Below are 115,343 nucleotides of genomic sequence, written 5' to 3'. Positions count from 1 at the left end.
ACGCTCGCTGTCAGACGCCAATGCGATGAAGGCGGCGCTTTCTTTTTGCGCCTATCTGCTCGCCCGGCGCGAGGCTGTGGCGTGGGGCTGCGAGTGTCTGCGCCAAAGCGAAGCTTCGCGGCCGGCCGATGAGATCCGCATCGCCGCTGCCGAGGCCTGGGTCAATGAACCGGAGGAGCGCAACCGTCTGCGCGCGCTCGATCTTGCAACCCGCTCGGACCCAAGAGAGGCGGCGACCTGGACGGCGTTCGCGGCGGGATGGGCCGGCGGGATGGCGCCGATCGACGGCAAGCATTCCGCGCCGTCGCCGCAGCATGCGACGGCTCAGGCGATCCGCGTCGCGCTGATTCTCGGGGGGAACGCGCTGCCCGCCGCAAGCCGCGCCGAAGTTCAGCGCAGCTGGCTCGAAGGGGGCATGCGATTCGCTCTCGCGTAGCCTCCCTCCAGAGATGACGCGATGTGGGAAAACAAACACAAGGATGGGCGGGATCGATGTAACTGGAAGCGATCATGCTCAAGTCCGCTGAGTAGGACCGCGGTGACGAAGGCGAACGCATATGGCGCTGAAGCTCGCAATCGAGAATGTCACAAACCTGCCTGACGGCGGTCCGGTCAGCATTGTCGTGTCGGGCCGGCGCGGCATCGACATCGGCCGAGACTCGCATCTCGACTGGACGCTGCCGGATCCGAACCGCTTCATTTCGGGCAAGCATTGCGAAATCCGCTATACGGACGGCGCCTATGTTCTCACGGACGTCTCGTCGAACGGCACGTTCCTGAACGACGCGCCGGCGCGCATGCGCGAGCCGCACCGGCTGCGCAATGGCGACCGCATTCTGATTGGCCAATATATCATCTCTGTCTCTCTCGATGGCGATGAAGAGGCGGCGAGCGAGGCCGCAAGGGCGCCGGCGCGGCCCGTCGCCGCCGATTTGTGGGAGAGCGAGGGGCCGTCGCCGGCGCCGATTGATCCGCGCTCCCTCAAACCTGTCCCGGATCGCCCCAACGCCCCTGATTTTCTCGACTGGGCGATGGATGTCTTTGATCCGTTGCGCGATGCGCCGCAAGCGACGGCCGCGTCCGCCGGCGCAAAAGAAGACGCGAGCTGGCTGCCGCCGCCCCCTGCGCCGGCCAAGCCCGAAGCGCCGCCGCCCGTTCCCAGTCCGCGCCGTCCGATCTGGACGAGCGAGGAAGAGAACCTAGCAGCGCCAGAGCCTGCCGCTGCTCCGCCCTCCGCGCCCTCCGTGTCCCCCGCGCACGCTCGAACAGAGCCGGGCGACGCAGCCGGAGCGCGATTCCTGCGCCGCTTCGCCGAGGCCGCCGACCTGCCGGTCGAGGCGATCGCGCAACAGGACCCCGAGGAGCTCGCAGCTCTGCTTGGCGGCCTGATGAAGATCGTCGCCGGGGACGTCAAACAGCTGCTGCAAGCGAGGCTCGAAGCCAAACGCCTGGCGCGCAGCGCCAACCAGACGACGATCCAGGCCGCGGACAATAATCCATTGAAATTTTCGCCGACCGCGCGCGATGCGCTGCGCCTGATGTTCGGGCCGCCGACACGCAGCTATCTCGCCGCCGCCCCGGCGCTGCGGCAAAGTTTCGACGATCTCAAGCGCCATCAGCTCGACACGCTGGCCGGAATGCAGGGCGCCGTCAAAATGCTGATCGAGGATCTAGATCCCGAGGATATCGAAAAGACCCTCGAACCTGATCGCGGCCTCTCGGCGCTCATCGCTTCACGGAAGGCGAAGCTCTGGGACGCCTATGTCGGACGCTGGCGCGCCAAGGCGCATCGGCACGACGATGGCCTCATTGGCGCGTTCATGTTCTACTTTCCACAATGTTATGATCGAAACGGAAAATCTTAAAAGTTGTTGACGAAAACGTCTCAACTGGCGCGCGGCTCTGCCGAAGGAAACGGGGTTATGGATGTCCTGGTACAGTAAAGTCCTTTGGTCGGAAGGACTTTTCCTTCGCCCGCATCATCTGCAACAGGCCGATCGCTACCTCGAACATCTGGTGGAGGGCAGGACGCGCCATGCCTCACCGTATCCGTGGGGCTTTTCACATATAGAAATCGACCGCGATCTCGCGCAGCAGAGCAAATTCGCGGTGCGCCGCGCCGCCGGGATCATGCCCGACGGCACTCCCTTCGACATTCCAAACGACAGCCCGGCGCCGGCCCCGATCGACGTGCCGGATGGCGCGGCGCAACAGCTGCTCTGGCTTACCATGCCGTCGGCGGCGGCGAACAGCCGCGAGGTCGACGCTTTGGACGCAAATAGCGCCAGCCGCTTCGTCATCGGCGCCGAAACCTTCATCGATTCGACGTCCTCGCTGCGCATCGAGGAGGAGATCGACGTCGCCTATCCAAGGCTGACTTTCGACCTGCGCAAGACCGCCAAGCCTGGGTTTCAGGGGCTCGCCATCGCGCGCGTCGTCGAGGTGCGCGACAAATCGATCGTCTTCGACGAGAAATTCGCGCCGACCGTTCTCGTCTGTCACGCCTATCCGACGATCGAAGGGTGGATCGACCGCGTCATTGGCTGGATCGACGCCAAGCTCGGCGAACTCGCCCGCTACGCCGCCGACCCAACAGCCGGCGGCGGCTTGCAGAGCGTCGATTATCTCGTGCTGCAGGTGCTGAATCGGCACATTACCGTACTGCAGCATTTGCGCGGATCGCGCTACGTGCATCCCGAAAGGCTCTATGTCGAGCTGATCCGTCTTGTTGGCGAACTCGCGACTTTTGCAACGCCGGAGCGGCGCGCGCGGACCTATCCGCTCTACGACCACGACAATCTTGAAGGCTCATTCGCGCCGGTTCTGCGCGATCTCCAGGATTTTCTCAGCGCCCGGCTTGGACGGCGCGCCATCCGCCTCGACATCATCGCGCGGGCGGAAAACGCCTTCATCTCGCCGATCAGGGATCGCAGCCTGTTCCGCGTCGCGAGCCTCGTGCTGGAAGTGTCCGCGCGCCGCTCTTTGACGGAAATCCAGACCAGCTTTCCCCATCTCTTCAAGGTCGGCCCCGGCTCGAAGATGAATGAGATCGTTCACGCCCATCTGCCGGGCGTGCCGCTCGTCCATCTGCCGACGCCGCCGCCGCAGATCCGCGCGATCACCGACCACGTCTATTTTTTGCTCGACCGTAACTCGCCGCTCTGGCCGGAATTTTCGACGGCGAGTTCGATCGGCATGCATTTTTCAGGCGATTGGCCAGAGCTCAACCTTGAGCTCTGGGCTGTTCTGGAAGATCGGCAATGAGCGAAAAGGACCCGCCGGACAGCCTCGGGCGCCGCGACAACAGGACGATCATCGTCCCCAATCCGGGCGGGCGCCGGCCCGAGGCGCCCGCGCCTGTCGCGCCGGCGGCGCCGACGCCAGCGTGGCGCGCCAGTCCGGCCGGCGCGCCCGAGGCCTCGCCGGGCGAAGAGTGGATCAAGGGCGCCGCCGCCGCGCCGCCCGCGCCGAGCATGCAACGCCGGGAAATTCCCATCGAGGATCTTCTCGTTCCCAACGAGAATCCGCTTCTGCAAGCCGCCGGTCCACTGCTGTTGCTGTTAGGGCGCCTGCGCGTCGCTCAACTACAGGCGTCTCCCGCCAGTCTGATGGGGCAGGTCGCCGAAGCTGTGGCGTTTTTTGACAAACAGGTCCGCGCGGCGGGCGTCGCGCCGGAGCAGGCCAGCGCCGCCAAATACATCCTTTGCGCGACGGCGGACGACATCGTTCAAAATATTCCGACGGAAGACCGGCATGTGTGGACGCAATACAGCATGCTGAGCCGTTTCTTTGGCGAGCGTATCGGGGGCGTCAGATTCTTCGCCGAGCTCGATCAGGCGAAGATGGACCCGCTCAACAATTATTCGCTTCTGGAGCTGATCTACACCTGCCTCGCGCTCGGCTTTCAGGGCGTCCACCGCAGTTCGCCGTCCGGCGCCGCAACGCTCCAGCATATTCAGCGCAATCTTTACGAGCTGTTGCGAAAAGTCCGTCCGCGCGTTGACCGCGAGCTGTCGCCGCATTGGCGCGGCCAGGATCTTCCGCGCCAGGTTCTTCGCACGCGCGTGCCGTTCTGGACCGTCGGGGTCGTGGCGGCCTTGGCCCTGTTCGCACTGTTCATCACGCTGCGCGCGCTTCTAACCGGCGGCGCGGAGCTCGCCGCGGCGGACCTCAACGCGCTGAACGGACGCGGCGAGTTGAAACTGGTGCGGCACATGTTTGCGCCGCCGCCAAAGCCGCCCGCGCCGCCGCCGGGGCGCCTCACCCAATTGCAGCGCATCCGGCTTGCGCTCGCGCCCGAAATCGCCGCCAAAAAGGTCGACGCCACGCAGACCGACACCAAGATCAGGATCATCGTCGGCGATCTCGTGCTGTTCGCCTCGGGTCAGGCGAGCGTCAAGCCGCAATTTCAGCCGATCGCCAAACGTATCGCAGAAACGCTGGAGAAGGAGCCGGGCGCGATCACCATTGTCGGGCACACCGACAACGTCAAATTGCAGCCGACATCGCCCTTCGCGTCCAATTGGGCCTTGTCGATGGCGCGCGCCAAGGCGGTCGCGGCCGTTTTGAAGCCGGGCCTTAGCGACGTCAGCCGAATCGAGGTCGACGGCAAGGCGGACGAGCAGCCGATCGCGTCGAACGCGACGCCGCAGGGCCGCGCACAGAACCGCCGCGTCGAAATCATGCTCGCCCGTTCGGATTGAGGATCACGACCGACATGCTGAGCAAAGACATCATTCGCATCATCGCCTACGGGGTTGGTCTCTCGTCGCTGGCGGCCCTCGTCTATATGGCGGGGCCCTTCGTCGCCTTCGGAGATTGGCGCCCGCTCGAAAATCCGATCGTCCGCGAGATCGTCATCGTGTTGCTCGTCGCGGCGGCGGCGGCCGTCGCGGGCTTCGCCTTCTGGCGCCGCAAGTCAAAGAGCGCGGCGATCGAGAAAGGCATCGAGGAGACAGGCCCCGATTCCGACGCCGAGGTTCTGGGCGAGCGGATGAAGGACGCGCTCGCGACATTGAAGAGCGCCGGCAAAGGCAAGCGCGGTTATCTCTATGATCTGCCCTGGTACATTCTGATTGGTCCGCCCGGCGCAGGCAAAACGACGGCGCTCGCCAATTCGGGGCTCAAATTTCCGCTGAGCCGGGGCGGCAGCCCGTCGTCGATCGCAGGCGTCGGCGGCACGCGCTATTGCGACTGGTGGTTTACCGACGACGCCGTGCTGATCGATACGGCGGGGCGCTATACGACGCAGGATTCCGACGCCAAAGCGGACCAGAAGAGCTGGCTCTCTTTCCTCGATCTTTTGAAGAAGAACCGGCCGCGCCAGCCGATCAATGGCGTCATCGTCGCCATCGCGCTCGACGACATCATGACCGAGCCGGCGGCGACGATCGCGGCTCACGCGGCGGCGATCCGCGCGCGGCTGCTCGAGCTTCACAGACAGCTGAAGATTGATTTTCCCGTCTATGTCCTCTTCACCAAGGCCGATCTGATCGCCGGCTTTCGCGAATTTTTCGGCAATCTCAACGAGAATGCGAGGGCTCAGGTCTGGGGCGCGACCTTCCAGACGGGCGATAAGAAACGCAATATGGTGGGCGAGATTCCGGCCGAATTCGACGCGCTGATCGCCCGGCTCAATGATCTCACCACGGATCGGCTGCAGGACGAGCCCGTGCCCTCGACGCGGGCGTCGCTGTTCGGCTTTCCCGCGCAGGTCGCGACGCTGAAAAAGCCGATCCATGATTTCCTCAATCAGATTTTCGAGCCGACGCGCTATCAGGCCAATGCGACGCTGCGCGGTTTTTATTTCACCTCCGGCACGCAGGAAGGCACGCCGGTCGATCAGTTGATCGGCGCGCTGTCCAGAAGTTTTGGCGCACGCGAAGTCGCGGCCAACGCTTATTCGGGTCGCGGCCAGAGCTATTTCCTCAAAAATCTCATCGGTAAGCTCATCATCGGCGAAGCCGCCTGGGTCTCGACCGATCGTGGCGCTGTTTTACGCGCCAGACTCATCAAGACAGTGGCGTTGCTCGCCCTCGCCATTGTCTGCGCGGGCGCTTCCCTCGCATGGTGGGGCAGCTATTTGCGCAACAAGGATCTCATTGCGCGCACGCAGGCCGCGGCGGCTGATTACCGCGCGGCCGCCGGAGGGCTTGCGACGGAGACCGAAATCTCAGATCGCGATCTCGCCAAAATCTTGCCGCTCCTCAACAAGCTGCGCTATCTGCCCGCCGGATATGAGACGAAGGGAGCGCAGCCGCCGCTTGCGGCGACCTTCGGCCTCAGCCAGCTCGATCGTCTGCGCTCGGCCTCAGACAGCGCCTATGGCGTCGCGCTGGAGCGTCTCTTGCGGCCCCGGCTCATCTACCGCCTGGAAGAGCAGATGGAAGCCAACCGCACGGATCCTACTTTTCTCTATGAGGCGCTGAAAGTCTATCTGATGCTGGGCGGGCTGCACCCGGCCGATAAGGATCTCGTCCTTAATTATCTGCGCCGCGACTGGGCCGACAATCTTTATCCCGGCGCCGCCAACGCGGACGGCCGCAGACTGCTCGAGGCGCATGTCAAAGCCATGCTCGATATGCCGGGCGGCGACATTCTCATCAGCCTCAATGGGTCGCTCGTGAGCGAGGCGCAAGGCTTGCTCGCCCGCCTCAGCGTTTCGCAGCAGGCCTATGAGCTGTTGCGCTCGCAGGCGGCGGCGTCCGAGATCGCCGACTGGAACGCCGCGCGCGCGGGCGGCCCCGATTCCGGCCTCGTGTTCGAGGCGACGCAGGGCGCGTCGCTCGATTCTGTCAAAGTGCCGGCCTTCTACACCTATGCGGGTTTCCGCCGTCTCTTCATCGATCGTCTGCCAGGAATCGCCGACCGGCTGAAAGGCGACCGCTGGGCGCTTGGCGCGGCGGGCGAGCAGAGCGCCGTCGAGGACCAGTATAAATCGCTGAGCGATGATCTCCTTGCGCTCTACAGCAAGGATTTCATCGCCGCCTGGCAGGACGCCTTGCGCCGGCTGAAGCTCCGGCGCCTCCTTGCCGACAAGCCGAAATATGTGACGCTCGCCGCCGCCTCCGCCCCAACATCGCCGATCAAGCAGCTGATCGTCTCCGTGCGCGACGAGACCGCGCTGACGCGGGAACGGCCGGGCTTTGGCAAAAAGGACGACAAGGACGCCAATGCGACGCTGTTCCAGAATCGCGCCGCCCCTGGCGCCGACATCGAGCAGGCGTTCAAGGCTTACGCCGTCCTCGTCGAGGGCGAGCCGACGCGCCAGCCGATCGACCTCATCATCAGCAATCTCGCCGACATTTATCAGAGCCTTCTCCTGATGGGCAATCCGGCGCAGGCCGCGCTCGCGACCTCGCAGCTGCAGACACAGGTGGCGGCGCTCCGCGCTAACGCCAACCGGCTGCCGCCGCCCTTCGCCGGCATGTTGCAGACCGCCGCGACCGACGTCGACGGCGATCTCACCAACAGCTTCCGCTCGCAGCTCAACCGGTCCTTGCGGGATTCCGTGACGGGCGTCTGCCAGCAGATCGTTGCGAACCGCTATCCCTTCGCCCGCACGGATCGCGAGGTTTCGCTCGTCGATTTCGGGCGCCTGTTCGGACCGCAAGGCATTATCGACAAATTCTTCACGGGCCAGCTCGCGCAATATGTCGACACGTCGAAGCAGAACTGGAGCTGGCGCCAGGATAATGGCGTCGCGCGCGCTTTGAGTTCGGCTGGCGCCGCGCTGAAGGATTTTCAGCGCGCGGCGCAAATCCGCGACACGTTTTTCGCCAGCGGCGGGCTCGTCCCCTCGATGACCCTGACGGTGACGCCCCCGCCGGTTCCCGTCGTTTCGCCCCCCGCGCCGGCGATCCCTGGCGTGGCGCAAGCGGCGACTCCAGCCCCAGCGCCAACGTCTCCCTCAATCGGCATCAAGATGGACCTCAACGGAACCCCGATCATCAGCCCTGTCGGCGCCAGCGCCCCCGTCGTCGCGCAATGGCCGGGCGCGAACGCCAATCGCAGCGCAATCACCGTGACTTCGGACGCGCCGGGCGCGCAGCCTTCCACGATCGAGCGGACCGGGCCGTGGTCGCTGTTCCGGCTCATCGAGGCCGGCGCGCCCGTCGTTCGCGGCGATAAGGTCATCGTCAGCTACATCGTTGGCGGGCGCGAAATCCAATATCAGATCAGCGCCGGCTCGACGCAAAATCCGTTCACGCTTCCGGCCTTGCGTGAGTTCCGCTGCCCGAGCGATCTCTGATCCGATGCGGAGGGGCCTTATCGGAAAGATCGCCTCGAAGCCCGATTATGTCGCGATCGAAGCGCGGGGCGGTCTATTGCCGGTCCTTGAGCCGTGGCTGCACGCCGCCGTCTCATCCAGCCGCCAGCGGCTTGGGGACGCGTGGCGCGGCGCCTTTCTTGCCGCGCCGATCTGGCGCTTCTGGCTCGGCTCCGAGATTTGCGGCGAGACGATTCTTGGCGCGCTGACGCCCTCGATCGATTCCGCAGGGCGATATTTCCCGCTCGTTGTGTTCGCGGGGCCGCCCCCTGGCGTCGCTATCCCGCCGCCGGAATTTGCGGACAATGAAGTTTGGTTCAGGGCGGCCGAGGCGCTGCTGCTGTCCACACTTGCGCCCGGCGCTTTGTTTGATGAGGCTCTCACCGCGCTGGAGGGGCTGCCAGAGCCCGCCGTCGCGCCGCCGGTGGCGGCGCGCGCGCCGATGCTCGCCCTGAAGGGCGGCGTGCTGGCGCCTCTCGATGACAAGCCGCCCGGCCAGGTCTTCGCATGGCTGCGCCGCGCCGATTGGGCGAGAGCCTATGGCGCGCGCAGCTTCTGGCAGACCGCGGGCGGCGCCGATTTCCGGCCGCTGGCCCTGAGTTTTCGGCTGATGCCCGACCCCGCGCTATTCGCCGCCATGCTGACCGGGCATTTTTCCGGCGACGCGGCGGGCGAGGTGAGCTAAGCCGCTTCCTGCCGGCGCCAGCGCCGGTTTCCAGAGAGCAAGAGGTCCCATGTCCCCGAAACACTCTTTCGTCGCCGCGCTTCTTGTCGCCCTGACCGCGGCGCCGCTGATGAGCAGCATCGCCAACGCCGCGAGCGAGGTTACGAGCCCGACCGGTCTGCGCACCATTGATACCGAGCCCGGCAATGGGGCGCCGCCGAAGCCCGGGCAGACCGTCACCGTCCACTACACCGGCTGGCTTTTCGTCGACGGCAAGAAGGGCGCAAAATTCGATAGTTCTGTCGACCGCGGCCAACCCTTCTCCTTCACGCTCGGCCAGGGCCAGGTCATCAAAGGCTGGGATGAAGGCGTCGCCGGCATGCGGATCGGCGGCAAGCGCACGCTGATCATCCCGCCGGAACTCGGCTATGGCGCGCGCGGCGCCGGCGGCGTCATTCCGCCGAATGCGACCCTGATCTTCGACGTCGAGCTTTTGGGCGCGAAGTAGCAGCTTGCGTCCGGTCGGCGCCGCGGCCCACAATAAAAAGTTGCAGTGAATTGCTGGACCATGGGAGTTCTATCGGCCAGCCCTCATCGCGGATCGACCGACGTGACCTCGAAAGACGACATCGGCCAGACCAAATCCTTCGGCGGAACTCCGCCGGCGGGGTCGGCCGGCGTCAATCCGCCCCTCGGCGCCGAGTTTCTCGGCGTCGAATCGCTGCGGGCGGGCATGCAGCTGAACGGGGTCTATGAAATCGACGCCCTGCTCGCCCGGGGCGGCATGGGCGAGGTCTATAAGGGCCACTCCATCCAGACCGGCGATGACGTCGCGATCAAGGTGATCCGCGCCGATCTTGCCGAAAACGAAGTCGCCATCGCGCTGTTTCGCAACGAGGCCTCAAAACTTCATCGCCTGCATCACGAGGCGATCATCCGTTATTTCGTGTTCTCGGTCGATCCGCTGCTGCAGCGGACCTATCTCGCGATGGAATTCGTCGAGGGCGAGCCATTGTCGCAAATGTTGCGGCGCGGACCATTGCCGGCCGGGGCGGCGCAGCGTCTCGCCCAGCGCGTCGCGCTCGGCCTCAACGCCGCGCATAAGCGCGACATCATTCATCGCGACGTGTCGTCCGACAATATCATTATTCAGAACGGCGATGTGGATGAGGCGAAGATCATCGACTTCGGCATCGCGCGCTCGACGGCGGTGGGCACAACTTTCATCGACGTCGGCTTCGCCGGCAAACTGAATTACGTGTCGCCGGAGCAGCTCGGCCTCTATGGCGGCGAGGTTGGCGCGCGATCAGACATCTACAGCCTCGGTCTCGTACTGGCCGAAGCCCTGCGCGGCGCTCCGCTCGACATGGGCGGCACGCAGGTCGAGGTGATCGAAAAACGCAAGAGCGTTCCGGATCTCGCCGGCGTCGATCCGCGCATCGCGCCGATCCTCGCAAAAATGCTGCAGCCGAACCCCGATGACAGACCGCAATCCATGCAGGCGGTCGCCGATGATTTCGCGCGATTGACAATCGAGCCGCCGGAGAGGGCCCGTCCTTCCCCCGCGCGCAGAGCTGAGCGCCGCTCCGATGAGGCGGGCCGCTTGCTCAAGATCGGAGCGGCGGCGGGCGGCGCGCTGGCCCTCGTTACGCTCGCCGCCGGCGCTTATCTGTGGCTGGGGGCGCCGGTGAAGAGACCCGGGCCGCCGCCCGAGGTCACGCTGCAGCCAGCGCCCGAACGTCCGGCGGTGACGCCGCCCCCCGCCGCGATCCCGCCCGCCGCTGCACCGCCCGCCGTGGCGCCCGAGTCGGCGCCGGTTCAAGCTCCCGCGCAAAACAGCACGCTCGTCACGCGGGACAGCATCCTTGATTTCGTCGAGCGGAGCGCCGCCGCGCCCTGTTTCTCGGTCGTTTCCGTCGCGGCGACAGATTCATCGGCGAAGATCGAAGCCATCGGCGCCTCGCGAGAAGCATTTGACGAACTTAACGCCGCCTTCAACAAGGCGATCGGCTTTGAGGCCGACATCCGGGCGATCATTATTCCGGCCACGGAATGCGCGGCGCTCGATTTTTACAATTCGGCCCGGAAAAACGCGAAACTGGCGCCTGTCGTGCAGCTCGATGCTCCCTTCCTGCGTGGCGGGCAGGCTCTTGCGGGATCGATTTCCGCGCCGAAGGATCGCAGGATCGAGGCTTTGCTCATCGGCGATGACGGGCTTGCGCAGAATGTGACGAGCGCCCTTTCGACCGGACATCCACGCACTTTCAGCATCAACGTCGCGCGGCCGAAGGTCGCCGCTGCGCCGCAGCTCTTGATGATGATCTCCAGCACGCAGCCTCTGCCGTCGCTGAAGCTCGCAAAGCCCGTTAAAACGGCGCAGGCGTTGTCGGCCACGGAGGCGGAGGCGGGCGAAAAGCAGGAAGATCTCGGCGTCTCACTGAACTATTTTTACGTGACCGAGTGATCGCGTTCGGCCGTGGCGGGAAGCCGCCGCCCTGCGCCTCAATGTCCCTTGTTCTCGACGCCAGCGCTGACGCGGTCGGCAATCGCCAGAATGAGCATTGTCACGGCGAAAGCGAGCAATATGCCGACGACCCAGGCGAGCTTTTGGGTCTCGGCGTGGCTTTCAATGTCCATGAACCATTCCAGCACATGGACCGCGGTGATCGCCACGATCGAGCCGAGCAGTTTCTGCTTGAGGCCGGAAAAACCGATCCTGATCAGGCCGTCAGGCCACTCCGGGTGGTCTGCTATGTTGATCGGCCGCACAAAGTTTTCATAGCTGGAGCAGATCACGATGAGGATGAGATTGGCGGTCAGCGAAAGATCGATCAGGCTGAGGATGCCGACGATCACCTCGGATTCGGGAGCTGTCTTCAACAACAGTATGAAATCGAAAAGTTTCGCGCCGAATTTGTAGAGAAGCCCGACAAGGCCGACGACGAGGCCGAGGAGAAACGGCGCCATCAGCCAACGGCTGCTGAAGAATAATCCCTCGATGCCCCGCTCGAACCGATTCATGGCGCCCTCCGATGTCTCGTGATGCCACGGATCAAGCGTGCGGCGCAACAAGGCCGCGCGTCGGGGGCTCCATCGGCAAGTTACAACATGATCTCGCCGCCGGCATGAGAAAGCGCTGCGCCGCCGCTGGCGCGCCAGCATGGTTCGCTGTCGTAAGCGGGCGCGTCGGAAAACAGCGTATAGCGAATGCCGACCATGCCGAGCAGCGCCGTGCGTCTGTGCCTGCTCGGCGGCGCTGACGCGATGGCGCGCAGGGCCTCGTCGATTTGCCGAAGCAGGGCGGGCGTCGAGGCCTCGTGTCCGGCGCGGAAATGTTGCGCCAAAGCGCCCAGTGTGGCGTCGACGAGGGTCGCGGCCTGCGCAGGCAGGTCATGCCGGGCAGCGCGCAGTTCGATGATGTTCAGGCCGACCCGCAGTTCGGCAAGCACGTCGACGGCTGGAAGTCTTGTGCTCGGCGACGCCAGAAAGGGTGCGAGAAGCCCGAGCCGGTCGAGCATGAGCGCTGCGAATTGCGCGCGATCGCGCCTGCCGTGATGCGTCGCCGCCGCGGCCAGCGCCGCTCTGCTTGCGTTGAGCAAACGGCTGAGGCTCCATTCAGCTCCGGTCGCGCGGGCGAGCTGGAAGACAAGGGTCGGGAACCAGACGCCAATAAGGAGAGCGATCCCGGAATTGGCGACGGCGGCGAAATCGGCGCTATAATTATCCTGCAGCGCCAGCAGCGTCGCGGTCCAGAGCGATAAAGCAAGGCTCGGGAAGGCGGTTTGCTGCCTCGTCGCGAGCAGGCCAAACAAGATGAAAGCCGGGCTTAGCGCAAGAACGAGAAGTTCGAAGTTCTGGATGCGCGGCAGGATGCCGAATAGATAGACGATGGTCACGATCACAGAGACCGCCGACCAGCGCGTGAAGGAGCGCATCAGCGGAACCGGATCGTCCTGCGCCGCAAAGAGACAGCAGATGACCGCGGCGATCATGGCCGCCGTGCCGCCGTCCGGCCAGCTTGTCGCGATCCAGAACAGGCAGAGGCCGCCGATGCAGACGATGGCCGTTAAGGCCGCGAGGGCGGCGCCGGCGTTGTCACGATGGCGCGCCTCGACGACCCCGGCCGGCGTCTGGAACGAAAGCGGCTCCCTGAGCTTCGCGGCGCCCGTTTCGATCTGCCCCTGCAAAAGCCGGCAATCGCCGCGGATGTCCACGAGGTCTTTCAGCCGCAGCAGCAGGCTGCTCGTGATGATGTCGCGCGCGCTGGAGCGCGCATCGAGATGCCGATCATGCGCGGCGATGAAAGCGTCCAAACGATCGGCGATCTCCGGTCCGATATCGGCCCCCTCGCGCAGCGCGCCGCGAATCTCGTCGATCAAGGGCTGCAGCCCGGGGGGCAGGGGCTGGCCGCTTAAGGCGCTCATCCTTTCGCCGAGAGAAGAAAGAATCGGCAGAAGCATCAACAGTCGCAGCCGCAGCATGCGCATGGCGCGCGCGGCGTAACGCTGGACCGAGGTGTCGAAGGCGAGGTGAATGGATAGCGCGTCGAGCTGCGCCGCGTCGGCGGCGAGCCGCAGGCGGCGTCTGCGCAGAAGCTCGTCCTCCTTGCGCCCTTTGAGGGCGTCGCACCCCCAAAGATCGGCGTCCCGCAGCCAGGCCTGGAGACGTTCGGCGACGAGTGGGCCGACCGGACGGGGAAACAGCACGCCCGAAAAGATGCTGGCGCAGACGATCCCCAAGGTGATCTCCTCGACGCGCGCTATGGCGGTGTCGAAGATTCCCTCTGGCGCGTCGACGCTCGGAAAGCCGATCAGCGCCGCCGTGTAGCCCGCGAGCATGAAGACGTAGCCGCGCGGGGTCCGATCGAGGAGGGAGAAATAGAGACAGCAGGCAATCCAAAGCGAGATGGCAAGGCTCAATATCTCCGGTGAATTGGCGAGATTGGGCACGAGGGCTATGCTCATGCTGGCGCCGAGAATCGTGCCGCAAACCCGATAGAACGCCTTGGATCGCGTCGCCCCCGCCAGCGGCTGGGAGCATATATAGACGGTCGCGACCGCCCAATAGGGGCGCGGCAGCTGCAGCCAGAAGCACACATAAAGCGCGAGGGCGGCGGCCCCGAAGGTCTTGAGGGAAAACAACCAGTCGCGAAGGGAATAAACGCTCATCGCTTCGCTCGACGATTCCTGCAAGTTGGCGTCCGAAGATCGGATGCATGGCGCGCCACAGCTTTGGACACGCTCTTTTCAGGGCCGCGCGGCGCAGGGCGTCCTCTGTTACGATGCCGCTACGATGCGCCTTCGGCCGGTGTTGAAGTTGAATAAGGCCCGCCGCCCCTGCGCCCTCTGACAAGGGCGCGCAGGCGAAACTCCTCGCCTCAGCGAAGCTGCGGTCCGCCGTGGCAACGCGGGTCGTCCTGCGATCCGTTCCGATCGCCCGTTTGCCGCCAGTTCTGCGCTTCGCGAACCTGCTCCTGAAACGTCGGGAGGGCGCAAACATGGACCGGGGCGGCTTGCTTTGCGGTGGCGACGTTAGCCGCAGCGGCGGCGAGCGCAAACACAGCTATGGAAAGTTTCCTAGCGTTCATTTTCGTTGTCCATATGGAGAAGGCGCCAAATACGCCAGCGACCTATCAGTGTATATGCGTCATATTTCCGGATATACCATACTGAAAATAGCAATTCATAGTTTAACTGCGGCGATCGAGCTGACAAAATTATTCGAAAGCTTGGCATAAATTCTTAATCTAGCAAAAAAATCAAAACGTCATCTCATGCAGGAACGATTTTGATTCCAACATCTAATAATGACGATTATTTTCCTTCACTGCCGGGTGTTTTTATTTCGTGACCCTGGCGGGGCCTGATTTCCATCCAATCCGGACTATGCAGAATTGATGGCCGCAAGGCTTAGTCTTTGAGGTTGGCCAATGGTTCGGGCGCGCGCGGAAAGCGCGATCGCCGCGGATTTTTTCCCGGGATCTTCCAATATCGCGAGAGGTTTTCGTCCGGAGATCAGAGCTGACAGATAGCACCGAATGGGCACTGCGATAATGAGCCGCCGTTGCATTTCATAATGCAGCGGCCGGCAATAATTCACCTTGCGTGAGTGGCGCTGGCGCGCGAATGCCGCGCATCAGCGCAGGATCAAAGCAGCTGTCGCGACGTTCCGCTGAGAAAATCAACAAACATCCGTATCTTTGGATCATTCGTCGCGCGGCGCGAGAAGATCAGCGAGGCTTGCAGATCGTCGGAGCTATGCCATTCGGGCAGGACGACTTTCAGCGTCCCATCATTGAGATGCGGCCTCACATAGAGTTCGGCCAGGATGGCGAAGCCTTCGCCGCGTAAAGCATGATTGAGCGCGACCGACGGTTCGTTGGAGGCTATGCGCGGAACGAGCGTGACCTGCTTGTCCTCGCGCCCATTGTTGAACGTATAGGAGCTTCCCGATCCGTTCGGGTCGATATTGGCGGCGAGAAACACATGCTTCTCGAGGTCCTCGACCTTTTTGATGGGTTCGCTCGCCTTGAGATAGTCCGGCGAGGCGACGATCCGCCGTTCCCCATTCAGGAGATGGCGCACAACATAAGCCGAGTTCTTCAGCGCGCCGATGCGAAGCGCGACGTCAAACCCATGTTCAATCAAATCCAGATGTTCGTTGTTCAGGGTTAACTGGATCTGAACGTCGGGACAGAGCTTTTGAAAGTCGGACAGCATCCGGTCGATGATGAGGCCGCCGAGCGCGTAAGGCGCGAGAACGCGCAAAACGCCGGACGGTTTGTTGGTGAGATTTTTCGCCGCGAGTTCGGCCTCGTCGATCAGCGTCAGGCCTTGCGAGGCGCGATCATACACCTCGCGCCCGGCGTCGGTGACGACAAGCCGGCGCGTCGTGCGGCGAAGAAGCGTCGCGCCGAGGCGATGTTCGAGGTCCTGCACCTTCCGGCTTGCCGTGGCCGGAGGGATGCCGAGCTGCCGGGCGGCGGCGATGAAACTGCCGCGTTCGACGACGCGGACAAATGTAATAAGGTCATCAAGCTTTTGCATTTTTATTGTAGCGTCTTTCAGTTTCCGCCTTCGGTTCGCTTTGCGATCGAGGGGCGGCTCGCGATCAGCCTATCTTACTTCGTCGTAAAAACACTCGGTGGGGCGAGAGCTTGGAGGCTAGGGTTTGCGGAGCCTTCAGGCGGCATCCGATCTTGCGCTCCAGCCTCTATGGCGCGCCCTCATCATCAAACGTTATTCTTGTTCCAAAAATGGCGCGGATTCAATCGACTGAGTAATTGCAGCGCGCTCGCCCATCGCGATGGCGGGGCGGCCGACTGAACGGCGACCGTCGCGGTGCGGCCGGGGAGCAGCCGGACGCTGTCCGGGACGGCGTTGAGCGTGATGCGCACAGGAACGCGCTGGGCAAGCCTGACCCAGCTGAATGTCGGATTGACGTTGGCGACAAGGGTCGCCCCCGCGCTGCGCTCACGGTCCTCGATGGCGCCGGCGATGCTTTCGACATGCCCGGTCAAGGTCGTCCGCTCGCCCATGAGCTGGACGACGACCTCATCGCCGACGTGGATGCGCGGCAGCTTGGTCTCTTCGAAATAACCTTCAACATGCAGGCTGTCGCTATCGACCAGAGCGAAAACGCCCTTTCCCGCAGTGACGTAGACGCCAGGCCTCAGGTCGAAATTGGTGATCGAGCCGTTCACCGAGGCGCGGACCTCGCTGCGTTCGAGATTGAGTTTGGCGACGTCGCGCTCTGCCCGCGCCTGCTTATAGGAAGCGTCGGCCAGCTGCTGCGTCGCCAGCACCTGTTCGTATTTCTGCTTCGACACGACATTGTCGCTCAGCTGGCTATAGCGCGCGAGATCGCTGTTCGCCTGGTCAAGCGTCGCGCGGCGGCCCTCGACCGCCGCCTCCGCCTGCTGCAAAGCCAAAACAAATCGATCCCGGTCAATCTTGAACAGGACATCGCCTTTCTTGACGCTCTGATTGTCGCGCACGAGGACGTCGGTGACGAGGCCCGAGACGTCGGGAGCGACGGCGACGACGTCGGCGCGCACGCGTCCGTCACGCGTCCAGGGGTCGTCGACATAATATCCCCAGAGCTCCCAGCCTGCGAGGCCGGCGACAATGAGCATGATGGCGGTGACAGCGAAGCGGAGGAACAGGGAAAAAACACTCGTCATGGCGCTATGCCGGGTAAAATAAATACGACGCAGCCGAGGCTCGCGACAAAAAGGCTGAGGTCGAACAGTGGGGGGTGCCAGATCAGTTTGTAAAAGCCGAGGGCCGCGAAAAGGCGGCGCAAAGAGGCGCTGAGCGCAAAGGCGCAGGCCATCCAAACGAGCAGGGCCGGGATGAAGACCCCGTAAACATCGATTTCCTGTGTCATGGAAAGATCGCCTTCAAAGCTCCAGCCGCCGCCGCGCCTTCGGGAAGATCACCTTTGCGGGCACAAAAGCCGGGCCGTGGCTCTTCGCAAATGCATTCGCGGGGATATGTCACGTCCCCGCCTTGAACGGTAGATGGACCGCCCTCGCCGCGCTGACTAGCAGCTTAAAAGCAAACTCATTATTGCGTTTGTGACAATAATATAAAACGCCCCCCTGGCGCTGCGGCAATAGCGAGCGGAGGGAAGATGCGCCCGAGGGATGCGCTCAGGCGGCTCTCAGCTGGGCCACGCGGAGCGGCGCCGGCGGATGCGAATAATAGAAAAGAGCGTAAAGCCGATCCGGCGTCAGCGTCGCCAGATTATCGCGCGAGAGCCGGGTCAGCGCGCTGATCATGGCGTCTTTGCCGACCATCGTCCGCGCGAAATCATCGGCCTGAAATTCCGCGCGTCGCGACAACCAGTTGGTCAGCGGGGCTGCGAGGTGCAGAATCGGTCCCATCGCCGTCAGCACAATAATGAGGACGACGCCCGGATCATTCGGCAGGCCAAACTGGCTTGCAAGGCCCCCGGCGGAGAACGCCCAGTGCAGCACGAGGAAGATCACAAAAGTGACGGCCGCGGATTGCGCCAGACGCTGACCGATATGCCCCAGCTTGAAGTGGCCGAGCTCATGCGCGAGAATTGAAAGGATCTCATCGTCGGTGTGCTTTTCGAGAAGCGTGTCGAAGAAGACGATGCGCTTGGCTTTGCCAAAGCCGGAAAAATAGGCGTTGCCGTGACTGGAGCGCCTGGAAGCGTCCATCACGAAGAGCCCTTTTGATTCGAAGCCGCATCTGGCGAGCAGGGCCTCGATCCGGGTCTTTATCGGTCCGTCCGGCAATGGCTTGAATTGATTGAAGAGCGGCGCGATCCAGGTGGGATAGGCGACGCTCAGGCCGATGGTGATCAGCACCGAAGCGGCCCAGCCGGCAAGCCACCAGAAACGCGGCATCGCGGCCAGCAGCCAGAAAAGACCGTAGAGAAGCGGAACGGCGAACACCAATTGCAGCGCGAGGCCCTTGATCCGGTCGAGCGCGAAGACGCCTGGCGTCACACGGTTGAAGCCGAATTTCGCCTCGAGCCAAAAAGTCCTGGCGATCGAGAAAGGAAGGCCGAGAACAGCGCCGACCGCGCCGATCGCGACAAGCAGGGCGACGCTGCGCGAAAGGCCGGGCGGCAAAATTCCGGCGATCAGCGCGGCCAGGGGCGCGAGCAGCGCCGTCAGCCAGAGCACGGCCATAATGGCGTCGAAGGCCGTCTGTATGGCTCCGAGGCGGATGTTGGCCAGTGTATAGTCGGCAGCCTGCTGATGCTCCTCAATCGTGACGACCGCCTTGAAGTCGCTGGGGACGGCCGCGCGGTTTGCGGCGACGCAGGCCGCCTGCCGCCATTTCAGATAGAGGTCGAGCGCGCCTGAAAGGACGATGGCGGCGATGATGGCGCAGGCGAGGAGGCTCAACGAGACGGCTCCGAAAAGGCGCGGATGGCGGGCGGCCAACGCGCGTTCGGCATAGGTGGGACATCTGGCGTTGTGCCGCAAGCCCCGCCTGGCGGCGTCTTCCGCCGGCTCCGCCGCGCCCGGCTTTAATCTGCGTCGAGGGGATCGATCTTGCGGCGCGCCGGCTGGTTCAAGCCCTTTGGCCGCAGTCTGACGACGATGTCGATCTTGGCAATCTCATACCCTTCGGGCGCCTCGACGCCGTCCGCAAGCTTCACGCAATCCGGCCCGATATCGCAAACCGCGCCGGTATCCTCGAAATAGAAATGGGAATGGTCGCTCGTATTCGTATCAAAAACGGTCTTGCCGCCCTCGATCGCGAGGCTGCGGACGAGGCCGACCTGCGCGAAAAGATTGAGCACATTGTAGACCGTCGCGAGAGAGGCGGGCATACGCGCGGCCTGCGCCTCGGAGGCGAGCGCGTCGGCCGTCAAATGCCGGTCGCCCTTGCCGAACAGAAGTCTGGCCAGTCCGAGCCGTTGCCGGGTCGCGCGTAGCCCATACCGTTCCAAGAGGGTGCGCCCCTGAAAGCCCGATGGGCCTCGAGTCCGGGAATAATCGCTTCCCTGCGAACCAAACATGACGCGCCACACTTTCCACAATCCTTCTGTAGGGTCAGTTAAATGAATTTTTGCGTGATAGACAATCAAAAAGCTCAACCTTAGAGCATTTCTAATTGAGTAATTCTAATTTTGATGTCTTGGAGCCGGCGCCGGCACGCGCGCAGTCCGCCCCGGCGTCGAATGGCGGCGGCGTTGGATCGGCTAATTCAGCTTTACGCCAAGCTCGTCTTGCCAGGCCGCCGCGATCGCTCAGTTCATGACCGAACCGGGGCCGCTGATCTTCAGCGAGTCGCCGCGCTTACGCTCTTTCGATCCGCTTTTGCTTGCGGATGTGTCCATCGAGTTCAATGTGAAGCTCAAACTCCTCACCCTTGGCGTCGCGGGCGCGCAGCTCGAAATGCTTCGGCTTGCGATGCGGTTCGCCGACGGCCGTAAAACCCGCGTCATCCGCGGCGCGCAGCGCGATATGCGGATCGGCGTGCTCATGCTGGGGAGGATGTGCATCGGGATGATGGAGGACGATCGCCGCCTCGCCTTCGCGGGCGATCGAAAATACCTTGACTTCGGACGGCTTTTGCTCCCCGGCGATCTGCACTTTTTCGCCTTTTTGCAGTCGAAACTGCTCTGCGCCCCTGGGGCCGAGGTCGGCGAGAATATGTCCCTCCGGCGTCGCCAGCACGAACCGGTGCGCGAAGACGTCTGTGACGGAGCCGGAATAATTGACGGTGTGGCGAGGCGGCATTTTGGAGTCCTTGCGGCTGGTCCCCTTGCGGGACACGGAGGGTCCGGCAACGGTTCAGAACGGCGATTGTTCCAGGAGGCTTTCAGGAGTGGTTCGGCGTGTCCCCGACGAGCTTTGGCTTGGCGCGGTAGAAATTCGGAAAAAGCAGCTTCAGATTTTCGACCTTCGGCCTGTCGTTGATCATGATGTAGAGGCTGCCCGGATGCATCACGAAATAATCCTGGTGATAGGATTCAGCGGGATAGAAGCCGTTCAACGGCTCGACACGCGTCGTTATCGGCTGATTGAACGTTCCGGCGCGCTCGAGCTGTTCGATGTAGTTTTTCGCCAGCGCCATCTGCTTGTCGCCGGTGGTAAAAATTGCAGAACGATATTGCGTGCCCGAGTCCGGCCCCTGGCGGTCGCGTTGCGTCGGATCATGAACGACCGAGAAGAAAATGCGCAGCAAATCGCCCGCCCTCACCACATGCGGGTCAAAAGTGATCTTCACCGATTCCGCGTGGCCGGTGCGCCCGGAGCTGACGGCTTCATAATGAGCCGTGTCCGGCGCGCCGCCGGCATATCCCGAAACGGCTGATTCAACCCCCTTCACATGCTGGTAGACCGCCTGCACGCCCCAGAAACAGCCGCCTGAGACGACGATCGTCTGAGGCCCCGACACGTCGGCGCCGGACGTCGGATCCCCGGCGGGCGGCGGAACGAGCCTGGCCGCCCCGGCGGCGGCCGAGCCGAGCGGAAGCATTGCGGCGCACAAGACCAGAATGGCGCCCCCCGCGATCTGACGACGGTTGCAATGCGCGCCGCCGGCAGGCGCCGTGGGAGGGCCACGAAAAGGAAGATCGGACGCAGCCATTTCAGAACTCCTTTCGGCGGTTGGATTATGCTCCAGCGCTCGCGACAAAGCGCAACGCGGCGGAGTTCATGCAGTATCGCAAACCCGTCGGCTTTGGGCCGTCGTCGAACACATGGCCAAGATGTGCGTCGCAGCGGCGGCAGGAAACGGCGGTGCGGGTAAAGCCGAAGCTATGGTCGGCGCTTTCAACGACATTGGTCTTGGCGATCGGTTGCCAAAAGCTCGGCCAACCCGTTCCGGACTCGAATTTCGTTGCTGAATCAAAAAGCGCCGCATCGCAACAAATGCAGCGGTAAAGGCCGCGGCCATGCTGGTTCCAATAGGCGCCTGTAAAGGCCCGTTCGGTCCCCGCCCGCCGTGTGACTTCATAGGATTCCGGCGCCAATTGCATTCGCCACTCGGCTGCGCTCTTGACGATTTTCGGCACGAGCTTCGTCCCAACACTTTCCCCGGCGGGATTGAATTCTTCGATCAGCACTTTGTCTTCAGACGCCGTGGCGGTCCTTGTCGCAGCGAAGAGAAACAACGCCGGCGCGCTCCCCAGGATGAAAAGACGCCGCAGAGCGTCGACACGGGTCTCAGTTGCTCCTTTAAGCGGATCGAGATTCCTCATCAGCGCCTCCTTTCGCACGTTTGGGCGGCGCAAAGCCGCCGCTGCTCCAGCTTGTTGTGCTATGTTGGTTGGCTGGCGCTAACCGACGCCCGCCGCGCCCCGGCGTCCGCCTCAAAGATAGCGCAAGACATTGTTCACGAGTCTGCACGTTTTCGGGATTGGCGCTCGATCTGAGCCCGCGCCTCATCGACGCCGCGGGGAGCATCCACCGAGCTCTCTGCTCAACAGTGTTACGTCGTAGAGCCGGCCGGCGTTACATGGTCACGGATTGTTGAAGCTCCGCCGGGACGCGCGGGCCGCGCGGGCAGGCAATAAAGGCGCCGCCATGCCTCGCTGGACAGCCGGCCGCGCGCTCAACCTTTCAAGCCAGTCACGAACGCGCGGCGCGGCGTTCAAATGCTCGCGCACGAGCACGCTCGCGCCCGCTGCCCAGGGATAGGCGGCGATATCGGCGATCGAATAATGCTCGCCGGCGAGGTAAGGCGTCTCCGCGAGGCGGCGATCCAAAACGCGAAGAAGACGGTCCGCCTCCGCGCTCAAGCGGTCGATCGCGACTGGAGTTTTCCGTTTTGCAAAGATTGCGAAATGGCCGAATTCCGCGAGCGTCGGAGCCAGTCCGGCAGTCGCCCAAAATAGCCATTCGAAGGTTTTGGCCCGGTCGGCGCCCGAGGGCGGCAGCAGGCGGCCGCTCTTTTCCGCGAGATAGAGCAGTATCGCGCCGCTCTCGAAGATCGCGAGCGGGCCGTCCGCCGCGCCGTCATCGACGATGGCGGGAATTTTGGCGTTTGGCGATACGGCGAGAAATGTGGGGTGGAATTGCTCGCGTTTGCTGATGTTCACGGTTCGCACGTCATAGGGCGTCCCGATTTCTTCGAGCATGATCGAGACGATATGGCCGCTCGGCGTCGCCCAGCTGTAAAGCGTGATCAAGGAACTGCTGTTGCCTGGGCGCGCAAAGGCGCCGGTTCCGGCCCGACTCAAAGGCGTCGCCGCGGTTTGAGCGACGGCTAATCGGCTCCCACACGATCGGCGCGGGCGACGCCAGGTAAAAATGAAGCGCGGCAAAACCGCGCCCCAAAAGCTTTATGGGTCCCAATCGGCTGTTTCGTCCGAATGCGCATCGCCCGTTGTTTCAGTCGGGGCGCGCATTTGCATTTCTTTCACCCCATCCGCCGGATGGTAGAGAATGCCAGAATCCGCAAGGTTTCCGCGAACCGTCGATCGCTCATGCGGATTACTTTTTGGCGACCGCGTTAAACGCGGTCTGAGCCGATTCGCTCAGCTCTTTCGCTTGCGTCTGGATCGCCTGAAGCTGGTTCTTCGCATATTCGGTCTGAAGGGCGAAAACCTCTTGAACGTCCTTGGCGTGGAGCAGCTTCTGCGCCAGATCGAAGGCGGCGTTAACGTTTGTCTCCGCGAAGGACATGGCCTTGGTCACCGCTTCCTTGGCGCTGGACGGAAGCGCTTCGGCCGAGCCGGTGGCTTTCTGGGCCGCGCCAATGAAACCCAAGAAAGCCTCGCGCGCCTGCTCGAAATTCTTCTCGGCAAGCTCGCGGATTTGCGCGGGGATCTGTTGCGGAATTTCGATCATCGGTGTTCTCCTGCAGTTGAGCGTTTCGTTGAGCCCGTTCAAGGCCGACGAAAGGCCTTTGGGATGTAAAGCGTAAGGGATATTGTCGCTCTTTTCAGGCCAAGCGGGTCGGTTGACGTTGCGATGCGCATACAGGCCTTATCTCAACCGGCTTAGATCAGAGCTCCGAGGCGGAGCGCATGCATATTCACAGAATTCGGCGATCGGCGCCACCGTTTTTCATCACTTTACTGATCTGTTACAATAATTTGCTGTTTTAGCCGCTATCACCCGTCGAGAGCTAAAGACGGCCGGCGCCCATCACGCTTCGCGCCCATCGCATCGAACGGGCGGCCGACGATGGGCCGGCCGGCTTTATGGGGCCGCTCATGGCGCCTCGCTTTCAGGCGCTTGGCGCGCTATGCCATCAACCCATCCGCTGATTCGGGAGGAAACCCGCCATGTTGTTTGTCGTATCGGTGCTGAAGGGATTTGCCGTCGCGGCCAGCGACGGCAAGATCGGAACAGTCAATGACTTCCTCTTCGACGATCAAAGCTGGAAGATCAGGTGGCTGGTCGTGGATACGGGCGCCTGGCTTCCAGGCCGCAAAGTCCTGGTCCACGCATCCGCTCTCGGCGAGCCAGACCCGGCGCGCCGGGAACTGCCGGTGAAGCTGACCAAAGCGCAAGTCGGGGGCGGCCCTGACCTTGGCGAACATGAGCCTCTTTCGCGTCAATTGGAATCTCACCTCTATGATTACTATGGATGGGATCCGACCTGGGGCGTCAGCTATTTCGGAGTCGGGGCGATGGCGCAGCCGCTGTCGCTGCCGCCATTGGCGGGGGAGCCCGACGCGGAGGAAGCCGCCGAAGCCGAGGCGCTTGCGAACCAGCAAGATCCACATCTTCGCAGCGTGGAAGAGGTGACCGGCTATCATATACAGGCGAGCGATGGCGAAATCGGCCATCTTGAGAGTTTTGTCGTTGATCACGCCAATTGGGATATCCGCTACCTTGGCGTCGACACGAGCAATTGGTGGCGCGGCCAGCATGTCCTCATCGCGCCATTCGCCGTGCGGGAGATCGATTGGGCAGACCGGCACATTCTGATCAACATCACGCGCGATCAGGTCAAGACCAGCCCCCCGTGCGATTCGATCGAAATGGTCGATGAAGCCTATGAACGGATGCTGCACGGCCATTACGGCTGGCCGGGCTATTGGTACTATCCAAAATAGGCTGCCGAGCCTGCGCGGCGGCCGCGAATATGAAAAGGAGCGCCCCGACGGGGCGCTCCTTTTTTGTATGGCCGCCCGGGCGCTCTGAGCTCGCCGCGGATCGCCGTCATGCGTCGTCCTGGGTCTGCCCAGCCTCTGTAGCAGAGGGATAGAATAGCCTGTCCTGACTGCGCTGCGGCCGCGACGGTTTCCCGCCCTCAATCTGTAAATACTCATTTCTTTTGTGCACCGCCGAAGGAATAGTTGCGCAAATGTCGCACCTCTGAATGCTTTGACTTGAAAGGGCCGGAGCGCGTTGACAGCTCAAGGTTCCAAATGTACCCATGATCATGCACTTATACGTATAGAGCCAATTGTTATACGCATATCAAATTGGTTCGTGCGCAACTAAGAGTTGCCTGCCTGTAAACAGTAAGTAGAGCGCGTCTTTGAGCCCGCTTCTGTTGCTTGCGAATCGGTGAATAAGAAGAAGAGGCGATTCTTCAGAGTGACTAATAACCAACGGATGGGGAGAGTAATGGCTAACCGCATTGGAAGATCCAGGAGTCGCCGACGCGGCGCCTATATGGCTATGGCAGGAGTCATGGCTACGGTTCTCATGGGCGTCAGCGCAGCGCGCGCCGATGTGACGGACGAGCTGCTCGATCAGCTCAAGTCCAAGGGCGTCCTGACGAAAGCCGAATACGCCAAGCTGAAACAGCGCCACGCGGCCGAAGTCGCGGCGAAACACGCGCCTGGCCCGACCGGTCCCACCGGCGGCAACGGCCGTTACGTGACCAGCCTTGACAAGGGCATCGGCTTCCATATTCCCGGCACGTCGGTTGTCACGAAGGATAATGGCGTCGTCACTGTCGGCGATGTTGACGTCAAGCTGACCGGCGCTCTCGTCTTCTTCGGCGCGGAGAGCTTCAAGACCTCCTATACGGGCACTGCGGGGCTCGCGACCGGGCCGTTCGTTCCAGGCGCCTTCCCCCCTGCGCCGATCGGCGTCGGCGGCGGTGTGGTCGGCGGCAGCCCATACAACAATTCCAACGCGATTCGCGCCGGTCTGCTGCCGAGCAATGTTGTCTTGAGCCTCGCCACCAATCAGATGGGCTGGGATCTTGGCTTCACCGCTGGCGCCTACTTCGGCGGCAACAACGTGTTCCCCGGAGCGGCCAACGCCAACGGCGCCGGTTCGCCGATTGGTCTCGGCACGCCCGGCATCGACCTTCGTCAGGTTTTCGGCACGATCGGCACGCCTGAGTATGGCACGCTCAAAATCGGCCGCGATCTTGGCCTCTTCGGCGGCGACGCGATCCTGAACGACTTCACCCTGTTCGGCGTCGGCACGCCGGCTGGAAACGCCGCCCCCGGCAACACCAGCCTTGGCCGCATCGGCCTTGGCTACGTCTATGCCGACTGGATCCCGCAGATCACTTATACGACGCCGGTCTGGAATGGCTTTACCGCGTCGGTTGGTATGTTCACGCCGCTGGATGCGATCAACACGACCGATACGGCCGCTGTTGGGTTTGCGCTCCCTGGGTATGGCCCGTCTGTCGGGTTCAGCTCCGGGACAATGACGGCGCATGACCAGCCGCAATTCCAGGGCAAGATCAAATATGTCGGCCAGTTCACGCCTGACGTGAAACTGACCGCCTGGGCGGACGGCATCACCCAGCTCCAGCGTGTCGAATCTGGCGATGCTGTGGTTGGCGGCTTCGTTCCCGGATTTGGCTACACCTCGGCGAGCCCGGGGCAGAGCGTCAGATCGGTCGGCGTCGACGGTGGCGTGCGAGTCGATTGGGGCGGGTTCAGCGCGGTCGGCTACGGCTACTGGGGCTCAGCGCTCGGCACGACCGGGTTGTTCTACGCCGCTGTCAGCCCCAACGGGCAGGCGCGCAAGTCCTCGGGCTTCTATGGCGAAGCCGAATATACCTTCTGGGATCGGTGGACCCTCGGCGGCAGCTTTGGCGCCAGCTATCTGGAAGCCAACAGCTTCGATTACACGCAGTCCTATGTTCCCTGGATGGTGCGTTCGAACCAGTCGTGGATCGGATTTACCCGCTACAAGCTGACGGACTGGGTGGCTTTCCAGGCCGAGTTCATACAGTCGCGTTCGATCAGCCAGTCGGCCGGATCTGCAAAGTCCAACGCGATCGTCGGCGGAACAACCTTCTTCTTCTGAGCGTCTCGCCCAGAACAACTCTTGATCTTATGATCGATGACGCCGCCCCGTCTTTGACGCAGGCGGCGTTTTCGTTTGCGGCGCGATGAGGGCAATCTATGTCGCCGCGGCGCGCGGCCGCCGTTGCGCCTCGTTCCATGCGCCTGATCCGAGAACGCTCGATCCGCCTTTGAGGCTCGCGCAACCGTCTATCGAGGCCTTCCGGCGCGTGCTAATCAATCTATCGGGGCACAAAAACAGCAACCCGGAGGAAACATGGCGTCTCTCTACTCAGCGGAGCACCGCGCGCTTCAGGAGGAGTTCGGCACAACCAAAATGGCCGAGCTTCTGGATACGAAATGGGTGCAAGACGGGATCGGCGAAAATGAAAAGGCCTTCATTCAATCGCGCGACATGTTTTTTCTATCAACGGTCGATCCAGACGGAAATCCGACAGTCTCGTACAAGGGCGGCCCGACCGGCTTCGTCAAGGTTATCGACGGCAATACGCTGGTTTTTCCCGGCTTCGATGGCAACGGCATGTTCTATTCGATGGGAAATGTCGTTGGCCAGGGCCGGGTCGGATTGCTGTTCATCGACTTCGAGACGCCCCACCGCGTCCGTGTGCAGGGGACGGCCAGGCTCGATCGGGACAGTCCGCTGATGGCGGACTATGCGGAGGCGCAATATCTTGTGCGGGTCGAGGTCGCCAAGGCGTGGGTGAATTGCCCGCGCTATATCCACAAATACAAAAAGCTGGATCAGTCGAAATACGTTCCCGTGGCCGCGAAGCCGACGCCGCTTGCGGCCTGGAAACGAACCGCTTTGGTGCAGGATGCGCTGTCCGCCGGTGACAGCCAAAGGGCGCGCGAGGAAGGGCTGCTCGAGATCTCGGATTATGAGGCCATGGTCGCGCGGGGCGAGGGCTAGAAACCAGCAAGACAAAAAAAGAGCATTTTCGATTCCAGAAAGGTCGAAAATGCTCTGAATATTCGGGCGCCGTTCAGGAAGCTGCGCCGAGAGCTTCTTCTCGACGCAGCTTTCCTAAGCGATATGCCCGTCTCAACTCTTCTCGATCAGAAGAAACCGAGCGGCTTGTTGCTGTAGCTGACCAGCATATTCTTGGTCTGCTGGTAGTGATCAAGCATCATCTTGTGGTTTTCGCGGCCGATGCCGGATTTCTTGTAGCCGCCAAACGCCGCGTGCGCCGGGTAGAGGTGGTAGCAGTTGGTCCAGACGCGTCCGGCTTTGATGGCGCGGCCGAAGCGATAGGCGCGCGTGCCGTTGCGGGTCCAGACGCCGGAGCCGAGCCCGTAAAGCGTGTCGTTGGCGATCTCCAGCGCCTCGGCGTCGGTCTTGAAGGTGGTCACCGACAGCACCGGGCCGAAGATTTCCTCCTGGAACACGCGCATCTTATTGTGGCCTTCGAGGACCGTCGGCTGCACATAGAAACCGTTGGCGAGCTCCGGCCCGACGTCGGCTCGACCGCCGCCGGTCAGCACCTTGGCGCCTTCCTGACGGCCGATGTCGAGATAGGATAGGATCTTCTCGAGCTGGTCGTTCGAGGCCTGCGCGCCGATCATGGTCGAGGGATCCAGCGGATTGCCCTGCTTGATCGCCTTCACCCGCTTGATGGCGCGCTCCATGAAGCGCTCATAGATGCTCTCCTGCACCAGCGCGCGGGACGGACAGGTGCAGACCTCGCCCTGGTTCAGCGCGAACATGGCGAAGCCTTCGAGCGCCTTGTCGAAGAAATCATCGTCCTCGTCGGCGACGTCGGCGAAGAAGATGTTCGGCGATTTGCCGCCGAGCTCCAGCGTCACCGGAATGATGTTCTCGGAGGCGTATTGCATGATGAGGCGGCCCGTCGTCGTCTCGCCGGTGAAGGCGACCTTGGCGATGCGCGGGCTCTGCGCCAGCGGCTTGCCGCATTCGACGCCGAAGCCGTTGACGACGTTGAGAACGCCGGGCGGCAGCAGGTCGCCGATGATGTCCATCATGACCATGATGCTCATCGGGGTCTGCTCGGCGGGCTTCAGCACGATGCAATTGCCCGCGGCCAGTGCCGGAGCGATCTTCCACACCGCCATCAGCAGCGGGAAATTCCACGGGATGATCTGCGCGACAACGCCGAGCGGCTCATGGAAATGATAGGCGATGGTGTCGTGGTCGATTTCGCTGATGCCGCCCTCCTGGGCGCGCAGGACGCCGGCGAAATAGCGGAAATGATCGACGGCGAGCGGTAGGTCGGCGGCCTTGGTCTCGCGGATCGGCTTGCCATTGTCGATCGTCTCGACCATCGCCAGCACGTCAAGCTTTTGCTCGATCCGGTCCGCGATGCGCAAAAGGACCAGCGAGCGCTCGGCCGGCGAGGCGGCGCCCCAGGCGTCTTTAGCAGCATGGGCGGCGTCGAGCGCCAGTTCGACGTCCTCTGCCGTCGAGCGCGCGATGGTGCAGACCACATTGCCGTCGATCGGCGAGACGTTCTGGAACGTCTGCCCTTTAACCGGGGGCACCCATTTGCCGCCGATGTAATTATCGTAGTGCGGACGAATGGCGATCTCGTCCTTAAGATCCGCCAAAAGCTTCTCAACCATAGCATTCCTCCACTTCTCAGTGACTCTTCTCTACGCTCAGTTTTGCTGCACGCTGTGCAGATAGGCGAGAATCTTGCTGAAGTCGTCTTCACTAAAAACGCCGGTCCAGTTTGGCATTCCCTTGTCGGGACGTCCATGGGTAACCGTGTAATGAAAGACTTCATCCATTTTGTCGCTGTAACGCTGGCTGAGCAGACGCAGATTGATGCGGCGCTGGCCTACGATGGCGTCCGGCCCGTGACAATGCGAGCAGGTGCCGTTGAAGATTTCACGGCCCGCGGCAATGGCCGCCGGATCGGCCGCGCTCGCGGGTGTCGCCGCGGCCGCCGGCGTTTCGGTCAAGGCGGTTGAACCTGGCGCAGGCGCCGCCGCCTCGTGAGCCGTGGCCGGCGCGGTTTCGCTCGCCGGCTTTTCCTGTGAAGCGAGCATGATGCTTGGCTTCGATCCACCGGCGCTGGCGGCGGCGGTCAAGGAGATCGGCTCGGCCTGCGGGAAGCCATATTTCGCGGCGAGCGCGGCGATCGCTTCGGCCTTCTCGTCGATAACCCGGTCGATTTTGTCTCTGAGATCGCCGCTCGCCCGCGCGAAGCCGACCGAAACCGGCCATTGCATCCCCTCGCCGCTTGCCGGGCGAACGCTATAGGCGTCCTGGTAAAGCGTCTTATTGAGATAGCCGGCGCTCGGACCCCAGATGATCGCAGCGTCCGCCCTGCCGGCCGCCAGCGCTTTCATCGCCGCCTCCGGATCGAGCACGGTCACCGGCTGGATGTCGCCGTGATCGGCGAGCAAAAGCTCCGGCGAGGTGCCAAATTGCACCGCGACGCGCTTGCCCGCGAGGTCGGTGAGAGACGAGGCCCCCTGCGCCTTGGGCGAAACGAGAGCATAGCCAATGCGCAGGAACGGTTTGGAAAAGATGAGCTTTGGCCCCATGAAATTTTTGGAGTCCGGCAAACCGATATAGGCGTCGCATTTTCCCGACAGCAAGGTTTCGCGAATGGCGCGCTTGCCGAAATAGGTCTGCGACCAGACCGTTTTGAGCGGGCGGCCGAGAGCGTTTGCGATCTCGCCTCCGAGCTCGATATAGATGCCCTTCGCATCGCCGGCTTGAGCGCTGAACGGCAGATCGTCGGGGTCCGCGCAGATGGTTAGCGCGTCCCCTCCGGCGGCGCCGTCGGAGGGAAGCGCGGAGGCGGCGGGGCCTGCCGCGATGAACAGCGCCGCCGCCAGAGCCGGGAGGACGCCGGCCTTGCGCGGTTCGATGGCGAGCGGGGCCTGCCGCCGCTTCTTCGATGTCACTTCCTCTTACTCCGAGAACACAAAAAGAGTGCCGCCTTCCGGCGTCGCATTGGTGATTTTTGTGCCGATGTCGCCGAAGAAGGCGGCGGTCGAAACGGTGCGGCCCGCGACGACGGCAATGTACTGCTTGCCGTCAATCGAAAAGCTGATCGGCCCGGCGCCGACGCCGGACCCGACGCCGATCTTCCACAGCTCCGCTCCCGTTTTCGCATCAACCGCTTTGAAGTCTCCGGTGATCGTTCCGTAGAAGACGAGGCCGCCGCCGGTCGCGAGCGTGCCGCCGTTGAAGGGAAGCTCTTCCTTGATTTCCCAAGCCGCCTTCTGTTTCACGGGATCCCAGGCGAGGATCTTGCCAAGAAAGCCGCCAGGACCGGGAACAGCGGAAAATTCCTTGCCGAGGTAGAACACGCCCTTGCGGTAATTGACTTCGCCTTCGCTCATATCCTGGCAGACGTTGTTCGACGGAATATAGACGAGGCCCGTGTCGGGGCTATAGGACATTGGCTGCCAGTTCTTCGCGCCGATGAGATGCGGGCAGATGTCCTTGGCGGGATGACCCGGCCCCGGACGCTTGTCGGGATCTTCGACGGGGCGCGCCGTGGCGAGATCGATCTTGCTCGCCCAGTTCACAGGGACGAATTTTTCGGCCGACACAAGCTTGCCCGTCTCGCGGTTGACGACATAGAAGAAGCCGTTGCGGTCGGCCTTCATATAGGCCGGCAGGGCGCCGCTTGCGGTCTTCAGATCGGCGAGCACCAATTCGTTGACGCCGTCATAATCCCAGGCGTCGGCCGGCGTGCCCTGCACATGCCATTTGATCTTGCCGGTCGCCGGGTCGATCGCCAGCGTGCTGGCGGTGTAGAGATTGGTCAGCGGGCCGTAGTCGCCATTGCCTGTCGAGCGGACCTTTGTCGCCCATGGGCTCGGATTGCTGGTGCCCCAAAACACCGTATCGGTCTTCGGGTCATAGGAGCCGACGAGCCAGCCGACGCCGCCGCCGTGCTGCCAGCTGTCGCCCTTCCAGCTTGTGGTTCCATCGGCGTCGGTCGCGGACACCGTGTAGGTTTTCCACACTTCCTTGCCGGTGTTGACGTCATAGGCCTGCAAGCTGCCCCGCGCGCCATATTCGCCGCCGCCGAAGCCGGTGATGACAAGATTGCGCACGACGAGCGGCGGCGAGGTAATGACCGAACCCTGCTTGTAATCGACGACGTCGGCGATCCAGTCTTCGGCGCCCGTGCTGGCGTCGAGCGCGATCAGCTTGCCATTGAGCGTGCCGACGAAGATCTTGCCGTCGGCATAGGTGACGCCGCGGCTGTTCACATCGCAACATGCGTATTGCAGCACGTCGTCCGGGATGTCCGGTTCATACTTCCATTTGATCTTGCCGCTTTTCGCGTCGAGGGCGTAAACATATTTCGGGCCCCAGGAGCTCGACACGTAGAGGGTGTCGCCGACGACGATCGGGGTCGCCTCGTTGGAGCGCAGCGAGCCGAGCGAAAATGCGTAGGCGAGCTTCAGCTTCCCAACATTTTGCGTGTTGATTTCTTTGAGGGGGCTGAATCTGGTGTTCTGCTGATCGTGACCGTATTGCGTCCAGCTGTTCGCATCTGCTAGGGATGCCGCTTTGGCGTCTTTGGGCGTCGCGTTCTCCGCCTGCGCTTCGCTGATCCCGACGGCGCCCGTCAAGCTCGCCGCCAACGCGACGCCGACCCATATGTTTCCGAGCAGCCCATCGCGCAAATTCTTCAAAGTCGCCTCCCCGTTATACAGTTTTGTAGAGTTGCCTGGGCAGAATTGGTTATCAAACCCGTCTTCGCGGGCATTAATGTCCTCGTTAAAGGATCATCGGACGGCACCTTAATGAAGCGCGGCCCGGCAATGCTATACTCAATAGGTCGCAAACCCCGGCGCGGCGCGGCCGGGGCAAGAAGCGAAGATCAGGAGAGGGCGCGAAATCCGATGTCGAAGATATTGATTGCTGACGATCATCCGGTTTTGCGCCGCGCCCTTTGCGAGGTGATGAGTTCCCTGCTGCCGCCGGACGACCTCATCTGCCTTGAGGCGGCCGACCGGGCGCAATTATTCGGCGTGCTGGAAAATGAAGAGGTCGATTTGATCCTGCTCGATCTCTGCATGCCCGGCATGACCGGCTTGCCGGAGCTTGTCGGGATTCGAAATCTTGCGCCCGCAACCCCTGTCGTCGTCATCTCCGCGCTTTTCGATGACGGCATCGTGGCGCAGGCCCTGAACTGCGGCGCCGCCGGCTTTATTCCGAAATCCTCATCCCTCGAGGCCCTTGCCGCGGCGCTGAAGACGGTTCTTGATGGCGGCGTTTATGTGCCGGGGGGAAGCCTCAGTGATGAAAAATGCGCGCAAAAGCGCGGCGCATCGGCTGATATCGATCCGTTGACGCCGCGCCAGCTCGCCGTGCTGGGCCTGCTCGCGGAGGGTAAATCGAACAAGGAGATCGCGCGGGAGCTATCGATCAGCGATCTCACCGTGAAGGTTCACATCACGACGATTTTCCGCAAGCTTGGCGTTGCGACGCGCACTCAGGCGATCGTCGCATTCCAGCGCGAGCGCTCCCTGCTTCCGCATCACCTCAGCTGATCCCGCCGCGCCGCCAGAGCGGAGAGCATGGCGCGAAGCTTCATCGGAGCCGTCGGCTTGGCGAGAAAGCTGAGCCCTTTTTCTTTCAGACTGCGCTTCAGCTCCTCGCGCACATCGCTCGAAATGATGAGCGCCCCGGCGTCCTCGCCAAATTCGGCGCGAAGGGCCGCGACCGCGTCGGTTCCGAGAGCGTCGCCGTCGAGATGATAGTCGGCGATAATGATGTGCGGGATTTTTCGCGCCGCGCGCAGAGCTTCGCTCGCGTCGGCGGCCGAGCGGGCCGTGATCGTCACGCATTGCCATGACCGCAGCAGCGATCCCAGCGCGTTACGCACTTGCATGTCATTGTCGATCAGGACGACGCAGCGGCCGGCCAGCGCCGCCGGATCGATCTGGCGCTTTTCATCCTCCGCGGCCGTAGGGCCGGCCCCGGCCTTGGCGGAAATCGTGAAAGCCGAGCCGCGTCCGGGCGTAGACGCAACCGCTATCTTCGCGTCGATCAGGCGCGCGATGCGCTGACTGATGGCAAGACCGAGGCCAAGGCCGCGCTCATTCTCGCGCGCGGAAGCGCCGAGTTGCTTGAACTCCTCGAAAATCAGTTCGAGGTGGGTGCTCGCTATGCCGATTCCGGTATCAAGCACTTCGATCGCGACATCTTCGCCGCGCCGCCGGCAACCAATCAGGATCGAACCTTGCGCCGTATAGCGGAGCGCGTTGCTGACGAAGTTACGCAGCACGCGCTCCAACAGCAGGCGGTCGCTGCGAATGACGGCGCTGCTCGGCGCGACCCGCAGGCAGAGGCCGACAGCTTCGGCCTGGGGCTGATAGTCCTGCCGCAGCCGGTCGAGCAATGGCTGGATCCGGAAAGTCGTGATCTCGACGGGCCAGACGCCGGCGTCAAGGCGCGAGATATCAAGCAGTGCGCGCAACAATTCATCGACGGTGTCGAGCGCCGCCTCAACGCCGCCGACGAGTTCGCGCCCATGCGGCGTCTCGATATGCTCCGCCAGCATGCCGAGAAACAGGCGGGCGACGTTCAGGGGCTGGTGGAGATCGTGACTCGCCGCGGCGAGAAAACGCGTCTTGCTCAAATTGGCTTTTTCGGCTTCGCCCTTGGCGAGCAGCAGCGCTTTCTCCGCGGCGCAGCGCTCGGAAATCTGCTGAAACAGCTGATGCGTCAGATGCGTCAGCTCGGCGGTCCGCTCGACGACCCTGTTTTCGAGCGTAATCGCCGCCTGGAACAGAGTGAAAGCATTGGCGCCCTTCGCGCTCATGTCGTTTTCGACGCGGTCCATCAGCACATTGTTGATCTTGCGCAGCTTGGCGATCTCGGCGCGAAGCCGGTCGGCTTCGCTCTCCGGCGAAAGGCGCGCGTCCCGGTTATCGCGGCCAATGTCAATCTGCGTCATAGGGCGTCCCGATTGCGATGGCGGTGAAAGTCTGGTTGAGGTGCATGCCTGAAAATTGTTCGCCGTAAGTGCTAAACCCGATCACATTGTTGGCGGCGAGAAGCTCGCTGGCGAGATGCTTCGTTTGCGTCTTTTCGAGCGCCAGGCTTCGGTGGATGCAATCGAAGCCGATGATGAGCTCCGGCGGCCCGAGCGTCTCCTTCACGGACTGAAAGAAGGCCTCGAGGTTTTGTAGGACGGCCTCGCTTTGCGCCAGACGCAGGACGACGCCTTCATCGATCGCGCAGAAGAATGTCAGGCTTTCGTCGAAATGCGCCGCCTGGATGGAGCGCACGTGGAAATCCCCGCCAACCTTTACCATCAGAGGAAATTCGGAAAAGATCGCCGGCGTCAGCGTGAGTTCGGGAAGGCCGAGAATCCGCGCATATTCGCGCGCGGCCGGCTCGCCGTTCAGCTCAAAGACCTTGCGCTTCAGCGGATCGGCGCTGGTCACCACCATGCGCATGTTGGAACCGATGAAATGCTGGCATTTGACGATGCGAAAGGGCGCGTTGATCTTGATCGCTGTCAGAAGCGCGGCGTCGCGGTGGAAGGCCCCGTCGAAATAGATGAAAGCTCCGGTGAGGCGCAAATTGTCTCCCGCCGAGCCGCCGAGCAGCGGCGCCATTTCCATCAGAAGATGAATCGAGGCGAGGACGACTTCTTCATTGCCGGACATGCCGTCGATCAGCAGCATCGCGAAGGTGTCTTTGGGATCGAGGGTCAAACCTTTTTCGTTCATCGCCGCGACAAGCTGTTGCGTCGCCGCGTGGCCGTCCGACATCTGGAATTGTGAGAGGTTTTCGATTCCGACGCTGGCGGCGCGGCAGTGCGAGGCGGCGATGCTGAAGCCGGTGATCGACCCGTCGACATAGCCGATGGGCGCGATTTCCCCCGACGTCGTACAGCCAATGACGTGAATCCCCTCGAACGCCCGCCGCAGCTCCGGCTCCAGTATAGCGAGGTCAAAGCTGATGGAGCAGAAGAAAACGATAAGGCCGATATCGGGCTGGGCGATCGTCTCGCTGAATTCGCGCACCGCCGTCAGCGGATCGGGCGCGGTCGAAAACCCGCGCTTTATGACGCAGCGCGCAGCCACTGGTCGTCCCCTTCCGTTCGGCGGTTTCGTAGAAGGCCGGGGGCCGCAGCCTCAATCGGCGGCCCGTCGTTGCTTTTACCGCATGAAGGCTTTGGGCGAAATTGATCTTTTCCGGCGCGGTCGAGACCGAGCGCCAGTGCGCTCGATCGGCGCCGGCTATGGCTTCACATCAACGGTGATCGTGGAGCTGAGAGCCGGCCCGTAGGACAAATGGGCGCCATTGCCGAACTGCAGAGTGAGCGTGTGCTTGCCAGGCGGCAGCGTCAGTTGCGTTTCGGTCTGGGCCTTGCCGAAATGGATCGATTTTTCGTTCGCCGGGATGATCTCGTCTTTGGGCACGGGGCCGCCGTCGATGATCAGATGGTGGTGTCCGCTATCAGGGGTCGCATCGCCCGCAGGCTTCAGGGCGAACCCTTCTAGGCCGAATTTCACCTTGAAGGGGCTGATGACGACGGCGCCATCCTGCGGCTCGATGAAAAAAACGCGCGGAGTTGCGGCGTGCAAAAACGAGGCGCCGACGCCAAGGCTCAGACAGGCGGCGAGCCCGATCGATGCGATATGTTTCATTGACGCTCTCTGGACGGTGAGTTGCAGTACGCAAGCTTGGCGCAATATCTGGCCTCCAGCAAATGAAACTGGCGCGATCAAACCGCCTCGCATGGAGAAAATCAATTCATTCGATGCAAGCTGACGATGGCCGAGACGCCGGAAACGCACTAGAAACGGCGCAGAACCAAAGTAGCAAGCGGATCCTTGACGGGGAACTGGACATGAAAACGCTCAGCGTAATGCTTCTGGCGATCGCGGCCCTTGCCGCGCCTTTCCCGTCTCTCGCGCAGACCAATGCTCCGCCGCCGCCCCAGCCAAATGATGCGCCGCGCGATGATTGCCAGCCGGGTTATTCCGCGCAGTCCCAGGATCGGGCGGCCTATGATTGCTCGGGAACGCGCGGACGCATGGGCCTTGGCGCCGATCCCGCCCATCCTGAGGGGCCGGGCAATTTCTCAAAATAACAGCCGCGCTTAGAATGAGGGCCGGCCCCTGCGGGCCGGCCCTTCGCATGAAACGATAGGCGCGATCAGAGCTTTTTATTGACCGCGTCGGCGACTTTATTGGCGCCTGCCTTGACCGCGTCCTTGGCGTCGCCCACCGCCTGCTGAATGTGACCTTTGGTCTCCTGCACGATGCCTTCAGCCTGCAGCTTTTCGGAGCCGATGGCCTTGCCGACGCCCTGCTTGACATGTCCAGCAGCCTCGTTGGCGAGGCCGGCGATCTTGTCTTTGGTGCCGCTCATTGCTGATCTCCTTGAAGAAAAACGGCCATCAGATCGGCCGTGCGAGAAACGCGCTTTGCTATCGAGAGTTCCACTTTACTGCTGGTAAGAAATTCACAAAATGACCCTGATCAATACGTTTTGAAACTAGCGGCAGGAAGAGCGTTTCACATCCAACGATGCGGACGAATGCTTGGAAGTGCTATGAAGATGGGCGGCTATTTCTCGCCACAGATGGGCAATGCCGCGCCATTTATATGGAGAGCTTCCGCTTGCGCGGCTTCCGTGCGCCGCGGCAGGCGCCAGACCGTCGCGGGGTGAAATTGCGAGCCGGACCATTCCATCGCCGTGACCTTGATCGTCTCGGCGTCGGCCTCAATCACAGAAAATCCGGCGGCCCGCCCCCTCGTTCGGCGCGACAAAGTGCCGGCCCCGATCGCATAGCTGCGCCCTTGCGCGAAAGGCAGCGCAAAGACAAAGGGATTATGCACGTGGCCGCTGAGAATGAGGTCGACGCCAGCTTCCGCGAGCACGCGCGCGGCCGCGCCGCCGCGATGAACCGCGCCGGTTACAGCGGCGGTGTTCGTCCCGGCAAAAGGATCGAGAAGAGGATGATGACAAACAAGAACCTTCAGCGTCGTCGTCGAGGTTTGCATTTGCGCCGCGGCCTCGACCGCGGCGAGATTGATCGCGCCCTTGGACCAGTCGAGCCTTGGCTGCGCGCCGCGCGCGGTGTTGAGGCTTCTGACAGTGAGGCCCGGCAGATCGGCCGTCGTCTTCAGCGGCTCGCCGATGAAGCGCCGGTAGCGTGAGAAGGGGGCGAAAAAGCGCAGCGCGAGGTTCCAATAAGGCACGTCATGATTGCCCGGCGTCACGATCTGCGGCTGCGGCAGGCGTTTCAGCCAGAGGCTCGCGGCCTTGAACTGAAGGGATCGGCCATTCGATGTAAGGTCGCCGGATATAATCGTCAGATCCGGCGCATAGGCGTTCGCGCTCGCGATGGCGGCCTCTACCGCGGCCGCGTTCTCACAGCCAAAATGCGGATCGCTGAGGTGAATGATGCGCAGGGTCACGGACGCATCCCGCCGTTGCAAGTTCGGGCGCGCCTCAATGAGGGCGCGCGTCCGGCGCCGGAACGAGCGCGCGAAAAGCGCGGGGCAAGAATTTGAATTCGACCTCGCGATCCAGTCGATGCAATTCTCCGTCGAGCAGACAGGGGATCGCACGTCGCGACAAGGCGCGGCCGCTCTGGCAAAACTGCGCGCTCACCGCGGGATCGCTTCGAAAATCGCCAAGCAGCGCATTGACGCCGATGCGGCAGGCCTCGAGCGCATGATGTGGATCGAGCGCGATGGCCTCGAGCGCGGAATGATCGGGGCAAAGCTCTGAAATGAGCGGCGAAATAAGCATGAGCGCTTCGGCTTTGACGCGCGGTCCTTGATCCAGTTCAAAGCTCAGCCTGCCGGTAAAGGCGCGCGCGAGCGCCCGCTGGGCATAGAGAAAAGCGCGCTTCAGATTTCCATATCGCACAGCCTCGCGCGCCGGCGCCCAGAGCGCGGGAGCGCCGAGGATGGCGGCTACGTAAAAAGGGCGGCCGCCGACGGTTCCGCCCGGATACGGCCGTGCGAGTCCCGTGCTCAAGGCGCTGGCCAGCGCCTCACGCCAGTCCCGTTCGCCGTAAAGCGCATGGGGCAGCATGTTCATTGTGCCGCCGGGAAGGGGGGCGAGCAGCGGGCCGTCCGGACCGCAAAGCTCGGCCGCGAGGCGCGCGGTGCCGTCTCCCGCCAGCGTGACGAGGAGATCCGGCAGAGTCTCGACGGCGGCGCGAACGGCGGCGTCTATGTCTTTTGGCTCGACGCTCGCGAGATGAATCTCCGCCCCCGAGTGCGCGAGGATCGCTTCCATCTCAGCAGCGGCGTCTGGTCCGACGCCGCCCCCGGCGGTGTTCACGACTACGGCGATGCGCCTGAAGCGTGGCGAGGCGAACGGCCCGGCGTCGAGGTTTGGCAGCGTCTCAGCGTTCATGGCGTCAGAATGCATTGTCGCAGCTTGCGTTCCCTATCGCGCGGCGGAGGTCAGCCGCCAGCGTCCTTCTGAAGCGCCGCCTCGGCGTCCTTCGTTTCCGGCGCCGCCTTTCGCGTGATGATCCAGAAGCAGAGCGCCCAGGCGGCCCCGGCGCTCCACCCGGCGGCGACGTCGGAAGGCCAATGGACGCCGAGATAGATCCGGCTGAGGCCGATCAGCATCGTCACGAGCACGGCAAGGGAGACAAGATAGATGCGCACCGCCTTCGAGGTCTGCGTCTGCGCCAGAATCGCGGCGATGGTCATATAGGCCGCCGCCGATATCATCGCATGTCCGCTCGGAAAGCTGGCGCTCCAGCTCTGCGCCAGATGCGCGGTGATTTCGGGCCTTTCGCGATGAAAGCTGAGTTTCAGCGCGGTATTGAGCAAGGAGGCGCCGCCGATCGCGGCGAGCAGGATGAAAAGCGCGCGCCAGCGCCTGGCAAGGATCAAAAAGCCGCTGGCGGCGATGGTCAGAAACCAGATAACGGTGAAGCCGCCGAGAGCGGAAATGTCGATCGCCGACTGCAGCAGCCACGGCGGGCCAATCGGGATCGAAGGGTCTTTCGCCGTCCGGAAGGCGAGCAGAATCGCGCGGTCCGAGGCCGCCGTTCCGCCCTCCGCGACCTCCTCGACGAGATGGGCGAAGACGAGCGCGCTCGAGAGGCAGAAGAGGGCGATGAGCGGCTGAAAGCCGGTCCGTTCGATCGCCGTCCCGATTCTTTTCAATGCCGGCATGAGTTTTTTCGTGAGCCGTGGCGGTTAAATCCGCTGTCCACGCTACTCCGCCGCCTCGGCGGTGGCGAGCGCGTCCGCCGTGCGCGATTGCTGCGACTCGCGCCAATTTTCAATCGCCGCGTCGTCGATGCCGAGTTCGCGCAGCACCGCCGCGCCGACGTCGAGACCGGGGGGAACGCTATCGTCGACGACGGGAATGACGCCGGCCATCTCGTAAGCCTCGCGCTCGGCCGGCTTGGCGATGGCGGCGAAGCGCCTGATATGGGGAAAGGCTCGCGCCGCAAGGGGCGTCAGTTCGCGCGACACCTCGATCGCGGGCGCCGTGATGACGACGATCTTGCGATCGTGCATGCCGAGAGGCTCCCAGATGCGTGGATCGGCGGCGTCGCCGAACACGACCGCATAACCGTCGGCGTTGGCGTCGGCGAAGGTCTTTTGATCCTTTTCTATGGAAGCGTAATTGATTTCGAATTCGGACAGGGCGTCGGCGACTGTGCGCCCGACCGGACCCATGCCGACGATCAGCACGGGAGCTGCGAGTTCGCGCTCCAGCGTCTCGCGCTCGTCCTTGGTCTTGCGGCGGGCCCGCATTTTACCGGCGATCTTGCGTCCGGATTTTGCGAGCGCGGGCGTCAGCGCGAGGCTGACGGCGACGGCGGCGATGACGATCGAGGCGACCTGATCGCCGACGAGCAGGCGCATCGCCGGAAGGCTGAGGATCACGAAAGCAAATTCAGACCCTTGAGCAAGAAGAAAGCCGAGTTGCATGGATCCTGGAGCCGACCAGCGAAAAATCAGGCTCGAGGCGGCGTTGGTCGCGATCTTGACCGCGATGAAAAGGATGGTGACGGCGATGACGGCGCCCCAATGCTGGCCTAGCGAGGCAAGATCCAGCGAAAGACCGACCGAAATAAAGAAAAAGCTCAGCAGCAGATTGCGGAAGGGCTTGGTCTCGGACTGGATGATCGGCCGATAGGGCGTCTCGGCGATGATCATGCCGCCAAGAAAGCCGCCAAGCGTCAGGGAGAGCCCGATCGAACCCGTCGCCCAGCTTGCGGCGAGCACGACGAGCAGCGCGCTCGCGGTGAACACTTCTTCATTCTCGGTGCGGGCGATGAGGTCGAACAGGGGCCGCACCACAAGCCGCGCCAGCACATAGGCGACGCCGAAGGCGATCGATGCTTTAACGACCGCCATGGCGAGCTGAGGCCCCAATGGACCGCCGTCGCCGTTCAAGGCGTTGACAATGATCAACAGAAAGATCGCGGCGACGTCCTGAAAGATCAGAATGGCGGTGGCGGTCATGCCGACCGGGCAATTCTGCTGGCGCCGCTCGGCGATCATGGCGGCGACGACGGCGGTCGAGGACAGCGCCAGCGTCGCGCCGAGCAGAAACGCCGGCAGCGGCGCGACGCCGATCAGCATGGCGAGAAGGCCAAGGCCGAAAGCGCCGAGAAGCACCTGCACCGGCCCAAAGCCGAAAATGTCGCGCGCCTGCTCGCGGATATGCTTCAGAGAAAAATGCAGGCCGATGTCGAACAGAAGAAAGACGACGCCGAGCTCCGCCAAAAGCGCCACGGTCGAGCTTGTGTGCAAGGGCTCGACCCCGCTCGCCCTCAGCGCCACCCCGAGCGCGAGATAGCCGACGATCGGGCTGAGCTTCGCCGCACGGCACGCGATGGCTGCGACGACGCCGAACAATAGCAGCAGGACCACCGGGGCCAGGGACTGAAGAATGGTGTGCATATGATCCATGGTCGATCAGCCCCGCTTGGCTTCGAGGTAGCGATGAACATCGGAGACGACGACCGATCCTTCGCCGACGGCGGAGGCGACCCGCTTGGTCGAACCGGCCCGAACGTCGCCGACCGCAAAGATCCCCGGCTGTGACGTCGCGTAAGGCGAGCCCGTCAAGCCGGCGGCGGCTCCGGTCGCAACGAAACCCTTGCCGTCCAGCGTCAAGCAACCATTGAGCCATCCCGTGTTCGGCGCCGCGCCGATCATCACAAACATATTCGCGATCGCCAGGGTCTTGCTTTCGCCACTCTCCCGATGCGTCCAGGTGATGGCGCTTAATCTGTCCCCGCCCTGCAGGCGGCTGATCTCCGTCTGCGTGCGCAGCGTGATGCGGGGCGAGGCAAGGATTCGCTCGATGAGATAATAGGACATCGTCGACGCAAGGTCGCGCGCGCGGACGATCATGTGCACATGCGCGGTCTGGCGCGCGAGGAAAACCGCGGCCTGACCGGCAGAGTTGCCGCCTCCGACAACGACGACTTCCTCGCCTTCGCAGAGCTTGGCCTCCATCGCCGTCGCGGCGTAATGAACGCCATGCCCCTCGAAGCGGTCGTAATCCTCAACGTCAAGTTTGCGATAGCGCGCGCCGGAGGCGATGACTAGGGTTTCGGTGCGGACCTCGCCGCCGCCGGCGAGTCGGAGGACGAACGGGTTTCTCGCACAGTCGATTCCGGCGACTTCGCGCGAAATCGCCAGCTTCGCGCCGAATTTCTGCGCCTGAACCTGAGCGCGGCCGGCCAGCGCCTGACCCGAAATGCCGGTTGGAAAGCCGAGATAATTCTCGATTCTTGAGCTCGTTCCGGCCTGTCCGCCGGGGGCCTCACCCTCGATCACCAGCGTGTCCAGGCCCTCGGATGCGGCATAGACGGCGGCGGCGAGGCCGCCGGGGCCGGCGCCGACCACGATGACGTCATGTACGCGTTGCGGATCGATCGTCTCGGTGAGGCCGAGCGCATCCGCCAGCGCCGCGTTTGAGGGGTTGTACAGCACCTGATGGCGCACATCGATCACGACGGGCATATGAGCCTTGCCGATCTCGAAGCAATCGAGGAACTCGCCGGCCTCGGCATCCGCGTCGACGTCGAGGACCCGGTGCGGATAGCCGTTGCGCGTCAAAAATCGCTGCAGGCGGATTTTATCGCCGTCATGCGTTTGGCCAATGAGCACGACCGCCGCGCGCCCATGCCGGATCATGCCGACGCGCCGAAGGATGAAGGCGCGCATCATGATCTCGGCGATGTCCGTCTCAGCCGAAGCGAGGCGACGGAAATCTGCGCGTTTGACGCGGATCAGCCGGCTTTCCACGGCCGTCCTGGCGCTGACAAGAACCTCACGCTCGTTGAAGAGGTTTAGCTCGCCGGTGAACTGGCGTTCGGTCAAGGCGATGAAGACGGTCGGCGCGCAGTCTTCGCTATGGTCGAGGATTTCTATTTTGCCTTCAAGGACGATAAAAAAATCGACGCCGCGCTCGCCGCGTTCGTATAAAGCCGCGCCGGTGGGCAGAGTTTCCTCTGCGCCGAACGTCGCCGCGCGCGCGATTTGTTCAGGCGTCAGCCGCGGAAAGGTCTGAGCTTCGCGCTCGTAAGGATCGGCCGGATCGACCGTGAGCCGGGTTTCGGACGCGGCGTTCGCAGGTTCGAGATTCAAACGCGCTCTCCTGGTGCAAGGCGAAGGCCGCTGGCGGCGGCTCTGTGCGCCGGATGACTTTGGACGCAATCACAACGCGATTCCGTTCAAAGTCTCGAATCCGTCTTTTATCAATAAGTTAGAGACGATGGCGTCCGAAAACCGGCGCCCACTTTTCGGCGCCCCAAATCATTCCGCTTACGCCGGTTCCTCCTTTTGCGCCCGTAAACTTAAAGCATCAGCGGCCGCGGACAAGAGCCCGCGGCTTTGACGCCGGCCGTCGATCATCGCTTCAAGAGGCCCAGCGCTCGAAAGCCGATGAGCCTTTCGCGGCTTCGGGCGCGACATCGCCCTCGGCTCCCGCCGCCGCGTCAGGCAGGGTGATGAGGAAACGAGCGCCCGGATATTCTTCGGCGGCGTTTGCGCCCACCGCGCTCGTCGACGCCAGCGTCAGCGAGCCGCCATGCGCGCGAACGAGATCGGATGCGATGACGAGGCCAAGCCCGGTTCCGCCGGCGCGTCCCGAGCTGAACGCGGAAAAGAGCTTTGCGCGCGCGGCGAGGGGAACGCCGGGGCCGGTATCGGCCACCTCGATCACTATTTGCGTGCGATTCTGACTGACGCTTGCGAACCTGTCCTTTTGCGTTTCGCTCAGCCGCGCGTCGCCGTCGGCGTCGGGAGCGCAGGCTTCTTCATGCGCCAAAATGCGCACGCGCGCCGGCCACCCGGGGGAAGGACCTGCGCCCTGCAGCGCTTCCGCTCCGTTGCGGATGAGATTGACGAGCACCCGGAACATCTGCTCGGCGTCGGCGTCTATCTCGACATCCTCGGGCACCGCGTTAACGATCTCGATATGGCAGCCGGCTTGCGGCGTGACGCTTTCGACAGCCTCGTCGACGAGCGGACGCAGGGAGAAGCGGCGCAACTTCGGCGGCTCATCGACGGCGCGGCCATAGGTCATCGTCGCCTGACAGAAGCGGATGGCGCGGTCGAGCGTCGCGACCAGTTTTGGCGCAATTCTTTGAGCGAGGGGATCGGTGACATTGGCCAGACGGTCCGACAGCAATTGGGCGGACGACAGCATATTGCGCATGTCATGATTGATCTTGGCGACGGCAAGGCCGAGGGCGGCGAGATGTTTCTTATGATTGAGCTCGCGCACGAGCGATTCCTGCATCACGGCGAGAGCCGCCTCGGCCTGTCCGATTTCATGCTGCCGGCCGGATGGCACGATGATGCGGGCCGCATTCTCGGGATCCGCCCCGAATTGCGTGAGATTGGTGGTGAGGCGCCGCATCGGGCGCAGCACCATGACGTTGACCGCAATAGTGGCGAGGCTGGCGACGATCGCGGACATGACGAGGGTCATCGCCAGAAGCCGCCGCGAATAGGCGGCTATGCCGCGTTTCAGGGGCTGTTCGTCCATAGTGATGGCGACAGCCTCGCCGCCCATCGGAGCCTCGCCAAGAATGGTGATGACGCGTCCCTTCGGGGCCAGCATCGTCTCGATCGCGTGCATGAAGGAATCGCCGAACGACGGATTGCGCAGATCATAAACGGCGTCGACGGCGGGCGGCAGGTCCGACGCGGCGAGGATCCGCTTCGTTCCATGCATGTCGAGCACGATCACCCGCGCGCCGACGCTGTCCAGCAGCTGGCGTGACAGCGCCGGCGGCGCCATCGCGCTCGGCGCCGCTTCCAGCACGAGAGCGGCGGTATAGGCGGCGCTGAGGCGATTACGCAGCCAGTTCTCACGATAGATGGTAAGCCCCGGCAGATAGACCATCGTCGCGGCGATCATGACAAAAGCTGTGTTCAGCACCAGTACGCGCGTCGACAGCCCGAAGCTGAAATGACGGCGCGCCTTTTTGGCGACGCCGGGGCGCGCCGCATCCGCTCTCTCGCTCTGCGGGGCTCCGAGCGAGTCCGGTTTGGCGTTGGGAGGCATTGCGAAGTCGCTCATCAAAATCGCCTATGTCGATCGGCGCAAGAGGCGCAGAAACCGCCACGCCGCTGGAGGCCGGCGGGCTTCGAAAGCGAGCGCGGCCGCCCGCGCCGTTTCGGAGAAGGACGGATAGGGCAGCGGGATCGAGGCTAGATCGGAGGCATACATCCCCTTGCATATGGAGAGCGTATAAAGGTTGATCAACTCCCCGGCCCCCGGTCCGACGATCGCCGCGCCAAGAATGCGGCCGGCGGCCGATGTGACGAGTTTCACATGGCCGCCCGTCGCGCCCTCGATCTGGGCTCTGTCGGTTGCCGCATAGGGCCACCGCAGCACGCGGATGCGACGCGCCCGCCGACGCGCCTCGGCTTCCGACAGCCCTGTGGAAGCGACCTGCGGGTCGGTCCATGCCGCGCGCACGCGCGGCGTCCGCCGCCGCCCGGCAGGAAACCAGGACGGAAAGGCAAGGATATGTCGAAGGATCTGACGGGCTTCGCATTCGGCGTCGCCGGTCGCCGCGCCGATCGCGTAGACGCGGCGGTTGCTGCTGCGCAGATTGGCGTCGACCTCGACGCCGCCCGCGTCAAATCGCACGCCCGCCGCCGCGAGGCCGAGACCCTCGAGCGCGGCGGAGGCGCCGAGGGCGAGAAGCAGATGCGACCCCTCGAGGGTTTCGATCTCGCCCTCCGTCTCGTCCGTGGCCAGCGGCGTGACGAAAACGCGGAGCCTTGCGCCGTCGGGCTCGATGCGCAGAATTTTCGATGCTTCGCGCAGAACCACTCCTTCGCGCATCAATTGCGTGCGCAAGGGGGCGACGATCTCCGCGTCCTCGCCGGGCAAAATCCGGGTTTGCGCAACCACTGCGACCTCGGCGCCGAGGCGGCGCGCTCCCTGGGCGACGGCGAGCCCCTGGGAATCGCCTCCAAGAACGATCAGCCGCTCGGGCGGCGCTTCGAGCTGCGCAAGATCCGTGGCCGTTACCGGCCGGATCAGATCGAGCCCTGGGATGGCGGGCGCCCGCATCTGCGCCGGGGCGGCGATGACGAAGCGACGCGCTTTGACGATCCGGCCTCCCGCCTCGACGGCGTCTGGCCGAACGAATCGTCCCGGAGCTTTGAGCACGCTCACATTCATGGCTTCGAGCCGGGCCTGCGCATACTGGGGCTCTAGCGCTTTTTTGACCTGAGCGATGTGCGCTCCCACACGCGAAAATTGAAACGCCGGACGGGCCGGGACTGTGGAATGCGCGGCGCGACCGATCGTCGCGGCGAGGTCCCCGCAAGCCCGCAAAGCCTGGCCTGGGGCGATGTCGGCGAGATGGTCCGCCGCCATCGGCTTGCCAACAATCACGACGGAAAGGCCTTGAGCGGCGGCGGCGGCGGCGAGGGCGAGGCCGGCGGCGCTCGCGCCCAGAATACAAAGGTCAGGGCGCAAGGCCTCGTTACCATTCATTATGATGCGCCCCTGTTCGCGCCCGCATTTTCGTCCTAGACGAGATGTCTTCGCTCATTCGCATGGTGATCTGCTTGATGATGACGCGCATGGTTTGGCTATTTCGCAGGCACGGCGTGGCGACTTTGAGATCAAAGTGGCGGCCGTCGAAGAAATCGGGTCACAATCGAAAGATAAAATGACAATTTGGCTACGGTCGCAATCAAACCTATGGTTGCTTCAAGACGTCTTCTAGTCGTGCTATCGCTTTTGAACAGCGGTTCATCGACGATCCATTTTTGGAGCGGGATATGCATATTGCAATGGTCGGATCAGGCTATGTGGGACTCGTTTCTGGGGCATGCCTCGCCGACTTCGGACACAACGTCATTTGCATCGATTCCGATGTTCGCAAGGTCGATTCTCTGAAAGCCGGCAAGATGCCGATTTACGAGCCGGGGCTGGCGGAGCTTGTCGGAAACAATGTTCGCCATAAGCGGCTTTCCTTCTCAACCGATCTCGTTCAGGCGGTCGGCGAAGCCGAAGCCGTTTTCATCGCCGTTGGCACGCCGTCGCGTCGCGGCGACGGCCATGCCGATCTGAGCTATGTTTATCAGGCCGCGCGCGACATCGCCGCGGGTCTCAAAGGCTTCACGGTTGTCGTCACCAAGTCGACAGTGCCGGTCGGCACCGGCGACGAGGTCGAACGCATCATTCGCGAGGCCCGCCCCGACGCCGAATTCGCCGTCGTCTCGAACCCTGAGTTCCTGCGCGAGGGCGCGGCGATCGACGATTTCAAACGACCCGACCGCATTGTGATAGGCGTCGAGGACGAACGCGCCCAGCAGGTCATGCAGGAGGTCTATCGCCCCCTCTATCTCAACCGCGCTCCCTTCCTCTTCACCAGCCGCCGCACCTCCGAACTCACCAAATACGCCGCCAATGCGTTTCTTGCGACGAAAATTACCTTTATTAATGAAATCGCCGATCTCTGCGAGCGCGTCGGCGCCAATGTGCAGGACGTCGCGCGCGGCATCGGCCTCGACAACCGCATCGGCGCGAAATTCCTTCATGCCGGCCCCGGCTACGGCGGCTCCTGCTTTCCGAAAGACACCCAGGCGCTTATCAAGACGGCGCAGGACTTCGGCTCGCCCGTGCGAATTGTCGAAATCGTAGCGGCCGTCAACGATCAGCGCAAACGCGCCATGGCGAGGAAAGTGTTCGCCGCCCTCGGCGGATCCGTGCGCGGCAAAACCATCGCCGTGCTTGGCCTGACATTCAAGCCGAACACCGACGATATGCGCGATTCGCCCGCGATTTCAATCATTACGGCGCTGCAGGATGGCGGCGCGCGCGTCAATGTCTTCGATCCCGAGGGGATGGATCAGGCTCGCCTCATCCTTGAGGACCTGACGTTTTTCTATGATCCCTACAGCTGCTGCGAAAAGGCCGACGCTCTCGTGATCATCACGGAGTGGGATGAGTTCCGGGCCCTCGATCTCGAACGCGTCAAATCGCTGCTGAGCGCGCCCATCATGATCGATCTGCGCAATATCTATGATCCAGGCGAAATGGCGCGCAAGGAGTTCACCTATTCGGGCGTCGGCCGGGGGGGCTAAGCCTATTTCAATCAGATTGGCTCGATCTGACCGACAAAAATATGCTCAAGCTTTTGAAGCTAGAGCGATTTCTGATCGATCCGATGGCGCTTCTGAATTCCGGAAGCCGCGAAAAACTCAGCTGCCGCGCGGCTTCGCCCTGGTCGTCGCCGTGGCGCTGGCGGGATCGTCCGGCCAGAGATGGCGGGGATAGCGTCCTTTCATCTCGGCTTTCACCGCCGCCCAGGAGCCGCGCCAGAACGTCGGCAGATCTTTGGTGATCTGGATCGGCCGCGCGGCGGGCGACAGCAATTCGAGAGTTAGCGCGACCTTGCCCCTCGCGAGGGCCGGATGGCTCGCGAGGCCATAAAGCTCCTGCACGCGGACGGCGAGGGTTGGGCCGCCCTCCCTCGCATAATCGAGGGCGATTCGCGATCCGGCCGGCGTTTCAAAATGGGCCGGGGCTTCCTCCTCAAGGCGCCGCTGCATGTTCCAGGCCAGCAGCGCCTTCAACGCTTTTTCGAGATCATCGGCCGTGATCGAGGCGAGGCTGACGCGCCCCTCGATGAAGGGCGCGAGCCATTCCCCGGCGCTCTCCGCCAACGCCGAATTGGAGAGGTCCGGCCAATCATCATCCGGCTCGGCGCGGCGCAGGAAGGCGATGCGGTCGCGCCATTGCGCAAGCGCTTTTGTGAAGGGAAGCTGCTCGACGCCGGCGCCGTCCGGCGCGAGATTGGCGATGCCTTCCGCGAGAATGCGCGCGGACGCCTCGCCGGGCGGGACCGGCAGATTTTGCTCGGCAAGAATGAGGGCGCCGAGCCTGCGCCGCCGGCGGGCGCGCAGAGCCTTGCGCTCGCGGTCGAAACTGACCTCTTCCTGCGTTTTGATCCTGTCTCCGGCGACAGCCTCGACATCCGCCTCGCTCAGGGCCGCCGCGACATTGATGCGGGCGGCGCCCGCCCGCCCCGCGATTTCGCCGATCGCAAGAAAGGTTTCGCGCGCCAGGGCCTCATGCGGCTCCATCATCGCGGCGCGGCCATTCGCCATCAAAAATTCGCCGGGAGCGCCGCGGGCCTTTGCGATCCGGTCGGGAAAGGCGAAGGCGAGCCATTTTCCGCAGTCGACCGGCTCCGCGTTCGAGGACTTCCTGCCGCCGGCCTCGCGCGCAAAATTCTGCGCAAGCCGCCGCGCATCCTCCGCGCGTCTCGAATGTTCGCGCCGGAAGCGGTCGAGCCTGACCGCGAGATCGGGCGAATCGCCCCCGAGCCCGCGTTCGACGAGAAGCGTCGCGATCTCGGCGCCGGCGAGAGCGTTTTTCTGCCGCGCCGCCTCGACGACCATTGCGGCCAGTCGCGGCGGCAGGGCGAGACCCGCGATCGCCTTGCCCGCCTCGGTCAGGGCTCCGTCCTGATGGATCGCGCCGATCTCGCATAGCAGCGCCCGTGCTTCTTTCAACGCGGGAAGCGGCGGCGGATCGAGCCAGCGCAGGCTCAAGGGATCGCGCACGCCCCATGAGGCGAGATCGAGCACAAGGCCGGAGAGATCAGCCGCCATGATCTCGGGCGGCGCGAAAGGCTCGAGCGCGCCGGTCGCCGCCTCCTCCCACAAACGATAGCAGACGCCGGGCTCCGTGCGGCCGGCGCGGCCCCGGCGCTGGTCTGCCGCGGCGCGCGATACGCGCACGGTTTCGAGAGAGGTCAAGCCGCGATCGGGTTCAAAACGAGGCGCGCGCGTCAGGCCGCAGTCAATCACGATCCTGACGCCCTCGATGGTTAGCGAGGTTTCGGCGATCGAGGTCGCGAGCACGATCTTTCGCGCCGGCTGCCTGACTGGAGCGATGGCGCGCTCCTGCGCGGCGCGGTCAATCGCCGAATAAAGCGGCGCAATCTCGATCGAGGGATCAGACAGCCGCTCAGTGATCATCGCGGCGGCGCGATTGATCTCTCCCTGGCCTGGAAGAAACGCCAGAATCGAGCCGCTTTCCTCCGAAAGCGCCCGCAGCGCCGCGGCGGCGACCGCCGCCTCGATACGCTCACCGGGCTTTCGGCCGATATATCTGGTGACGATCGGAAAGGCGCGCCCTTCGCTGAGGATGACCGGAGCGTCGTCGAGAAGCGCGGCCACGCGTGCGCCATCGAGCGTCGCCGACATGACGAGAATGCGCAAATCCTCGCGCAGCGCGGATGCGGCGTCGAGGCAAAGCGCAAGCGAAAGGTCGGCGTCGAGGGAGCGCTCGTGGAATTCGTCGAAAATGACGAGCCCGACGTCGGCAAGCGCCGGATCGCCGAGAATCATCCGCGCGAAAACGCCTTCGGTGACGATTTCAATGCGTGTTCTGCTCGAAACTTGCGTTTGCGAGCGCACCCTGAGCCCGATGGTCTCGCCGACGCGCTCGCCAAGCGTCGAAGCCATGCGTTCGGCGGCGGCCCGCGCGGCGATGCGGCGCGGCTCCAGCATGATGATCTTTTGGGCGCGGAGCCAGGGCTCGTTGAGAAGAACGAGCGGAACCCGCGTCGTCTTGCCAGCGCCGGGCGGCGCGACGAGGACCGCCTTCGGCCGGGCGGCGAGATGGGCGCGAAGCTCGTCAAGAACGATGTCGATGGGAAGCGCGTCGGGGCTTGGCATGGCTGTTCTGATCGCAGTTTGGCGCGCGGCGGACAAGAGCGTCGCCATCGCGGCGCAGCATTGGAGCATGCGCGGCGCAAGCTCCGCGAGCTAGGCTGTGTGGCTGGGTTGACACGGCGGCGGGAAATTGCGCCGTTCCCCGCTATCAACGGGTTTTGATTAAAGCTATTTTAAGCATGATCAGGAGCGGCCGATCCCCCTATGGGAGGCCGCTGCCGCCTCGCGAAGGACAACAGAATGGCGCAGCAAATTGCGCACGGAACAAGTTCGCCGGTGACCGGGGAGCCCATAGCCGCCTGCGATCCTGCGCCGCACAAAAGCGCCGTCGGCGCTTTGGCGCTCGGATCTCTCGGCGTCGTTTTCGGCGACATCGGAACCAGCCCGCTTTACGCCTTGCGCGAGTCGTTGCACCATATGAAGACGACCGGCGTCACCGATGGCGGCGTGCTTGGCACCGTCTCCTTGCTGCTCTGGGCGCTGTTCTTCACGGTCACCGCCAAATATGTGCTTTTTCTCATGCGCGCCGACAACAAAGGCGAAGGCGGCACTTTGTCGCTGATGGCGCTGGCCCAGTCGGCTCTCGGCCATCGCGCCGCCGCGGTATTCTTTCTGGGCGTCGCGGGCGCGGCGCTTTTTTCCGGCGACGCAATCATTACGCCGGCCATTTCGGTTCTCTCCGCGCTCGAAGGGCTCGAGCTCGTGACGCCGATTTTCACGCCCTATATCCTGCCGGCGACCATCGTCATCCTCATCTCTCTCTTCTGGGTCCAAAGTCACGGCACCGCCCGCGTCGCGGCTTTCTTTGGTCCCATCATGGCGGTTTTCTTTCTGACGTTAGGCGTTCTCGGGGCGATGCATATTCATGATTCGCCGCGCATCCTCCTCGCCTTTGATCCGATCTATGGCCTGCGTTTTCTGTTCGGGCATGGCCTCATCGGGTTCGTCGTGCTCGGCTCGGTCTTCCTCGCCGTCACAGGGGCCGAGGCGCTTTATGCGGATATGGGCCATTTCGGCCGGCGCCCGATCCAGGGCGCGTGGCTGTTTTTCGTGCTGCCCGCGCTGACCTTGAATTATCTGGGGCAGGGCGCGCTCGTTCTGGCGACGCCCGCCGCCGTCGAAAATCCATTCTTCCTGATGGCGCCGCCCTGGGCGCTGCTGCCCCTCGTCATCCTTTCGACCGTCGCGACGATCATCGCGAGCCAGGCGGTGATCACGGGCGCCTTCTCCCTCGCCCGGCAGGCGATCCAGCTCGGGCTGTTGCCGCGCATGCTGATTTTGCACACGTCGGAGACGCAGGAAGGCCAGATCTATATTCCAAGGATCAATCGCCTTCTCCTTGTCGGCGTGCTGATGCTCGTGCTGATGTTCAAGAGTTCGAGTTCGCTCGCCTCGGCCTATGGCATCGCGGTGACTGGCACGATGGTGGTGACGACGTCGCTCGCCTTCGTCGTCGTCTGGAAGCTCTGGCATTGGCCGCTTTGGCTCGCGGCTTTGTTCATATCGGGGTTCCTCGCCATCGATCTCGCCTTCCTCGCAGCCAATCTGCTGAAAATCGTCGATGGCGGCTGGGTGCCCCTGCTGCTCGGCGGCTTCGCCATGGTCGTCATGTGGACATGGGTGCGCGGCGCTGATCTTCTCGCCCGCAAGACGCGGCGCGATTCGATCTCGATGCAAGATCTCATTCGCATGCTCGAGAAATCAAAGCCGATCCGGGTCGCAGGCACGGCGGTTTTTCTCACCACCTCGCCCGAGGTCGCGCCTTCAGCCTTCATGCACAATCTGAAACATAACAAGGTGATGCACGAACGCGTGCTGCTCATGTCGGTGAAGACGGGGGACACGCCCCGCGTGCCGCAAGCGAGGCGCTTTGAAATCACCAAATTGTCCGATGATTTCACCAGCATCGTTCTGAATTACGGCTATATGGAGAGCCCGCGCATTCCAGCGGCGCTCGCCAGCCTGCGCAAGGCGGGGCTCAAATTCGACATTATGACGACGTCGTTTTTCGTTGGGCGACGCAAGATCAAGCCGGCGCAGAATTCCGGCATGCCGGTCTGGCAGGACCGGCTTTTCATTGCGCTATTTCGACAATCGGCCAATCCGACGGATTATTTCTCAATCCCCTCCGATCGCGTGGTCGAGCTCGGCGAACAGTTGACCATCTGACCAAGCGCCGCCGGCCTCTTTGGCCGCTGCGATCGCTAAAATGCTCTGGAAAGTGCGTTTGCGACAGTGCGGATCGCCGCCAGCTTTGCTAGCGTGCGCCGATGCCAAAGCGCGCAGCTCCCCCCTCCATCAAAGACGACAACACGCAGGTCTCCGGGAAGGCCGACGTTGTTTCGCCTCAGCTCGACGCCGCGCCGGCGAAAAACTCGCCGATGATGGCGCAATATCTGGAGATCAAGGCGGGTAACCCCGGCTCTCTTCTCTTCTACCGGATGGGCGATTTCTACGAATTGTTCTTTGACGACGCCGAAGTCGCCGCCAGGGCGCTCGGAATCGTTCTGACGAAGCGCGGCAAGCATCAGGGCGACGATATCCCGATGTGCGGCGTTCCCGTCGAGCGCGCGCAGGAATATCTGCATCGGCTGATCAGTCTCGGCCATCGCGTTGCAGTCTGCGAACAGGTCGAAGACCCGGCGGAGGCGCGAAAGCGCGGGGGCAAGTCGGTCGTGCGACGCGCAGTCAAGCGCCTCGTCACGCCCGGCACGATCACCGAGGATACGCTGCTCGATCCCTCGCGCGCCAATCGTCTGCTCGCCATTGCGCGGGCTGCGCGATCCGATGGGCAATGGAGCTATGGCCTCGCGGCGCTCGACATTTCGACGGGAGAATTCCTCGTCAGCGAGGCGCCGGAAGCCGCGCTCGAGGCGGAAATCGCGCGCATCGAGCCGGCCGAGATCATCGTCCCCGACGCGCTGATGGATTCGCCTGGGCTCGTGCGCTTGTGCCGGGAGACGAAAGCGCCACTCACTCCGCTCGGGCGCCAGTCCGGCGATGGCCTTTCCGCCGAGCGGCGGATCCTCGATTATTTCGGCCTCGCGACGCTCGATGGCCTTGGCGCCCTATCCCGCGCCGAAATCGCAGCCGCCGCGGCGGCGCTCTTTTATGTCGAGCGGACGCAATTTTCCGCGCGTCCCTCGCTGAACCTGCCCGCGCGCCTTTCGCGCGAAACTCATATGTCGATCGACGCTGCGACGCGGGCCAATCTCGAGTTGACGCGAACCTTGACCGGCGCGCGTGAAGGCTCGCTGATCGGCGCGATCGACAAAACGGTCACTGCGGCGGGCGGACGCTTGCTTGCGGAGCGGCTCGCCGCGCCCTTGACGGATATCGGCCAAATCGTGCGCCGCCAGATGGCGGTGGCGTTCTTCATCGACGAGCCGGGCTTGCGGGGCGAGGCGCGAAAGGCGCTGAAAGCCGCCCCGGATCCAATGCGCGCCATATCGCGTCTTGCGCTCGATCGCGGCGGCCCGCGTGATCTTGCCGCCCTGCGTGATGGATTTGCCGCCGCCTTTGGCGTTGCGCAAGCGCTGGACGGCGCGGCGGCTCTCCCCGAAGAGCTGCGCGAGGCCAGCATCGCCGCCAGTTCGCTCGACGCCTCGGTGATGGCGCGGCTTGGCGAGGCGCTGGCCGACGCCTTGCCGCTCAATCGGCGCGATGGCGGCTTCATTCGGCCGGGCTTCGACGACGCTCTCGACGAATGCCGCGCGCTTCGCGACGAGACCCGCAAAGTGATCGCCGCCTTGCAGGCGCGCTATTGCGAGCTTGCCGACACGCGCCAGCTCAAATTGAAGCACAATCATTTTCTCGGCCATTTCATCGAAGTGCCGCAAGCGCAAGGCGAAAAGCTGCTGCGGCCGCCCTTTGACGCAACCTTCATCCATCGTCAGACGATGGCCGACGCGATGCGCTTTTCGACCAGGGATCTGGCCGAACTCGAGGTCAAGATTTCTTCCGCCGCGGATGAGGCGATGAGCCGGGAATTGGCGATTTTCGCTGATCTTGCCGCTTTGCTCCTCGCGGCGGAGGCGAGCGTCAAGCGCGCGGCGGAAGGACTTGCTGCGATCGACGTCGCGGCGTCGCTTGCCGAGCTTGCCGCCGATTGCGACTGGACGCGGCCCGAGGTCGACGCGTCGCTTGCTTTCGCGATTGAAGGCGGGCGCCATCCTGTCGTCGAGGCGGCGCTGCGCACGAGCGGGCAGGCCTTCGTCGCCAATGACTGCGCGCTTTCGGGCGTTGCGGGAAAGGGGGGGCAGATCGCGATCGTGACCGGGCCGAACATGGCCGGCAAGTCGACCTATCTGCGGCAGAATGCGCTGATCGCCGTGCTGGCGCAGATGGGCGCCTTCGTTCCGGCGCGGCGCGCCCATATCGGCGTCGTCGATCGATTATTCTCCCGCGTCGGCGCCGCCGACGATCTGGCGCGCGGGCGCTCGACCTTCATGGTTGAGATGGTCGAGACCGCGGCCATTCTCAACTCCGCGCGCGAGCGCTCCCTTGTCATCCTCGATGAGATCGGGCGCGGCACGGCGACGTTCGACGGACTTTCCATCGCCTGGGCGGTGATGGAGCATCTGCACGAGAGCAATCGCAGCCGGGCGCTGTTCGCCACCCATTTTCATGAGCTGACGCAGCTCGCCAAACGCCTCGAACGCATCGACAATCTCACCGTGCGGGTGACGGATTGGAATGGCGACGTCGTGTTCCTCCACGAAATTATCCCCGGCGCGGCCGATCAGTCGTATGGCGTCCAGGTCGCCAAGCTCGCAGGCCTGCCGACGCAGGTCGTCGCGCGCGCCAGGCATCTGCTTGCTGAATTCGAGGCGAGCGACCGTTCGCGGCAAAGCGATCGCCTCGTCGCCGATCTGCCGCTGTTCTCGGCCGCCAGCGCGCCCAAAACCGCCTGCGATAACGAAGCGCAGCACGAGACGAAAGCGCGCGATCGAACGTCCGACGCGCTGGGCGTCGCGATCGACGCGATTGATCCGGATGAATTATCTCCGAAGAGCGCACTTGAGCAGCTCTACCGCCTGAAGCGGCTCCGCGCCACACAGCATTGATTTTACGAGCTATTGCCTCATTCGAGAACCAGCAATTAAATTGTGAAAAATAGAATTGCGCAATGAATGCCCATTGTTCGTATTTTCTCTAGTTTCGTTTTGACGCAGGATGGCGTTCACGATGGCGCGTCGATAGCGAATCCGGCCGGGAGTGCATTCAATGTCTGAAGACGACGTCATGCCGCGGGTCGACCAGCAGCTGTGCTTTGCGCTCTATTCGACGCTTCACGCGATAAATAAAGTCTATGCGCCTCTTCTCGCCGCGATCGGCCTCACCTATCCGCAATATCTCGTGATGCTGGCGCTCTGGGAAACGGATGACGTGACGGTCAAGGCGATCGGCGAGCGCCTTCATCTTGATTCGGGCACGCTGACCCCGCTCCTGAAGCGGCTCGAGGCCGCGGGATTGCTCAGCCGCGCCCGCGATCCGAAGGATGAGCGTCAGGTGCGCGTCAAGCTGACCGAAAAGGGAAGCGACATGCGCAGACAGGCGAGGAATATCCCCGGGCAGATGGCGCGGGCGATGGGCCGCCCCGCGGACGATCTCAAGGCCGTCCGCAAGGAATTGCGCCGCATCCGCAACGCTCTCCTCGGCAAGCGCGACAAATCAGAGAAAGGCGAGCAGCAGCGGATCGGCTCTTTCTGAGACGGGTCAAAGCATGATGTCGAAAAGTTGCAGACTTTTCGGACCAACATTATGCGTCAAAACAAAGACCTAAAGACCAGAATGTAATGCGATTGCGTTTGAACGCCTTCTGCTCAGGCTGCCGCGATAAATCTCTCTATCGATTCTGCAACATGCGAGAGACGACCTTCGAGGTGTAATCGACCATCGGCACGATGCGCGCGTAATTCAGACGCGTCGGGCCGATGACGCCGAGGACGCCGACGAGGCGCTGCTGCTCATCGTGAAAGGGCGCCGCGATCATTGATGATCCGGACAGCGAAAAAAGCTTGTTCTCGGATCCGATGAAGATGCGCACGCCCTCGCCGCCTTCCGCCCGGTTCAGAAGGTCGATCACGTCTTTCTTCGTCTCGAGGTCGGCGAACAGCAGGCGGATGCGTTCGAGGTCCTCGATCGCCGTCAAATCCTGCAAGAGATTGGCCTGGCCCCTGACGATAAGCTGCGGGTCGCCGGAACTCTCAGCCCAGCTTGCAAGGCCGGCGTCGATCAGGCGCGTCGTGAGTTCGCCGAGCTCCTTTTCGGCGGCCCGGTGGGAGGCCTCGATCTCGATCCGGACATCAAGCAAAGTGCGGCCGCGGATGCGCGCATTGAGAAAATTGCCGGCTTCGATGAGGGCGGAGGGCGGCAGCCAGGCGGGAATATGGAGGATGCGGTTTTCGACCGAGCCATCCTCGGAGACAAGCACCGCGAGCGCGCGCTCCGGCTCGATCCGGACAAATTCGATGTGTTTGAGACGCGCGTTGTCTTTTGTCGTCACGACGACGCCGGCGCCGCGTGTCAGTCCCGACAGCATGCTCATCGCGTCGCCGAGCACGGCCTCGAGCGATTGTTCCTGCGCCGCGGCCTTGACCTGCGCCTCGATATGTTCGCGTTCACCGGGGCTGACGTCGCCGATTTCGAGCATGGCGTCGACGAAAAAGCGCAGGCCAAGCTCGGTCGGAAGCCGCCCCGCGCTGGTGTGAGGGGCATAGATCAGGCCGAGTTCCTCAAGATCCTGCATTACATTGCGGACAGAGGCGGGCGACAGCGGCATCGGCAGCAGCCGCGCGACATGGCGTGACCCCACCGCCTCGCCGCTGGTGAGATAGGAATCGACGATCTGCCGAAAAATTTCCCGGGAGCGCTCGTTGAGGCTCGTCAAACCGCTGCCGTTAGGGCGCGTAGGGTCCAAAGGCATCGCCATAGGCACAGAATGGCGGTCACCGGCCCCGGATGCAAGAGGAGCTTTCTGTTCGCGGTCTGGCGCGGGGCCGGCTTCGCGCTCCGCCGACGCGTTTTTGCTCCCGGCGCGCTAGCCGAGAGCGCTTTGGATAGCGGTTTCGAGATCGCCTAATTGAAATGGCTTTTGCAGAATTTTGGCTCCGAAATAAGCCTCATCTAGACCCCGCGAGCCGTAACCGGACAAGAAAACAAAAGGAATCTCTCGCGATTTCAGGATGTCGGCTATCGGAAAGCTGCGTGTGCCATTCAGATTAATGTCCAGCATCGCGAAATTCGGCTCGGCCTTGGTGAGAGCTTCCATGGCCACCTCCACGGAAGAAGCGACGTCGACACATTTGCATCCGATATCGGCGAGCATGTCTTCGATCAACATGCTGATCAAAGCTTCGTCCTCAACCACAAGGACGCGAAAGTCGTTTTCGATTTTCAAGGCATTCCGCCATTCAACGAGGACGCGTGCATCCAAAATTCCACAACGGTCAGGTTAGTTCCTCGCGACGGTGAATTTTTCGGGGGAAGAAATCAGCTCTCGGGCGGCGGCGCCAAGGCCGTGATCGCGGCGCGGCTCATCTTGCTTCGCGCCGACCGTCAGGCCCGCGAAAGCTTTTTTCGTTTCAATCCCATTCGTGCTCCGGCGAGTCCGATTTCCGGCTCGCGTCAGCCAAGCTTCAGGTTCGGCGGAGATGTCCCGCCGCGTCAGTTGCGATTGTTTTCAAATTTGTCTCGGCCGGCGCCCCCGGCCGGCGCTGTTCGCGAGCATTTGGATGAGCGTACAAAAAGCAGGAGAAAGCGTTTCCGCCCAAGGCCGTGGCGAAATTCGCAACAAGGCGCTTCTCCAGGTCGCGATCACGGAGGCTTTTGCCTTTCTCAATTCGGGCGAGCCGCGCGAGGCGATCGCCCATCTCGCGCAATATGCGGATCTCGCCGCGCCGAGTGATCTCGCCAGCTATGTGTTCGGCCTGATCTATTTCAATGCCGAGGATTTTCGCAACGCTCTGATCTGGTTCAACCGCGCGCTGGCGCTAAGATGCGCCTACCCTGAAGCGCTTGGCGCGCGCGCTATTGTGCTTCAGCGGCTCGGTCAGCCTCAGGATGCGCTCGAGGCCTTTCGGGACGTATTGAAACTGCGCCCCGACGACGCCGATACGCTGTTCAGCATAGGCGTCATCCTGCAGAGCCTCGGGCGAATGAAAGAGGCGCTCGCCGCTTATGAGAGCGCGCTTCGCGTGCGGCCGAATCATTGCGAGGCGCTGACCAATCGCGGCGCCTTGCTGGAGCGGTTTGGCCGGTTTGAGGATGCGCTCGCCTGCTTTGAGGCGATCGTCGCGCTGCGGCCGGGCGACGGCGGCGCCCTCTTTAACAAGGGCTCGATCCTGCAAAAGCTCGGGCGTCATGAAGACGCGCTGAAAGCTTATGAGGAGGCGGCGCTCGTTGGTCCGCTCGACGCGGAGACCGAACTCAATCGTGGCAATGTGTTGCAAAAACTCGGCCGTCTGGAGGACGCGCTGGTCTGTTATGACCGCTCGTCACGATGCCGGGACGGCTATCCGCAAGCGCTCTATAATAAAGGCATCGCGCTGCAGGGGCTCCAGCGGCCGATCGAAGCGCTTGCAGCCTATGACGCAGCTCTCGCGCTTGATCCTCGCTATTGCGAGGCGATCTGCAACCGCGGCAACATATTGCATGAGCTCGGCCGCCTGGACGAGGCTTTCTCGGCTTATGCCGAAGCTTTGAAGATTCGACCGGGATTTCCGCCGGCGCTGACCAATCGCGCCAATATTTGCCTGCAATGGGGCAGGGCCGATCAAGCTCTGCGATATTGCGACGAAGCGCTGCGGCATGACGCGCGGCACCCGCAGGCGCTCGGCATGCGCGGCGCGGCGCTGCAGAAGCTCGGACGGCTCGAGGAAGCCTTGAGTTCGCTCGATCGCGCCGTCGAGTTGAACCCGCAGGCCCCCGAGGTTTGGCTCAATCGCGGCAATGTTCTACAGGAAGTTGATCGCCTTGCGGATGCGATCGCCTCCTATCATGAGGCCTTGCGCGTTCGCCCCAACTATCCCGAGGCGTTATCGAGCCTTGGGGTGGCGCTGAAAGAGACAGGGCAGATTGATCAGGCGCTGGCCTGTTTCAATGAAGCTCTCCGGCACAAGCCGGATTATCCGGACGCCCGCAACAACCGGGCCGGCGCCCTGCTTTTGAAAGGCATGCTGAAGGAAGGATTTGAGGATTTCGAAAGCCGTTGGGAGCGCTCGAACGCGCCGCCGAAAACGATCGCGGCGCCGCCGCAGTGGACCGGCGAGGATCTGACCGGCCGCAGCATTCTCGTCTGGGATGAGCAGGGCCTTGGCGACCTCATTCAGTTTTCCCGTTATCTGCCGCGTCTCGTCGAAGCGGGCGCCGACGTCACATTGCTTTGCCGCAAGAATATGCGGCGGCTCTTGAGCAATGTCTCGAACGAGGTGCGTTTCATCGACGCGCTCGACCCCGCAGCCGCCTATGATTTCCAGTGCGCTTTGCTCAGTCTCCCGCGCGGATTTGCAACGACTCTGGAAACCGTGCCCGCTGCGACGCCCTATCTCTACCCGGAACAGGAGGCCGTCGCCAAATGGGCGGCCCGGATCGGCGCGCATGGGTTTCGCATCGGCGTTTGCTGGCACGGCAACGCCTCAATCAATCTCAAAAGAAGCGTTCCGCTGAGCTGTTTTGGCGCTCTCGGGGCGATCGCAGGCGTGCGGCTGATCAGCCTCGTCAAGGACCAAAGGTCGATCGAGATCGAGACGCCGAAAGGACCGCTTCGCATTGAGAGCCTCGGCGAGGATTTCGACGCCGGTCCCGATTCGTTCATCGATTGCGCGGGCGCGATGACCGCTGTCGACCTTGTAATCACCTCTGATACGGCGATCGCCCATCTCGCCGGCGCCTTGGGCCGGCCTGTCTTCGTTGCCCTCAAGCAGGCCCCGGATTGGCGATGGCTGCTGGAGCGATCCGACTCGCCCTGGTATCCAACCATGCAGCTGTTTCGCCAGGAGCAACGCGACCAATGGGAGCCCGTCTTTAGCGAGATCGCGGCATGTGTCGCGCTGCGCGTCGGAGTGCGTTCGGGGCCCCCGGACCCGCTGGCGCAAACCGGCGCGGAAACGCCGGCCGCCGCAATCAGCGCGGCCGCGCTCATCGCGATCCCGGGCGCGGTCGGGGAACTCATCGACAAAATCACCATTTTGGAAATCAAGGAGAGCCGGGTCGAAGATCCATTGAAACTCGCCAATATTCGCTTCGAATTGGACCTGCTGCGCAAACTGAAGGCCGAAGCCGACTTTGGCGGCGTCAAGCTCGATCGCCTCGAAACGGAGCTGAAAAGCGCCAATGAATTCTTGTGGAATGTCGAGGATGCGTTGCGGGCATGCGAAATGCGGCGGCAATTCGACGACGAGTTCATTTCCCTGGCGCGACTCGTCTACAAGTCGAACGATCGGCGGGCAGGGATCAAAAAACGCATCAATCTCTTGTTCAATTCAGCCATCATAGAAGAAAAATCATATGCGCACTCGCCGTAGAGCGCCTTCCGATCGAATGGGGTCATTCGATCGATCAGAAATCGCTCCAGATTCAAACGTTTGAGCATATTCTTGTCGACCAGATCGAACCGATCTGACCGGAATGTGCCGAGCGCGAGTCAATGATCGCGGCGAGACCGAGCGGCAGGCGGATCGTCTTCCGCAAGGCTCGGTCCGCGGCAATCGGACGGGCGAACGGACGGGACGGCGCGCGACGGCGTGGAAAGGCGCTGGCCGGCTCCCATCGCGGATTTCGCCGACGCGCAACTTCAGCGAACCCGCAAAACACACGTGCGCGGTTGCTCTCGCCATTTCCACGCCATTCCCGCGCCATGTTAATCGTGCATCTGAAGAAAGCGCGGGTATTCCCAAAAACTCCAATGTCTTTCCAAGGGCAAGTTTTGGTTGCGGCGCCGAACAAAGTGGCGCCCCCAGTGGAACTTCCGCGCAAATACATCATTGCAAGGACATCATGCCGTTGAAAGGAAGAGCTTATGCGTATAGCGCTCGTTGCTCCGTTGGCCGAAGCAGTGCCCCCGAAGCTCTATGGAGGCACCGAGCGAGTTGTCTCATGGCTGGCGGAAGAACTGGTCCGGCAGGGTCATCAGGTGACCTTGTTTGCGAGCGCGGAATCGCAGACTTCCGCTGATCTTGTCGTATCTGCGCCGCAGAGTCTGAGATTGGCCGGCATCCGGGACCATATCGGCAGCACGCTCGCCATGTTGCGCGAGGTCAGGCGCAGGGAGGACGAATTCGACGTCATTCATTTTCATATCGATTTGCTGCCGAATGCCCTGTTTCACGACCTTGTTCACAAATGCTTGATCACGCTGCACGGACGCCTCGATCTTCCGGACGCTCATCCGCTTTATAAGGCCTTTCCGGAAATGCCCCTCGTGTCGATCTCGGACTCGCAGCGCCTGCCGATGCCGAAATGCGCGAACTGGCTGGCCACCATTCAACATGGCCTTGCTTCTCACATCTGCCCCTTTGATTCTGAAGGCGGCGATTATCTGGCTTTCCTTGGCCGTATTTCTCCCGAAAAGCGGCCGGATCGCGCGATCGAAATCGCCAAGAAGTCGGGGACCAAATTGAAGATCGCCGCGAAGGTGGACGCAGCCGATCTTGAATATTTCAAAAATCTGATCGAACCGATGCTCGATCATCCGCTCATTGAATTCATCGGCGAGATCAACGAGGATCAAAAATGCGAGTTTCTCGGCAGGGCCCGCGCGTTGCTCTTTCCCATCGATTGGCCTGAGCCGTTTGGTCTCGTCATGACCGAATCCATGTCGGCTGGAACGCCGATCATCGCGTGGCGCAATGGCTCCGTGCCGGAGGTCATTACGCCTGGCGTCAGCGGCGTGATCGTCGATTCAGTCGATGAGGCGGTCGCGGCCGTCGAGACGGCAACTCGAATGAGCAGAGCGGGGGTGCGCGCCGATTTCGAAAGGCGCTTCACCGCGGAGAAGATGGCGCGATCATATATCGCCGCCTACCGGTCCTTGTTGGCGATGGCGCCGGCGAAACAACGCTCCGCGCCGTCAGCCGTTCCGCATCCCGCTAAGGCGCCGCTCGCAGCGCAGGCCTTCCACCGCGAGCTTGGCCGCGTCAACGGGCCAAGCATGCTCGAAACGCCGCTTGGCTAGGCGGCGGCGCACATCGCGAGAAGAGCCGGCGAGGCTATAATAGTTTTTATTTGAGCGTTCAGGGGCGCCCTCATCAAGGGGGCGGTCCAGCGCATCTGACGATTGAGAGCGGACGCGCAATGACAGAGGCTCCACGCGGCGTCAATCACATCGTGGACGACGTGATTGAACTTCCCCAATATTACATCGAGACCGAGACGTCCCTCGTCCAGAGCGCGCTGCGCAGTCTGAAGCATGGTGACGCCTTCGCTGTGTTCGACGAATACGGCGACATCGGCGTCGCTGGGCCGGGACCTGAAGGGCTCTATTTCAACGATACGCGTTTCCTCTCCCGCCTGAAGCTGCTGGTGGACGGAAAGCGGCCGCTGCTGCTGAGTTCCGTCATTCAGGATGACAATGTCGCGCTATCTGTGGATCTGACCAATCCAGACATCCACGTCGACGGCGCGATTTCGATGCCGCGCGACACGATCTGTATTGAACGCACCAAATTCCTGTGGCGAGGCGTTCTTTATGAACGGATCGGGTTTCGCAATTTCGCCGATAGCCCGCGGCAGTTTCGCATCGACATAGGCTTTGGCGCCGATTTCCGTGACCTCTTTGAAGTGCGTGGGTCAATGCGCGAGAAACGCGGCCAGATCGCGTTCATGCGCAACCAGACAGGCGTCGAATTTCAATATGATGGCCTTGACCGGGTAAGGCGCGTCACAAAGCTGGTGTTTTGGCCAGAGCCCGAACGTGCCGATCAAACTTCCGCGCGTTTTCGATTTGATCTTGGGCCGCATGGGCGCGGATCCATGTTCCTTTCAGTCGTCTGCGCGGATCAGAACCCGCCGCATCTGACGCATTTCTCGATCGCTTTTCGCGACAGGCGCCGCGCCATTCGCGCCAAGACGGCGGCGATTGCGACCGTCAACAGTTCGAATGATCTCTTCAACGAAGTGTGCTGCCGGGCGACGTCCGATCTTTATATGCTGGTCTCCCGCACGCCCCAGGGGCTTTACCCTTACGCGGGCATTCCCTGGTTTTCGACAGCTTTCGGGCGCGACGGCGTCATTACGGCGATGATGCTGCTTTGGCTCGATCCCGTCATCGCCAAAGGGGTGCTCAAGTTTTTGGCCGCGACGCAGGCGAAAACGATCGATCCTGCCGCCGATGCGCAGCCGGGCAAGATTCTGCACGAGACCCGCAATGGCGAGATGGCCCGGCTTGGGGAGGTTCCGTTCCGGCTCTATTATGGCTCAGTCGACGCGACGCCGCTCTTTGTCATGCTCGCCGGCATGTATTTCGATCGAACGGGCGATGTCGAGACGATCACGGCGATTTGGCCCAATATCAAGGCGGCGCTTCAGTGGATCGACGAATTCGGCGACAAGGATGGAGACGGATTCGTCGAATATGCGCGCGAGACAGGGGATGGCCTCGTCAATCAGGGCTGGAAAGATTCGTATGATTCGATTTTTCACGCCGACGGCGCCCTGGCGGAAGGCCCGATCGCGCTATGCGAGGTTCAGGGCTATGTGTACGCCGCCAAGTCCCACGCGGCGAAGCTCGCCGGATATTTTGGCGAACGCGATCTCGAATCAAAACTCATCGCCGAGGCGCAGAGCTTGCAAAAGGCGTTCGACGCGGCCTTTTGGTGCGAGGATCTCGGCGCCTTCGCCCTGGCCCTCGACGGGCGAAAGAAGCCTTGCCGGGTCCGCGCCTCGAATTCAGGACATGCGCTTTTTGCCGGGATCGCCAGTCCGGAGCGGGCGCCCCGCGTGGTGCGGACGCTGCTGAGGCGGAGTTCGTTCAGCGGTTGGGGCATTCGCACGGTGGCCGATGGGGAGGCGCGCTACAATCCAATTTCCTACCACAATGGTTCGGTCTGGCCGCACGATAATGCGATGATCGCGCTGGGCTTCGCCCGCTATGGCTTTGCGCGCGAGGCCGCGCAGGTTTTCTCTGCGATGTTCGATGCGGCCGCACACCAGGATTTGCGGCGGCTGCCCGAACTTTTTTGCGGTTTCATCCGCCGCCCGCATAGGGGGCCGACTTCCTATCCGGTCGCCTGCGCTCCGCAGGCCTGGGCGGCGGCTGCCCCCTTCGCCTTTCTGCAAGCCTGCCTCGGCATGGAGCTGTCTCAGCGCAACAACGCGATCCGGTTCATCGATCCGATGATGCCTGATTTCCTGGATTCCGTGACCCTTACGCGCCTTACGCTCGGGGCGTCACAGGTCAAGCTGAAGCTCGAGAGGCATGGCGAGGACGTCACCCTCAACCTGCTGGAGCGGCGCGGCGACGCAAAACTCATGCTGGTTAAATGAGCGCGCTCTTTAAGCCTGCGTTTTAGCGCAAGAGGCCAACAAGCCCGCACATTTTCGGCGTCATGCGCCAGGCCGTCGCGAGCAGAAAAAAAGCTTGCGACATTCGCCGCAAGCCTTTCGAGCCAAGGGATGATCACACGAGGCGCATCGCCTCGCGGGGGCCCATCAATATTTTGCGACGATCGCCGAGGCGGGACCACCGAAACGATAGGTGATGCCGGCGCCGATCAGCCAGGGGCTGATGGCGGCGTTGCCTGAAACCGAGGCTATTCCCGGCGCCACAGTCGCGTTGACGCGCGTGTTCATCAGAAGTTTCTTGACGTCGAAGTTGAGGCCCCAATGATCGTCGATCATGTAGTCGAAGCCGATCTGGCCGGCGACGCCCCAGGAATCGCCAAGGCTCAGCGAATTCAGAATTTGGCCATCCGGATGCACGGAGAAAAAGTGCGTATAATTCACGCCGACGCCGGCATAGGGCTGGAAAGCGCCGAGCGTCGTCACATGATATTGCAGCAGCACGGTCGGCGGAAACAGCAAGGTGTGGCCGATGTAGCTGCCGTTGAGCGTCCCACCCTTCAGGAAAAGATTGTGGTAGGAGACGCAGCAGACAGCTTCGATCGCGATATTCTTTGTAAAGAAATAGCTGACGTCGAGCTCGGGAATGACCGCGTCTGACGCCTTGACGCCGCCGCTGACAAAACCGCCGGTGGCGTTGTTCTGGAGAATGCCGCCACCTTCCGGCAAGACGCCGACGGCGCGCAGGCGCACCTGAAAGGGCTGGAACGCCTCGGGCAGAGCCGGGGCCGGCGTCAGAGCCGGCGCTGGCGCTATTGGAAGGTCGGCCGCGAACGCCGCGACGGCCGACGCGCCAAGCATGAGAGCTGCCATAGCGCAGCGAACGATCCTAATCATCAAAACCCCCGAACACTCCTAAACGGGCTTTTAGCCCCTGGCGGCGATCCGCCAACTGTGCGATCGCAACGTGCTCCGACAGGCAAAGCTTCGGTTTGATTTAGATCAATTGCAAGGGTTGCTGGACTGTTAAGGACTAAACTGTTGCAAAGCTGCCACTTATTATGCGGAAACAGGCATATGCGCTAAAAATTGCTCAAAATTCTGGTGAGCCCGCGCGCAAGGCAAACTGCCGCTTAAATCCGATCCGGGCGCATGCTAGAGTTTGACGATGACCAGCGGCTCTGAAATCGTGAAGGACAGTCAAGACGGCGTGCGGGATCGCAGGATCGCCTCGCTGACGCAGACGCTTGGAGATCGCTCCATCGTTCTCGTCGGCTTCATGGGATCTGGCAAGACCTCGACCGGCCGGCGTCTGGCGCAGCGCCTCGGACTGCCTTTTGTCGACGCCGATGTGGAGATCGAGGCGGCGGCGGGCATGACGATCGCCGAGATTTTCGCCAAGCACGGCGAGCCTTCGTTTCGTGATGGAGAGCGCCGCGTCATGGCGCGCCTTCTCGAGGACGGCCCCCGCGTGATCGCAACCGGCGGCGGCGCCTTTCTGAACGAGGAGACGCGGGCGCGAATCGCCAAGCGGGGCGTATCGGTCTGGCTGAAGGCCGACCCCGAGGTGCTGTGGCGGCGCGTGCGCAAACGCTCGCATCGTCCCCTGCTGCAAAGTCCAGACCCCGAAAAAACTTTGCGTACGCTGCTCGAGCAACGCTATCCTTATTACGCGCGCGCTGATGTCACAGTGATATCACGCGACGGGCCGCATGAGCTGGCGGTGGAGGAGATCATCTGCGCCATTGAGTTTTTCATGCGCTTTTCGCCTGACCCCCCGCCCCTCACGCCCTCGAGACCAATGAATCTCTCTAAAACCTCCGCGCCGGCCCCGATTTCTCTCGCGACGGGAGAAGTGCTGTTCGACGCGTCCGGTTCGCCGCCTGGCGCGGCGCAAGGGCCAGATGGCCGGCCCCCGGCCGCGAAGGTTCGGGTCAATCTCGGCGCGCGCTCCTATGATATTCTGATCGCCTCCGGCCTTATCGCCGAAGCCGGCGGCCACATCCAGCGTCTCGCGCCCGGGGCCGCCTGCGCCATCGTCACCGACGCCAATGTCGCAGAAATCCATCTCGCCGGGCTGGAAGAATCTCTCGACAAGGCGGGCGTTCGCCATTCCGTCGTCGTCGTGCCGCCTGGCGAGACGTCGAAGTCCTTCGCGACTTTCGCCGAGGTCTGCGACGCCGTTATCGCGGCGAAGCTGGAGCGCGGCGATCTGGTGATCGCGCTTGGCGGCGGCGTCATCGGCGATCTCGCCGGATTTGCGGCGGCCTCGATCCGGCGTGGCATGCGCTTCATTCAGATCCCGACCAGCCTTCTCGCCCAGGTCGATTCCTCTGTCGGCGGCAAGACCGGCATCAATTCAGACCACGGCAAAAATCTCGTCGGCGCATTCCACCAGCCCTCGCTGGTGCTCGCCGACGCACATGCCTTGGAGACGCTGCCGGCGCGCGAATTTCGCGCCGGTTACGCGGAAGTCGTGAAATACGGCCTCATCGGCGACGCCGGCTTCTTCAGCTGGCTTCAGACACATTGGCGCGGCGTCTTTTCAGGCGGCTCCGACCGCGTCCACGCCATTGCAACGAGTTGTCGCGCCAAAGCCGCCATTGTCGCCCGCGACGAGCATGAGCGAGGCGATCGCGCGCTGCTCAACCTCGGCCACACCTTCGGCCATGCGCTGGAGCGCATCAACCATTACGATGGCGCGCGGCTGGTGCATGGGGAAGGCGTCTCGATCGGCATGGCTCTGGCCTTCCGCTTTTCCGTAAAATTGGGCCTCTGCCCGTGCGGGGACGCAGACCGGGTCGAGGCGCATTTGCGCGAGGTCGGCCTGCCGACGCGGCTCGCCGACATCAAAGGTCTCGCCCTCGACGCCGGCCAGATCATTGAGGCCATGTATCAGGACAAGAAGGTCGAGCGCGGCGCCCTGACCTTCATCCTGGCGCGCGAAGTCGGCGATTGTTTTGTCGCGAAGTCGGTGGACGCCGAAGAGGTTCGTGCCTTTCTTCAAGACGAATTGAACACAGGAATTTAACATCATGCACGGCGCAGGCGCCGACGTTCTGCCGGTCTCATTGTGGATCGCAATCGCCACCATCCTTCTGTGCATCGCCCTATCGGCCTTTTTTTCCGGCTCCGAGACAGCGTTGACCGCGGCGTCCCGCGCGCGCATGCACGCATTGGAGAAGGGCGGCGACAAGCGGGCGGCTCTGGTCAACCGCCTTCTATCGAGCCGCAACCGGCTGATCGGCGCATGCCTGCTCGGCAATACGCTGGTCAATATCGGCTCTTCGGCCTTTACGACGAGCATTCTCGTCGCCCTCGTCGGCGATCGCGGCGCGATTTACGCAACCGGCATCATGACGGTGCTGCTCCTCGTCTTCGCCGAAGTCCTGCCCAAAACCGTGGCGATCAATTATCCCGATCGCATGTCGCTTCTCGTGGCGCGGACGCTGTCCTTCTTCGTCGCAATCTTCGGCCCGGTGCTCGTCGCGGTTGAGATTCTCGTGCGCGGCGTCCTGAAGCTCGTTGGAGTCGGCGCGAGCCAGCAACGCTCGATTCTCTCCGGCCACGAGGAATTGAAGAGCACGGTCGATCTTCTGCATGAGGAAGGGGGCGTCGCGCGATCGGATCGCGACATGTTCGGCGGCCTGCTCGATCTGCGCGATCTGGAGGTTTCCGACGTCATGGTGCATCGGACCAATATGCTGACGCTCAACGCCGATTCGCCGCCAGAGGAATTGATCCGCGAGATCGTCGAGGCGCCCTATTCGCGCTTGCCGATCTGGCGCGATGATCCCGAAAACATCATCGGCGTTCTGCACGCCAAGGATATTTTACGCGCGCTCGACGAAGCGGGCGGCAAACTCGAGCATTTCGATGTCGAAAGCATCGCGCTCAAACCCTGGTTCGTGCCGGACACGACGCCGGTGCAGGACCAGTTGCAGGCATTTTTGAAGCGCAAGATGCATTTCGCGATCGTCGTCGATGAATATGGCGTCGTGATGGGACTTGTCACGCTGGAGGATATTCTCGAAGAGATCGTTGGCGATATTTCCGATGAGCACGATCTTGTCGTTCAGGGCGTCCGTCCGCAGGCAGACGGCTCAGTCACCGTCGAAGGGTCGGTGCCGATCCGCGACCTGAACCGGGTGATGGGCTGGAACCTGCCCGACGAAGAAGCGACAACGATCGCCGGCCTCGTCATTCACGAGGCGCGCGCGATCCCCGAGTCGGGGCAGGTCTTTACCTTCCACGGCTTCCGCTTCGAGGTCGTGCGGAAAACCAAGAACCGGATCACTTTGCTGAGGATACTGCCGGCCTCCGCCGCGGAAAAGGCTGGTCTGGCTGCGCCGCGTTGACCGCAATATGCGTCGCCGCCTGAAGGCGCGGCGGGCTGGCGCTCAATTTCCTCATCGACGCGCGCCGGTCGCGCAGATCCGGTCACTGAGCTGTCCCTCTACCCGCGCGTCCCGTCATATGTCCACAGCTCCATTTCCTGCCTAATGAGAGAGTCCTTTTTTGCGCCAGCATATTTGAGCCAGCCGGACGACCGAAATACGGAGGAATGAAAAGGATTGAGGTAGAAAATGCGGATTGACCGTGGATTGGATTCGATCGTTTTTTTGATGTTGTCCAACACTAATTGCAATGTTTGGGAGCCGAAGGGATTGTTGAGGAAAAATACCGTTCCGTCGCTGTAATCCATCTGCGCCGCGTCGCCGCAACGCACCTCAATGGGTGATAAGCGACCGCTCAATTGTTCCGCGTTTGCCGTCGCTTTGGCGGCGAAGACCGGAGATAACTCGATCCCCACGGCTTTGGACACGCGCTTTCGCGCGACATAGCAAAGCACCCGTCCATTTCCGCATCCGATGTCGAAAAAGACATCGTCTGGCTTAAAGACAATGCGGCCGACGAACCAAAAGACAAGCAAATAACTGCAGGGTTGGTTCTGTGTGGCGTCGTCGAATTTTCCGGCTTTCTCGGAGGAAGAACCAACGTTCGCGGCGGGGTCAACTTCCGGAAGAGTGTTGATTCTCCAGCGCCAATCAATCAGACGATCCGCGGCGAGCCGCAGATTGCTGCGCAAACCGCTTAGAACCGGTGAATTCAAAATCGACATATCCGGGCTCTCTTGCTGGGGACGATAACCGCGATTCCATAGCTGCATTCAAACAATGGATTCAGCCGCACATAATCTACTTGATTGCCTGCCAAACCAGGGTCCGCGCAGCAAAACCTGTCGCGCAGGAGGGGCGGACGAGCCGATGTCAATTGAGAAGCAAGCCGACCTGCGCGAAACGCCAATTTATACGGGTGAGATCGAGGGCGCCTGGCGTCAAGCGACACGCGCTTTGACCTTCGCGAAACCCGAGATGATAATTTTTCGAACTTTGGCCGCGAGGCGAGACATGTGCCCGGCCAGCAATGAAAGTTCCGCGAGACGACCGCGTGGGCTGAGAAATATGATGCGCGTCTTGTGACGCGTCTCGCTATTCGCCCAACGCGCCTTATAACTACCCTCTAGTGGCCGGAAATCGAAATCGAGATCGTTGGCGTGTGACCATTTCACCAGGAACTCCACCAGCAAGGTTCCGACCGAATAGAGGCGAAATGCGTCATCATATGTCGTGAAAAAACCCTCGACGCATGACTTTCCAACCAAATTCACGGCGGCTGCGACCGGAACGCCGTTCACCTTCACGAAGGCGACAAGCGGAATGGACGATAAATCCGTGTGACCGGCGAGCGCGACGAAGAAATCCTTCAATCGATCGTCTTGCAGGTACGGCGTATTCAGCCCGCGCGACTGAGACCACTGCCGCTTGTTCGCAAACAGCCAGGTCAGAACCGCCTCGGCGTCATCGACCGTCGTACACCAGCCGATCTCAGTGCGACCGCTCGCGTTCAGCTGCTTAAGATCTTGGCGCAAGTTCTTGCGAAGAGACCGCGGAAGAGTGGCGAGAAAGTCCTCCCATCGAGGTATTCCCCGCAGCCGTATCGCGTATCCAGGAAGCGAGCCGAGGCGGCGCGGCAAGAGGGGCAGCATCCAGGATTGCGGAGCCGCGTCCAGCTCCTCTTGCAGGAGGCTGCCCTCCTCAACGAGAACAATCTCCAGAATGTCCGCATGAGCTTTCATGGCGGCGCTAACCGCCGCCGCGACGGCCTCCTTGTCCGCTCTGCCTCTGACGAGTGGCCCGCCATATTCTTCGCCGCTTCCGCATGTCAGACCCTTGGCGATCCGCAATAGACCCTTGCGATGGATGGCGAGCGGCCAGATCGCCAGCAAACCGCCATCGTCGTAGACCATCGCTATGTTGATCGCCGCGCTCTTGGCCAGCACGCGCGCCGCGGCGACTTCGCAAAACCCATAAGTCGCGCATCGAGAATAGTCCTGCGCGGCGGCGGCGAGTTCCTCCCAGGCGCGGCGCAGGGCTTTAAACGCGTCCAAATCTTCGATGATTATGATTTCGCGCCGGAGGCGGTTTCCGCGGCCGGACGTCATGTCGTCGGGCATGTCGCCCTGTGGATCGAAGGCCGTTGATTTGTGATCCATGCTTTGCATGATCGTCTCTCTGATTCTTTTGGCGTCGATCGAACGCGGGCGGGTTTGATCGACGCAATTCTAATTTTTCAGGGGCCGGGGTTGTTGACGCGCCTCAACAGCGCGCTCATCCAGGGTCGATCGGGTTCGGGATAAAAATATACTATACACTGCTGGCTGATATGGCAGGAATATTACAAATTTCGGACTACCGTCGGCTCGATTGACCGAGGAATATTACTCTAATTTTATGCCGCCATTCGGCATTATAATTTTTCGTCTTTTTGAGGGGCGCACATTGATCGAGATCTGATGCGCGCCCCAAGCTCCGTCCGGCGCCGACTTGAGGCTTTGAAACAGTTCGTCGCAATTGCTTGCGCGCAGCCTCTCATGCGCGCTCCGGCCGAAGCGGGGTTCATTCAATGATGCAAGAGTAGCAGAGGACTGGCCCTGAACAAATCGGCTTTCGATATCGTCGGCCGTTTTCTTCGGGCGCCCTTCTACGCCGCATAAGCCGGGGCGCGCGCCGGTCGCGAACTTTGGCGGGCGTCGGAAAGATCGCGATGCTTTTTGCGGCGGGGCGCTCCAAATACAGAATATAAGCGGCTGGGGCGGACATTGAGGGCGCGCCGCGGCCCTGTTTCGCAGACGATGGCTCGTGGCGGCGGGGCTGGCGCTTAGGCGGGGCGGAATCTTGCCGCCTCCCTATATGTCAGGGAAGCGGGCGGGAAGGGGATCGAAGGTGCCGACGGATTTGAGGGATCAAGCGGATTTAGGGGCCGCGGAGAGGGGCAAGGCTTCCTCGCGCGCCTTTCGCGTCGGCCCGGAGCGCGGCGGCGAGCGGCTTGACCGGTTTCTCGCGACCGAGGTTTCCGCCTGCGGACTTTCCCTGTCGCGCACGCGGCTGAAAGCGCTGATCGAGGCCGGCTGTGTCGCGGTCGATGACGCCTTAGTGACCGACGCCAGTTTTTGTGTGCGCGCGGGGCAGACCATCGGCCTCGAGGTTCCGGCGGCGATCGACGCCGCGCCTGTGGGACAGGACATCCCGCTCAATGTGGCGTTCGAGGATGATCATTTGCTCGTCATCGACAAGCCGGCGGGGCTGGTTGTCCATCCGGCGGCGGGGCATCTCGATGGGACGCTGGTCAATGCGCTGATCGCTCACTGCGGCGCGAGCCTGTCCGGCATTGGGGGAGTGAGGCGGCCGGGCATCGTGCACAGGCTCGACAAGGATACCTCGGGCTTGATGGTCGTCGCCAAGACTGATGAGGCGCATCAGGGGCTGGCGAAGACCTTCGCCGACCACGGCAAGACTCTATCCCTGACACGCGAATATCTATGTTTGGCGTGGGGAACGCCGACGCGTGCGTCGGGCGTGATCGACGCGCCGCTTGGGCGTCACGCCGTTGACCGAGAAAAAATCGCTATTGTCCCAGAGGCGCGAGGGCGCCACGCCGTGACTCATTGGCGCGCGCTTGAACGCTTCGGCGCCGACGCCAGCCTGATCGCCTGCCGGCTCGAGACCGGCCGCACGCATCAGATCCGCGTGCATATGGCGAGCATCGGACATCCCCTTCTTGGCGATCCGGTCTACGGACAGGGCTTCAAAAGCAAAGCCGCGCGCCTTTCGCCGCAAGCGCAAGCGGCGCTGAAAGCTTTGGCGCGGCAGGCCCTGCACGCCGCCGTACTGGGTTTTGCGCACCCGGTGACGGGCGCCCCGCTTCACTTCGAAAGCGCGCCGCCGCGAGACATGCTGGATCTGCAGGCGGCTTTGGCGGCGGGCGCGAAATGATCGCAAAGGCAATCTTCCCGCACAGCGTCGCGCAAGCGGGACGAGCGATAATGACGAGCGTTGAGCGCGGCGCGCGGTTTCTCCTGGCGGCGGTCAGGCCTGTCTTCATTTTTCCGTTAATGTGAAACCTTGAAGGGGCGCCGCGCGTAGTGGTTATTGACTCTCCTAAACGGCCAACAGCCGTGCTTAAGAACGGCGCCCCAACGGCCGCCAATGTTGCGAAAATGTAATGCGCTGCAACATGGCGCGCCCCTTTCAGCACTGGTTCAGGCGCCATATATTCTGATGTTGTGTGGCCGACTCCTTGAGTGGCCACGCCTGGGCCTGCCGAGACGGGGGTCCCCCTGGAGGTGGAAATTATGAGTGCTGCGCTGCCGATGATCTCAAGTGAGAGTGGGCTCGCTCGTTACTTGAATGAAATCAGACGGTTCCCCATGCTGGAGCCGCAGGAAGAATATATGCTGGCGAAAAGTTGGCGCGAACATGCTGACAAGGACGCCGCCCATAAGCTCGTGACGTCGCATCTGAGGCTCGTCGCCAAAATCGCGATGGGTTACCGCGGCTATGGTTTGCCGATCAGCGAAGTCGTATCCGAAGGGAACGTCGGCTTGATGCAAGCCGTCAAACGCTTCGAGCCGGATAAAGGCTTTCGTCTCGCCACATACGCAATGTGGTGGATCCGCGCGTCAATTCAAGAGTATATCCTGCGTTCGTGGTCGCTCGTGAAGATGGGCACGACCGCAAGCCAGAAGAAACTCTTCTTCAACCTGCGTAAGGTGAAGAGTCAGATTTCGGCGCTGGAAGAAGGCGACCTCAAGCCTGACCATGTGGCGAAGATCGCGCACCGGCTCGGCGTTTCCGAGCAGGACGTCGTCGATATGAACCGGCGCATGTCGGGTGACGCTTCGCTCAACGCGCCCCTGCGCGAAGAGGGCGAGGGCGAGTGGCAGGATTGGCTCGTCGACGATAGCGCCAGCCAGGAGAACACGCTTCTCGATCGTGAGGAGAAAGACAATCGCCTCGGCGCCTTGCATAACGCGCTGGGCGTGTTGAACGATCGTGAGCGCCGCATTTTCGAGGCGCGCCGGCTGGCCGACGATCCGATGACGCTGGAGGCGCTCTCCGACGAATTCGATATCTCGCGCGAGCGTGTGCGGCAGATCGAAGTGCGCGCCTTTGAAAAGGTGCAGTCCGCCGTAAAGGCCGGCGTCGCGCGTATCGAGATGCAAACGCGGACGCCGCAGATCGCCGGGCCGGCCGCGTAGGCCTCGCGTCGTCGCTCCGCTCTGGCTTTATTGGAGACAAATCGCGACCGCCTCCCGCGAGGCGGTCGCGGTTTTTTGATGGATGGCTTCAGGAAAGCCGCGCTGATACGCTCATATGTGACGGGGCGTTAAGCGCTCTTTGAACCCTTCTGCATGGTTGAGCCATGCTTTCCGCGGCGCGAGAGAAATGATCGATCTGTTTTATTGGACGACGCCGAACGGGCACAAGATCACGCTTTTTCTTGAAGAGGCCGGACTGCCCTATGCGATCCATCCGGTCAATATCGGCAAGGGAGAGCAATTCACGCCCGAATTCCTGGCGATCGCGCCGAACAACCGCATTCCCGCGATCATCGATCGTGATCCGGATGATGGGCGCGCGCCCGTGTCGGTCTTCGAATCCGGCGCGATTTTGCTCTACCTTGCCGAAAAAACAGGCAAATTCCTGAGCCGGGACCTTCGCGCAAGGGTGGCGACGCTCGAATGGCTGTTCTGGCAGATGGGCGGCCTCGGGCCGATGGCCGGGCAGAATCACCATTTCAACATTTATGCGCCGGAAAAAATTCCCTACGCGATCGAGCGTTATGTCAAGGAAACCAACCGGCTTTACGGCGTGCTGAACAAGCGCCTCGCGGGCCGGCCCTTTGTCGCCGGCGATTACTCGATCGCTGACATGGCGATCTATCCCTGGATCGTGCCGCACAAGAACCAGGGTCAGGATCTCGAGGATTTTCCTCACCTCAAAATCTGGTTCGAGACGATCGCGGCGCGGCCGGCGACCCTGCGGGCCTATGCGCTCGCCGCCACGATCAATCAGTTGCCGACCATCGCCGACGAAGAATCCCGCAAGATCCTGTTCGGGCAGACGGGTCGGGCTTGAACAGAGGCGCCCGCGCCCATGCGCGCGGGTCTTTATTTCCGGCCATTCCCGGCTTATATGCTGGCGCTCCGCGCTCAGGGAGGGAGGATGTTCCGAATCGGACCGTCTTCGTATCTCCTTGTCTGATCGCATTTTCTTGACGCAAAGCGCCAGCCGCTTCGCCTGAAAATGCTGTTGAGAGCGCTTGTGACGGAGAGGGGACGGGATTTTCGGGCATGGCCGGACATAGCCAATTCAAAAATATCATGCACAAGAAGGGCAAGCAGGACGCGATCCGCTCCAAGCTCTTCTCCAAACTCGCCCGCGAAATCACCGTCGCAGCCAAGCTCGGCCTGCCGGACCCCGCCATGAACGCCCGCCTGCGCGCCGCCGTCATCGCCGCGCGCGTCGAAAACATGCCGAAGGACAACATTGAGCGCGCCATCAAGAAAGCGTCCGGCGCCGACGCCGAAAACTACGATGAAGTGCGCTATGAAGGCTATGCCACAGGCGGCGTCGCCGTCATCGTCGAGGCCCTGACCGACAACCGCAATCGCACTGCGGGCGAGGTCCGCTCTTATTTCACCAAGGTCGGCGGATCCCTCGCCGAGACCGGCGCCGTGTCCTTCATGTTCGATCATGTCGGCCTCATCGAATTTCCGGCGAAGGCCGCTTCCGAAGAGGCGATGCTTGAGGCCGCTATCGAGGCCGGCGCGGACGACGTTCAATCAAACGAGGAAACGCATCAGATCATCACCTCGCTCGAGAGTTTGCGCGACGTCGCGCAGGCTCTGGAGAGCAAGTTCGGCGAACCGACGAAAGCCAGCCTGATCTGGAAGCCGCAGACGACGATCAGCGTCGACGATGAAGCGGGCGAAAAGATTCTGCGTCTCATCGGCCTGCTCGAGGACAATGACGACGTCCAGAATGTCTTTGCCAATTATGAAATTTCCGACGCGCTGGTGGCGAAGCTCGGCGGCTGATCGCGGCCGCTACTTCGATTTCGCCGCGAGATGCGCTTTAGCGAGCGCGCGCGCCGCGGCTTTGTCGGAGCTTTCGTCGAAGCGCTCGGGCGGCGCGGTGTCGAGCGCGAGCCCGGCCATGCGAATGATGGCGGCGCCGATTTCATTGATGTTTTGACGCAAAATGGTGTTTTCCTCGCGCTCGCTGGAAGCGGGCGCCGTCTCGCGCCCCGAGCTGAGGCGGCGCAGCGCCGCGAGCTCTTGCGCGAGACCGTCGGAACGCTCCCTCGCAGCGTCGAGATCCTGACGCGCGGCCGCGTCGGCGGCGTTCAGCCGCGCGATTTTCTCAACCAGCCGCCGCTCGACGGCGCGCGACGTCTCGATCTGCCGCTTGCGCCGCCGCAGCAGCTCCGCCTCTCTGTTTTGCGCGATCGTCAGAGCCTCTTCGCGGTCGGCGAGCTGCGCCGCCGTCGCCTTGAGCGTCGCCGCGCCGGCGTCGCGTTCGAGGCGCAGGGTCGCGAATTCGTCGGCCAGCCGGGCGATGTCGTTGCGGGCGGCCACGAGATGTGCCTGTTGCATCGTCACAAGCGCCTCAAAATCGGCCAAAGCTGCGCTTTGCTTTGCAGCCTGAGCCTTAGCCGTCGCGATTTCGCCGCGCAGCTGCGTCAGATCGCGCTCCTTCAGCTCGTTGAGGCCGTCCGCGCCATACAGCGCCGAATTGGCGGCGGCGAGTTCAGCCTGGGCTTCGGCCAAGGCGATACGCGCCGCCGCGAGCTCAGCCGCCTGCTCGCGATAGCGACTTTCGAGCGCGGCGTGGTGATGGCTCTTTTCAACAAGCTGAATCGCCCTGCGGCCGAGCTCGGCCATGTCCTGCATGCGAATCGCATTGAGCGCCGCGGCCTTCTGTTCCATTTTTCGGCGTTCGACGGCGAATTCGGCGCGAAGGAGGTCGCGCTCGGCGATGATTTCCCGCGTCGACAACGGAACCAGCATTTCGAGCCGCCGCGTCGACAGGCGTATGGCGCGCCGCCAAAACGCCGGAGCGATCACGAGAGCGAGCAGCCCTGCGATCAGAAATCCAAGGGCGAATAGCATCGCCTGTTCGATCAAAGCAGCACGCTCAACCCGGGGTCATGGGAGGACGAAGAGGACATTTGTATAAAATGATATCCAAATAAACCGTATGCGAAAAAGCCTTTGGCCGCAAAACCCAGCATTAATATGACTTTCGCCCGGCGCCCGGAAGTCGGCGCCCCGAGGTCTGCTCGCGGGCGCGCGGCTCGCCGATGACGCCGGCTCAATGCTCAGCTTTTCGGCAGAAGGACCGTGTCAATGACGTGGATGACGCCGTTTTTCTGGTTCACGTCCGAAATCGTCACAATCGCCCGGTCGCCCCTTGCGTCGATGATCTGAAGCCTGCGGCCATCCTGCACAATCGTGAGATCCTCGCCCTCAAGCGTCCTGAACGTCGCCTTTCCCTCCCCCTTCCGGATGGCGGCGACGAAATCCGCCGCTGAAAATTTTCCCGCCAGCACGTGATAGGCCACGACGGCTTTTAGAGCTGCGGCATTCTCAGGCTTCAGCAGGGCGTCGGCTGTCGCTTTCGGCAGGTTCAGGAAAGCTCTGTTGACGGGCGCAAAAACAGTGAAAGGGCCGCTTTCCGCCAGAGTTCCGGCAAGCCCCGAGGTTTCGGCGTCCGCGACGAAACGGGTGTGATCCTTTGAAGTCGCGGCGTTCTCGATAATGGTCTTCGAGGCGTACATTGGCGCGCCGCCGACCTCGACCGACATATCAAATTCCGCATCCGCATTTTTTGTGCTGGAGGTCGCGCCGTCCGCCGGGGCGGCGGCTTCAGGCGCGGCGTCCTCGGCCCAAATCGGCGGCTGGCCCCCGAGCAGGACCAGAGCCGCGGCGAGCGGGAGAAAATGCGGCTTCATCATCCTGTTCAGTCGCGGTTCCTGGCCCAGCCGATCCGTCATCGGCCGGATTGGGCCTCGGGTTTATATCAGCGCATCGCCGCGGAATGAAGCGTCGCCGCGGCGTCCGGCGCGATGTCGCGGCGGTGCTTCTGCATAGCGGCGACGCCGATCCACAGCACGGCGAGAATGACGAGAGCGGCGAGCCGCAGAACCTGCGCCAGCGTGTTGCCTTCAGCGCCCCTGCGCGGCGAGGAGCGGCGTTCGCGAGAGCCGGGGGTGGTGGAGGCAAGAGACATGGCGGCGCTCCTTCAGCTGGAGAAAAGGGCGACGCCACGCTGGGACGCCACGCGGGGCGGAGACGAAGAGGCGCGGCGCGCCCGCGTGTTGCGATATCCGCAAGTTAGCTGCGAGTTCTTTCCAGACCGTTAACCATAAGCGTCTCATTTCAAGTCAATCGACGTCGTTTTGCTTTGGCTCATGGCGCTCGCCAATTCCTTCGTCAAAAGAGAGGAAATCAGTTAGTTTGACCGGATTGACCTCGGCCGACTCCCGCTCTCTGGTATGCAAAATGCTTATCCAAGGATAAGCGGCAAATAGCCGAACGATTCTCAGCAAGGAGCTCAAGCTATTGGGAGACGGGCGCTATTTCGACGAAATGACATTGGCGGGGGGCAAAGTCCGCCCCGTCTACAGCAAAATCGCGCGATGGCTCGGCGCAACCTCGACTGAGCACCTCGCCTCGCGCCGCGCCCAGGCCGAACTCTTGTTTCGACGGATGGGAATCACCTTCGCCGTTTATGGCGAAAAGGACGCCGGCGAGCGTCTCATTCCCTTCGACATCATCCCGCGCATCATGCTGCGTTCGGAATGGGCCAGGCTCGAGGCCGGCCTTCTCCAGCGCGTCAAGGCGCTGAACTGCTTTCTCAAAGACGTGTATGGCGCGCAGGAAATCATCAAGGCCGGCAAGATCCCGGCCGATCTCATCCTCAAAAACTCCGAGTTTCGCCCGGAAATGGTCGGGCGGCCGGTGCCCCATGATATTTATGTCCAGATCGCGGGGATTGATGTCGTGCGGACCGGCGAAGACGATTTCTATGTGCTCGAAGACAATGTCCGCACGCCGTCCGGCGTCTCCTATATGCTGGAAAACCGCGAGGTGATGATGCGGCTGATGCCGGATCTTTTCGCCGAGCATCGGGTCGCCCCCGTCGAGAATTATCCCGACGTGCTGCTGGCGGCGCTGCGCTCCGTCGCTCCGCTCGGGAGCGGCGGGCAATCGACCATCGCTCTCCTGACGCCCGGCCGCTTCAACTCGGCCTATTACGAACATTCGTTTCTGGCCGACAAGCTCGGCGTCGAGCTCGTCGAGGGACGCGATCTTTTTGTCGAAGACGACAAGCTTTACATGCGCACGACACAGGGCGCGAAAAAGATCGACGTGCTCTACCGGCGCATCGACGATAATTTCATCGATCCTGAGGTGTTCAATCCCGATTCGGTGCTTGGCGTTCCGGGTTTGATGCGCGCCTATCACGCCGGCAACGTCACGCTCGCCAACGCGGTCGGCACGGGCGTCGCCGACGACAAGGCGATCTATACCTATGTGCCCGAGATCATTGAATTTTATCTCGGCGAGAAGGCGATTTTGAAGAACGTCCCGACCTGGCGCTGCCGCGAGCCGGAAGCCTTGCGCCATGTGCTCGCCAATCTTCCTGATCTCGTCGTCAAGGAGGTCAATGGATCGGGCGGATATGGCATGCTCGTCGGCCCGCGCGCGACCAAGGCGCAGATCGAGACTTTCGCCGCCAAACTGACGAAGGACCCGAACAATTTCATCGCTCAGCCGACGCTCGCGCTATCGACTACGCCGACCTTCTTCGACACAGGAATCGCGCCGCGTCACGTCGATCTGCGGCCCTTCGTTCTCACCGGCACTAACGGCGTTCGCGTGGTGCCGGGCGGCCTTACGCGCGTCGCCCTGATCGAAAACTCGCTTGTCGTCAATTCCAGTCAGGGCGGCGGCACCAAGGACACCTGGATCGTCGATGATTCGATTTTCGATGCGCCGGCGGCGTTTCAAAGCCAGAGTCAAAGCCAGAGTCAGCTCGCTTAAATTCGCAACCGGCCTCGTGGCGGCCGCCGATCGCGCCGCTCAGGATCTTGCCCACCTCTTGCTGCGTCTTTCCGATTTCCCGCCTATTTCCCAAAGCTCGTCGCCCATTGGACTTAAGAGAGGCTTAGAAGCAGGCAATGCTCTCCCGCACAGCTGATCACCTCTATTGGCTCGCCCGCTATGTCGAGCGCGCCGATTTCCTCGCCCGCATCGTCGAAGCGACGCAACGTCTGGCGACCCTGCCGACGAATTATTCCGGGACCGGAACCGAATGGGAAAGCGCGCTCGAATCCTCCGGCGCGGCGGCCGGCTTTCGCGAGACGCGCGGCGCCGCCGCCGAGGAGCAGAGCGTCGTCGAATATCTCACCTTCGCGCCGGACAATCCGTCTTCGATCCGCAATTGCATCGAATTGGCGCGCACCAATGCGCGGGCGGTTCGCACCGCTCTCACCGTCGAAATGTGGGATGCGATCAACGGCGCCTGGATCGAGCTCAAGCGGTTTGAGGCCAATAATGCCTCGCGCGGCCAATATGACCGGCGGGAACTGTCGCGCTTCCTCGATTTTGTGAAAAAGACGTCCCTCGATTACGACGGCTCGGCCTATCGCACCATGCTGCGCAATGACGCCTACTGGTTTTCGCGCCTTGGCCTTTACATCGAGCGCGCGGACAACACCGCCCGCATCCTCGACGTGAAATATCACGTGCTGCTGCCGGAAAACGAAGCCGTCGGCGGGTCGCTCGATTATTTCCAATGGACGGCGATTTTGCGCGCCGTCTCGGCGCTGACCGCCTACCATTGGGTCTACCGCGAAAACGTGAAGCCCTGGCTCATCGCCGATCTTTTGATCCTGAAGCTCGAAATGCCGCGCTCGCTTATCGCCTGCTACGACAATATCGTTCATTTCCTCGATTCGATCGCGAAAGCCTATGGGCGCACCGGCCCGGCGCAGAAACAGGCGCATGCCGTCATGCAGCGGCTCGAAAACGCGACGACGAGCGAAATTTTCAAGATCGGCCTGCATGAATTCATCACGGGCTTCGTTCAGGACAATGATCGTCTTGGAAATACGATCAGCGAGCAATATCTGCAGTATTAGCGCGCTTGATTGGCGCGCTTGCAGCTTAGGCGCGGCGCCCGCCCCCCGATTGGCGTCTTCGACCGAATCAATTCCGCTGGAGGCTTGCGCCGCCCCGCTGAAAGGGCTATATTCTGTTTATTCAATCTTCTCATAGCGTTTATCTTAGTCGGATGAATGCCGTATCGAGAGTGGGCCCGTCCGGACCCGCTCTTTTTTGTTGCCGACAAGACCCGCCGCGCATCGGCCGCGATGTGCCCGTCAGATGTTTCGTTGGGGAATCGATAGAGTTTGGATCAAAGCACGAATTTGCAGGAAGAGCCGCGGACTTTGCTGGATGAGGCTCGCTTCGTCCTGGAAACCGGCGCCGCCGCGCGGATCGCCCATGTGGCGCAGCCCGTGCTCACTGACCTTGGCTATCGTCTCGTCCGGGTCAAGCTCTCGGCGCAGGACGGCATGACTGTGCAGATCATGGCGGAGCGGCCCGACGGATCAATGACCGTCAATGATTGCGAGACGGTCAGCGCGGCTCTATCGCCGGTTCTCGATGTCGAGGATGTTGTCAGTCAGGCCTATCGGCTTGAAATTTCATCTCCTGGGATCGATCGGCCCTTGGTGCGGGCCTCCGATGTGCGGCGTGCTGTGGGGCAGGAGGCGCGCATCGAACTGCGCGTTGGCGTCGAGGGCCGCAAGCGTTTCCGCGGCGTGATCGCCGAGGTCCATGGCGATGGGGTCGAAGCGTCGGTCAAGCTTATGCGCAATGACGCGAAGCCCGGCGAGGATGTTGAGGCGATATTGCCGCTGCGCGACGTCGCCGAAGCCAAGCTCGTGCTGACGGAGGCCCTGATCCGAGAATCCTTGCGCGCGGCGAAGGCGGCGCTGGCGGAAGACGGCCCATCCGAAACGGAGGATGAGGACGCGGAAGAGGACGCCGGAGCGCCGCTGCCGCAGCGCGGGCCAGGCCGCTTCGCCGCGCGTAACAGCGCCGCGAAAGCCAAGCCGCTTCTGCCGGCGGGCGTCAGATCCAAATTCAAACAAGCCAAATCGGGAAAACCGCAGGCGGGCGCGCGCCCTTCGCCTCCGCGCCCAATGCCGAAATAGGAGATGCAAGATGGCCGTTAGCGCCAACAGGCTCGAACTTTTGCAGATCGCCGACGCCGTCGCGCGCGAAAAGTCGATCGACCGGCAGATCGTTCTGACCTCGATGGAGGATGCGATCCAGAAGGCGGCGCGTTCGCGTTATGGGCAGGAGACCGAGGTTCGCGCCGAAATCAATCCGAAGACCGGCGAAATTCGCTTTTCCCGGCTTCTGCTCGTCGTCGACCAGATCGAAAATGACGCGATCCACATTACCCTCGCGGAAGCGCGCAAGAAGAATCCGGCCGCGCAGGTCGGCGACTGGATCGCCGAGACGCTGCCGCCCTTCGATTTCGGCCGCATTGCCGCCCAGTCGGCGAAACAGGTCATCGTTCAGAAGGTGCGCGAGGCGGAGCGCGACCGGCAGTATCAGGAATATAAGGATCGCATCGGCGATATCGTCAACGGCGTCGTCAAGCGCGTCGAATATGGCAATGTGATCATTGATCTTGGCCGCGGCGAAGCCACCATCCGCCGCGACGAGATGATCCCGCGCGAGATGTTCCGCCCTGGCGATCGCGCGAGAGCCTATGTCTATGACGTGCGCCGCGAGCAGCGGGGACCGCAGATTTTCCTGTCGCGCACGCATCCGCAGTTCATGGCCAAGCTGTTTCAGCAGGAAGTGCCGGAAATCTACGACAATATTATTCAGGTGAAATCGGTTGCGCGCGATCCGGGTTCGCGCGCCAAGATCGCGGTGATTTCGCGCGACGCCTCGATTGATCCGGTCGGCGCCTGCGTCGGCATGCGCGGCTCGCGCGTGCAGGCCGTCGTCAATGAACTGCAGGGCGAAAAGATCGACATCATCCCGTGGTCGCCTGACGCCGCGACCTTCATCGTCAATGCGCTGCAGCCGGCCGAAGTCGTCAAGGTGGTGCTCGACGAGGATTCCGCGCGTATTGAAGTTGTCGTGCCCGATGACCAATTATCATTAGCGATCGGACGGCGCGGCCAGAATGTCAGGCTTGCCTCGCAGTTGACCGGATGGGATATCGATATTCTCACCGAAGCCGAGGAATCGGAGCGCCGGCAGAAGGAATTCATCGAGCGCACCAATATCTTCATGAAGGCGCTCGACGTCGATGAGGTTGTTGGGCAATTGCTCGCCTCCGAGGGGTTCCGCTCCGTCGAGGAACTGGCCTTTGTCGAACCCGCCGAGCTTGCGACAATCGAGGGATTTGACGAAGACACCGCCTCCGAAATTCAGGCGCGGGCGCATGATTACCTCGCAAGGATCGAAGCCGAGCAGGATGCGCGGCGTATCGAACTTGGGGTCTCCGACGAGCTGAGGGAGGTCGCCGGCGTCACCACGGCGATGCTGGTGAAGTTCGGCGAAAACGACATCAAGACCGTCGAAGACCTCGCCGGCTGCGCCACGGACGACCTCATTGGCTGGACCGAGCGCAAGGACGGCGAGAGCGTGAAGCACGCCGGCTATCTCGATGGTTTCGAACTCAGCCGGGAGGAGGCCGAGACGATGATCATGACGGCGCGCGTGCACGCCGGATGGATCGAGGCGGCGCCCGAGCCCGAGCCGGAGCCGGCGGCGGAGCAAGCGCCGGAAGAACAAGAAGACGGCGAGATCACGCACTGACCTCTGGTAGCCTTGGGTTTTGTGCGCGGGCGGCGATTTGGAGCATGGATGCTGGCGGAAGTCGAACCGAGCGATAGCGAGACGGGACCGGAGCGAACCTGCATCGTCACGCGGACGAAGGGTCCGCCGGGGGACATGATTCGATTTGTCGTCGGCCCGGGCGATGTCGTCGTTCCGGACATCAGGCAGAAATTGCCCGGGCGCGGCGTATGGGTTACAGCCAGCGAGCTTCGGGTCGCGGAAGCAGTGAAAAGGCAAGCTTTCGCGCGCGGCTTCAAAAAGAAGGTGCTCGCGTCTGAAGATTTGCCGGCGGAGATCGAGGCTTTGCTGACGCGAGATTGCTTGCAGGCGCTGTCGATCGCCAATAAAGCGGGGCAGATCGTAGCGGGGTTTGGCAAGGTCGAGGAAGCGATCACGGGCGGCTCCATCGCGGGATTGGTCCACGCGGCGGATGGCGGAGCCGACGGGGCGCGCAAGCTGGGGCAGAGTCTGCGGCGGCGTTTCGGAGAGGGAGCTGTAAGGCCGCGCATCGCACTCTTTCGTTCAGATCAATTGGATTTGGCGTTAGGGCGGGCTAATGTGATACATGCAGCTTTACTGTCGGGATCCGCGAGCGAGGCCTTTCTCGCACGTTGCCGCCGGTTGGAGATGTATCGTCCGGCGGCGCTGGAGCCGCGGCCGGCGGATTTGGGTTTGGAAGAAGATAGCGATTGAGGCGGAAGGTTTTCGTGCCGCGGGCGGCATGGAAAGGTTTTGCGAATTGAACTGGGGCTGTTGCGTCGTCGGGCGAGCGCCGTTTGCCTGCCGATGGGAGCATGATCCGGCAAGGGGCCGGTTCATCTGGTTCGCAGTCTGAAGCGAGTGCGGCGCGATCCATCCGAAAGATGGCTGATCTTTCGAATGGATCGAGAATTGAAGCGGGAAAATAGCGGCCGTGAACTCCGCCAGTGCGGAGCCTTCATGGTCTCGACGGCCGGCGCTGCCGGCTTATTGAATTTCGAATGGGCGCGAGCCCGGGAACGCAAGACTGATGAGTGAAACGAAGAACCCTGGTGACCATACGCTGAGCGTTTCCCCGACCAAGACGCTGTCGCTGAAGCGTCCGGTCGAGGCTGGCATTGTGCGCCAGAGCTTTTCGCATGGTCGCAGCAAGGCGGTCGTCGTCGAGAAGGTAAAGCGCCGCGCGCTGGGAAGCGAGCCGCACCCGCTGCGCGAGAGCGCCGCGCCGGAGCCGGCTCAGCCCGCCGTCGCGCCGCAGCCGCCGCGTCCGCAACAGCAACAGAAGCCGCAGCGTCCGCAGGGCGGGCCGCCGCGCTCGTCGTCCGGCGTCATCCTGCGGTCGCTGACGGAGGAGGAGCGCGAGGCGCGCTCCCGCGCTCTGTCGGGGGCGCATGAACGCGAGATCGAAGAGCGCAAGCGCGCTGAAATCGAAGCCAAGGCCCGTGAGGAGCGCGAGGCGCGCGAACGCGAGGAGCGCGCCGCCGCCGAAGCGCGCAAGCGCGAGGAGGAAGCGCGCCGCGTTCTCGAGGCGGAATCGAAGCGCAGGTCGGAACAGGAAGCCAAGCGGCGCCTCGCCGGTGGCGAACCCGCGCCGGCTCCAACGGGCGGGGCGCCGCGCAAAGCGCCGGCCCCCGTCTCGGCGCCAGCCTCAACCACGCCGGCGGGCGCGCCGGCCGCGCAGGCTCAGCCAGGACCGGCCGGCCTCGCCGCCGTCGCCCGCCCCGCGTCGGCCGAGGAAGACGAGGCCAAACGCATCATCCGCCGTCCGGGCATGCCGACGAAGGTCATCGTCGCTCGCCCGGTCAAGGGCGCCGAGCAAAAGAGCCGCGGCCGTCTCACTGTCGCCAGCGCGACGGGGGACGAAGAAGAGCGCACGCGCTCGATCGCGGCCTTCCGCCGCCGCACCCAGCGGCTGAAGGGCCATGTCAGCGAGACCAAGGAAAAGCTGGCGCGCGAAGTCGTCCTGCCTGAGACGATCACCATCCAGGAACTCGCCAACCGCATGTCGGAGCGCGCTGTCGACGTCATCAAGCTGATGATGAAGCAGGGCCAGATGGCGAAGATCACCGATGTGATCGACGCCGATACGGCGCAGCTGATCGCCGAGGAACTCGGCCACACGGTCAAACGTGTCGCCGAATCCGACGTGGAAGAAGGCCTGTTCGATACGCCGGACGCCGACGGACATCAGGTTCCGCGCCCGCCGGTCGTCACGATCATGGGCCATGTCGATCACGGCAAGACCTCGCTGCTCGATGCGATGCGCCACGCCAATGTCGTTTCGGGCGAGGCGGGCGGCATTACGCAGCACATCGGCGCCTATCAGATCGTCGCGTCCAACGGACTGCCAGTGACCTTCATCGACACGCCCGGCCACGCCGCCTTCACGGCGATGCGCGCGCGCGGCGCCAAGGTCACCGATATCGTCGTGCTGGTCGTCGCCGCCGATGATGGCGTGATGCCGCAGACGGCTGAAGCCATCGCCCACGCCCGCGCCGCGAATGTGCCGATCATCGTGGCGATCAACAAGATCGACAAGCCGGACGCCAAGCCCGAGCGAGTGCGCAGCGAATTGCTGCAGTATGAAGTGCAGGTCGAATCGCTCGGCGGCGACACGCTCGAGGTCGAGGTTTCGGCGACGAAGAAGATCAATCTCGACAAGCTCGTCGACCTCATCGCCCTGCAGGCCGAACTGCTCGACCTCAAGGCGAACCCCGATCGTCCCGCCGAAGGAACTGTCATCGAGGCGCGGCTCGACAAGGGCCGCGGTCCCGTTGCGACCGTGCTGGTGCAGCGCGGCACGCTGCGGGTCGGAGACCTCATCGTCGGCGGTTCGCAATGGGGCAAGGTGCGCGCCCTGCTCGACGACAAGGGCGAGGCGCGGCACGAGGCCGGTCCGTCGATGCCGGTCGAGGTTCTGGGCTTCTCGGGTTCGCCCGAGGCCGGTGATCGCGTCGCCGTGGTGGAGAATGAAGCAAGAGCCCGCGAAATCGCCGAATATCGCGACCGCCAGAAGCGCGAGCAGGCCGCGGCGCGGGGCAATCTGGCGCGCGGTTCGCTCGCCGACATGATGAGCCAGCTGAAGACGGCGGGGCGCAAGGAGTTCCCGCTCGTCATCAAAGGCGACGTCCAGGGTTCGGTCGAGGCGATTATCGCAACGCTCGAGAAGCTCAACACGGATGAAGTCGCGGCGCGCGTCATTCACGCGGGCGTCGGCGGCATCACCGAATCCGACGTCACTTTGGCCGAGGCTTCGGGAGCGGCGCTGATCGGCTTCAACGTTCGCGCCCATAAGGAAGGGCGCCAGCTGGCCGAACAGTCAGGTCTGGAAATCCGCTACTACAACATCATCTATAATCTCGTTGATGATGTAAAAGCCGCGATGTCCGGCCTTCTCGCGCCCACTTTGCGCGAGGAAATGCTTGGCAACGCGGAAATACTCGAGGTTTTCAATATTTCGAAAGTCGGCAAGGTGGCCGGCTGCCGGGTCACGGATGGAACCGTGCAGCGCGGCGCCAATGTCCGGCTCATCCGCGACAATGTGGTCGTGCACGAAGGCAAGCTATCGACGCTCAAGCGCTTCAAGGACGAGGTCAAGGAAGTCGTCGCCGGTCAGGAGTGCGGCATGGCTTTCGAGAGCTACCAGGACATGCGCGCGGGCGACGTCATCGAATGCTATCGCATCGAGGAGATTCAGCGCTCGCTGTAAGGCGGCCGCCAGCGATGCGAAGGCCGCAAAGAGTAACGCCTCTGGCGGCGCTGGATGATCGGCCGAGCCGGTTTTTCCATCGTCGCCAGATTACGTTGAAGGTTCAATGGCGATCCTTGAAACGAACAGCGGATCGCGGTTTGTCGAAGAGCTGATGAGCTTTTCCGGGCAGAGCAACGCCCGTAGATGAACGCCGGAAGGCGTCGGAGTTCCAGAAATTGTCCAGACTTCATCACCAGCAGGGCGCCCAACCCTCGCAAAGAATGCTGCGCGTCGGCGAACTTGTGCGCCACGCCATGTCGGAACTGCTCACGCGTTCGGACATCAATGATCCTGCGCTCGAAGGCAAGGTGATAACCATTCCCGACGTGCGCATGAGCCCGGACCTTAAGCTCGCCACCGTCTATGTGATGCCGCTCGGCGGGGAGAGCGCAGCCGACGTGCTGATGGCGCTCGAACGCCACAAGAAATTTCTGCGCGGAGAGATCGCCCGGCGCGTCAGCCTGAGGTTCGCCCCGGACGTCCGCTTCAAAGCCGATCCCAGCTTCGACCACAGCGGCAGGATCGACGCTTTGCTCAATACGCCGAAGGTCAAGCAGGATCTGGTCGATCAGGCCCTCGACGCCGAGCCCGAGGACCATCCGGCGGATAAGGGCGAATGAGCGCTCCCCGATCCACGCGTAAGGACATTGATGGCTGGGTCATCCTCGACAAGCCCGTCGGCATGACCTCGACCCATGCCGTCTCCCGGCTGAAACGCATTTTCAACGCCAAAAAGGCCGGCCATGCGGGCACGCTCGATCCGCTGGCGTCGGGGATTTTGCCGGTCGCTTTCGGCGAGGCGACGAAGACCGTCCCTTTCGTGCAGGACGGTGAGAAGGCTTATCGTTTCACCGTGCGGTTTGGCGCCGAAACGGATACGGACGATTCCGACGGCAAAATCGTCGCGCAATCGGAGCTGCGGCCGGAGCGGGCGGAGATTCTTGCGAGACTGCCGCAATTCATCGGCACGATCGAGCAGACGCCGCCGGCCTTTTCCGCGATCAAGATCAACGGCGAACGCGCCTATGACCTCGCCCGCGATGGCGAAACGCCCCAGCTCGTGGCCCGGCCAGTCACGATCCATGCGCTGGATCTCGTCAGCGCCGATGAGGACGAGGCCGTTTTCGAGGCGCGCTGCGGCAAGGGCACCTATGTGCGCGCCATCGCCCGCGATCTCGGCCGGCTGCTGGGCTGTTTCGGTCACGTCACCGCATTACGCCGGACCCGAGTCGGCCCGTTCACCGAGGCGGACGCGATCGCCTTGAGCGATCTCGAGGAGAGCGGCGTCGAGGCGCAGGCGATGCGCCGCGTCGAGGCGGGGCTAATGGAATTGCCGCGAGTCATCGTCGATCGCGATGCGGCCGCCAAGCTTCGTCGCGGGCAATCGATTTTGCTCCGCGGCGCCGATGCGCCGATGGACGGCTCCGCCTATGCGGCCTGCGGCGGCGTCGTCATTGCCGTCGGCGCTGTCGAAAAGGGCGAGCTGGTGCCAGGACGAGTTTTCAACCTGCCCTTTTAGGACCATCGTCGAGCCGGTCGCGCCCGCCCTGCGTTTTTCCAAGCGCACGCTTGGGGCAAGCCCTGCGCCCTAGTCTTGCGCTCATTAGCGAACAGAGCGGCGCGGGGCGATGGCAGCAACAGAGGGCGAACGCAAATCAGCGGCGGGGCGGGGCGAAGACGAACTTTGGCCGGTCCCAGCCGATCAATCCCTGACGCTGGCGCTGGAATATTTTCGCGCCGGACGTCACCGGGCGGCCGAGGAGATCTACGCCAAGATCCTCGCGGTCGAGCCGGACCAGTGCGTCTGCCTCCATCATCTCGGGCTGATCGCGCATCATCGGGGCAATCATGAGGCCGCCGCGGAGCTTGTTTCGCGCGCGATCGCGTCGAAGCCTGATTATGTCGAAGCATTATCCAATCTTGGCGCAATTTATCGCGCCCTTGGGCGCACCGATGCGGCGATCGCGGCGATCGACCGGGCGATCGCCTTGCAGCCTGATTTCGCGCAGGCCCATTCCAATCTCGGCAATGTCCTCGAGGATCAGGGGCGCCTCGTTGACGCGCTGACCGCCTACCGCCGGGCGGGATCGCTCAATCCCGGCTTCGTCCAGGCCTACGCCAACGCCGCCAACATCCTGCGTAAGCTCGGGCGGCAGGAAGAAGCGATTGCCGTCTGCGAGGAGATCATCGCGCATCGTCCGGATGCTCCCGAACCTTATTTCAGCCTTGGCAATATTCTGAAGGAGCTGCGCCAGCCGGGGCGGGCGATCGCGGCCTATCAACGCGCCGTCGCGCTGCGGCCCAATTTCGCCGAGGTCTACGTCAATCTCGGCAACGCGCTGCAGAGCCAGAGCGCGTTTGACGATGCGATCGAAGCCTATTCGCAAGCCATTCTTTTACGTCCGACGATGGCGGACGCTCACGCCAACAAGGGCGCGGCTTTGGAGGCGCTCGGCCGGCTGCCGGAAGCGATCGCCAGTTTTCGCGTCGCCGTGGAGATCGATCCTCAACTCGTCGATATCCGCATCTGGCTGCATCACAAGCGCCGCGCCATCTGCGACTGGGACGGGATTGAAGCGGAAGAGGCTGAGCTGCTGAAATTCATGGAGTCCGGAAGCTCGGCGCCGCATCCTTTCTCGATCCTCAGCATGGCGACGAGTCCCGCGCTGCAGTTGCGCGTCGCACGCGCCGCGGCCGCAGGATTTGCAATCCAGCCGCCCGATTTCGCCCCGAGGCGGGCGGAGGCCTCCGCGCGCAAGCTGCGGATCGGCTATCTGTCCAATGATTTTTGCCGTCACGCCACCGCCATTCTCGTCGCCGAACTCTTCGAACTGCACGACCGCGCGCGATTCGAGATCACGGCCTATTCACATGGTCCGGACGATCACAGCGAGATCGGCGCGCGCCTCAGAAAGGCGTTCGATCATTTCGTCGACCTGCGCGCTCTCTCAGACGACGAGGCGGCGCGCCGCATTCATGCCGACGGGATCGACATTCTGATCGACATGAAGGGCTATACCTCCGGCGCGCGAACGGGAATTCCGGCGCGGCGGCCAGCGCCCGTGCAGGCGAGCTTCATCGGCTTTCCGGGCACGATGGGGGCCGACTTCATCGATTACATTATCGCCGATCCGTTCGTCCTTCCGATGGATCAGCAAAGCGCCTTCGTCGAAAAAATCGTCCAGCTGCCGCATTGCTATCAGCCGAATGACACGCGCCGCCTCATCGCCGACGTGACGCCGACGCGTGCGCAATGCGGACTTCCCGAGCGCGGCTTCGTCTTCTGCTCATTCAACAACAGCTACAAGCTGACGCCGGCTTTCTTCGATATATGGATGCGTCTTCTTCGCGCGGCCCCTGGCAGCGTTCTTTGGCTGCTCGAAGCAAATGCGCTGGTCAAAGAGAATCTGCGCCGGCAAGCGAGCCAGCGCGGCGTTGACCCCGACCGGCTGGTCTTCGCGCCGCGTATTCCTTCGCCCGAGCATCTTGCAAGGCACCGTCTCGCCGATCTTTTTCTCGATACGCTTCCATATAACGCGCATACGACGGCGAGCGACGCGCTCTGGGCGGGGCTGCCGGTTTTGACATGCGCGGGCGACACATTCGCTGGTCGCGTCGCGGGCAGTCTTTTACATGCCGTCGGCCTGCCCGAACTCATCACGGCGTCTCTTGACGACTATGAAGCGCTGGCGGGAAAGCTGTCCTGCGGCGATCCGCGCCTCCTGCAGGGTCTTCGCCACAAGCTGCTCGGCGCGAGACTGGCTTCGCCTCTGTTCGACAGCGCGCGCTATGCGCGGCATTTCGAGGCCGCCCTGACGCAGATGTGGGAGAATCATCGCGACGGGGGCGCGCCGCGCGCTTTCGCGGTAACGGATGTCGGCGAAACGGCGCCGCCCGCGCCCTCGATCCAAAGGGTTCGCTACCGCGCGTGCCCGCTTTGCGGCGGCGGCGACATACCAGCCATTCTCGGCGCCGACTGCACCAAACACGCCCTCTACCAGCCGGCGTTGCCGCCGGTGATCAACTGGCATGAGTGCAAAGGCTGCGGGCATGTCTTCACGGAAGGGTACTTCGACGCCGCAGCGGCGGAGGTGATCTTCTCCAAAACGCATCAAAATCAGATTGTCGGCAATGACATGGAGCGCCAGCGCCCAGTTTCCGCCCGCATGGTCGAGCGCGTCGCAAGGCGCGCCGCGACAGGCCGTTGGCTCGATGTCGGCTTTGGCAACGGCTCGCTTCTGTTCACGGCGGAGGAATGGGGCTTTACGCCGGTTGGACTTGATCTGCGCAAAGAGAATGTCGCGGCGCTGAGGACGCTTGGCTATGAGGCGCACTGCGCGTCGATCGAGGAACTCGATCACGAGCAGCGCTACAGCGTCGTCAGCATGGCCGACGTACTTGAGCATATGGCTTTTCCAAAGGCCGGGCTCCTCGCCGCGCGCGCGCTGCTGCGCCCAGGCGGCGCGCTGTTTCTCTCCATGCCGAACGCGGACAATATGGTCTGGCGCCTGCTCCACGCCAACAAGGTGAACCCCTACTGGGGCGAGATCGAGCACTACCACAACTTTACCCGCAAGCGCCTCTACGCGCTTTTGGAGGAGCATGGATTTCAGCCTGTGGAATATGGCGTCAGCGAGCGTTATCGGGTGTGCATGGAAGTCGTCGCGGTCAAGAGCGGCTGAGCCGCGCGAGCGGAGTTCGCAAATCGGCGGAAGGCGAAAGAGCCTAATAGTCTTCCGGCGTTTTCGCGCGCTGCCGGAGCCTTTTTCGCTCCGCATGGCGAGAAGAGGCAAAGCGCCTCCTCGAATCCGCCTGGGGCCGCAACGCCCGGAGCCGGATGGCGCTGATGGAATCGCGCCGCGATTCCATCCAGCTCCTGAATGCGTCGTTCAACCAATAAGTTGGAGCATGACGTCGCCCGAAAACCGGTCCCGCTTTTCGGCATCGTTCTCTAACGAAGCACGATCACTTTCGTGCCGACTTTGACTCGATCGGCGAGATCGACGACATCCCTGTTGGTCATGCGGATGCAGCCTGACGACACGGCGGCGCCGATTGTGTCCGGCTCGTTCGACCCATGAATGCGATAGAAGCTCGAGCCGAGATAGATCGCCCGCGCTCCGAGCGGATTGTCGATCCCGCCCGGCATGTGGCGCGGCAGATCGGGCCGGCGCTTGAGCATTTGTGGAGGGGGAGTCCAGCCCGGCCAGTCGCGTATCATTGTGACTTTCTTCGTGCCGGACCACGCAAAGCCCTCGCGGCCAACGCCGACGCCATATTGAATCGCTTGCCCGTTCGGAAGGACATAGTAGAGGCGGCGCTCGCTTGTCGAGACGACGACCGTTCCCGGAGGCTGGCCGCCGTCCCAGGAGACGACCCGGCGCGGGATGGCCGGTTGCTGAAAAACATTGAGAAAATCCGCGATCGGTCCCTGCGTGAGTAAACCGCCGAGCGGGTTATCGAGGGCCCAAGCCGGAGATCCGCACAAGATGACGGCAAACAGCAAGGCGCGGGTAAAACGGAGAGCCATTATTGTCCTTTGATCGTCTGCGCGTCGGAGCGAACGCGGCGGAGCGCTACTCCTGCCGCGGTTTGAGGCTAAAGTTGGGCACGGCGCGGGTGGCGGCGCGGAGCCGGCCCAAGTTTGTTCAGCGCCGGTCAGGTTTGTGCGGCGATGTTGTGCGCGCGCAACTACCTCGACACGGCCGCGTGAATGGCCTCGCAATGACGCAGGAGGTTTGCCTGCGCCGAGACGAAAGCCTTGAGCGGCGTGTCGATGTCGAAGAAAATCATGTTGGCGATGAAGCCGTAGATGCTGGCGTCGATACTGCTGGGCTGCGCGCCGAACAGAAAACCGTCGTCGGGGACGAGATGCGCCAGCGCCTCGAGGTCGGCGAGGCCACGGGCGTAGGCCTCCTCGCGATCATAACGGCCGATCCCCTGATAGTAATAGCGCTGGAAATTATAGTCTCGCGCCTCTTCGAGGCTCTGCGCCGTCACCCCCTCGTGCGTCTTCAGGATTTGATGTCTAAACAGGGGCCAATACCGCTCGTCGCGCCAGCGCGAGTAGGACATCACCCAATAGAGGTCGTCGAGCGTTCGTCTGAGCATGAGGTCGATATCGCGCTGCGGCGCGGACAGGGCGCTGTCGATCATGAGATGATGTCGATTAATGAGATGCGCGATGATCGCGTCGCTGTCGCCGATGATCTCGCCATCGTCGTCGATATAGGGCAACTGCCCGCGCGGGGCGGATCTCGCGTCGAAAATATGCTCGTGCCGGAAAGGCAGTTTGCAGAGCTTCAGGAATGCGAAGACCTTGAGCCCGTAGGGATTATTATCGGCGACGCCGAACAGTTCCGGGTATGAAAACAGCGTCAACATGCTTTTCGCCTTTGCAGCCTTCTATCGCCTGCCGCTTAAGCGCCCCCGCGGCGCTCGGACGGGATCGCGCGGCTCAAGGCGCAGCCTCCGTGGCACAGCCTTGCGCGCCGCCTTCGCTTGGTCTATGCCGCTCCCTTCGCCGAAATTCAAAGACTTTAGGCCGCTTTTGTCCGCTCCCCAAAAACCCGTCGCCATTATCATGGGCAGCCAGTCCGATTGGGAGACGATGCGCCACGCCGCCGCCATGCTGGACGAGCTCGAGGTCGGTTTCGAGACCAGGATCGTGTCGGCTCACCGGACGCCCGACCGCCTCTACGAGTTCGCCAAGGGCGCGAAGGCGGCTGGTTTCAAGGTCATCGTCGCGGGGGCCGGCGGCGCGGCTCATCTGCCCGGCATGACGGCGTCTTTGACGGCGCTTCCGGTGCTCGGCGTTCCCATCGAGACCAAGGCGCTGCACGGACAAGATTCGCTCCTGTCGATCGTCCAGATGCCCGCTGGCGTTCCCGTCGGCGCCCTCGCGATCGGCCGCGCCGGCGCGATCAACGCGGCGCTTCTTGCGGCGGCGATTCTTGCTTTGACCGACGCGGCCCTCGACGCGCGTCTCTTCGCCTGGCGGGAGGCGCAAACACAAGCGGTGGCCGTCGAGCCCGTGCGCGAAGGCTGAGCGGCATGGCCTTTCAACTCTCCCCTGGCTCATTTGCCCCGGGCGCGCGCGTCGGCATCCTCGGCGGCGGCCAATTGGGCCGCATGCTCGCAATGGCGGCGGCGGGCCTCGGCCTTAAGGCGCATATTTTTGCGCCGGAGCCGGACAGTCCCGCCTTTGACGTTTGCGTCGAGAAGACAGTCGCGGCTTACGAAGACGAAGCCGCTCTCGCTTTTTTCGCCGCCAATGTCGACGTGATCACCTATGAATTCGAAAACGTTCCGGCGCGGACTGCGGCGCTGTTATCGGATCTTTGTCTCGTGCGGCCAAGCGCGGCGGCGCTCGCAGCCTGCCAGGATCGCCTCGTCGAAAAGGAATTTCTCGCCGATATAGGCATTCCGACCGCCGCCTATATGCGTGTCGACGACGCCGGATCAATGGCCCGCGCAGTGGCCCAGCTGGGACGCCCGTCGATTCTCAAGACGCGGCGTTTTGGCTATGACGGCAAAGGTCAGGTTCTCGTCCGCGAAGGCGCGGATCTTGCCGTCACCTTCCGCTCTCTCGGCGGCGGCCCGGCGATTCTCGAGGCGATCGTTCCTTTCGCAAAAGAGGTGTCCGTCGTCGCGGCGCGCGGCGCGGACGGCGCTTTTGCCGCCTATGACGTCTGCGAAAACAGGCACGAGAATCATATTCTGAAAGTGACGCGCGCGCCTGCCCGCATCTCTCCCGGGACGGCGGCGGAGGCCGTCGAACTGACTCGCGCCATCGCTGAGGCGCTCGATTATGTCGGGGTCATCGCAGTCGAAATGTTCGTTGTCGAGCAGGCTGGCGGCGGCGAGCAGCTCCGCGTCAACGAAATTGCGCCGCGCGTGCATAATTCCGGGCACTGGACGCTCGACGGATCGGCGACGTCGCAATTCGAGCAGCATATCCGCGCCATTGTCGGCTGGCCGCTCGGCGCCACATGGCGGCATGGCGAAACGGTCGAGATGGAAAATCTGATCGGCGAAGAGGTCTTCGGCTTCGAGCGCGTCCTCCGGGAGCCGGGGGCGAGCCTTCATCTTTACGGCAAGGCGGAAGCCCGGGCCGGCCGCAAGATGGGGCATGTGACGCGCGTTGCGCCGGGCCACAAGGCGTGAAGTCCAAGGTTTTCGCCGTGAGCGGCGGGCGAACTCTGGACAGCGGGCCCCGATGCTGCTATTCGCCTGTCTTTCAAGTTTCAGGCGCTTTTCAGCGCCGGATTTTCTGTTCCATCATTCCTGTCGGCTCCGTCGCGCTAAGCGGCGTCTGACGTCACATCAAGGACTCATGCGTGCAAGTTCTCGTTCGCGACAATAATGTCGATCAGGCCCTCAAGGCGCTCAAGAAAAAAATGCAGCGCGAGGGCATTTTCCGCGAGATGAAGCTTCGTGGCCATTATGAGAAGCCGTCCGAAAAGCGCGCTCGCGAGAAGGCCGAAGCCATTCGCCGCGCGCGCAAGCTGGCCCGTAAGAAGATGCAGCGTGAAGGCCTCCTGCCGATGAAGCCGAAGCCTGTTCTCGGCGTTCGCTGATTTTTCACGGCTTCGATCCAAGTTCGATCATTGACGCACTTAAAGCAGGTTGGGGCCGCAAGGCCGTTCGACTGGCGGATGAGGATGACCGGATGGCGGCTTTCGCGACCAGGGCCAAGGCGACGAGGGCCAAGCGAGCGACGCCGTTGCGGCGCCTGACGGGTCCTTGCTCGGCGCTGGCGATTGCCGCTTTGGCGCTCGCAGGCTGCGAATCGACGAATAATGTGATCGGGAAGGCGGGAACCGGAGTCGCCGAGGTGGCGAGCCAATCGCCGCAGGAAGCGCAGGCCAATCTCGCATCGCTGACCGAGGTCGTGCAGCGCAATCCCAACAGCGGGGAAGCCTATAATACGCGAGGCGTCGCTTACGCGAAGATCGGCAAATTTCCCGAAGCGATCGCCGATTTCAGTCAGGCGATCAAGATCTCGCCGAACGCCGCGACGCTGACCAATCGGGCGCTCGCCTATCGACAGGTCAACCGCAACGACGCCGCCATGACGGACTTCAACGACGCCATCGCCGCCGATCCAAATCACGCCCCCGCCTATCTCGGCCGCGCCAATCTCGAACGGGTGCAGGGCAATCTCGACGCCGCCCACGCCGATCTCGATCAGGCGATCAGGCTCAATCCCGAGAACGCGCAGGCCTTTCATGCGCGCGGCCTCATCTATCAGCGCGAAGGCAATCATCCGCAGGCGATCACCGATTTCGATAATGCGATCGATCGCGATCCCTTCGCCGGAGCGCCTTATCAGGCGCGCGGACAAAGCCTCATCGCCGTCGGTAAATATGACAAGGCGATCGAGGATTTCAACGCCGCGCTCAATGTCAACAACAAGAACCCCGACGCCTGGGCCGGCCTTGGCCTCGCCTATGAGAAATCAGGCGACCGCGCCAAAGCCGTTGAGTCCTATCAGCGCGCGCTGGTGTTTGATCCAGCCAATCAGCTCGCCAAGGACGGCCTGTCGCGAAGCGGGCATTCCTAGGGCATGACCCCGGAAAGCCGCGGACTTTTCGGCCGGCGCCTTGCGGTAGAACAAAGGCGCAAGGAGCGGAATGCAATTCCGCTCAGGCGCATTCCGCTCTAACTAAGCATCATTTGCGAAAAAAGGGGCGCCGGGTCGCCCGCGCCTGGTCCTCCAGAACGTTTCCGCGAAACGCAAAACTTGCAAATGCGCGCCCGCCGCAACCGCGGCGCGCGCGGCGCTGCGCCTTGACTTAGATCACTGTCTCTATAGAAACAGTATACAAGTAGCGGAGCAGCTCAATGTTCAAGGCCCGGCCCTTCACCTTTGCGATTTTCGGCGCGGCTTTGGCCCTCATGGCGCCGTCGCCCCTTTTCCCCGGGTGGCAGGCGCAGGCCGCGAGCGAATTGCTCAACGCCTCATATGATCCGACGCGCGAGCTTTACCGCGCGATCAGCGAAGCTTTCAGCGCCGAGTGGAAAGCCAAGACGGGAGAGACGGTGGCCGTGCGCAGCTCCCATGCCGGCTCGGGCGGGCAGGCGCGCGCGGTGATCGACGGCTTGCCAGCTGACGTCGTCACTCTGGCGCTCGCCGCCGATATCGACGCCATCGCCGGCAAGACGGGGAAGATTCCAGCCGACTGGCAGAAACGGCTGCCGAACAATTCGACCCCCTACACATCGACGATCGTGTTCCTTGTCCGCAAAGGCAATCCCAAGGGGATCAAGGACTGGGACGATCTGATCAGGCCGGGCGTCTCCGTCATTACGCCAAATCCCAAGACGTCGGGCGGCGCGCGCTGGAATTTTCTGGCCGCCTGGGGCTACGCCGCCAGAAAATTCAACGGGGACGAGGCCCGGATCAAAGACTTCGTTGCGGCGATCTACAAGAACACGCCGGTTCTTGACACAGGCGCGCGCGGTTCGACCATCAGCTTCGCGCAACGCGGGCAGGGCGATGTGCTGATTTCCTGGGAAAACGACGCCTTTCTCGCCTCTGAGGAGTTCGGCAAAGACAAATTCGAGGTCGTCGCGCCTTCGATCTCGGTTCTGACCGAGCCGCCCGTCGCCCTCGTCGATGGCAATGTCGACGCCAATAATAGCCGTAAGGTGGCCGAGGCCTTTCTGGATTTCCTTTATTCGCCGAAGGCGCAGGCGATCATCGCCAAGAACTATTATCACCCTGTCAAGCCGGAATTCGCCGACCCCAGGGACCTTGCGCGTCTCGCCCATATTCCGCTGGTCACGGTCGATGGCGACTTTGGCGGGTGGCAAAAAGCGCAGGCGAAATTCTTCGCCAATGGCGGCGTATTCGATCAAATCTACGCGGGTCACTGAGGTCATTCGCGACACGGGCCGGCGTCTTCGCTAGAAGGGCCAAGCATGTTTCCGGGCTCGCTTGAGACGGCGGAGTCCTGCACGCTGATGCGCTCTTCTGACAGGAGGGCCGGACGGAGTTCCCCGATATGACAACCGCCAATTCACGCGCCGCCGATTATCCGATCGAAGCGTTGTTCCTTGAACGCTGGTCGCCGCGCGCCTTTACCGGAGAAGCGATCCCCGACGCCGATCTCCGGACGATTTTCGAGGCGGCGCGCTGGGCGCCCTCCTCGTATAATTCGCAGCCCTGGCGCTTTCTTTACGCCAAGCGCGACACGCCGGCATTCACGAAATTCCTGGGGCTTCTCAGCGAATTCAATCAGTCGTGGGCCAAAAACGCCTCGATGCTGATCATCGTTCTGTCAAAGGAAGCCTTCACGCCGCCGGGCAAAACGGAGGCCGTCGCATCGCATAGTCATTCATTCGACGCCGGCGCGGCCTGGGGCTATCTGGCTCTCCAGGCCTGGCGTTCGGGTTATGCCGCGCATGCCATGACCGGCTTTGACATTCCCCGCGCGGCGATCGAACTCAACGCCCCCGACGATTGCCGGGTGGAGGCCGCAATCGCCATCGGACGCGTCGGCGACAAATCCATTCTGCCAGAAGCCGCGCGCGAAAGAGAAAAACCGAACAGCCGCAATCCGCAGTCGGACTTTGTTTTTGAAGGCGGCTTTCCGGCGTCCTGAACTTGGGGGCGCGCGCGATATGAACATCATGCGTTAAAACAATGGCGTAAAGAGCGGAATGCGATTCCGCCTGAACGCGTTCCGCTCTATATCGTGAAATCGGTCCCCGGCGGCGCATCGTCGGTGAGTTTCAGCTCTTCGGCGCGATGGCAGATATCGTCGATGGTGATGATGTCGAGCTCTTTCAGGAAGGCGGCGCCTGCCAACTCTACCATCGGCGCGATGACATCGCCGATCAGCTTGCAGGCAACGCCCTCGCTGCTTTCGATCGTCGTTTCGTTCAACACCGCGCGAAGGATGTCCGCCGCCGTGATCTTGCGCCTCTCGCGCGCCAGCTCATAGCCCCCGCGCGGGCCGCGCAGACCCTTCAAAATGTTCGCCCGCACGAGCGCCTGAAGCAAAGTTTCGAGGTGGCGCGGCGGCAGATCGAGACGGGCGGCGAGGGATTTCGCGGCGACGGGAAGCGGGCGGGAATGGATGGCGATGTCGGCCACCGCCGCAATGGCGAGAAGAGCGCGGCGCGAAAGCACAATCATCGCGGCGTTTCCTTGTCGGTCATCTGGCCGGTCGATCCGAAGCCGTTCGCGCCGCGCGCGGTGTCCGCCAGCTCCAGCGTCGTAAAAAGGCCGGCCCTGATCACCGGGGCGAAGACAAGTTGCGCGATGCGGTCGCCCCGGGCGATCTCGAAGGGCGCGGCGCCATGATTGATCAGGATGACGCCGATTTCGCCGCGATAATCAGCATCGATCGTGCCCGGCGCGTTGAGGACTGTGACCCCGGCCTTCGCCGCGAGGCCCGATCTTGGCCTGATCTGACCTTCATAATCGGAAGGGATCGCAAGCGCGATGCCGGTCGGGATGACAAGACGCCCGCCAGGCGGCAGCGTGACCGTCGTCGCGGTCGGCAGGGCGGCGAGAAGATCAATTCCGGCCGCTCCCGCGCTTTGGTAGGAGGGTAAGGGAAGGCCCATGCCGTTCGGCAGGATCTTCACGCCAACAGCGAGCGGCTGGCTCATTGGCGCGCCTCGCTTAGCTTTTTGGCGAATGCCGCGACGAGCCGCGCCGCCACTTCCGTCTTGGTGAGGTTCGGCCAGCTTTCCCTGCCTGCCGCGCTGATCAGCGTCACCTCATTGCGATCGCCGCCGAAAACATTGGCGCCCGCTCCGACGTGATTGGCGACGATGATGTCGCAGCCTTTGCTGAGACGCTTGGCTTCGGCGTGTTCGATCAGCCTATCCGTCTCGGCGGCGAAGCCGGCGACAAGCGCGGGCCGGTCGCGTTTGCGCCGCCCTATGGCCGCGAGAATATCCGGGTTTTCGACGAGCGCGAGGCTCGGCGGATTTTTAGCCCCCTTCTTGATCTTCTCGGGAGCGGCTTCCACGACGCGCCAGTCCGCGACCGCCGCGGCGCCGACGAAAATATCGGCCGGAAGCGCCTGCTCGACCGCCTGCTGCATCTCGCGCGCGGTCTCGACATGGATCGTCGTCACGCCCCAGGGATCGGCGAGCGCCACCGGCCCGCTAACGAGCGTCACTTCAGCTCCGGCTTCGCGCGCGGCGGCGGCGATCGCATGACCCTGCTTGCCGGACGAGCGATTGCCGATATAGCGCACCGGATCGATCGGCTCATGAGTCGGACCCGAGGTCACGATCACGCGGCGCCCCTTGAGCGCGGCGGTTGACGGACGCGCAAAACCTTCCGGCAGCGGCAGAACCGTGTCCGTAGCGAGAGCGGCCTCGATGGCGGCGATGATTTCAAGCGGCTCGCTCATCCGGCCGGGGCCATATTCGCCGCAGGCCATGTCGCCGTTCTGAGGCCCCTCGAAGATCACCCCGTCCCCTTGCAAGGCGGCGATGTTGCGCTGGGTCGGCTTCGCAAGCCACATGCGCAGATTCATTGCCGGCGCGACGAGAATTTTCTTGTCGGTGGCGAGGAGCAGGGTCGAGGCGAGATCATCGGCGAGGCCATGCGCCATCTTGGCCAGAAGGTCGGCCGTGGCGGGAGCAACGACGACGAGATCGGCGTCGCGGGACAATTCGATATGGCCCATCGTCGCCTCGCTGGTCAGAGCGAAAAGATCGGCGAAGACCTGCTCGCCCGAAAGACTTGCGACGGAAAGCGGCGTCACGAAATGATGCGCCGCGGCGGTCATGACGGCGCGCACAAAGGCGCCCCTTTCGAGCAGGCGCCGGATAAGATCGAGCGTCTTATACGCCGCGACGCCGCCGCCTATGACGAGAAGGATTCGTTTTCCTGGCAATTGGCTCATGCGGCCAAACATCCCCCCCGGGCGAACAAGCGCGGATTACGACAGCGCGCGCTCATTGTTTCTTTTTTACGCATGATCGAGGTTTGATTTGAACCTCGATACCTTTTTTATCTGTTTCTAACGCAAGGCGCGAAATCTGCAACTCACGCGATGGCGTTGGTTCGGGCCTTGGACCGAAAATTCGGCTGAAGCCGGGGGCTTTAGGCGGACACGATGGTTGAAATACGGCCTTGCGGCGGCTTTCGCCTATCGCAGCAGCAGCAAGAGCGCGGCGCCGGCAATAATCCACAGGGCGATATGGCCAAGACGGGCGCCGCGCGCGGCCGCCTCTCCCATGCGGCTGAGAGCGTTATCGGAGAGTTCAAGTCCCCCTTCCGCCATATCCTCTATCTGCGTCAAGACATTTTCCGCGCGCAGGAGCGCCGAAGGCAGTTGAGAAGCAAAGCGCCCCAGCGTCTGCGCGGCGCGGCCGGCGTCCTGCAACTTGCCGATCGGCCCGAGATTCTGCTCGATCCAGGCGCGGACGACGGGTTCGGCCGTCGCCCACATGTTGAGTTTTGGATCGAGCGTGCGGCCGACGCCTTCGACGACCACCATGGTTTTTTGCAGCAGCACGAGTTCGGTCCGCGTCTTCATGTCGAACAGCCCGGTGATCTCGAAAAGAAGCGTCAGAAGCTTCGCCATCGAGATTTGATCGGCTGTGCGGGCATGGATCGGCTCGCCGATGGCGCGAATGGCCTGCGCGAAATCCTCGACCTTATGGATGCGCGGCACATAGCCCGCCTCGAAATGCACCTCGGCGACGCGCCGGTAATCGCGCTTGATGAAACCGTAGAGAATCTCCGCCAGAAACCGCCGCTCATTGAAGCCAAGGCGCCCCATGATGCCGAAATCGACGGCGGTCAGACGGCCCTCGGAATCGACGAAGAGATTGCCCTGATGCATGTCGGCATGAAAAAATCCGTCGCGCATCGCGTGGCGCAGAAACGACTGGATGACGATGCGCCCGAGGTCCGGCAGGTCATAGCCCTTGGCGGCAAGCGCGGAAATATCGGACAAAGGGACGCCATCGACCCATTCGAGGGTCAGCACCTCCTTCGCCGTCCGGTCCCAGTCGATTTTCGGGATCCGGAAATCCTGATCGGCAGCCGCGTTCTCGGCAAATTCCGACGCGGCCGCGGCCTCCAGGCGAAAGTCCATCTCCATTTTGACCGAGCGGGCCATGGTGTCGATCACTTCGACGGGCTTCAGGCGGCGGATGTCGTCGATCCAGCGCTCGGCCAGCCGCGCGGCGAAATACATATCGCCGAGATCGCGCCGGAACCGCCGTTCGACGCCGGGGCGCAGCACTTTGACGGCGACGTCGCGCTCGCCGGTTTCATCTTTCACGCGGCCCTTGTGGACCTGCGCGATCGAGGCGGCGGCGACCGGCTCGCCGAGGCTGACGAAGACCTCCGCGAGCGGCCGGCCGAAGGCCGCTTCGATCGTTGCGATGGCGATTTCGCGCGGAAACGGCGCCATCCGGTCCTGCAGCAGCTCGAGATGGCGCACGACATCCGCGCCGACGACGTCCGGCCGCGTCGCGAGGAACTGGCCGAGCTTGACGTAGGACGGCCCGAGCGCGCTGATCGCGGCGGGAAGATTGCTGAGGCCAGGCCGTCCCGTGCGCCGCGCGACGAGCTTCGCCATCGCCAGCGGCAGCCGCGCGGCCGGCGGCAGAATGGCGGGATCGACATCGCTGAAGACGCCGGCGCGCGCCAGCACGAAACCGGCGCGGGTCAATCGGTAAAGGGAGCCGAAGAGAAAAACCACGCCGCCCCGCCTACAGCGTTTTCAGGCGAAACGGCGCGGGGCCTTGCGAATCGACCATGATCTAGAGCTTCCAGCCGGAATGGATAGCGACGACGCCGCCGGAAAGGCGCGTGAATGTGGCGCGCTCCAGTCCGGCGGCGGCGATCTTGTCGCGAAAACTTTCGGCGTCGGGAAAGCGCGCGATCGATTCGACGAGATAGCGATAGGCGTCGGCGTCTCCCGTCACCCATTGGCCAAGGCGCGGAATGGCGCTGAACGAATAGGCTTCATAGAGGCGGTCGAGGAACGGCACGTCGACGTTGGAGAATTCGAGGCAGAGAAACCGGCCGCCGCGTTTCAGGACGCGCCGCGCCTCCGCCAGCGCGACGTCGATGCGCGGCACGTTGCGGATGCCGAAAGCGATCGTATAGGCGTCGAAGGAATTGTCCGGGAACGGCAGATCCTCGGCGTTGGCCTGCACGAATTCGAGCTTTGCGTCGAAAGGGCGCTTGGCCGCACGCTGGCGCCCAACCTCCAGCATGTCGGCGTTGATGTCGAGCACCACGATTTCGGTCAGCTTCGAGCCCGCCTTGGCGATGCGGAAAGCGATGTCGCCGGTGCCGCCCGCGACGTCGAGATGGCGGAACGGCGCCTTTCGCGAAGGATGGACTTTTGCGGCGAAAATATCCTTCCAGACGCGGTGCAGGCCGGCGGACATCAGATCGTTCATCAGGTCGTAGCGCGACGCGACCTTGTGGAAAACCTCGTCGACCCGGGCCTGCTTGTCTTGCAGGGGGACGCGGGAAAAACCGAAATGCGTCTCTTCGGACATGAATTTTCGCGCTCGAGCCGGCGGGCCGGTTGATTTAAGGACGCGCGACCATAGCGGCAGATTTAGGCAATGGCTATGCGGACGTGAGCGGAGAGCGGGGCTTAGTTTGAATGTCTGCGAAGGGCGGAAACTGGACTGGCCCTTTATGCGGGCGCAAGATGAAAAACCGGACATTCGGCGTACGGCGGACCCGGCCGAAAGCGGAAGAGCGAAATTATGCAACCAAAGTGGAAGACATTCGAGGAACAAGTTCGCGGCATCGCCGAACTAATATTTTGGCAGCCTTGTTTGCCCGGTCGAATCGCTGGCGTAAATTTTGATGGAGTCATACAACGCGGAGAGCTCGAGACAGTCGTTATCGAGATTAGCCAGCAGAACGACCTCGAAAAGGTCAGGCAAGGCATAACTCGTATGACCTTGGCCCGCCAGACGCTCAGTGCTGAAGGCGTCCTTCTCCGAGGTTATATCGTGTTGAGCAAGGTCCCAACGCAGGCCATGTTAGATGCAGCGACAGCAGCCAAGCTTACTGTTGGTTCGGCAGGCCAGTTCGCTGCACTTTTCTTCCAGTTTCCGATCTACAAGAACGCTAGAGTTGCAGCGTCTTTTGGAAGCTCCATCGACCCCATCACGGGTCGTGTCGACGCCGTTAGCTACGTCCCTGTGATGTATGAGCGTGTTGATGGAGGAAAAGAGTTAAGTATCGCTGATCTCGCGGAGATCCTGCTTTCTGGCCGCAATGTCATTCTCCTCGGCGAATTTGGCGCAGGCAAAAGCCGATGCGTTCGCGAGGTATTTAATGCTTTAGCTGAGAATTGGAACGTGACTTTTAAGTTCCCCTTCGCGGTAAACCTGAGAGAATGTTGGGGCCTTGACCGGGCCGATGAAATTGTGCGCCGAGGCATCACTCTCCTCGGCTTAGATGATCTCGCAGGGCCTGCGGTACGGGCACTGAACCGGGACAGTCTTATTCTGCTTTTGGACGGATTTGACGAATTAGGTAGTCAATCTTGGAGCACAGATGAAAGCAGATTGCGCCAACTGCGTGCACGGGCGCTCAAGGGAGTGAAGGATCTCGTCGGGAAAACGAAGTCCGGCTGTCTTGTAGCAGGGCGAGAGCACTATTTTTCCTCGAACGAGGAGATGATGACTGCTTTGGGCTTGACGAAAGCCAATGCCGTTATCGTCAAAGCGAAGGACGAGTTCACCAGTGACGAACTCGAAGCTTATTTCGATGCTGCTGGTCTAATTGTGGAGCTACCATCGTGGCTACCCAAAAGACCCCTAATTTGCCAGACGATAGCGCTTCTCTCCGATGACGAACTAGGTAGCATGTTTGGTATAACTAGCGAGGGAGTCGAGTTTTGGAACCACTTCATGAAAGTGGTGTGCCAACGAGACGCGCGCATTAATGCGTTCTTTGATGCAGATACTATCTACCGCGTTTTTGTGGCTCTTAGTCGGATAACACGAAGGCGGCCCGCAAATATCGGTCCTATCTCACAAAGAGATTTACAAGACGCTTTCGAGGCCGTTGTAGGACAACTGCCCGTCGAGGAAGCTTCTGCAATGTTGCAGAGACTACCGAGTTTGGGTCGAATTGGAGCTGAGTCGCAGGACCGGCAGTTCGTCGACATGTTCATTCTCGATGGGCTACGAGCAAAGGACGTCGCAGGCCTGCCAGAGATCGATGAAGCAAAACGACAACACGTATTCACCGAAAATTGGATCAACCCTCTAGGGACCCTCGGCCAAACTATTCTTGCGGTCGATATAAAAGGGCGCATCGAACCGTACCGACAGATAGCCAGCAGAGCTAGCGCGAGGCAGAACCCTACTCTAGCTGCTGACATTACGAGCGCCATGACGCGTGTCGACACAGCGAGTGTTGACATGCAAGGCTTGAACATCACCGGAGGGGCTTTCACAGAACTTGCCCTAAACAACACACCTCTCGGCAATTTGGTCATTTCGGAAGCTACGATTGAACGGCTGGTGTTACCGAATTCACCGCCGACGAATCTCACGATCTCGAAGTCTCTTGCCGGCTCAGTATCTGGAGCTGCTTCGTATGCGGGACTTCCAAGTTGGGTGCAGCTTGAGACAGTTGACCGCTTTGATAGTGTTCAGACCGTTGCCCAAATTAAGAAAGCTGGCCTTTCACCAGCTCACGAGATTTTTGTAGCTATTTTGAAGAAAACATTCAAGCAAAAAGGCGCTGGGCGCAAGGAAGAGGCATTGTTGCGCGGTTTCGGTGCGGGCGCATCGAAGAAATTAGCCTCATCAATTCTAAATATACTAATGCAGGAAGAGATTTTGACGAGGCACAAAGGTGACGAGGGATGGATCTATAGTCCAAGCCGCAGCCAAGGTCCCCGCATCACCACGATCCTTGAGCAGCTCAGATCGTCGACCGATCCATTGTGGAGCATGGCGGACACGCTGAACAAATGATGCTAGCGCAAAATGCTTGGCGCCGGTCGCAACACAAACTTCCGGACCGGTCATTTTGGCCGAAAAGCCCACGTCTGCCTTCAGGCCCCGTTTAAGCTTTGAACTGCCTAGAGCGGACGTCCACTTGGAGAAATGGCTATGGTCGCCGCTACTGCCCAAACGCGCGCGAAGCCGTCGGCGTCGACCGGCGCTGAACGTCCGTTCCAGAGATCGCGTAACGGGCCGTCCTATGACCCCAGCGGGTCGGGAAGCGACATCAAACCGAAACCCTCAATCGAACCAAACCGCCGGCAGCACCGGCATGCCGCCCGCGATGGTGGATTGCGGGGGCGCCGGGCGTCCGAGGCTATAGCAAAACGGCGCCGGGGCGAGGGTTATCGGTTCGGTTTGCGGCATCGGCGCCACGCGAGCCGCCGCGAGGATGATCCGCGGCTGGTCCGCCGCCGGCGCGTCCATCCTCGGTTGATCCGCCGCGGCCTTCGTGGCTTCCGGTCCCCTGCCGATCGCGTCGGGACAGCCGCCCTTGCGCGCGCAAACGCCTCGTGCCGGAGAGAGAACCTCGTCCACCCCGGCGAAGGCGAGCGCCTCCGGCCGGCTGACGTCGCCAACATGGGCGCCTTTGCGCAGCAGCGCGGCGAAATAGGGGTTCTGCCCGCCGTCCGAATAGGTCGTGCGCACGGCGGCGCTTCCCTCCTTGATGAAGGCGGCGACGCGCGCCTGCTCGCGCGCATGGCGGGCGGCGGCGAGAAGCTCGTTGGCCGGGTCCTTCGAGGGCGCAAAGGCGTAGCGGCCGTTGACGACGCTGACGTCGAGCTCCTCGCCCGTCGCCTCGAACCGGTCGGACCCCTCCTTCAATTCGCGCCAGAAGGCGATGTTGGGGTCGGAGCGGTAGCGCGCCATGTTTTGCGCGCTCATGCGGAAAGGATAGGACTGGAACTGGAAGGCGCTCTGGCCGCCCCGCAGCGCCTCCCGCGCGAGGGCGAAGATCTCCGCGACCTGCCTGTCGGTCATGGCGAAGCATCCGGCCGAGGAGCACGTGCCATGCACCATAACGTCCGACCCCGAACCGCCGTGCGCGCGGTCATAGGCGTTCGGATAGCCGGTGTCGAAGGAAAGGTAATAGTGCGAATAGGGGTTCATCTGGTGCGGCCCGACGGCGTAGAAGCCCTCCGGCGTCTGGCGGTCGCCCTGCCGTGTCTTCGGTCCCAGCGCGCCCGACCAGCGGCAGATCGGGAAGCTTTTCAGGAAGACATAACGTCCGCTCTTGTTCAGCTTCCAGACCTCGATCTCCGATTCTTTCTTGTAGGCGCGCATCAGGATCGGGGCGTCGGGCGTCGTGTCGCGCGCCGCCATCAGCGCGAGCGTCGCCGCCGGTATGGGCAGCTCGCCCTTTGACGCGCCGGCGGCGGCGGCCCCCGCCATGAACAGCGCGGCCAGCAGAGCGGCGATCAAAGCGGCGGCGCGGCGCGATTCCTTCAAAGGCTCAATCCGTGTCTTATCAATAAGCTGGAGCATGATCTCCATCATGCTTGAGGATGCGGCCTCCCGGCTTTGGCTCCGCCAGAGCCGGATTTATCTTGTATCTCTCCAATTTGCGGCGGCAATAGGGGATTGACGCTTGCCTCTTGGTAAGCGCGTAAGGTTAAAATTTCAGCCGCCGGGCTGGAAAGCGGAAGCTGATGCGTCTTCATGTGGAGCGAGGAATTCAATGAATGCCAAGCCTGCGCCGGAAAGCCTGCGCCGGAAGGCCTGCGCGCGGGGTCCGCGGACGGGGCTTATCGCGTCATAAACCATTTTCAGGCGATAGAATGCGTCGTGCTCGCCTAGAAGGAATGCGCCCGCGCAAGAGGCGCCTCTTGTCAATTGGGGCAGGTTAGGCTCAGTGATCGCGATGTTTGATTCGATTATCGCTTCCAATTTTTCGATGATCGCGGGCGTGGCGATGACCCTCCTCATCATCCCGCGCATGCTGCGCCAGCGCCGTTCGGCCGCCAGCACGACGGCATGGATGCTGGCGATCCTGCTGATCCCCTGGCTCGGCATTCCCGCCTATTTCGTGCTGGGCGGACGCAAGCTCAAGGGCGCCCAGCTGCTGAAGCCGCCGCTCGGCTCGGCCGAGCCGGTTGTCGGGCTGCCGCCCGGCGAGGCCAGCGCCGACCGGCTGGTGCAGAGCTATGGCCTGCCGCCGGCGCGTTTTGGCAACCGGTTTACCCTTTGCGCCGATGGCGTCGACATCTACCACCGCTTCATGGAGACGATCGACGGCGCCGAAAAGCATATCCATATGGCGAGCTTCATCCTGCATCCGGACCCGGTTGGCCTCGCCATTGTCGAGGCGCTGGCGCGGCGCGCACGCTCCGGCCTCGACGTGCGCCTTATGCTCGACGGCGTCGGATCGTTTTCGACGTCGAAGCGCTCGCTCGATCCGTTGGTGCGGGCCGGCGGCGAGGTCGCCTTCTTTCTTCCCGTGCGCCTGGCGCATTTCACCCGCACCAATATGCGCAATCATCGCAAGATGCTGATCGCCGACGATGTGAGGGTCGTCGCCGGGGGCGCCAATGTCGCGGTCGAATATATGGGTCCAGCGCCGGATCCGAAGCGGTGGCGCGATTTGTCTTTTCTGCTCGAAGGTCCGGCCGTCCGCGATTACGCGGCGCTGTTTGCAGCCGACTGGCAATTCGTTACCGGCGAGCGCATCAAAACTTCGTCCCCGCCGCCAGCGGCGCCGGGTTTCGGAGAAGCCGTGGTGCAGATCGCGCCTTCAGGCCCCGATGTTCCGGGCGATCCCGTCTATGCCGCCATCGTATCGGCCGCTTTCGCGGCGCGGCGGCGCCTTTGGATCGTGACGCCTTATTTCATTCCGCCGGAGGGCCTCGCGGAAGCGCTGGCTCTCGCGGCTCATCGCGGCGTCGACGTGCGCGTTTACGTGCCGGACCCCTCCAATCATTTCATCGCGGACCTTGCCCGCGGCCAGCCGCTGCGCGACGCCGCGGCGGCGGGCGTCAGCGTCATCCGTTTCATCGGCGGCATGGTGCATGCGAAAATCCTCGTCGTCGACGATGGTCTCGCTATGGTCGGCTCGGTCAATATCGACCCGCGCAGCCTGTTCCTGAATTTTGAGGCGAACGCCATTGTCTATGGCGCCGAACAGGTCGGCGCCGTCGCGGCATGGATCGAGAACCTGCACGACACGACGCAAAAGGGCGTGACGCCCGTCTCGGATTTACGCGATACGATTGAAGGAGTCGCGCGGATGCTCGACCCGCTGCTTTGAGGCGGGATGACGTCGTCAGCCGGATTGGATCATTTCAGACAGTCATTTTAACTGATCGCGAATGCGCCGCTTCGGCTAAGCCTTCTTCGTTTGCAGCTCCTGCTTGCTGAAATTTGAAAGGTCTCCTTCTCGCGCCGCGGCCTTGCGCCATGATTTTGCGACGGCTGGATATTTTATGTCGACGCAGATCCTGGCGACCTGCTGTTGCAGTTTCTCGCCGGCGCAGGACGGACACGCCGGGACATCGGAAGTCCGAACCAGGAGCTCGAAGTCGGCATCGCAGTCCTGGCATTTGTAAGCGTAGAGCGGCATAAAATCCTCGCGTTGCTCGTCGACGTGACTGGCGCCGCCCTTTCTTCGGCGGCGGGAGCACGGGATCGAAGCAACTTTTGCGCCGGGCTTTTTGTCCTGAAAACGACAATGGCGCGGCGGTCTCCGGCTTTGCGACGCGCTCGAAGGAGCTATTGATGAAAATCATTCTTGAGGGCGCCCCCAGCCGCGCTGAGTTGCAGGATGTCGCGGCCCGCCACGGCGTTGAACTTGTGAGCGTCGATAGTCTTGCCGATTTTGTCAGAGAGCTGCCCGAGGCCGATGCGCTCTGGACCGACCCGACCGTTTATGACGCCGAACGCGCGGCCGCCCTCAAACGCGACGCCGGCCGTCTCAAATGGATTCAACTAAAGAGCATGGGGTTCGACATCGTAAAGCGTTACGGCGCGCCCGGCGGCGTTGTCGTCACCAATGCGGGGGACGCCTATGCGCCATTTGTCGCCGAACATGCGCTCGCCCTGCTACTGGCGCTCTTTCGCCGGCTCCCCGACGCCCTCGGCCAGATGGCCAAGCACGAATGGGACCCTGCGATCGGCGCGGGGATGAAAACGCTCGATGAGGCCGTCGTGACGATTTTCGGCTTCGGCAACATCGGGCGGGAGATCGCCGCAAGGCTGCGCCCTTTTGGAGCGCGCATCATCGCGGTGAACCGCGCCGGAACGCCGCAGCCGCTCGCTGATGAAACGTTCTCCCGCGATCAGCTCGGCGAGGCGCTGAAGGTCAGCGATGCCCTTATCGTCGCGGCCCCGCTGACGGAGAGCACGCGCCATGCCATCGGCGCCGATGAGCTCGCCGCGCTGCCCCGGCGCGCGGTTGTCGTCAATATCGCCCGCGGCGAGATCATCGACGCGGGCGCTCTTTCCGCGGCGCTCAAAAAGGGCGTCATCGCCGGGGCGGGTCTCGACGTCACCGATCCTGAGCCGCCGCCATCCGACGATCCGCTGTGGACTTGCAGGAATGTCGTCATCACGCCGCATGTCGCGGTGATGGGCGGGGAGCTTCCCTCACGCCGCCTCGCGGCCATCGTCGAACGCAACCTCGTGCGCTTCATGAAGGGCGAGGAGCTGGAACATCGCGTCTCCCTGAAAGACTGACGGCGCCGTTCCTCACGCCTCGTCTCAGCCTGGCGTCGCAATCGCCGCTGCTTCCTTGCCTTCAAAGGCCGCGGCCACGGCGTCGTCGACGCGCTCCAGCCAGACGAATTCCAGGCGCTCGCGCGCATCAGGCGGAATGTCGTCATAATCGCGCCGGTTGCGGGCCGGCAGAAGGACGCGGGTCAATCCCGCGCGCGCCGCCGCGACGACCTTTTCCTTGATGCCGCCGACGGGCAGCACGAGCCCGCGCAGACTGATCTCGCCGGTCATGGCGGTGTCGTTGCGAACGAGGCGCCCGGTCAGGACCGAAACGAGTGCGACGAACATCGCAACGCCGGCGCTCGGGCCGTCCTTTGGCGTCGCGCCGGCGGGCACATGGACGTGAATGTCCGTCTTGTCGAAGGTCTCCGGATCGATCCCGAGATCCGCCGCACGGCTCTTGACGAGGCTGAGGGCGGCCTGAACGCTTTCGCGCATGACCTCGCCGAGCTGGCCGGTGAGAATGAGCTTGCCGTGGCCGGGCGTTTTCGTCGCTTCGATGAAGAGGATGTCGCCGCCGACGGGCGTCCAGGCGAGGCCGGTTGCGACGCCGGGCAGGCTGACGCGCATTGCGACTTCATCCTCGAAGCGCGGCGGCCCGAGAAGTTCGGCGAGGTCGGCGCGGGTGATATGCGCATGGCTGGCGCTGCCCTCCGCGATGCGGACCGCGACATGGCGCAGCGCGCGGCCGATTTCCCGCTCGAGATTGCGCACGCCGGCCTCGCGCGTATAGCCGCGGATGACGTCGGCGAGCGCGTCATCGTCGATCTCGACCTGATCCTGCGTCAAGCCGTTCGCCTCGAGCTGGCGGCGGACAAGATAGCGGCGCGCGATCTGCAGCTTTTCGGAATCCGTATAGCCGGCGAGGCTGATGATCTCCATACGGTCGCGCAGCGGACCCGGGATGGTGTCGAGCAGATTGGCGGTGGCGATAAAGACCACGCGGGACAAATCGAAAGGAACGGCCAGATAATTGTCGCGAAACGTGCCGTTCTGTTCGGGGTCCAGCACTTCGAGCATGGCGGAGGCCGGATCGCCATGAATGCCGGAGCCCATCTTGTCGATCTCGTCGAGCATCATGACGCAGTTGCGCGCGCCGGCCTTGCGGATGGCCTGAATGATATTGCCGGGCAGGGCGCCGACGTAGGTGCGGCGATGGCCCCTGATTTCGGCCTCGTCGTGAACGCCGCCGAGGCTGACGCGGACGAATTTGCGGCTCATGGCGCGGGCGATGGATTGGCCGAGCGAGGTCTTGCCGACGCCGGGCGGCCCGACAAAGCAAAGGATCGGCGCCTTGCCCCGCGGCGCGAGCTTGCGCACCGCGAGGTATTCGACGATGCGCTGCTTGATCTTTTCGAGGCCGAAATGGTCCGCGTCGAGAATGCGGCGCGCTTCCGCGATGTCGATTGGCGCTTCATCTGGAAGCGCCCAGGGCAATTCGATCAGCCAGTCGAGATAGGTGCGGATCATGCCATATTCGCCCGCGGCGTCGGGCATGCGCTCCAGCCTGCGCAATTCCTTGCGCGCGGCCTCTTCGACTTCCGGAGGCATGCCGGCCTTGGCGATCGCCTCAGTCAGCTCGGCGATCTCCTGCGCCTTGCCGTCGCCTTCGCCGAGCTGGCGCTGGATCGAGGCCATCTGTTCGCGCAGCAGGATCTCGCGCTGGCGTTCATCGAGGGAGGCCTTGGTCTGGCGGCTGATTTCCTGCGAGAGGCGGAGCACCTCGATGCGCTGGGCGAGCAGCCGGGCGATCTTGTCCATGCGCGCGGGCAGGTCGATGGTTTCGAGAATGTCCTGCTTTTGCTCCGGCGTTGCATCCATATAGGCGGCGACGAGGTCGCTGAGGGCCGCCGGCGAGGGGGCATTATTGACGGCGGCGATCAGTTCAGGCGGCGTCTGCGGCAGCAGCTGCAGCGCCTCCGACGCCTGGCCCTGGAGATGCACGAAACGCGCTTCAATGTCGGGCGAGCGGACGTCCTGCTCCTCGATGCGCCGCACGCGCGCGGCGAGAAAGGGCTTCTCCTTCACGAATTCTTCGACGTAGAAACGCTGCTCGCCCTGGCAGATCAGATGATGGCCGCCATCCTGCGCGGTGACGTAGCGCAGGATCGACGCGACGACGCCCATGCGATGCATGCTCAGCGGCGTTGGATCGTCCTCGGCGGGGTCGCGCTGCATGAGGAGGCCGATCGGGCGTCCCTGGCGCACAGCCTCCTGCGCCGCCGCGATCGACGCCGGCCGGCCGATGGTCACCGGCATGACGACGCCAGGAAACAGCACGAAGCTGCGAACCGGCACGATGATCAGCGCATCCTTGTGCGGATCGGCGTCGTTCGTGTCCGCGGCGGGGGCGGGGGCGCCGGTCGCGGCGTCTGCGGCGTGGACGGCCTGTGCAAAGAGGGGGGAGGCGAAGCGCGACATGGCGGGATTTCCGGTTGGACGATGATCTTGCAGGAAATAGCCGGCGCCTAGCTGAGATCATTCGTCAAAATAGGGAAGTGATGAGCAGGACGGATTTAGCTCATCGCGCTCTAAATCACTTTACGCAGGACGATGGCGAGACAGCCATTGGCCGCCGAAGGTCGCAAAACTTCATAGCGGCCGGGCGGCAGCGGCAGCGTCCGTTCGAAGCGTCCCTGCGGCAGCTCCAGGCGATGGATCGCGGCGGTTCTGAACTCTGGCGGCAGCAGCCGTTCGCCCGCGATCACCAGTTGACCGTTCTCGATCGCCACCTTGATGTTTTGCGGATCGACGCCGGGCAGCGCCGCCAGCACGATCAGTTCGCGGTCGGTCTCGACGACGTCGACGGGCGGCTCCCAGCTGGATTTGCGGCTTTGGCTCGAGGCGAGCTGGAAGAGCTGGCGATGAAGACGGTCCGCGCGCGCCAGCATATCCACCGCGTCGGACCACATCCAGGCCCGCGCATCCGGGTTCTTCATGCCAATTCCTCCGTCAGTAGGGCTCGGGCGGACCTTTGCGGGCGGCGGCCTCGTGTGACCGCCGCCGATATGCTTTTAACCGCCCGAACACCATCACGCAAACGCCGGAGGCAGCGTGGTCCCGCCGCCCGGCTCGCGAGCTTGTGTTGGTTCAGGCCGCTGGAATGTTCCTCAATGCGTTACGCACGGTTTATGATCCTGTCCACCCATTTTGGCCGGACGCCGCGAATTAGGATGCCTTCGAAGCGCCCCTGGCGAAGAACAGGTTGGGAGCAAACATGAGCTTACGCGCTTTGACCCTCGCTTTCGCGATTGCCCTTGGCCTCGCGGGGGCCTCCGCGGCCCCTGACGCGTCCGAGCCGAAACCGTGGAGGGGCAAGATCAATGGGTATGACGCTTACCTTCCTGACCTCGCAAAACCCGCGCGGGCGGCTTTCATCAATATCAGCCCGGTGTGGCTGCCCGACGGC

The 115,343-nt window shown here is 62.6% G+C and carries 92 protein-coding genes (2 of these 92 running past the window's edge); 45 read left to right on the top strand and 47 right to left on the bottom strand.

The features are described 5' to 3' along the window. From SIN04_RS13540 to SIN04_RS13505, 8 genes are all read left to right on the top strand, one after another. Positions 1-436: the 3' portion of a DUF6931 family protein gene (locus tag SIN04_RS13540; protein WP_134489990.1), read on the top strand. The gene continues 107 nt to the left of window position 1, outside the view; only the last 436 of its 543 coding nucleotides appear in the window; its start codon lies off the left edge, out of view; the stop codon is at positions 434-436. A gap of 121 nt (positions 437-557) precedes the next feature. Next, complete coding sequence (gene tagH / locus SIN04_RS13535) at positions 558-1,865, top strand: type VI secretion system-associated FHA domain protein TagH (protein WP_134489988.1); 1,308 nt, start codon at positions 558-560, stop codon at positions 1,863-1,865. A gap of 61 nt (positions 1,866-1,926) precedes the next feature. Then, positions 1,927-3,264 carry a type VI secretion system baseplate subunit TssK gene (gene tssK, locus SIN04_RS13530; protein WP_134489986.1) on the top strand — a complete coding sequence of 446 codons (1,338 nt, stop codon included), beginning with the start codon at positions 1,927-1,929 and terminating at the stop codon, positions 3,262-3,264. Next, positions 3,261-4,703, top strand: a complete 1,443-nt coding sequence (gene tssL / locus SIN04_RS13525; protein ID WP_341263972.1) for a type VI secretion system protein TssL, long form — start codon at positions 3,261-3,263, stop codon at positions 4,701-4,703. The genes tssK and tssL overlap by 4 nt, the downstream gene beginning before the upstream one ends. A 14-nt stretch (positions 4,704-4,717) precedes the next feature. Then, positions 4,718-8,251, top strand: a complete 3,534-nt coding sequence (gene tssM, locus SIN04_RS13520) for a type VI secretion system membrane subunit TssM (RefSeq protein ID WP_166795936.1) — start codon at positions 4,718-4,720, stop codon at positions 8,249-8,251. A gap of 4 nt (positions 8,252-8,255) precedes the next feature. After that, complete coding sequence (gene tagF, locus SIN04_RS13515; RefSeq protein ID WP_134489984.1) at positions 8,256-8,954, top strand: type VI secretion system-associated protein TagF; 699 nt, start codon at positions 8,256-8,258, stop codon at positions 8,952-8,954. A gap of 109 nt (positions 8,955-9,063) precedes the next feature. After that, positions 9,064-9,441, top strand: coding sequence for an FKBP-type peptidyl-prolyl cis-trans isomerase (locus tag SIN04_RS13510; RefSeq protein ID WP_244605981.1), 378 nt, complete (start codon positions 9,064-9,066; stop codon positions 9,439-9,441). 102 nt (positions 9,442-9,543) lie between these two features. Then, complete coding sequence (locus tag SIN04_RS13505; RefSeq protein WP_166795935.1) at positions 9,544-11,397, top strand: serine/threonine-protein kinase; 1,854 nt, start codon at positions 9,544-9,546, stop codon at positions 11,395-11,397. Between the two features lie 38 nt (positions 11,398-11,435). On the opposite strand, the gene SIN04_RS13500 is transcribed toward SIN04_RS13505, so the two are convergent. From SIN04_RS13500 to SIN04_RS13440, 13 genes are all read right to left on the bottom strand, one after another. Next, entirely contained in the window at positions 11,436-11,954 is a 519-nt protein-coding gene (locus SIN04_RS13500; protein ID WP_134489978.1) for a YqhA family protein, read from the bottom strand. A gap of 80 nt (positions 11,955-12,034) precedes the next feature. Next, positions 12,035-14,101 (bottom strand): FUSC family protein, encoded by a 2,067-nt coding sequence (locus SIN04_RS13495; protein WP_134489976.1) that lies wholly within the window; start codon positions 14,099-14,101, stop codon positions 12,035-12,037. A gap of 209 nt (positions 14,102-14,310) precedes the next feature. Beyond that, a complete protein-coding gene (locus SIN04_RS13490) occupies positions 14,311-14,520 on the bottom strand; it encodes a hypothetical protein (protein ID WP_134489974.1) in 210 nt (69 codons plus the stop codon). A gap of 559 nt (positions 14,521-15,079) precedes the next feature. After that, a complete protein-coding gene (locus SIN04_RS13485; RefSeq protein WP_134489972.1) occupies positions 15,080-15,979 on the bottom strand; it encodes a LysR family transcriptional regulator in 900 nt (299 codons plus the stop codon). Positions 15,980-16,164: 185 nt separating this feature from the next. Continuing rightward, on the bottom strand, positions 16,165-17,115 hold the full coding sequence (locus SIN04_RS13480; RefSeq protein ID WP_134489970.1) for an HlyD family secretion protein: 951 nt from the start codon (positions 17,113-17,115) through the stop codon (positions 16,165-16,167). Then, positions 17,112-17,321, bottom strand: a complete 210-nt coding sequence (locus SIN04_RS13475; RefSeq protein WP_134489968.1) for a DUF1656 domain-containing protein — start codon at positions 17,319-17,321, stop codon at positions 17,112-17,114. Before SIN04_RS13475 ends, SIN04_RS13480 begins: the two co-directional genes overlap by 4 nt. A gap of 265 nt (positions 17,322-17,586) precedes the next feature. Beyond that, positions 17,587-18,819 carry a M48 family metallopeptidase gene (locus SIN04_RS13470; RefSeq protein WP_134489966.1) on the bottom strand — a complete coding sequence of 411 codons (1,233 nt, stop codon included), beginning with the start codon at positions 18,817-18,819 and terminating at the stop codon, positions 17,587-17,589. A gap of 125 nt (positions 18,820-18,944) precedes the next feature. Continuing rightward, entirely contained in the window at positions 18,945-19,439 is a 495-nt protein-coding gene (irrA, locus tag SIN04_RS13465) for an iron response transcriptional regulator IrrA (RefSeq protein WP_341264472.1), read from the bottom strand. A gap of 280 nt (positions 19,440-19,719) precedes the next feature. Further along, the gene (locus SIN04_RS13460; RefSeq protein WP_134489964.1) at positions 19,720-20,163 is read right to left on the bottom strand and encodes a hypothetical protein; all 444 of its coding nucleotides are present in this window, start codon (positions 20,161-20,163) and stop codon (positions 19,720-19,722) included. An 82-nt stretch (positions 20,164-20,245) separates the two neighbouring features. Next, positions 20,246-20,905, bottom strand: a complete 660-nt coding sequence (msrA, locus tag SIN04_RS13455; protein ID WP_134492513.1) for a peptide-methionine (S)-S-oxide reductase MsrA — start codon at positions 20,903-20,905, stop codon at positions 20,246-20,248. Positions 20,906-21,041: 136 nt separating this feature from the next. Continuing rightward, a complete protein-coding gene (gene msrB, locus SIN04_RS13450; protein ID WP_134489962.1) occupies positions 21,042-21,629 on the bottom strand; it encodes a peptide-methionine (R)-S-oxide reductase MsrB in 588 nt (195 codons plus the stop codon). A 261-nt stretch (positions 21,630-21,890) separates the two neighbouring features. Then, complete coding sequence (locus SIN04_RS13445; protein WP_134489960.1) at positions 21,891-22,559, bottom strand: glutathione binding-like protein; 669 nt, start codon at positions 22,557-22,559, stop codon at positions 21,891-21,893. A 304-nt stretch (positions 22,560-22,863) separates the two neighbouring features. Then, entirely contained in the window at positions 22,864-23,220 is a 357-nt protein-coding gene (locus tag SIN04_RS13440; RefSeq protein ID WP_134489958.1) for a phasin, read from the bottom strand. Positions 23,221-23,660: 440 nt separating this feature from the next. Here SIN04_RS13440 and SIN04_RS13435 point away from each other — a divergent pair, with 440 nt between their 5' ends. The 3 genes from SIN04_RS13435 (at position 23,661) to SIN04_RS13425 (ending at position 27,516) form a co-directional block, all read left to right on the top strand. Further along, positions 23,661-24,437 (top strand): PRC-barrel domain-containing protein, encoded by a 777-nt coding sequence (locus SIN04_RS13435; RefSeq protein ID WP_134489956.1) that lies wholly within the window; start codon positions 23,661-23,663, stop codon positions 24,435-24,437. Positions 24,438-25,020: 583 nt separating this feature from the next. After that, a complete protein-coding gene (locus SIN04_RS13430) occupies positions 25,021-26,607 on the top strand; it encodes a porin (protein ID WP_244605807.1) in 1,587 nt (528 codons plus the stop codon). A gap of 255 nt (positions 26,608-26,862) precedes the next feature. After that, positions 26,863-27,516 carry a pyridoxamine 5'-phosphate oxidase family protein gene (locus SIN04_RS13425; RefSeq protein WP_134489952.1) on the top strand — a complete coding sequence of 218 codons (654 nt, stop codon included), beginning with the start codon at positions 26,863-26,865 and terminating at the stop codon, positions 27,514-27,516. Between the two features lie 146 nt (positions 27,517-27,662). On the opposite strand, the gene adh is transcribed toward SIN04_RS13425, so the two are convergent. Genes adh through SIN04_RS13410 form a run of 3 tightly spaced genes read right to left on the bottom strand, consistent with a single transcriptional unit; the run spans position 27,663 to position 32,231 of the window. Next, positions 27,663-29,183, bottom strand: coding sequence for an aldehyde dehydrogenase (adh, locus tag SIN04_RS13420; RefSeq protein WP_134489950.1), 1,521 nt, complete (start codon positions 29,181-29,183; stop codon positions 27,663-27,665). A gap of 36 nt (positions 29,184-29,219) precedes the next feature. Next, positions 29,220-30,479, bottom strand: coding sequence for a c-type cytochrome (locus SIN04_RS13415; protein WP_134489948.1), 1,260 nt, complete (start codon positions 30,477-30,479; stop codon positions 29,220-29,222). A 6-nt stretch (positions 30,480-30,485) separates the two neighbouring features. Further along, positions 30,486-32,231, bottom strand: a complete 1,746-nt coding sequence (locus tag SIN04_RS13410) for a PQQ-dependent dehydrogenase, methanol/ethanol family (RefSeq protein ID WP_244605806.1) — start codon at positions 32,229-32,231, stop codon at positions 30,486-30,488. A 210-nt stretch (positions 32,232-32,441) separates the two neighbouring features. Here SIN04_RS13410 and SIN04_RS13405 point away from each other — a divergent pair, with 210 nt between their 5' ends. Next, positions 32,442-33,092 (top strand): LuxR C-terminal-related transcriptional regulator, encoded by a 651-nt coding sequence (locus SIN04_RS13405; protein ID WP_134489946.1) that lies wholly within the window; start codon positions 32,442-32,444, stop codon positions 33,090-33,092. Here the strand turns inward: SIN04_RS13405 and SIN04_RS13400 are convergent. The 3 genes from SIN04_RS13400 to SIN04_RS13390 form a co-directional block, all read right to left on the bottom strand. Further along, the gene (locus SIN04_RS13400; protein WP_134489945.1) at positions 33,080-34,501 is read right to left on the bottom strand and encodes an ATP-binding response regulator; all 1,422 of its coding nucleotides are present in this window, start codon (positions 34,499-34,501) and stop codon (positions 33,080-33,082) included. The genes SIN04_RS13405 and SIN04_RS13400 overlap by 13 nt on opposite strands. Then, the gene (locus tag SIN04_RS13395) at positions 34,488-35,639 is read right to left on the bottom strand and encodes an FIST N-terminal domain-containing protein (RefSeq protein ID WP_134489944.1); all 1,152 of its coding nucleotides are present in this window, start codon (positions 35,637-35,639) and stop codon (positions 34,488-34,490) included. The genes SIN04_RS13400 and SIN04_RS13395 overlap by 14 nt, the downstream gene beginning before the upstream one ends. 156 nt (positions 35,640-35,795) lie before the next feature. Further along, the gene (locus tag SIN04_RS13390) at positions 35,796-36,206 is read right to left on the bottom strand and encodes a DUF4399 domain-containing protein (protein WP_134489942.1); all 411 of its coding nucleotides are present in this window, start codon (positions 36,204-36,206) and stop codon (positions 35,796-35,798) included. A 203-nt stretch (positions 36,207-36,409) separates the two neighbouring features. Between SIN04_RS13390 and SIN04_RS13385 the strand changes: the two genes are divergently transcribed. Then, positions 36,410-36,652: a hypothetical protein gene (locus SIN04_RS13385; RefSeq protein ID WP_134489940.1), complete on the top strand. Its 243-nt coding sequence runs from the start codon at positions 36,410-36,412 to the stop codon at positions 36,650-36,652. 65 nt (positions 36,653-36,717) lie between these two features. On the opposite strand, the gene SIN04_RS13380 is transcribed toward SIN04_RS13385, so the two are convergent. The 8 genes from SIN04_RS13380 to SIN04_RS13345 form a co-directional block, all read right to left on the bottom strand. Then, complete coding sequence (locus SIN04_RS13380) at positions 36,718-36,933, bottom strand: CsbD family protein (protein WP_341263971.1); 216 nt, start codon at positions 36,931-36,933, stop codon at positions 36,718-36,720. A 197-nt stretch (positions 36,934-37,130) separates the two neighbouring features. Next, positions 37,131-37,985, bottom strand: a complete 855-nt coding sequence (locus SIN04_RS13375; RefSeq protein ID WP_134489936.1) for a metallophosphoesterase family protein — start codon at positions 37,983-37,985, stop codon at positions 37,131-37,133. A 34-nt stretch (positions 37,986-38,019) separates the two neighbouring features. Further along, positions 38,020-38,937: a diacylglycerol/lipid kinase family protein gene (locus SIN04_RS13370; RefSeq protein WP_134489934.1), complete on the bottom strand. Its 918-nt coding sequence runs from the start codon at positions 38,935-38,937 to the stop codon at positions 38,020-38,022. A 50-nt stretch (positions 38,938-38,987) separates the two neighbouring features. Next, positions 38,988-39,713 (bottom strand): phosphatase PAP2 family protein, encoded by a 726-nt coding sequence (locus SIN04_RS13365; protein ID WP_341263970.1) that lies wholly within the window; start codon positions 39,711-39,713, stop codon positions 38,988-38,990. Between the two features lie 42 nt (positions 39,714-39,755). Continuing rightward, positions 39,756-41,468 carry a cation:proton antiporter gene (locus tag SIN04_RS13360; protein WP_341263969.1) on the bottom strand — a complete coding sequence of 571 codons (1,713 nt, stop codon included), beginning with the start codon at positions 41,466-41,468 and terminating at the stop codon, positions 39,756-39,758. Positions 41,469-41,474: 6 nt separating this feature from the next. Beyond that, positions 41,475-43,157, bottom strand: a complete 1,683-nt coding sequence (locus SIN04_RS13355; RefSeq protein WP_341263968.1) for an FAD-dependent oxidoreductase — start codon at positions 43,155-43,157, stop codon at positions 41,475-41,477. A 271-nt stretch (positions 43,158-43,428) separates the two neighbouring features. Beyond that, complete coding sequence (locus SIN04_RS13350) at positions 43,429-45,099, bottom strand: HAMP domain-containing sensor histidine kinase (RefSeq protein ID WP_341263967.1); 1,671 nt, start codon at positions 45,097-45,099, stop codon at positions 43,429-43,431. Between the two features lie 9 nt (positions 45,100-45,108). After that, entirely contained in the window at positions 45,109-46,533 is a 1,425-nt protein-coding gene (locus SIN04_RS13345) for an FAD-dependent oxidoreductase (protein ID WP_341263966.1), read from the bottom strand. Between the two features lie 290 nt (positions 46,534-46,823). Here SIN04_RS13345 and SIN04_RS13340 point away from each other — a divergent pair, with 290 nt between their 5' ends. Beyond that, positions 46,824-48,131 (top strand): UDP-glucose dehydrogenase family protein, encoded by a 1,308-nt coding sequence (locus tag SIN04_RS13340; RefSeq protein ID WP_134489924.1) that lies wholly within the window; start codon positions 46,824-46,826, stop codon positions 48,129-48,131. Between the two features lie 117 nt (positions 48,132-48,248). On the opposite strand, the gene hrpB is transcribed toward SIN04_RS13340, so the two are convergent. Beyond that, the gene (hrpB, locus tag SIN04_RS13335) at positions 48,249-50,735 is read right to left on the bottom strand and encodes an ATP-dependent helicase HrpB (protein WP_134492507.1); all 2,487 of its coding nucleotides are present in this window, start codon (positions 50,733-50,735) and stop codon (positions 48,249-48,251) included. 237 nt (positions 50,736-50,972) lie between these two features. On the opposite strand from hrpB, the gene SIN04_RS13330 reads away from it, so the two are divergent. From SIN04_RS13330 to SIN04_RS13320, 3 genes are all read left to right on the top strand, one after another. Continuing rightward, complete coding sequence (locus tag SIN04_RS13330) at positions 50,973-52,901, top strand: potassium transporter Kup (RefSeq protein ID WP_134489922.1); 1,929 nt, start codon at positions 50,973-50,975, stop codon at positions 52,899-52,901. Positions 52,902-53,002: 101 nt separating this feature from the next. Further along, positions 53,003-55,798, top strand: a complete 2,796-nt coding sequence (mutS, locus tag SIN04_RS13325) for a DNA mismatch repair protein MutS (RefSeq protein WP_423135980.1) — start codon at positions 53,003-53,005, stop codon at positions 55,796-55,798. Between the two features lie 160 nt (positions 55,799-55,958). After that, positions 55,959-56,444 (top strand): MarR family winged helix-turn-helix transcriptional regulator, encoded by a 486-nt coding sequence (locus SIN04_RS13320; RefSeq protein ID WP_134489920.1) that lies wholly within the window; start codon positions 55,959-55,961, stop codon positions 56,442-56,444. A gap of 136 nt (positions 56,445-56,580) precedes the next feature. Here the strand turns inward: SIN04_RS13320 and hrcA are convergent, their stop codons facing one another. Beyond that, complete coding sequence (hrcA, locus tag SIN04_RS13315) at positions 56,581-57,666, bottom strand: heat-inducible transcriptional repressor HrcA (protein WP_134489918.1); 1,086 nt, start codon at positions 57,664-57,666, stop codon at positions 56,581-56,583. 108 nt (positions 57,667-57,774) lie between these two features. Next, positions 57,775-58,062, bottom strand: coding sequence for a response regulator (locus tag SIN04_RS13310; protein WP_423135979.1), 288 nt, complete (start codon positions 58,060-58,062; stop codon positions 57,775-57,777). Between the two features lie 406 nt (positions 58,063-58,468). Between SIN04_RS13310 and SIN04_RS13305 the strand changes: the two genes are divergently transcribed. The 3 genes from SIN04_RS13305 to SIN04_RS13295 all read left to right on the top strand — a co-directional run bounded on the left by SIN04_RS13305 (position 58,469) and on the right by SIN04_RS13295 (position 65,216). Next, the gene (locus tag SIN04_RS13305) at positions 58,469-61,258 is read left to right on the top strand and encodes a DUF6165 family protein (RefSeq protein WP_134489914.1); all 2,790 of its coding nucleotides are present in this window, start codon (positions 58,469-58,471) and stop codon (positions 61,256-61,258) included. Between the two features lie 494 nt (positions 61,259-61,752). Further along, complete coding sequence (locus SIN04_RS13300; RefSeq protein ID WP_134489912.1) at positions 61,753-62,907, top strand: glycosyltransferase family 4 protein; 1,155 nt, start codon at positions 61,753-61,755, stop codon at positions 62,905-62,907. Positions 62,908-63,026: 119 nt separating this feature from the next. Continuing rightward, entirely contained in the window at positions 63,027-65,216 is a 2,190-nt protein-coding gene (locus tag SIN04_RS13295) for an amylo-alpha-1,6-glucosidase (RefSeq protein ID WP_341263965.1), read from the top strand. Between the two features lie 165 nt (positions 65,217-65,381). Here SIN04_RS13295 and SIN04_RS13290 read toward each other — a convergent pair whose 3' ends face one another. Next, complete coding sequence (locus tag SIN04_RS13290; RefSeq protein WP_244605802.1) at positions 65,382-66,104, bottom strand: OmpW/AlkL family protein; 723 nt, start codon at positions 66,102-66,104, stop codon at positions 65,382-65,384. Positions 66,105-66,399: 295 nt separating this feature from the next. Between SIN04_RS13290 and aroB the strand changes: the two genes are divergently transcribed. Together aroB and SIN04_RS13280 are read left to right on the top strand one after the other, a co-directional pair. Further along, positions 66,400-68,262: a 3-dehydroquinate synthase gene (aroB, locus tag SIN04_RS13285; RefSeq protein WP_134489908.1), complete on the top strand. Its 1,863-nt coding sequence runs from the start codon at positions 66,400-66,402 to the stop codon at positions 68,260-68,262. 4 nt (positions 68,263-68,266) lie between these two features. Beyond that, positions 68,267-69,589, top strand: a complete 1,323-nt coding sequence (locus tag SIN04_RS13280) for an HlyC/CorC family transporter (protein ID WP_134489906.1) — start codon at positions 68,267-68,269, stop codon at positions 69,587-69,589. Between the two features lie 98 nt (positions 69,590-69,687). Here the strand turns inward: SIN04_RS13280 and SIN04_RS13275 are convergent, their stop codons facing one another. Next, positions 69,688-70,353: a class I SAM-dependent methyltransferase gene (locus SIN04_RS13275; protein WP_166795931.1), complete on the bottom strand. Its 666-nt coding sequence runs from the start codon at positions 70,351-70,353 to the stop codon at positions 69,688-69,690. Positions 70,354-70,569: 216 nt separating this feature from the next. Next, complete coding sequence (locus SIN04_RS13270) at positions 70,570-71,796, bottom strand: GNAT family N-acetyltransferase (RefSeq protein WP_197731976.1); 1,227 nt, start codon at positions 71,794-71,796, stop codon at positions 70,570-70,572. 721 nt (positions 71,797-72,517) lie between these two features. Between SIN04_RS13270 and SIN04_RS13265 the strand changes: the two genes are divergently transcribed. The 4 genes from SIN04_RS13265 (at position 72,518) to SIN04_RS13250 (ending at position 76,674) form a co-directional block, all read left to right on the top strand. Then, on the top strand, positions 72,518-73,567 hold the full coding sequence (locus SIN04_RS13265; RefSeq protein ID WP_244605801.1) for an RluA family pseudouridine synthase: 1,050 nt from the start codon (positions 72,518-72,520) through the stop codon (positions 73,565-73,567). A gap of 359 nt (positions 73,568-73,926) precedes the next feature. Then, a complete protein-coding gene (gene rpoH / locus SIN04_RS13260; protein WP_174510859.1) occupies positions 73,927-74,832 on the top strand; it encodes an RNA polymerase sigma factor RpoH in 906 nt (301 codons plus the stop codon). A gap of 187 nt (positions 74,833-75,019) precedes the next feature. Beyond that, positions 75,020-75,712 carry a glutathione binding-like protein gene (locus SIN04_RS13255; RefSeq protein ID WP_134489902.1) on the top strand — a complete coding sequence of 231 codons (693 nt, stop codon included), beginning with the start codon at positions 75,020-75,022 and terminating at the stop codon, positions 75,710-75,712. A gap of 215 nt (positions 75,713-75,927) precedes the next feature. Beyond that, on the top strand, positions 75,928-76,674 hold the full coding sequence (locus SIN04_RS13250; RefSeq protein WP_134489900.1) for a YebC/PmpR family DNA-binding transcriptional regulator: 747 nt from the start codon (positions 75,928-75,930) through the stop codon (positions 76,672-76,674). Positions 76,675-76,683: 9 nt separating this feature from the next. Here SIN04_RS13250 and SIN04_RS13245 read toward each other — a convergent pair whose 3' ends face one another. The 3 genes from SIN04_RS13245 to SIN04_RS13235 form a co-directional block, all read right to left on the bottom strand. Continuing rightward, positions 76,684-77,748 carry a hypothetical protein gene (locus tag SIN04_RS13245; protein WP_134489898.1) on the bottom strand — a complete coding sequence of 355 codons (1,065 nt, stop codon included), beginning with the start codon at positions 77,746-77,748 and terminating at the stop codon, positions 76,684-76,686. A 209-nt stretch (positions 77,749-77,957) separates the two neighbouring features. Beyond that, entirely contained in the window at positions 77,958-78,593 is a 636-nt protein-coding gene (locus SIN04_RS13240; RefSeq protein ID WP_341263964.1) for a fasciclin domain-containing protein, read from the bottom strand. Positions 78,594-78,658: 65 nt separating this feature from the next. Then, positions 78,659-78,868, bottom strand: coding sequence for a hypothetical protein (locus SIN04_RS13235; RefSeq protein ID WP_134489894.1), 210 nt, complete (start codon positions 78,866-78,868; stop codon positions 78,659-78,661). A 359-nt stretch (positions 78,869-79,227) separates the two neighbouring features. Here SIN04_RS13235 and SIN04_RS13230 point away from each other — a divergent pair, with 359 nt between their 5' ends. The 9 genes from SIN04_RS13230 to SIN04_RS13190 all read left to right on the top strand — a co-directional run bounded on the left by SIN04_RS13230 (position 79,228) and on the right by SIN04_RS13190 (position 92,928). Then, positions 79,228-80,685, top strand: a complete 1,458-nt coding sequence (locus tag SIN04_RS13230) for a circularly permuted type 2 ATP-grasp protein (protein ID WP_341264469.1) — start codon at positions 79,228-79,230, stop codon at positions 80,683-80,685. A 137-nt stretch (positions 80,686-80,822) separates the two neighbouring features. Continuing rightward, positions 80,823-81,785: an alpha-E domain-containing protein gene (locus SIN04_RS13225; protein WP_134489892.1), complete on the top strand. Its 963-nt coding sequence runs from the start codon at positions 80,823-80,825 to the stop codon at positions 81,783-81,785. Positions 81,786-82,094: 309 nt separating this feature from the next. Further along, the gene (rimP, locus tag SIN04_RS13220; protein ID WP_244605800.1) at positions 82,095-82,865 is read left to right on the top strand and encodes a ribosome maturation factor RimP; all 771 of its coding nucleotides are present in this window, start codon (positions 82,095-82,097) and stop codon (positions 82,863-82,865) included. Between the two features lie 10 nt (positions 82,866-82,875). Beyond that, complete coding sequence (nusA, locus tag SIN04_RS13215; RefSeq protein WP_134489888.1) at positions 82,876-84,495, top strand: transcription termination factor NusA; 1,620 nt, start codon at positions 82,876-82,878, stop codon at positions 84,493-84,495. Positions 84,496-84,543: 48 nt separating this feature from the next. Further along, on the top strand, positions 84,544-85,209 hold the full coding sequence (locus tag SIN04_RS13210) for an RNA-binding protein (RefSeq protein WP_134489886.1): 666 nt from the start codon (positions 84,544-84,546) through the stop codon (positions 85,207-85,209). A 316-nt stretch (positions 85,210-85,525) separates the two neighbouring features. Further along, complete coding sequence (gene infB / locus SIN04_RS13205) at positions 85,526-88,204, top strand: translation initiation factor IF-2 (protein ID WP_341263963.1); 2,679 nt, start codon at positions 85,526-85,528, stop codon at positions 88,202-88,204. 263 nt (positions 88,205-88,467) lie between these two features. Beyond that, positions 88,468-88,866: a 30S ribosome-binding factor RbfA gene (rbfA, locus tag SIN04_RS13200; protein ID WP_244605979.1), complete on the top strand. Its 399-nt coding sequence runs from the start codon at positions 88,468-88,470 to the stop codon at positions 88,864-88,866. Next, positions 88,863-89,765 (top strand): tRNA pseudouridine(55) synthase TruB, encoded by a 903-nt coding sequence (gene truB / locus SIN04_RS13195; protein ID WP_341263962.1) that lies wholly within the window; start codon positions 88,863-88,865, stop codon positions 89,763-89,765. The genes rbfA and truB overlap by 4 nt, the downstream gene beginning before the upstream one ends. A gap of 109 nt (positions 89,766-89,874) precedes the next feature. Next, on the top strand, positions 89,875-92,928 hold the full coding sequence (locus SIN04_RS13190) for a tetratricopeptide repeat protein (protein WP_134489880.1): 3,054 nt from the start codon (positions 89,875-89,877) through the stop codon (positions 92,926-92,928). Between the two features lie 269 nt (positions 92,929-93,197). Here the strand turns inward: SIN04_RS13190 and SIN04_RS13185 are convergent, their stop codons facing one another. Together SIN04_RS13185 and SIN04_RS13180 are read right to left on the bottom strand one after the other, a co-directional pair. Continuing rightward, positions 93,198-93,776, bottom strand: a complete 579-nt coding sequence (locus SIN04_RS13185; protein WP_134489878.1) for a L,D-transpeptidase — start codon at positions 93,774-93,776, stop codon at positions 93,198-93,200. A gap of 161 nt (positions 93,777-93,937) precedes the next feature. Further along, the gene (locus tag SIN04_RS13180; protein WP_134489876.1) at positions 93,938-94,630 is read right to left on the bottom strand and encodes a glutathione S-transferase family protein; all 693 of its coding nucleotides are present in this window, start codon (positions 94,628-94,630) and stop codon (positions 93,938-93,940) included. 199 nt (positions 94,631-94,829) lie between these two features. Between SIN04_RS13180 and purE the strand changes: the two genes are divergently transcribed. The 6 genes from purE to SIN04_RS13150 all read left to right on the top strand — a co-directional run bounded on the left by purE (position 94,830) and on the right by SIN04_RS13150 (position 99,855). Beyond that, the gene (purE, locus tag SIN04_RS13175) at positions 94,830-95,294 is read left to right on the top strand and encodes a 5-(carboxyamino)imidazole ribonucleotide mutase (protein WP_244605978.1); all 465 of its coding nucleotides are present in this window, start codon (positions 94,830-94,832) and stop codon (positions 95,292-95,294) included. Positions 95,295-95,299: 5 nt separating this feature from the next. Then, positions 95,300-96,412, top strand: coding sequence for a 5-(carboxyamino)imidazole ribonucleotide synthase (locus SIN04_RS13170; RefSeq protein ID WP_134489872.1), 1,113 nt, complete (start codon positions 95,300-95,302; stop codon positions 96,410-96,412). A 173-nt stretch (positions 96,413-96,585) separates the two neighbouring features. Beyond that, positions 96,586-96,825 (top strand): 30S ribosomal protein S21, encoded by a 240-nt coding sequence (gene rpsU, locus SIN04_RS13165; protein WP_134489870.1) that lies wholly within the window; start codon positions 96,586-96,588, stop codon positions 96,823-96,825. 92 nt (positions 96,826-96,917) lie between these two features. After that, positions 96,918-97,811 (top strand): tetratricopeptide repeat protein, encoded by an 894-nt coding sequence (locus tag SIN04_RS13160; protein ID WP_134489868.1) that lies wholly within the window; start codon positions 96,918-96,920, stop codon positions 97,809-97,811. 335 nt (positions 97,812-98,146) lie between these two features. Beyond that, positions 98,147-99,127 (top strand): sulfate ABC transporter substrate-binding protein, encoded by a 981-nt coding sequence (locus tag SIN04_RS13155; RefSeq protein ID WP_134492499.1) that lies wholly within the window; start codon positions 98,147-98,149, stop codon positions 99,125-99,127. A gap of 128 nt (positions 99,128-99,255) precedes the next feature. Continuing rightward, on the top strand, positions 99,256-99,855 hold the full coding sequence (locus SIN04_RS13150; protein WP_134489866.1) for a nitroreductase family protein: 600 nt from the start codon (positions 99,256-99,258) through the stop codon (positions 99,853-99,855). A gap of 86 nt (positions 99,856-99,941) precedes the next feature. On the opposite strand, the gene SIN04_RS13145 is transcribed toward SIN04_RS13150, so the two are convergent. From SIN04_RS13145 to ubiE, 5 genes are all read right to left on the bottom strand, one after another. Beyond that, the gene (locus SIN04_RS13145; protein ID WP_134489864.1) at positions 99,942-100,391 is read right to left on the bottom strand and encodes an RrF2 family transcriptional regulator; all 450 of its coding nucleotides are present in this window, start codon (positions 100,389-100,391) and stop codon (positions 99,942-99,944) included. Then, positions 100,388-100,870, bottom strand: coding sequence for a dUTP diphosphatase (gene dut, locus SIN04_RS13140; protein WP_134489861.1), 483 nt, complete (start codon positions 100,868-100,870; stop codon positions 100,388-100,390). Before dut ends, SIN04_RS13145 begins: the two co-directional genes overlap by 4 nt. Next, positions 100,867-102,123, bottom strand: coding sequence for a bifunctional phosphopantothenoylcysteine decarboxylase/phosphopantothenate--cysteine ligase CoaBC (gene coaBC / locus SIN04_RS13135; protein ID WP_341263961.1), 1,257 nt, complete (start codon positions 102,121-102,123; stop codon positions 100,867-100,869). Before coaBC ends, dut begins: the two co-directional genes overlap by 4 nt. Positions 102,124-102,369: 246 nt before the next feature. Further along, on the bottom strand, positions 102,370-103,935 hold the full coding sequence (gene ubiB, locus SIN04_RS13130; protein WP_341263960.1) for a 2-polyprenylphenol 6-hydroxylase: 1,566 nt from the start codon (positions 103,933-103,935) through the stop codon (positions 102,370-102,372). 61 nt (positions 103,936-103,996) lie between these two features. Next, positions 103,997-104,746 carry a bifunctional demethylmenaquinone methyltransferase/2-methoxy-6-polyprenyl-1,4-benzoquinol methylase UbiE gene (gene ubiE / locus SIN04_RS13125; RefSeq protein WP_134489855.1) on the bottom strand — a complete coding sequence of 250 codons (750 nt, stop codon included), beginning with the start codon at positions 104,744-104,746 and terminating at the stop codon, positions 103,997-103,999. A 216-nt stretch (positions 104,747-104,962) separates the two neighbouring features. Between ubiE and SIN04_RS13120 the strand changes: the two genes are divergently transcribed. Continuing rightward, the gene (locus tag SIN04_RS13120) at positions 104,963-107,197 is read left to right on the top strand and encodes an NACHT domain-containing protein (protein WP_134489853.1); all 2,235 of its coding nucleotides are present in this window, start codon (positions 104,963-104,965) and stop codon (positions 107,195-107,197) included. A 270-nt stretch (positions 107,198-107,467) separates the two neighbouring features. Here the strand turns inward: SIN04_RS13120 and SIN04_RS13115 are convergent, their stop codons facing one another. Then, positions 107,468-108,619 carry a L,D-transpeptidase family protein gene (locus tag SIN04_RS13115; protein WP_244605977.1) on the bottom strand — a complete coding sequence of 384 codons (1,152 nt, stop codon included), beginning with the start codon at positions 108,617-108,619 and terminating at the stop codon, positions 107,468-107,470. Between the two features lie 469 nt (positions 108,620-109,088). Here SIN04_RS13115 and SIN04_RS13110 point away from each other — a divergent pair, with 469 nt between their 5' ends. Then, positions 109,089-110,471 (top strand): phospholipase D-like domain-containing protein, encoded by a 1,383-nt coding sequence (locus SIN04_RS13110; protein WP_134489849.1) that lies wholly within the window; start codon positions 109,089-109,091, stop codon positions 110,469-110,471. 75 nt (positions 110,472-110,546) lie between these two features. On the opposite strand, the gene SIN04_RS13105 is transcribed toward SIN04_RS13110, so the two are convergent. Next, positions 110,547-110,783, bottom strand: coding sequence for an FmdB family zinc ribbon protein (locus SIN04_RS13105; protein ID WP_134489847.1), 237 nt, complete (start codon positions 110,781-110,783; stop codon positions 110,547-110,549). A 155-nt stretch (positions 110,784-110,938) separates the two neighbouring features. Between SIN04_RS13105 and SIN04_RS13100 the strand changes: the two genes are divergently transcribed. After that, positions 110,939-111,895 (top strand): NAD(P)-dependent oxidoreductase, encoded by a 957-nt coding sequence (locus SIN04_RS13100; RefSeq protein WP_134489845.1) that lies wholly within the window; start codon positions 110,939-110,941, stop codon positions 111,893-111,895. 24 nt (positions 111,896-111,919) lie between these two features. Here the strand turns inward: SIN04_RS13100 and lon are convergent, their stop codons facing one another. Continuing rightward, positions 111,920-114,355: an endopeptidase La gene (gene lon / locus SIN04_RS13095; RefSeq protein WP_341263959.1), complete on the bottom strand. Its 2,436-nt coding sequence runs from the start codon at positions 114,353-114,355 to the stop codon at positions 111,920-111,922. Between the two features lie 110 nt (positions 114,356-114,465). Then, positions 114,466-114,873, bottom strand: coding sequence for an Hsp20/alpha crystallin family protein (locus tag SIN04_RS13090; RefSeq protein WP_134489841.1), 408 nt, complete (start codon positions 114,871-114,873; stop codon positions 114,466-114,468). 278 nt (positions 114,874-115,151) lie between these two features. Here SIN04_RS13090 and SIN04_RS13085 point away from each other — a divergent pair, with 278 nt between their 5' ends. Further along, positions 115,152-115,343: the 5' portion of a hypothetical protein gene (locus SIN04_RS13085; RefSeq protein ID WP_134489839.1), read on the top strand. It continues 1,191 nt past the right edge of the window; 192 of the gene's 1,383 nt are visible here — the first part of the coding sequence; its start codon is at positions 115,152-115,154; its stop codon lies beyond the right edge, outside the window.

The sequence above is a fragment of the Methylocella tundrae genome (genome assembly GCF_038024855.1).
GTDB lineage: Bacteria > Pseudomonadota > Alphaproteobacteria > Rhizobiales > Beijerinckiaceae > Methylocapsa > Methylocapsa tundrae.
Note: the sequence above shows the minus strand (reverse complement) of the source record. Positions and strands in the feature narration are given on the sequence as shown.

Bases quoted from the DNA above. Each gene is read 5' to 3' on its own strand.
- tagH (WP_134489988.1), top strand. From the start codon at position 558: ATGGCGCTGAAGCTCGCAATCGAGAATGTCACAAACCTGCCTGACGGC.
- tssK (WP_134489986.1), top strand. From the start codon at position 1,927: ATGTCCTGGTACAGTAAAGTCCTTTGGTCGGAAGGACTTTTCCTTCGC.
- tssL (WP_341263972.1), top strand. From the start codon at position 3,261: ATGAGCGAAAAGGACCCGCCGGACAGCCTCGGGCGCCGCGACAACAGG.
- tssM (WP_166795936.1), top strand. From the start codon at position 4,718: ATGCTGAGCAAAGACATCATTCGCATCATCGCCTACGGGGTTGGTCTC.
- tagF (WP_134489984.1), top strand. From the start codon at position 8,256: ATGCGGAGGGGCCTTATCGGAAAGATCGCCTCGAAGCCCGATTATGTC.
- SIN04_RS13510 (WP_244605981.1), top strand. From the start codon at position 9,064: ATGAGCAGCATCGCCAACGCCGCGAGCGAGGTTACGAGCCCGACCGGT.
- SIN04_RS13500 (WP_134489978.1), bottom strand. From the start codon at position 11,954: ATGAATCGGTTCGAGCGGGGCATCGAGGGATTATTCTTCAGCAGCCGT.
- SIN04_RS13495 (WP_134489976.1), bottom strand. From the start codon at position 14,101: ATGAGCGTTTATTCCCTTCGCGACTGGTTGTTTTCCCTCAAGACCTTC.
- SIN04_RS13490 (WP_134489974.1), bottom strand. From the start codon at position 14,520: ATGAACGCTAGGAAACTTTCCATAGCTGTGTTTGCGCTCGCCGCCGCT.
- SIN04_RS13485 (WP_134489972.1), bottom strand. From the start codon at position 15,979: ATGCAAAAGCTTGATGACCTTATTACATTTGTCCGCGTCGTCGAACGC.
- SIN04_RS13480 (WP_134489970.1), bottom strand. From the start codon at position 17,115: ATGACGAGTGTTTTTTCCCTGTTCCTCCGCTTCGCTGTCACCGCCATC.
- SIN04_RS13475 (WP_134489968.1), bottom strand. From the start codon at position 17,321: ATGACACAGGAAATCGATGTTTACGGGGTCTTCATCCCGGCCCTGCTC.
- irrA (WP_341264472.1), bottom strand. From the start codon at position 19,439: ATGTTTGGTTCGCAGGGAAGCGATTATTCCCGGACTCGAGGCCCATCG.
- SIN04_RS13460 (WP_134489964.1), bottom strand. From the start codon at position 20,163: ATGCCGCCTCGCCACACCGTCAATTATTCCGGCTCCGTCACAGACGTC.
- msrA (WP_134492513.1), bottom strand. From the start codon at position 20,905: ATGCTTCCGCTCGGCTCGGCCGCCGCCGGGGCGGCCAGGCTCGTTCCG.
- msrB (WP_134489962.1), bottom strand. From the start codon at position 21,629: ATGAGGAATCTCGATCCGCTTAAAGGAGCAACTGAGACCCGTGTCGAC.
- SIN04_RS13440 (WP_134489958.1), bottom strand. From the start codon at position 23,220: ATGATCGAAATTCCGCAACAGATCCCCGCGCAAATCCGCGAGCTTGCC.
- SIN04_RS13435 (WP_134489956.1), top strand. From the start codon at position 23,661: ATGTTGTTTGTCGTATCGGTGCTGAAGGGATTTGCCGTCGCGGCCAGC.
- SIN04_RS13430 (WP_244605807.1), top strand. From the start codon at position 25,021: ATGGCTACGGTTCTCATGGGCGTCAGCGCAGCGCGCGCCGATGTGACG.
- SIN04_RS13425 (WP_134489952.1), top strand. From the start codon at position 26,863: ATGGCGTCTCTCTACTCAGCGGAGCACCGCGCGCTTCAGGAGGAGTTC.
- adh (WP_134489950.1), bottom strand. From the start codon at position 29,183: ATGGTTGAGAAGCTTTTGGCGGATCTTAAGGACGAGATCGCCATTCGT.
- SIN04_RS13405 (WP_134489946.1), top strand. From the start codon at position 32,442: ATGTCGAAGATATTGATTGCTGACGATCATCCGGTTTTGCGCCGCGCC.
- SIN04_RS13400 (WP_134489945.1), bottom strand. From the start codon at position 34,501: ATGACGCAGATTGACATTGGCCGCGATAACCGGGACGCGCGCCTTTCG.
- SIN04_RS13390 (WP_134489942.1), bottom strand. From the start codon at position 36,206: ATGAAACATATCGCATCGATCGGGCTCGCCGCCTGTCTGAGCCTTGGC.
- SIN04_RS13385 (WP_134489940.1), top strand. From the start codon at position 36,410: ATGAAAACGCTCAGCGTAATGCTTCTGGCGATCGCGGCCCTTGCCGCG.
- SIN04_RS13380 (WP_341263971.1), bottom strand. From the start codon at position 36,933: ATGAGCGGCACCAAAGACAAGATCGCCGGCCTCGCCAACGAGGCTGCT.
- SIN04_RS13370 (WP_134489934.1), bottom strand. From the start codon at position 38,937: ATGAACGCTGAGACGCTGCCAAACCTCGACGCCGGGCCGTTCGCCTCG.
- SIN04_RS13365 (WP_341263970.1), bottom strand. From the start codon at position 39,713: ATGCCGGCATTGAAAAGAATCGGGACGGCGATCGAACGGACCGGCTTT.
- SIN04_RS13360 (WP_341263969.1), bottom strand. From the start codon at position 41,468: ATGGATCATATGCACACCATTCTTCAGTCCCTGGCCCCGGTGGTCCTG.
- SIN04_RS13350 (WP_341263967.1), bottom strand. From the start codon at position 45,099: ATGAGCGACTTCGCAATGCCTCCCAACGCCAAACCGGACTCGCTCGGA.
- SIN04_RS13345 (WP_341263966.1), bottom strand. From the start codon at position 46,533: ATGAATGGTAACGAGGCCTTGCGCCCTGACCTTTGTATTCTGGGCGCG.
- SIN04_RS13340 (WP_134489924.1), top strand. From the start codon at position 46,824: ATGCATATTGCAATGGTCGGATCAGGCTATGTGGGACTCGTTTCTGGG.
- hrpB (WP_134492507.1), bottom strand. From the start codon at position 50,735: ATGCCAAGCCCCGACGCGCTTCCCATCGACATCGTTCTTGACGAGCTT.
- SIN04_RS13330 (WP_134489922.1), top strand. From the start codon at position 50,973: ATGGCGCAGCAAATTGCGCACGGAACAAGTTCGCCGGTGACCGGGGAG.
- mutS (WP_423135980.1), top strand. From the start codon at position 53,003: ATGCCAAAGCGCGCAGCTCCCCCCTCCATCAAAGACGACAACACGCAG.
- SIN04_RS13320 (WP_134489920.1), top strand. From the start codon at position 55,959: ATGTCTGAAGACGACGTCATGCCGCGGGTCGACCAGCAGCTGTGCTTT.
- hrcA (WP_134489918.1), bottom strand. From the start codon at position 57,666: ATGGCGATGCCTTTGGACCCTACGCGCCCTAACGGCAGCGGTTTGACG.
- SIN04_RS13310 (WP_423135979.1), bottom strand. From the start codon at position 58,062: ATGCTCGCCGATATCGGATGCAAATGTGTCGACGTCGCTTCTTCCGTG.
- SIN04_RS13305 (WP_134489914.1), top strand. From the start codon at position 58,469: ATGAGCGTACAAAAAGCAGGAGAAAGCGTTTCCGCCCAAGGCCGTGGC.
- SIN04_RS13300 (WP_134489912.1), top strand. From the start codon at position 61,753: ATGCGTATAGCGCTCGTTGCTCCGTTGGCCGAAGCAGTGCCCCCGAAG.
- SIN04_RS13295 (WP_341263965.1), top strand. From the start codon at position 63,027: ATGACAGAGGCTCCACGCGGCGTCAATCACATCGTGGACGACGTGATT.
- SIN04_RS13290 (WP_244605802.1), bottom strand. From the start codon at position 66,104: ATGGCAGCTCTCATGCTTGGCGCGTCGGCCGTCGCGGCGTTCGCGGCC.
- aroB (WP_134489908.1), top strand. From the start codon at position 66,400: ATGACCAGCGGCTCTGAAATCGTGAAGGACAGTCAAGACGGCGTGCGG.
- SIN04_RS13280 (WP_134489906.1), top strand. From the start codon at position 68,267: ATGCACGGCGCAGGCGCCGACGTTCTGCCGGTCTCATTGTGGATCGCA.
- SIN04_RS13275 (WP_166795931.1), bottom strand. From the start codon at position 70,353: ATGTCGATTTTGAATTCACCGGTTCTAAGCGGTTTGCGCAGCAATCTG.
- SIN04_RS13270 (WP_197731976.1), bottom strand. From the start codon at position 71,796: ATGCAAAGCATGGATCACAAATCAACGGCCTTCGATCCACAGGGCGAC.
- rpoH (WP_174510859.1), top strand. From the start codon at position 73,927: ATGAGTGCTGCGCTGCCGATGATCTCAAGTGAGAGTGGGCTCGCTCGT.
- SIN04_RS13255 (WP_134489902.1), top strand. From the start codon at position 75,020: ATGATCGATCTGTTTTATTGGACGACGCCGAACGGGCACAAGATCACG.
- SIN04_RS13250 (WP_134489900.1), top strand. From the start codon at position 75,928: ATGGCCGGACATAGCCAATTCAAAAATATCATGCACAAGAAGGGCAAG.
- SIN04_RS13245 (WP_134489898.1), bottom strand. From the start codon at position 77,748: ATGCTATTCGCCCTTGGATTTCTGATCGCAGGGCTGCTCGCTCTCGTG.
- SIN04_RS13240 (WP_341263964.1), bottom strand. From the start codon at position 78,593: ATGATGAAGCCGCATTTTCTCCCGCTCGCCGCGGCTCTGGTCCTGCTC.
- SIN04_RS13235 (WP_134489894.1), bottom strand. From the start codon at position 78,868: ATGTCTCTTGCCTCCACCACCCCCGGCTCTCGCGAACGCCGCTCCTCG.
- SIN04_RS13230 (WP_341264469.1), top strand. From the start codon at position 79,228: ATGACATTGGCGGGGGGCAAAGTCCGCCCCGTCTACAGCAAAATCGCG.
- SIN04_RS13225 (WP_134489892.1), top strand. From the start codon at position 80,823: ATGCTCTCCCGCACAGCTGATCACCTCTATTGGCTCGCCCGCTATGTC.
- nusA (WP_134489888.1), top strand. From the start codon at position 82,876: ATGGCCGTTAGCGCCAACAGGCTCGAACTTTTGCAGATCGCCGACGCC.
- SIN04_RS13210 (WP_134489886.1), top strand. From the start codon at position 84,544: ATGCTGGCGGAAGTCGAACCGAGCGATAGCGAGACGGGACCGGAGCGA.
- infB (WP_341263963.1), top strand. From the start codon at position 85,526: ATGAGTGAAACGAAGAACCCTGGTGACCATACGCTGAGCGTTTCCCCG.
- rbfA (WP_244605979.1), top strand. From the start codon at position 88,468: ATGCTGCGCGTCGGCGAACTTGTGCGCCACGCCATGTCGGAACTGCTC.
- truB (WP_341263962.1), top strand. From the start codon at position 88,863: ATGAGCGCTCCCCGATCCACGCGTAAGGACATTGATGGCTGGGTCATC.
- SIN04_RS13190 (WP_134489880.1), top strand. From the start codon at position 89,875: ATGGCAGCAACAGAGGGCGAACGCAAATCAGCGGCGGGGCGGGGCGAA.
- SIN04_RS13185 (WP_134489878.1), bottom strand. From the start codon at position 93,776: ATGGCTCTCCGTTTTACCCGCGCCTTGCTGTTTGCCGTCATCTTGTGC.
- SIN04_RS13180 (WP_134489876.1), bottom strand. From the start codon at position 94,630: ATGTTGACGCTGTTTTCATACCCGGAACTGTTCGGCGTCGCCGATAAT.
- purE (WP_244605978.1), top strand. From the start codon at position 94,830: ATGGGCAGCCAGTCCGATTGGGAGACGATGCGCCACGCCGCCGCCATG.
- SIN04_RS13170 (WP_134489872.1), top strand. From the start codon at position 95,300: ATGGCCTTTCAACTCTCCCCTGGCTCATTTGCCCCGGGCGCGCGCGTC.
- SIN04_RS13160 (WP_134489868.1), top strand. From the start codon at position 96,918: ATGGCGGCTTTCGCGACCAGGGCCAAGGCGACGAGGGCCAAGCGAGCG.
- SIN04_RS13155 (WP_134492499.1), top strand. From the start codon at position 98,147: ATGGCGCCGTCGCCCCTTTTCCCCGGGTGGCAGGCGCAGGCCGCGAGC.
- SIN04_RS13150 (WP_134489866.1), top strand. From the start codon at position 99,256: ATGACAACCGCCAATTCACGCGCCGCCGATTATCCGATCGAAGCGTTG.
- SIN04_RS13145 (WP_134489864.1), bottom strand. From the start codon at position 100,391: ATGATTGTGCTTTCGCGCCGCGCTCTTCTCGCCATTGCGGCGGTGGCC.
- dut (WP_134489861.1), bottom strand. From the start codon at position 100,870: ATGAGCCAGCCGCTCGCTGTTGGCGTGAAGATCCTGCCGAACGGCATG.
- coaBC (WP_341263961.1), bottom strand. From the start codon at position 102,123: ATGAGCCAATTGCCAGGAAAACGAATCCTTCTCGTCATAGGCGGCGGC.
- ubiE (WP_134489855.1), bottom strand. From the start codon at position 104,746: ATGTCCGAAGAGACGCATTTCGGTTTTTCCCGCGTCCCCCTGCAAGAC.
- SIN04_RS13120 (WP_134489853.1), top strand. From the start codon at position 104,963: ATGCAACCAAAGTGGAAGACATTCGAGGAACAAGTTCGCGGCATCGCC.
- SIN04_RS13115 (WP_244605977.1), bottom strand. From the start codon at position 108,619: ATGGCGGGGGCCGCCGCCGCCGGCGCGTCAAAGGGCGAGCTGCCCATA.
- SIN04_RS13110 (WP_134489849.1), top strand. From the start codon at position 109,089: ATGTTTGATTCGATTATCGCTTCCAATTTTTCGATGATCGCGGGCGTG.
- SIN04_RS13105 (WP_134489847.1), bottom strand. From the start codon at position 110,783: ATGCCGCTCTACGCTTACAAATGCCAGGACTGCGATGCCGACTTCGAG.
- SIN04_RS13100 (WP_134489845.1), top strand. From the start codon at position 110,939: ATGAAAATCATTCTTGAGGGCGCCCCCAGCCGCGCTGAGTTGCAGGAT.
- lon (WP_341263959.1), bottom strand. From the start codon at position 114,355: ATGTCGCGCTTCGCCTCCCCCCTCTTTGCACAGGCCGTCCACGCCGCA.
- SIN04_RS13090 (WP_134489841.1), bottom strand. From the start codon at position 114,873: ATGAAGAACCCGGATGCGCGGGCCTGGATGTGGTCCGACGCGGTGGAT.